Source organism: Sphaerotilus sp. (assembly GCF_034519685.1).
Lineage (GTDB): Bacteria > Pseudomonadota > Gammaproteobacteria > Burkholderiales > Burkholderiaceae_C > Sphaerotilus.
Genome location: NZ_JAXHOF010000003.1, coordinates 1,190,443 through 1,300,574 on the forward strand (window position 1 = coordinate 1,190,443; position 110,132 = coordinate 1,300,574).

General features: G+C 68.6%; 110 protein-coding genes and 2 tRNA genes (1 of these 112 running past the window's edge). 56 read left to right on the forward strand and 56 right to left on the reverse strand.

Translation table 11 applies throughout. The features are described from left to right. The 10 genes in view from phnE to U5O44_RS09235 are tightly spaced (at most 54 nt apart) and all read right to left on the reverse strand, a layout consistent with a single transcriptional unit that may run on beyond the window. Nucleotides 1-131, reverse strand: partial view of a phosphonate ABC transporter, permease protein PhnE gene (gene phnE, locus U5O44_RS09190; protein ID WP_322588131.1) — the 5' portion only. Its footprint begins 679 nt before the window's first position; the window shows 131 of its 810 coding nt (coding positions 1-131); the start codon lies at nt 129-131; the stop codon falls past the left edge of the window. After that, a complete protein-coding gene (locus U5O44_RS09195; RefSeq protein WP_322588132.1) occupies nt 128-967 on the reverse strand; it encodes a PhnE/PtxC family ABC transporter permease in 840 nt (279 codons plus the stop codon). Before U5O44_RS09195 ends, phnE begins: the two co-directional genes overlap by 4 nt. Continuing rightward, on the reverse strand, nt 964-1,806 hold the full coding sequence (locus U5O44_RS09200; protein ID WP_322588133.1) for a phosphonate ABC transporter ATP-binding protein: 843 nt from the start codon (nt 1,804-1,806) through the stop codon (nt 964-966). Before U5O44_RS09200 ends, U5O44_RS09195 begins: the two co-directional genes overlap by 4 nt. Then, nucleotides 1,803-2,678, reverse strand: a complete 876-nt coding sequence (locus U5O44_RS09205) for a putative selenate ABC transporter substrate-binding protein (protein WP_322588134.1) — start codon at nt 2,676-2,678, stop codon at nt 1,803-1,805. The genes U5O44_RS09200 and U5O44_RS09205 overlap by 4 nt, the downstream gene beginning before the upstream one ends. Nucleotides 2,679-2,725: 47 nt before the next feature. Continuing rightward, entirely contained in the window at nt 2,726-3,598 is an 873-nt protein-coding gene (phnD, locus tag U5O44_RS09210; RefSeq protein ID WP_322588135.1) for a phosphate/phosphite/phosphonate ABC transporter substrate-binding protein, read from the reverse strand. A gap of 54 nt (nt 3,599-3,652) precedes the next feature. Further along, nucleotides 3,653-4,282, reverse strand: a complete 630-nt coding sequence (gene mobA / locus U5O44_RS09215) for a molybdenum cofactor guanylyltransferase MobA (RefSeq protein WP_322588136.1) — start codon at nt 4,280-4,282, stop codon at nt 3,653-3,655. A 2-nt stretch (nt 4,283-4,284) separates the two neighbouring features. Then, a complete protein-coding gene (locus tag U5O44_RS09220) occupies nt 4,285-4,917 on the reverse strand; it encodes a TorD/DmsD family molecular chaperone (RefSeq protein ID WP_322588137.1) in 633 nt (210 codons plus the stop codon). Nucleotides 4,918-4,944: 27 nt separating this feature from the next. Beyond that, on the reverse strand, nt 4,945-7,131 hold the full coding sequence (locus tag U5O44_RS09225) for a 4Fe-4S binding protein (protein WP_322588498.1): 2,187 nt from the start codon (nt 7,129-7,131) through the stop codon (nt 4,945-4,947). Continuing rightward, on the reverse strand, nt 7,031-7,651 hold the full coding sequence (locus tag U5O44_RS09230; protein ID WP_322588138.1) for a DUF3306 domain-containing protein: 621 nt from the start codon (nt 7,649-7,651) through the stop codon (nt 7,031-7,033). The genes U5O44_RS09225 and U5O44_RS09230 overlap by 101 nt, the downstream gene beginning before the upstream one ends. A 2-nt stretch (nt 7,652-7,653) precedes the next feature. After that, the gene (locus tag U5O44_RS09235; protein WP_322588139.1) at nt 7,654-8,190 is read right to left on the reverse strand and encodes a DUF3305 domain-containing protein; all 537 of its coding nucleotides are present in this window, start codon (nt 8,188-8,190) and stop codon (nt 7,654-7,656) included. A 331-nt stretch (nt 8,191-8,521) separates the two neighbouring features. On the opposite strand from U5O44_RS09235, the gene U5O44_RS09240 reads away from it, so the two are divergent. The 7 genes from U5O44_RS09240 (at nt 8,522) to U5O44_RS09270 (ending at nt 15,041) form a co-directional block, all read left to right on the forward strand. After that, nucleotides 8,522-8,743: a formate dehydrogenase gene (locus U5O44_RS09240; protein WP_322588140.1), complete on the forward strand. Its 222-nt coding sequence runs from the start codon at nt 8,522-8,524 to the stop codon at nt 8,741-8,743. 20 nt (nt 8,744-8,763) lie between these two features. Further along, complete coding sequence (locus tag U5O44_RS09245) at nt 8,764-11,745, forward strand: formate dehydrogenase subunit alpha (RefSeq protein WP_322588141.1); 2,982 nt, start codon at nt 8,764-8,766, stop codon at nt 11,743-11,745. 13 nt (nt 11,746-11,758) lie between these two features. Then, a complete protein-coding gene (gene fdh3B / locus U5O44_RS09250; RefSeq protein WP_179634493.1) occupies nt 11,759-12,388 on the forward strand; it encodes a formate dehydrogenase FDH3 subunit beta in 630 nt (209 codons plus the stop codon). Next, nucleotides 12,385-12,603, forward strand: coding sequence for a hypothetical protein (locus tag U5O44_RS09255; protein WP_322588142.1), 219 nt, complete (start codon nt 12,385-12,387; stop codon nt 12,601-12,603). Before fdh3B ends, U5O44_RS09255 begins: the two co-directional genes overlap by 4 nt. Nucleotides 12,604-12,612: 9 nt before the next feature. Then, a complete protein-coding gene (locus U5O44_RS09260) occupies nt 12,613-13,767 on the forward strand; it encodes a formate dehydrogenase subunit gamma (RefSeq protein WP_322588143.1) in 1,155 nt (384 codons plus the stop codon). Beyond that, nucleotides 13,764-14,132 (forward strand): hypothetical protein, encoded by a 369-nt coding sequence (locus tag U5O44_RS09265; RefSeq protein ID WP_322588144.1) that lies wholly within the window; start codon nt 13,764-13,766, stop codon nt 14,130-14,132. The genes U5O44_RS09260 and U5O44_RS09265 overlap by 4 nt, the downstream gene beginning before the upstream one ends. Nucleotides 14,133-14,204: 72 nt before the next feature. Next, a complete protein-coding gene (locus tag U5O44_RS09270) occupies nt 14,205-15,041 on the forward strand; it encodes a formate dehydrogenase accessory sulfurtransferase FdhD (protein ID WP_416222146.1) in 837 nt (278 codons plus the stop codon). A gap of 11 nt (nt 15,042-15,052) precedes the next feature. Here the strand turns inward: U5O44_RS09270 and U5O44_RS09275 are convergent, their stop codons facing one another. From U5O44_RS09275 to U5O44_RS09305, 7 genes are all read right to left on the reverse strand, one after another. Beyond that, nucleotides 15,053-15,715 (reverse strand): response regulator transcription factor, encoded by a 663-nt coding sequence (locus U5O44_RS09275; RefSeq protein ID WP_322588146.1) that lies wholly within the window; start codon nt 15,713-15,715, stop codon nt 15,053-15,055. Nucleotides 15,716-15,794: 79 nt separating this feature from the next. Further along, on the reverse strand, nt 15,795-16,883 hold the full coding sequence (locus tag U5O44_RS09280; RefSeq protein WP_322588147.1) for an alpha-hydroxy acid oxidase: 1,089 nt from the start codon (nt 16,881-16,883) through the stop codon (nt 15,795-15,797). Further along, a complete protein-coding gene (locus U5O44_RS09285; RefSeq protein ID WP_322588148.1) occupies nt 16,880-17,299 on the reverse strand; it encodes an ExbD/TolR family protein in 420 nt (139 codons plus the stop codon). The genes U5O44_RS09280 and U5O44_RS09285 overlap by 4 nt, the downstream gene beginning before the upstream one ends. 23 nt (nt 17,300-17,322) lie before the next feature. Beyond that, entirely contained in the window at nt 17,323-18,057 is a 735-nt protein-coding gene (locus U5O44_RS09290; protein ID WP_322588149.1) for a MotA/TolQ/ExbB proton channel family protein, read from the reverse strand. A gap of 34 nt (nt 18,058-18,091) precedes the next feature. Then, on the reverse strand, nt 18,092-18,832 hold the full coding sequence (locus U5O44_RS09295; RefSeq protein WP_322588150.1) for an energy transducer TonB: 741 nt from the start codon (nt 18,830-18,832) through the stop codon (nt 18,092-18,094). Nucleotides 18,833-18,835: 3 nt separating this feature from the next. Then, nucleotides 18,836-19,522, reverse strand: coding sequence for a Fe2+-dependent dioxygenase (locus U5O44_RS09300; RefSeq protein ID WP_322588151.1), 687 nt, complete (start codon nt 19,520-19,522; stop codon nt 18,836-18,838). Nucleotides 19,523-19,547: 25 nt separating this feature from the next. Further along, nucleotides 19,548-21,863 (reverse strand): TonB-dependent receptor, encoded by a 2,316-nt coding sequence (locus tag U5O44_RS09305; protein ID WP_322588152.1) that lies wholly within the window; start codon nt 21,861-21,863, stop codon nt 19,548-19,550. A 277-nt stretch (nt 21,864-22,140) separates the two neighbouring features. Between U5O44_RS09305 and U5O44_RS09310 the strand changes: the two genes are divergently transcribed. After that, nucleotides 22,141-22,503, forward strand: coding sequence for a carboxymuconolactone decarboxylase family protein (locus tag U5O44_RS09310; RefSeq protein ID WP_322588153.1), 363 nt, complete (start codon nt 22,141-22,143; stop codon nt 22,501-22,503). 5 nt (nt 22,504-22,508) lie between these two features. On the opposite strand, the gene U5O44_RS09315 is transcribed toward U5O44_RS09310, so the two are convergent. The 3 genes from U5O44_RS09315 to hemP are packed head-to-tail and all read right to left on the reverse strand — an operon-like array spanning nt 22,509 to nt 24,410. After that, the gene (locus U5O44_RS09315) at nt 22,509-23,807 is read right to left on the reverse strand and encodes a DUF2325 domain-containing protein (protein WP_322588154.1); all 1,299 of its coding nucleotides are present in this window, start codon (nt 23,805-23,807) and stop codon (nt 22,509-22,511) included. Between the two features lie 44 nt (nt 23,808-23,851). Further along, nucleotides 23,852-24,205: a hypothetical protein gene (locus U5O44_RS09320; RefSeq protein WP_322588155.1), complete on the reverse strand. Its 354-nt coding sequence runs from the start codon at nt 24,203-24,205 to the stop codon at nt 23,852-23,854. 40 nt (nt 24,206-24,245) lie between these two features. Continuing rightward, the gene (hemP, locus tag U5O44_RS09325) at nt 24,246-24,410 is read right to left on the reverse strand and encodes a hemin uptake protein HemP (protein ID WP_322588156.1); all 165 of its coding nucleotides are present in this window, start codon (nt 24,408-24,410) and stop codon (nt 24,246-24,248) included. Between the two features lie 266 nt (nt 24,411-24,676). Between hemP and ahpC the strand changes: the two genes are divergently transcribed. From ahpC to U5O44_RS09350, 5 genes are all read left to right on the forward strand, one after another. Further along, nucleotides 24,677-25,240 carry an alkyl hydroperoxide reductase subunit C gene (ahpC, locus tag U5O44_RS09330; RefSeq protein WP_322588157.1) on the forward strand — a complete coding sequence of 188 codons (564 nt, stop codon included), beginning with the start codon at nt 24,677-24,679 and terminating at the stop codon, nt 25,238-25,240. A 231-nt stretch (nt 25,241-25,471) separates the two neighbouring features. Continuing rightward, the gene (ahpF, locus tag U5O44_RS09335) at nt 25,472-27,052 is read left to right on the forward strand and encodes an alkyl hydroperoxide reductase subunit F (RefSeq protein ID WP_322588158.1); all 1,581 of its coding nucleotides are present in this window, start codon (nt 25,472-25,474) and stop codon (nt 27,050-27,052) included. A 77-nt stretch (nt 27,053-27,129) separates the two neighbouring features. After that, on the forward strand, nt 27,130-27,609 hold the full coding sequence (gene bfr / locus U5O44_RS09340) for a bacterioferritin (protein WP_322588159.1): 480 nt from the start codon (nt 27,130-27,132) through the stop codon (nt 27,607-27,609). A gap of 159 nt (nt 27,610-27,768) precedes the next feature. Continuing rightward, nucleotides 27,769-27,963: a (2Fe-2S)-binding protein gene (locus U5O44_RS09345; RefSeq protein ID WP_322588160.1), complete on the forward strand. Its 195-nt coding sequence runs from the start codon at nt 27,769-27,771 to the stop codon at nt 27,961-27,963. 54 nt (nt 27,964-28,017) lie between these two features. Next, nucleotides 28,018-29,235 carry a GNAT family N-acetyltransferase gene (locus U5O44_RS09350; RefSeq protein ID WP_322588161.1) on the forward strand — a complete coding sequence of 406 codons (1,218 nt, stop codon included), beginning with the start codon at nt 28,018-28,020 and terminating at the stop codon, nt 29,233-29,235. Here U5O44_RS09350 and U5O44_RS09355 read toward each other — a convergent pair. After that, complete coding sequence (locus U5O44_RS09355; RefSeq protein ID WP_322588162.1) at nt 29,199-29,420, reverse strand: HP1242/YdcH family protein; 222 nt, start codon at nt 29,418-29,420, stop codon at nt 29,199-29,201. The two genes, U5O44_RS09350 and U5O44_RS09355, sit on opposite strands and share 37 nt — an antisense overlap. A 174-nt stretch (nt 29,421-29,594) precedes the next feature. Here U5O44_RS09355 and U5O44_RS09360 point away from each other — a divergent pair, with 174 nt between their 5' ends. Next, on the forward strand, nt 29,595-30,629 hold the full coding sequence (locus U5O44_RS09360; RefSeq protein WP_322588163.1) for an extracellular solute-binding protein: 1,035 nt from the start codon (nt 29,595-29,597) through the stop codon (nt 30,627-30,629). Between the two features lie 4 nt (nt 30,630-30,633). Here the strand turns inward: U5O44_RS09360 and U5O44_RS09365 are convergent, their stop codons facing one another. Further along, on the reverse strand, nt 30,634-32,283 hold the full coding sequence (locus U5O44_RS09365) for an ABC transporter permease (protein ID WP_322588164.1): 1,650 nt from the start codon (nt 32,281-32,283) through the stop codon (nt 30,634-30,636). A gap of 56 nt (nt 32,284-32,339) precedes the next feature. On the opposite strand from U5O44_RS09365, the gene U5O44_RS09370 reads away from it, so the two are divergent. The 5 genes from U5O44_RS09370 to U5O44_RS09390 are packed head-to-tail and all read left to right on the forward strand — an operon-like array spanning nt 32,340 to nt 37,150. Further along, the gene (locus tag U5O44_RS09370; RefSeq protein WP_322588165.1) at nt 32,340-33,443 is read left to right on the forward strand and encodes an ABC transporter ATP-binding protein; all 1,104 of its coding nucleotides are present in this window, start codon (nt 32,340-32,342) and stop codon (nt 33,441-33,443) included. A 54-nt stretch (nt 33,444-33,497) separates the two neighbouring features. Beyond that, a complete protein-coding gene (locus tag U5O44_RS09375) occupies nt 33,498-34,913 on the forward strand; it encodes an AAA family ATPase (protein ID WP_322588166.1) in 1,416 nt (471 codons plus the stop codon). After that, nucleotides 34,913-35,521 carry a hypothetical protein gene (locus U5O44_RS09380; RefSeq protein WP_322588167.1) on the forward strand — a complete coding sequence of 203 codons (609 nt, stop codon included), beginning with the start codon at nt 34,913-34,915 and terminating at the stop codon, nt 35,519-35,521. Before U5O44_RS09375 ends, U5O44_RS09380 begins: the two co-directional genes overlap by 1 nt. Nucleotides 35,522-35,534: 13 nt before the next feature. After that, the gene (gene tgt / locus U5O44_RS09385) at nt 35,535-36,674 is read left to right on the forward strand and encodes a tRNA guanosine(34) transglycosylase Tgt (protein ID WP_322588168.1); all 1,140 of its coding nucleotides are present in this window, start codon (nt 35,535-35,537) and stop codon (nt 36,672-36,674) included. 2 nt (nt 36,675-36,676) lie between these two features. Continuing rightward, complete coding sequence (locus tag U5O44_RS09390; protein ID WP_322588169.1) at nt 36,677-37,150, forward strand: SMI1/KNR4 family protein; 474 nt, start codon at nt 36,677-36,679, stop codon at nt 37,148-37,150. A 14-nt stretch (nt 37,151-37,164) separates the two neighbouring features. On the opposite strand, the gene U5O44_RS09395 is transcribed toward U5O44_RS09390, so the two are convergent. The 8 genes from U5O44_RS09395 to U5O44_RS09430 all read right to left on the reverse strand — a co-directional run bounded on the left by U5O44_RS09395 (nt 37,165) and on the right by U5O44_RS09430 (nt 45,654). Next, the gene (locus U5O44_RS09395; protein ID WP_322588170.1) at nt 37,165-37,548 is read right to left on the reverse strand and encodes a VOC family protein; all 384 of its coding nucleotides are present in this window, start codon (nt 37,546-37,548) and stop codon (nt 37,165-37,167) included. A 13-nt stretch (nt 37,549-37,561) separates the two neighbouring features. Beyond that, nucleotides 37,562-38,827: a glycolate oxidase subunit GlcF gene (gene glcF, locus U5O44_RS09400; RefSeq protein ID WP_322588171.1), complete on the reverse strand. Its 1,266-nt coding sequence runs from the start codon at nt 38,825-38,827 to the stop codon at nt 37,562-37,564. Between the two features lie 10 nt (nt 38,828-38,837). Beyond that, complete coding sequence (gene glcE / locus U5O44_RS09405; RefSeq protein ID WP_322588172.1) at nt 38,838-39,959, reverse strand: glycolate oxidase subunit GlcE; 1,122 nt, start codon at nt 39,957-39,959, stop codon at nt 38,838-38,840. A gap of 64 nt (nt 39,960-40,023) precedes the next feature. Then, the gene (locus U5O44_RS09410; RefSeq protein WP_322588173.1) at nt 40,024-41,526 is read right to left on the reverse strand and encodes an FAD-linked oxidase C-terminal domain-containing protein; all 1,503 of its coding nucleotides are present in this window, start codon (nt 41,524-41,526) and stop codon (nt 40,024-40,026) included. 83 nt (nt 41,527-41,609) lie between these two features. Next, nucleotides 41,610-42,851: an FIST signal transduction protein gene (locus U5O44_RS09415; protein WP_322588174.1), complete on the reverse strand. Its 1,242-nt coding sequence runs from the start codon at nt 42,849-42,851 to the stop codon at nt 41,610-41,612. Between the two features lie 31 nt (nt 42,852-42,882). Continuing rightward, on the reverse strand, nt 42,883-43,665 hold the full coding sequence (locus U5O44_RS09420) for a PhaM family polyhydroxyalkanoate granule multifunctional regulatory protein (RefSeq protein WP_322588175.1): 783 nt from the start codon (nt 43,663-43,665) through the stop codon (nt 42,883-42,885). A 67-nt stretch (nt 43,666-43,732) separates the two neighbouring features. Further along, nucleotides 43,733-44,803: a TraB/GumN family protein gene (locus tag U5O44_RS09425; protein WP_322588176.1), complete on the reverse strand. Its 1,071-nt coding sequence runs from the start codon at nt 44,801-44,803 to the stop codon at nt 43,733-43,735. Nucleotides 44,804-44,805: 2 nt separating this feature from the next. After that, a complete protein-coding gene (locus U5O44_RS09430) occupies nt 44,806-45,654 on the reverse strand; it encodes a fumarylacetoacetate hydrolase (protein WP_322588177.1) in 849 nt (282 codons plus the stop codon). A gap of 98 nt (nt 45,655-45,752) precedes the next feature. On the opposite strand from U5O44_RS09430, the gene U5O44_RS09435 reads away from it, so the two are divergent. The 3 genes from U5O44_RS09435 (at nt 45,753) to U5O44_RS09445 (ending at nt 49,704) form a co-directional block, all read left to right on the forward strand. Further along, the gene (locus U5O44_RS09435) at nt 45,753-46,895 is read left to right on the forward strand and encodes a DUF3108 domain-containing protein (RefSeq protein WP_322588178.1); all 1,143 of its coding nucleotides are present in this window, start codon (nt 45,753-45,755) and stop codon (nt 46,893-46,895) included. A gap of 67 nt (nt 46,896-46,962) precedes the next feature. Then, on the forward strand, nt 46,963-47,208 hold the full coding sequence (locus tag U5O44_RS09440; protein ID WP_322588179.1) for a BTH_I0359 family protein: 246 nt from the start codon (nt 46,963-46,965) through the stop codon (nt 47,206-47,208). Nucleotides 47,209-47,343: 135 nt separating this feature from the next. Further along, entirely contained in the window at nt 47,344-49,704 is a 2,361-nt protein-coding gene (locus tag U5O44_RS09445; RefSeq protein WP_322588180.1) for an ATP-binding protein, read from the forward strand. 24 nt (nt 49,705-49,728) lie between these two features. Here U5O44_RS09445 and U5O44_RS09450 read toward each other — a convergent pair whose 3' ends face one another. Next, nucleotides 49,729-50,247, reverse strand: coding sequence for a helix-hairpin-helix domain-containing protein (locus U5O44_RS09450; protein ID WP_322588499.1), 519 nt, complete (start codon nt 50,245-50,247; stop codon nt 49,729-49,731). Between the two features lie 58 nt (nt 50,248-50,305). On the opposite strand from U5O44_RS09450, the gene U5O44_RS09455 reads away from it, so the two are divergent. Next, entirely contained in the window at nt 50,306-51,385 is a 1,080-nt protein-coding gene (locus U5O44_RS09455; protein WP_322588181.1) for a homocysteine S-methyltransferase family protein, read from the forward strand. A gap of 16 nt (nt 51,386-51,401) precedes the next feature. Continuing rightward, nucleotides 51,402-54,155, forward strand: coding sequence for a methionine synthase (gene metH / locus U5O44_RS09460; protein WP_322588182.1), 2,754 nt, complete (start codon nt 51,402-51,404; stop codon nt 54,153-54,155). 96 nt (nt 54,156-54,251) lie between these two features. Here the strand turns inward: metH and U5O44_RS09465 are convergent, their stop codons facing one another. The 5 genes from U5O44_RS09465 to rplU form a co-directional block, all read right to left on the reverse strand. After that, nucleotides 54,252-54,839 carry a PEP-CTERM sorting domain-containing protein gene (locus tag U5O44_RS09465; protein WP_322588183.1) on the reverse strand — a complete coding sequence of 196 codons (588 nt, stop codon included), beginning with the start codon at nt 54,837-54,839 and terminating at the stop codon, nt 54,252-54,254. Nucleotides 54,840-55,026: 187 nt separating this feature from the next. After that, nucleotides 55,027-56,145, reverse strand: a complete 1,119-nt coding sequence (gene proB, locus U5O44_RS09470) for a glutamate 5-kinase (protein ID WP_322588184.1) — start codon at nt 56,143-56,145, stop codon at nt 55,027-55,029. Nucleotides 56,146-56,180: 35 nt separating this feature from the next. Beyond that, on the reverse strand, nt 56,181-57,284 hold the full coding sequence (gene obgE / locus U5O44_RS09475; protein ID WP_322588185.1) for a GTPase ObgE: 1,104 nt from the start codon (nt 57,282-57,284) through the stop codon (nt 56,181-56,183). Nucleotides 57,285-57,416: 132 nt separating this feature from the next. Beyond that, nucleotides 57,417-57,674, reverse strand: coding sequence for a 50S ribosomal protein L27 (gene rpmA, locus U5O44_RS09480; protein WP_179632468.1), 258 nt, complete (start codon nt 57,672-57,674; stop codon nt 57,417-57,419). Nucleotides 57,675-57,720: 46 nt separating this feature from the next. After that, entirely contained in the window at nt 57,721-58,032 is a 312-nt protein-coding gene (rplU, locus tag U5O44_RS09485; RefSeq protein ID WP_179632469.1) for a 50S ribosomal protein L21, read from the reverse strand. A gap of 283 nt (nt 58,033-58,315) precedes the next feature. On the opposite strand from rplU, the gene ispB reads away from it, so the two are divergent. From ispB to U5O44_RS09500, 3 genes are all read left to right on the forward strand, one after another. Next, entirely contained in the window at nt 58,316-59,257 is a 942-nt protein-coding gene (gene ispB, locus U5O44_RS09490) for an octaprenyl diphosphate synthase (RefSeq protein ID WP_322588500.1), read from the forward strand. 25 nt (nt 59,258-59,282) lie between these two features. After that, nucleotides 59,283-59,359 (forward strand) — tRNA-Pro (locus tag U5O44_RS09495). Between the two features lie 53 nt (nt 59,360-59,412). Continuing rightward, nucleotides 59,413-59,489 (forward strand) — tRNA-Pro (locus U5O44_RS09500). An 83-nt stretch (nt 59,490-59,572) separates the two neighbouring features. On the opposite strand, the gene U5O44_RS09505 is transcribed toward U5O44_RS09500, so the two are convergent. From U5O44_RS09505 to U5O44_RS09515, 3 genes are read right to left on the reverse strand one after another with little or no spacing between them, the layout of a single operon-like run. Next, entirely contained in the window at nt 59,573-60,748 is a 1,176-nt protein-coding gene (locus U5O44_RS09505; RefSeq protein WP_322588186.1) for an MFS transporter, read from the reverse strand. After that, nucleotides 60,745-61,824: a Gfo/Idh/MocA family protein gene (locus U5O44_RS09510; RefSeq protein ID WP_322588187.1), complete on the reverse strand. Its 1,080-nt coding sequence runs from the start codon at nt 61,822-61,824 to the stop codon at nt 60,745-60,747. Before U5O44_RS09510 ends, U5O44_RS09505 begins: the two co-directional genes overlap by 4 nt. Next, a complete protein-coding gene (locus tag U5O44_RS09515) occupies nt 61,821-62,627 on the reverse strand; it encodes a ThuA domain-containing protein (RefSeq protein WP_322588188.1) in 807 nt (268 codons plus the stop codon). The genes U5O44_RS09510 and U5O44_RS09515 overlap by 4 nt, the downstream gene beginning before the upstream one ends. Before the next feature lie 99 nt (nt 62,628-62,726). Here U5O44_RS09515 and U5O44_RS09520 point away from each other — a divergent pair, with 99 nt between their 5' ends. Both U5O44_RS09520 and U5O44_RS09525 read left to right on the forward strand, forming a co-directional pair. Next, on the forward strand, nt 62,727-63,641 hold the full coding sequence (locus tag U5O44_RS09520) for a helix-turn-helix transcriptional regulator (RefSeq protein WP_322588189.1): 915 nt from the start codon (nt 62,727-62,729) through the stop codon (nt 63,639-63,641). Next, nucleotides 63,638-64,882 (forward strand): MgtC/SapB family protein, encoded by a 1,245-nt coding sequence (locus U5O44_RS09525; RefSeq protein WP_322588190.1) that lies wholly within the window; start codon nt 63,638-63,640, stop codon nt 64,880-64,882. Before U5O44_RS09520 ends, U5O44_RS09525 begins: the two co-directional genes overlap by 4 nt. A 3-nt stretch (nt 64,883-64,885) precedes the next feature. Here the strand turns inward: U5O44_RS09525 and U5O44_RS09530 are convergent, their stop codons facing one another. Genes U5O44_RS09530 through U5O44_RS09540 form a run of 3 tightly spaced genes read right to left on the reverse strand, consistent with a single transcriptional unit; the run spans nt 64,886 to nt 67,507 of the window. Further along, the gene (locus U5O44_RS09530) at nt 64,886-66,421 is read right to left on the reverse strand and encodes a malonate--CoA ligase (protein ID WP_322588191.1); all 1,536 of its coding nucleotides are present in this window, start codon (nt 66,419-66,421) and stop codon (nt 64,886-64,888) included. A 50-nt stretch (nt 66,422-66,471) separates the two neighbouring features. Beyond that, a complete protein-coding gene (locus tag U5O44_RS09535; RefSeq protein ID WP_322588192.1) occupies nt 66,472-67,263 on the reverse strand; it encodes an enoyl-CoA hydratase/isomerase family protein in 792 nt (263 codons plus the stop codon). A 10-nt stretch (nt 67,264-67,273) separates the two neighbouring features. Further along, on the reverse strand, nt 67,274-67,507 hold the full coding sequence (locus tag U5O44_RS09540) for a type II toxin-antitoxin system prevent-host-death family antitoxin (RefSeq protein WP_322588193.1): 234 nt from the start codon (nt 67,505-67,507) through the stop codon (nt 67,274-67,276). Nucleotides 67,508-67,705: 198 nt separating this feature from the next. Here U5O44_RS09540 and hsdR point away from each other — a divergent pair, with 198 nt between their 5' ends. The 4 genes from hsdR (at nt 67,706) to U5O44_RS09560 (ending at nt 74,309) form a co-directional block, all read left to right on the forward strand. Next, on the forward strand, nt 67,706-70,114 hold the full coding sequence (gene hsdR, locus U5O44_RS09545) for an EcoAI/FtnUII family type I restriction enzme subunit R (protein WP_322588501.1): 2,409 nt from the start codon (nt 67,706-67,708) through the stop codon (nt 70,112-70,114). A 72-nt stretch (nt 70,115-70,186) separates the two neighbouring features. Beyond that, on the forward strand, nt 70,187-71,869 hold the full coding sequence (locus U5O44_RS09550) for a type I restriction-modification system subunit M (RefSeq protein WP_322588194.1): 1,683 nt from the start codon (nt 70,187-70,189) through the stop codon (nt 71,867-71,869). Beyond that, nucleotides 71,866-73,308, forward strand: coding sequence for a restriction endonuclease subunit S (locus U5O44_RS09555; RefSeq protein ID WP_322588195.1), 1,443 nt, complete (start codon nt 71,866-71,868; stop codon nt 73,306-73,308). The genes U5O44_RS09550 and U5O44_RS09555 overlap by 4 nt, the downstream gene beginning before the upstream one ends. A 38-nt stretch (nt 73,309-73,346) precedes the next feature. Beyond that, on the forward strand, nt 73,347-74,309 hold the full coding sequence (locus U5O44_RS09560) for an Abi family protein (protein ID WP_322588196.1): 963 nt from the start codon (nt 73,347-73,349) through the stop codon (nt 74,307-74,309). Nucleotides 74,310-74,460: 151 nt separating this feature from the next. Here the strand turns inward: U5O44_RS09560 and U5O44_RS09565 are convergent, their stop codons facing one another. Beyond that, complete coding sequence (locus U5O44_RS09565) at nt 74,461-75,189, reverse strand: sulfite exporter TauE/SafE family protein (protein ID WP_322588502.1); 729 nt, start codon at nt 75,187-75,189, stop codon at nt 74,461-74,463. Between the two features lie 66 nt (nt 75,190-75,255). Here U5O44_RS09565 and U5O44_RS09570 point away from each other — a divergent pair, with 66 nt between their 5' ends. Genes U5O44_RS09570 through U5O44_RS09585 form a run of 4 tightly spaced genes read left to right on the forward strand, consistent with a single transcriptional unit; the run spans nt 75,256 to nt 78,552 of the window. Further along, nucleotides 75,256-75,687: a DUF1841 family protein gene (locus tag U5O44_RS09570; RefSeq protein ID WP_322588197.1), complete on the forward strand. Its 432-nt coding sequence runs from the start codon at nt 75,256-75,258 to the stop codon at nt 75,685-75,687. Beyond that, nucleotides 75,684-76,892, forward strand: coding sequence for a multidrug effflux MFS transporter (locus U5O44_RS09575; RefSeq protein WP_322588198.1), 1,209 nt, complete (start codon nt 75,684-75,686; stop codon nt 76,890-76,892). Before U5O44_RS09570 ends, U5O44_RS09575 begins: the two co-directional genes overlap by 4 nt. Next, nucleotides 76,889-77,866, forward strand: a complete 978-nt coding sequence (gene miaA / locus U5O44_RS09580) for a tRNA (adenosine(37)-N6)-dimethylallyltransferase MiaA (RefSeq protein WP_322588199.1) — start codon at nt 76,889-76,891, stop codon at nt 77,864-77,866. The genes U5O44_RS09575 and miaA overlap by 4 nt, the downstream gene beginning before the upstream one ends. Beyond that, nucleotides 77,863-78,552, forward strand: coding sequence for an ABC transporter ATP-binding protein (locus tag U5O44_RS09585; RefSeq protein WP_322588200.1), 690 nt, complete (start codon nt 77,863-77,865; stop codon nt 78,550-78,552). Before miaA ends, U5O44_RS09585 begins: the two co-directional genes overlap by 4 nt. An 8-nt stretch (nt 78,553-78,560) precedes the next feature. Here U5O44_RS09585 and U5O44_RS09590 read toward each other — a convergent pair whose 3' ends face one another. Continuing rightward, nucleotides 78,561-79,370: a GGDEF domain-containing protein gene (locus U5O44_RS09590; RefSeq protein WP_322588201.1), complete on the reverse strand. Its 810-nt coding sequence runs from the start codon at nt 79,368-79,370 to the stop codon at nt 78,561-78,563. Nucleotides 79,371-79,516: 146 nt separating this feature from the next. Between U5O44_RS09590 and U5O44_RS09595 the strand changes: the two genes are divergently transcribed. Next, nucleotides 79,517-82,051, forward strand: coding sequence for an ABC transporter permease (locus U5O44_RS09595; protein WP_322588202.1), 2,535 nt, complete (start codon nt 79,517-79,519; stop codon nt 82,049-82,051). Then, nucleotides 82,051-83,157, forward strand: coding sequence for a lipocalin-like domain-containing protein (locus tag U5O44_RS09600; protein WP_322588203.1), 1,107 nt, complete (start codon nt 82,051-82,053; stop codon nt 83,155-83,157). Before U5O44_RS09595 ends, U5O44_RS09600 begins: the two co-directional genes overlap by 1 nt. Nucleotides 83,158-83,169: 12 nt before the next feature. Here U5O44_RS09600 and vapC read toward each other — a convergent pair whose 3' ends face one another. After that, nucleotides 83,170-83,598 (reverse strand): type II toxin-antitoxin system tRNA(fMet)-specific endonuclease VapC, encoded by a 429-nt coding sequence (vapC, locus tag U5O44_RS09605; RefSeq protein ID WP_322588204.1) that lies wholly within the window; start codon nt 83,596-83,598, stop codon nt 83,170-83,172. 3 nt (nt 83,599-83,601) lie between these two features. Next, a complete protein-coding gene (locus U5O44_RS09610; RefSeq protein ID WP_322588205.1) occupies nt 83,602-83,832 on the reverse strand; it encodes an antitoxin in 231 nt (76 codons plus the stop codon). 103 nt (nt 83,833-83,935) lie between these two features. On the opposite strand from U5O44_RS09610, the gene U5O44_RS09615 reads away from it, so the two are divergent. Next, the gene (locus tag U5O44_RS09615) at nt 83,936-86,914 is read left to right on the forward strand and encodes a tetratricopeptide repeat protein (RefSeq protein WP_322588206.1); all 2,979 of its coding nucleotides are present in this window, start codon (nt 83,936-83,938) and stop codon (nt 86,912-86,914) included. A gap of 46 nt (nt 86,915-86,960) precedes the next feature. Then, nucleotides 86,961-87,167 (forward strand): hypothetical protein, encoded by a 207-nt coding sequence (locus U5O44_RS09620; RefSeq protein ID WP_322588207.1) that lies wholly within the window; start codon nt 86,961-86,963, stop codon nt 87,165-87,167. 114 nt (nt 87,168-87,281) lie between these two features. On the opposite strand, the gene U5O44_RS09625 is transcribed toward U5O44_RS09620, so the two are convergent. Next, nucleotides 87,282-87,713, reverse strand: coding sequence for a type II toxin-antitoxin system HicB family antitoxin (locus tag U5O44_RS09625; RefSeq protein WP_322588208.1), 432 nt, complete (start codon nt 87,711-87,713; stop codon nt 87,282-87,284). A gap of 14 nt (nt 87,714-87,727) precedes the next feature. Next, the gene (locus U5O44_RS09630) at nt 87,728-87,946 is read right to left on the reverse strand and encodes a type II toxin-antitoxin system HicA family toxin (RefSeq protein WP_322588209.1); all 219 of its coding nucleotides are present in this window, start codon (nt 87,944-87,946) and stop codon (nt 87,728-87,730) included. A gap of 117 nt (nt 87,947-88,063) precedes the next feature. Between U5O44_RS09630 and U5O44_RS09635 the strand changes: the two genes are divergently transcribed. The 6 genes from U5O44_RS09635 to U5O44_RS09660 all read left to right on the forward strand — a co-directional run bounded on the left by U5O44_RS09635 (nt 88,064) and on the right by U5O44_RS09660 (nt 92,969). Next, nucleotides 88,064-88,627, forward strand: a complete 564-nt coding sequence (locus U5O44_RS09635; protein WP_322588210.1) for a Uma2 family endonuclease — start codon at nt 88,064-88,066, stop codon at nt 88,625-88,627. A gap of 19 nt (nt 88,628-88,646) precedes the next feature. Further along, nucleotides 88,647-89,153 carry an OsmC family protein gene (locus U5O44_RS09640; protein WP_322588211.1) on the forward strand — a complete coding sequence of 169 codons (507 nt, stop codon included), beginning with the start codon at nt 88,647-88,649 and terminating at the stop codon, nt 89,151-89,153. Nucleotides 89,154-89,206: 53 nt separating this feature from the next. Continuing rightward, complete coding sequence (locus U5O44_RS09645) at nt 89,207-91,138, forward strand: ABC transporter transmembrane domain-containing protein (RefSeq protein WP_322588212.1); 1,932 nt, start codon at nt 89,207-89,209, stop codon at nt 91,136-91,138. 33 nt (nt 91,139-91,171) lie between these two features. After that, complete coding sequence (locus tag U5O44_RS09650; protein ID WP_322588213.1) at nt 91,172-91,540, forward strand: PilZ domain-containing protein; 369 nt, start codon at nt 91,172-91,174, stop codon at nt 91,538-91,540. Between the two features lie 83 nt (nt 91,541-91,623). Continuing rightward, nucleotides 91,624-92,469, forward strand: coding sequence for a thymidylate synthase (locus U5O44_RS09655; RefSeq protein WP_322588214.1), 846 nt, complete (start codon nt 91,624-91,626; stop codon nt 92,467-92,469). Then, nucleotides 92,469-92,969 carry a dihydrofolate reductase gene (locus U5O44_RS09660; RefSeq protein ID WP_322588215.1) on the forward strand — a complete coding sequence of 167 codons (501 nt, stop codon included), beginning with the start codon at nt 92,469-92,471 and terminating at the stop codon, nt 92,967-92,969. The genes U5O44_RS09655 and U5O44_RS09660 overlap by 1 nt, the downstream gene beginning before the upstream one ends. A gap of 3 nt (nt 92,970-92,972) precedes the next feature. On the opposite strand, the gene U5O44_RS09665 is transcribed toward U5O44_RS09660, so the two are convergent. Continuing rightward, nucleotides 92,973-93,551, reverse strand: a complete 579-nt coding sequence (locus U5O44_RS09665; protein ID WP_322588216.1) for an NnrU family protein — start codon at nt 93,549-93,551, stop codon at nt 92,973-92,975. A gap of 82 nt (nt 93,552-93,633) precedes the next feature. On the opposite strand from U5O44_RS09665, the gene U5O44_RS09670 reads away from it, so the two are divergent. After that, the gene (locus U5O44_RS09670; RefSeq protein ID WP_322588217.1) at nt 93,634-94,431 is read left to right on the forward strand and encodes an exodeoxyribonuclease III; all 798 of its coding nucleotides are present in this window, start codon (nt 93,634-93,636) and stop codon (nt 94,429-94,431) included. A 79-nt stretch (nt 94,432-94,510) separates the two neighbouring features. On the opposite strand, the gene U5O44_RS09675 is transcribed toward U5O44_RS09670, so the two are convergent. From U5O44_RS09675 to U5O44_RS09685, 3 genes are all read right to left on the reverse strand, one after another. Continuing rightward, nucleotides 94,511-95,113: a PEP-CTERM sorting domain-containing protein gene (locus U5O44_RS09675; protein WP_322588218.1), complete on the reverse strand. Its 603-nt coding sequence runs from the start codon at nt 95,111-95,113 to the stop codon at nt 94,511-94,513. A gap of 359 nt (nt 95,114-95,472) precedes the next feature. After that, a complete protein-coding gene (locus U5O44_RS09680; RefSeq protein WP_322588219.1) occupies nt 95,473-96,084 on the reverse strand; it encodes a PEP-CTERM sorting domain-containing protein in 612 nt (203 codons plus the stop codon). Between the two features lie 394 nt (nt 96,085-96,478). After that, complete coding sequence (locus tag U5O44_RS09685; RefSeq protein ID WP_322588220.1) at nt 96,479-97,057, reverse strand: FxDxF family PEP-CTERM protein; 579 nt, start codon at nt 97,055-97,057, stop codon at nt 96,479-96,481. Between the two features lie 271 nt (nt 97,058-97,328). Between U5O44_RS09685 and U5O44_RS09690 the strand changes: the two genes are divergently transcribed. Beyond that, nucleotides 97,329-97,760, forward strand: a complete 432-nt coding sequence (locus U5O44_RS09690) for a septal ring lytic transglycosylase RlpA family protein (protein ID WP_322588221.1) — start codon at nt 97,329-97,331, stop codon at nt 97,758-97,760. A 15-nt stretch (nt 97,761-97,775) separates the two neighbouring features. On the opposite strand, the gene murB is transcribed toward U5O44_RS09690, so the two are convergent. Then, a complete protein-coding gene (gene murB / locus U5O44_RS09695) occupies nt 97,776-98,795 on the reverse strand; it encodes a UDP-N-acetylmuramate dehydrogenase (RefSeq protein ID WP_322588222.1) in 1,020 nt (339 codons plus the stop codon). Between the two features lie 45 nt (nt 98,796-98,840). On the opposite strand from murB, the gene U5O44_RS09700 reads away from it, so the two are divergent. Then, entirely contained in the window at nt 98,841-99,329 is a 489-nt protein-coding gene (locus U5O44_RS09700; protein WP_322588223.1) for a YajQ family cyclic di-GMP-binding protein, read from the forward strand. 33 nt (nt 99,330-99,362) lie between these two features. Here the strand turns inward: U5O44_RS09700 and U5O44_RS09705 are convergent, their stop codons facing one another. Further along, nucleotides 99,363-99,914 (reverse strand): hypothetical protein, encoded by a 552-nt coding sequence (locus tag U5O44_RS09705; protein WP_322588224.1) that lies wholly within the window; start codon nt 99,912-99,914, stop codon nt 99,363-99,365. A gap of 206 nt (nt 99,915-100,120) precedes the next feature. Here U5O44_RS09705 and U5O44_RS09710 point away from each other — a divergent pair, with 206 nt between their 5' ends. The 6 genes from U5O44_RS09710 to U5O44_RS09735 all read left to right on the forward strand — a co-directional run bounded on the left by U5O44_RS09710 (nt 100,121) and on the right by U5O44_RS09735 (nt 108,093). After that, on the forward strand, nt 100,121-101,323 hold the full coding sequence (locus U5O44_RS09710; protein ID WP_322588225.1) for an acyl-CoA dehydrogenase family protein: 1,203 nt from the start codon (nt 100,121-100,123) through the stop codon (nt 101,321-101,323). 38 nt (nt 101,324-101,361) lie between these two features. Further along, on the forward strand, nt 101,362-102,480 hold the full coding sequence (locus tag U5O44_RS09715; RefSeq protein ID WP_322588226.1) for an acyl-CoA dehydrogenase family protein: 1,119 nt from the start codon (nt 101,362-101,364) through the stop codon (nt 102,478-102,480). A 60-nt stretch (nt 102,481-102,540) separates the two neighbouring features. Further along, nucleotides 102,541-103,278, forward strand: coding sequence for a pseudouridine synthase (locus U5O44_RS09720; protein ID WP_322588227.1), 738 nt, complete (start codon nt 102,541-102,543; stop codon nt 103,276-103,278). A 14-nt stretch (nt 103,279-103,292) separates the two neighbouring features. Then, complete coding sequence (locus U5O44_RS09725; RefSeq protein WP_322588228.1) at nt 103,293-104,324, forward strand: bifunctional riboflavin kinase/FAD synthetase; 1,032 nt, start codon at nt 103,293-103,295, stop codon at nt 104,322-104,324. A gap of 152 nt (nt 104,325-104,476) precedes the next feature. Then, a complete protein-coding gene (ileS, locus tag U5O44_RS09730) occupies nt 104,477-107,371 on the forward strand; it encodes an isoleucine--tRNA ligase (protein ID WP_322588229.1) in 2,895 nt (964 codons plus the stop codon). A gap of 47 nt (nt 107,372-107,418) precedes the next feature. Then, complete coding sequence (locus U5O44_RS09735) at nt 107,419-108,093, forward strand: hypothetical protein (RefSeq protein ID WP_322588230.1); 675 nt, start codon at nt 107,419-107,421, stop codon at nt 108,091-108,093. Nucleotides 108,094-108,111: 18 nt separating this feature from the next. On the opposite strand, the gene U5O44_RS09740 is transcribed toward U5O44_RS09735, so the two are convergent. Beyond that, entirely contained in the window at nt 108,112-108,795 is a 684-nt protein-coding gene (locus tag U5O44_RS09740; RefSeq protein ID WP_322588231.1) for a GNAT family N-acetyltransferase, read from the reverse strand. Further along, nucleotides 108,792-110,105 carry a hypothetical protein gene (locus tag U5O44_RS09745; RefSeq protein WP_322588232.1) on the reverse strand — a complete coding sequence of 438 codons (1,314 nt, stop codon included), beginning with the start codon at nt 110,103-110,105 and terminating at the stop codon, nt 108,792-108,794. The genes U5O44_RS09740 and U5O44_RS09745 overlap by 4 nt, the downstream gene beginning before the upstream one ends. Nucleotides 110,106-110,132 lie beyond the last annotated feature (27 nt).

Consider the following 110,132-nt stretch of genomic DNA (forward strand, 5'->3'; position numbering starts at 1 on the left):
AGGAAGTCGGACCAGCGCAGCGACAGGCTCCAGAAACTCGCCCCCACCAGGGCCAGCAGCGCCAGACCCAGCACGGGCAAAGCGCGGCTGCGCGGTGGACGCGGTGGCAGCGATTGCGGCGCCGGGCTCATGCCAGCCCCCGCCGGATCCACGCGCTCACCCGGTCCGACAGCGCCACCAGCGCCATGAAGACCAGCAGGATCGCGCTCACCTCGCCGCCCGCGAACATCTTGGCGGCGTTGTCGAGCTGCTGCCCGAGCCCGCCCGCGCCGACAAAACCCAGCACCACCGAGGAGCGGATCGCACATTCCCAGCGGTAGACGGTGTAGCTCGCCAGCTCGTGTGCGGAGGCCGGCAGCGCCGCGTACAGCCAGGTCTGCAGCCGCCCGGCGCCGTGGCCCAGCAGCGCCTGTGCGGGAGCGGCGTCCGCGCTTTCCAGGATCTCGGCCCAGACCTTGGCCAGCATGCCGCCGTAGGCGATGGCGATGGCGAGCACACCCGCCGTCGGCCCCAAGCCCACGACCCGTACGAACACCAGCGCCCACACCAGCTCCGGCACCGAGCGCAGCACCACGGTGAACGCGCGCACACCCTGCCGCAGCCACGCCGGCCCACGCGCCATGCGCCCGCCGACCGCGCTGACGGACAGCCGCTCGGTCATCGCCAGCGCCAGCGGCAGCGCGATCAGGCCCGCCAGCGCCATGCCCGCCGTCGCGATCGCCACCGTGCGCCAGGTCTCGCGGGCCAGCAGCGCGAGGAACTCGGCGTCGTGGCGCGGCGGCACGAATTCGGCCAGAAAGCGCCCGGTCACGCGCAGGCTGCGGGCGTCGAACAGCGTCCACGGCTGGAACTCGGCCAGCACCAGCAGCGGCCACAGCACCACCGCCGCCGCCAGCAGCCCCAGCCAGCGCCGCTGCAGCGCCGGATCGTGCGCGGCCACCGCATTCGCCAGCGTGGCAGCGTTCATCGGCACATCGCCTGCGGCAGCACCGCAGCGACCGAGGCCGGATCCAGCGCCGGCAGGACGGGCGGCGCGAACACCGTGCCGCCATACAGCGCCTGCAGCCGCGCATCGTCCAGCCCGGACGACGGCCCGTCGTAGACCACCCGCCCCTCGCGCAGCGCCACCGTGCGCGCAAAGCAGCGCCGCGCCACCTCGACCTGGTGCAGCGAACACAGCAGCGTGCGGCCCTCGGCACGCGCCGCCTCGGTCAGCCGGCGCATCACCAGCTCAGCCCGGGCCGGGTCGAGCGCCGACAGCGGCTCGTCGACCAGCCACAGATCCGCATCCGCCACCAGCAGCCGCACCAGCCCGACGCGCTGCCGCTCGCCGCCGGAGAGCCGATCGACACGCAGCCAGAGCTTGTCGGGCAGATCGAGCGCCACCAACGCCCGTTGCACGCGCTCGGCGTCCGCCACCCGCGGCGTCCACAGCGTGCGCAGGCTGGCCCACAGCGACATCTGCGGCAACCGTGCCGCCAGCACCGCCGTCACCACCCGCTGGCGCGGCGGCAGTGGCGGCACCTGCGGTGCGAGCAGCGCACGCGCCCGCAGCGTCTGGCGTGCGGCGTTGCCCAGCGTCCACGGATCCTGGCCGAACAGGGCCAGCCGCCCGGCCGAGGGCCGCAGCATCCCGGCCAGCGCCAGCAGCAGGGTCGTCTTGCCGGCACCCGACGCGCCGATCACCGCGACCTGCTCACCCGCCGTCAGCCGCAGATCGAGGCCCTTCAGCACCGGCGCAGCCCCCGGCATCGGCGCGACCTGCAGTCCGCCCAGATCGACCACGACCGGCGCCGACAGACTCACTTCAGCAGCCCGGCCTGCTCGGCGGCACCCTTGATGCCGTTGTAGTGCTCGGCCTTGGTCGGGATGAAGCGGCTGGCGCGCTGCAGCGCCAGGATCTCCTTGCCCCCCGGCGCCGACTCCAGCGCCAGGAAGGCCGCGGCGATCTTCTCGCGCAGCGCAGCGGGCATGTCGGCGTGCACGCTCCAGTTGTAGTCGTAGTAGCCGGGCGTCGTGTAGAACACCTTGACCACCGCCGGATCGACCTTCTTGTCGGCGACGAACTTCTCCCAGACGGAGATGTTCAGCGCGCCTGCATCGACCTTGCCGCTGGCGACCGCCGCGATGGTCGCGTCGTGGGCGCCGGAGAAGCTCACGCGCTTCAGGTCGGCATCGGGGTTGATCCTGGCGGCCAGCAGGTAGCTGCGCGGCATCAGGTGGCCCGAGGTGCTGGAGGCCGAGCCGAAGCTCAGCGTCTTGCCCTTGAGATCGTCGAGCTTCGTGATGCCCGAGGCCGCGTCGGTGATGAAGACCGAGCGGAACTTCTCGTCCTCGGCCCGCTGCACCAGCGGAATCACCTTGCCACCGGAGCGCACATTCGCCTGCACGAAGGTGAAGCCGCCGAACCAGGCGAGATCCACCTTCTTGTTCACCAGCGTCTCGACCGCCGCGGCGTAGTCGGTCACCGGCGTCCACTCGACCTTCATGCCGAGCTTGGCCTCCAGGTACTTGCCCAGCGGCTCGAACTTGCGCGCCAGCTCGGTCGGGGATTCGTCGGGGATCGCGGTCACGCGCAGCACAGCCTGGGCCTGCGCGGTCAGCGCGGCACCCGCCAGTGCGGCCCCCAGTGCGAGCAGTCGGACGCTGCGGGCAGCGGTCAAAGGAATTCTTGTCATGTTCACGCCTCAGAAAGGCGTGAATTGTGCCGTGCCTGCTCAGCGCCTCATTGCAACTGACCCATCTGCTCCGCTGCGGCACGCACGGCCGCATAACCCGCATCCTTGGTTTCGGTGTAGCGGTGGGCGCGCTGGGCTTTCAGGATGTCGCGCCCGCCCTTGACCGCCTCCAGCACCAGCATCCCGCCGGCGATCGACCTGCGGCTGCCTTCGGGCATGTCGGCGAGCACCGCCCAGGTGTGGTCGGTGTAGACCGGTGTGGTGAAGAAGACCTTGACCGCCGCCGGGTCGACCTGCTTGTCGGCGACCAGGCGCTCCCAGGTGGCCAGGCCGAGCGCGCCGGCCTCGGCCTGGCCGGCGACCACCGCCGCCACCACCGCCGCCGCGTTCGCGGCGGGCACTGCGGTGAGGTCGGCGTCCGGGCGCAGCTTGGCCGCGATCAGGGCGCTGCGGGGCATCAGGTTCTCCGCGGTGCTGGCACTCGGGCCGAGGCTGAGCGTGCGGCCCTTGAGGTCGGGGAGTTTCTTGATGCTGGAGCTGGCCTTGGTGATGAAGACGGAGCGCGCCTTCTGGTCTTCCTCGCGCTGCACCAGCGGCACGACCCGGTCCTTGGCCCGCAGCGAGGCTTGCACATAGGACAGGCCGTTCAGCCACACCAGATCCGCTTCCCGGTTCAGCAGCGCGCGCACCGCAAACGCCTCGCTGGCCACCGGCACCCACTTCACGCGCAGCTTGTAGCGCGTCTCCAGGAACTGACCCAGCGAAGCGAAACGTGCCTCCTGCTCGGCCGGGGTCGTTTCGGGGGCCATCGCCACCCGCAGCACGGACTGCGCCTGCGCCACCGCCACCGTGCCGGCCAGCAGCACGGCTGCACCCAGGCCACGCGCCACAGGCGCCATCCGTCGAATCCATGTGCTCATCGTCAACCCCGCCACAAAATGGCTGGATTGTGCCGCGGACGTGACTTTTTCAGATCAGCGCGACAGGCTGCGCAACTCATCCAGGGTGTTGGCATTGAAAAAACCGGCAACGTCCCCCTCCCGGTCGAAGAGCACCCGGGCGCAGCGGTGCTGGTCGGTCCAACGCTCGATGCGGCGCTGGCCCCCGGCCATGAACACCACCAGACTCTCCATCAGCCCGGCCTTCATCAGACAGAACACAGGATGGGTCTGCAGCGTGCCATCCGCCTCGCGGGTGACAGCCAGCGCCAGGTCGGCCTCCTCGGCATGCAGCGCCGCCGCCAGACGCGCCACCAGATCGGTCGGGAACTGCGGCGAGTCGCACGGTACCGTGACCAGGTACGGCGTCTCGCAGCGCTCCAGCCCCGCCAGGAACCCCGCCAGCGGCCCCGGAAAATCGGTCGTCGCATCCGGCCACACCGGCACGCCCATCGACTCGTAGGCCGCGAGGTTGCGGTTCGCATTGACCATCAGGCTGCCGACCTGCGGTCCCAGGCGCATCACGGCGTGCAGCGCCAGTGGCATCCCCTGGAAGTTCTGCAGCCCCTTGTCCACGCCGCCCATGCGGCTGCCGCGCCCGCCAGCGAGGACGAGGCCGGTGATGTCCTGCGGGTCGATGCCAGTCGTCGGAAGGGCGGTCGCCATGCTCACGCCTCCAGCAGGTCGAAGCCCTGCGTCTCGATGTCCATGAACACGCGCGTGAGCTGCGCCACCGCGCGCCAGAGCTGCGCCCGCGGGTGCGCCTCGACGGCGTCGCACAGGTCGGCGACCCAGGTCTGCAGGTGGCCGCGGAAGAAGCGCCGCTGCTGCTCCAGGTTGCACACCGCGATGTCGTCGCCCGCGATCAGGAAACGCATCACCTCGCAGCCGTAGGCGATGTGGTCCTCGGTCTCGCCACGGCTGGCGTCGCGGGTCAGGCCGAGGGCGGCCAGGTCGGTGCGCAGCGCCGCCAGCGGCTTCTCGTTGAGGAAGCCGGCCAGGTAGAACGAGCCGTAGAGAAAGACCTCCGGCTTGCCCACCCCGCCGAACAGCGCGTCGTACTCGTCGGCCGCCGCCTCGGGCGTGGTGGTCCGCAGCGCCGACACGAGCGCCTGCCACGGCGCCTCCAGCAGACCGCCTTCCGGCGTCTCGGTGACCACGACGCGGAATTGCGCCAGCAGCGCGGCATCCGGCGGCGCCATCCACAGCCGCGCGAGCAGGCCGTACAGCTCGGCGCGGGCGAGTTCCTCGCTGTGGTCGGCGCTGGCGAAGCTCAGGGCGCGGAGATCGTCTTGGTTCATGGGATCGGCTCGGGCTCAGTCTGGGTCTCAATAACGGGGCGTGCCGCGCGGCACATCGGTGATGCGGACTTCGCTGGGGTTGCTGTGCAGATCGACCACCCGGCAATCGCCGCACATCTTCAGCCGCTCGGCCGCCGCGCCCTGGAAGGCCGGGTGCGCGGACAGCTTGGCCAGCATGTTCTCGATCACCTTCAGCGTGCCAAACGGCTTGGTGCAGCGGATGCAGCGGAAGGGCTCGACCTCATGCAGCACGCGCGACTGCCGGCGCGCCCGGCCCTCGTCGGCCAGCAGCAGGCGCGGCTCCAGCGTGATCGCCCCTTCCGGGCAAGTCGTCTCGCACAGGCCGCACTGCACGCAGTTCTTCTCGGTGAACTTCAACTGCGGGCGCTCGGGGTTGTCGGCCAGCGCGTTCTCCGGGCAGGCGCCGACGCAGCTCAGGCAGAGCGTGCATTTCGCGGTGTCCACCAGCACGGCGCCAAACGGTGCGCCGGCCTTGGGCAACGCGACGACGTCGACCGGCGTGGGCGCGTGGGCGCTCAGGTGGTCGATCATCAGGTCGAGCGTCGCGCGCTTGTCCGCCTGGGCGACGATCGCGGTGGGCTGCGCGACGCACTGGGCGGGGGCGCAGCGCAGTGCGGCATCGAGCGCGACCAAGTCGCGAGCGTCCCGGGCCTCGATCAGCTTGAAATGCTCGCCCGCATAGCCCAGCCCGGTCAGCAGCGCCTGCGCCACCGCCATCTGCTCGGCCAATGCGGTGCGGTACTCGGGCGCCTCTTCGGCGGTCAGCAGCACGAAGACCTGGCTCGCCCCTTGCGCAATCGCGGACAGCCACAGGTCGATCCCGACGCTGGCCGTATGCCATACCGCCACCGGCAGCACCCGCGCCGGCACGCCGTGCATCGCGCGATCGACCCGCGCCGCGCGGCCGAGGTCGTCGATCAGCCTGGCACCGGCCTGCTCGCTGTGCAGCAGCAGCGCCGCGTTCTGGCCGCCGGCGCGGGCGTAGGTCGAGATCAGCCGGTGCAGCCGCTTGCCCTGGTCGACCGGGCCGGGATAGGCGAAGGTGAGCGCGCCGCTCGGGCACACCGTCGTGCAGGCGCCACAGCCCGCGCACAGGTGCGGCTCGACGACGATGCCGCCCGCCAGCGCGGTCTTGGCCTTGCCCTTGCGCGAGGCGTCGCTGGAAATGGCACTCGTCGAGCAGACGTCGATGCAGGCCGTGCAGCCGATCTGCTCGTTGCGGCTGTGGGCGCACAGGCGGTGCTGGTAGTGGAAGAACTTCGGCTTGTCGAAGGTGCCGACCAGCTCGCGCAGTTGCAGCACGGCGTCGAACAGGCGTTTCGGCTCGGCGGCGCCACGCACGCCCTGCGGCACATGGAAGTAGCCCTGCGGCGGCTGGTGCTGCGAGAAGGCGGCGGTCTCGCGCAGGTCGAGCACGAGATCGAAGCGTTCGTCGGTGAGCAGCGGGGCACGGTTGAAATCGATCGCGCCGGCCGCGTCGCAGACCTGCACGCAGTCGCGGTGGCTCTTGCAGCGGCTCAGGTCGATCTGGTAGCGGAAGTCGATCGCGCCTTCCGGGCAGGCGTCGAGGCAGGCGTTGCAGCGCGTGCAGAGGTCGAGGTCGATCGGGTTCGACGACGACCACTGCACCTCGAACGCCCCCAGCCAGCCGCGCAGCCGCGTCACCCGTCCGGTGAACACCGGCAGGTCGCGGCGCTGCGCCAGTGATCCGTCCACGCCCGCCGCCTCGTCCACCAGCAGCGTCACCGCCAGCCGGTCGCGCAGCATCGCCGCCGCCGACTGCACCGCGTCCGCCGCGCCGATCACGAGGCAGCGGCCGGCCGAGTGGAACGGCACCGTGGTGACGGGCTGCACGTCCGGCAGTTGCGCCGCGGCGATCAGCGCAGCGAGCTTCGGCGTGGCCGCCTTGGCGTCGCGGGACCAGCCGCCGGTCTCGCGCAGGTTGACGAAGTGGATCGGGCGCTCGTCGGTGCCGGGCGCGCCGGCGGTCTCGGCGTTCAGATCGAGGAAGAGCCGGCTCTCCTGCGTGCAGGCCACCAGCAGCGCCTCGCCCGGCCCGGTCGCCTTGGCCGCACGCTGGAAGGCGCCCGCTTCACGCCGGCACAGCAGGGTGTGCGTCGTCTCCAGCCCGTCCGCATTCGCCCCCGGCGTGCGCATCAGCGTCCGGGCGATCGCCCCCGAATCCAGCGGCATCGTCCGGTTGCAGTCGCACAGCAGTGTTTTCATCGGCGGGGTTCTCTTCGGTGTCTCTGTCTTTGTCGGTGTCATCGTCGGCGAACAGGCCGAGCGCCTTCGACTGCGCCATCTGGCGCAGCATCGCCAGCGGGATCGGATCGGCCAGGCCGTAGTCCTCGATGTAGGTGTCGAGGCCGTCCATGACGTTGAAATGCGGATCGGTGAACAGCGTCTTCAGCGCCGCGTTCTTCACCGACGGATCGACACCACGGGCGACGAAGCGGGTGAAGTCGGAGGCGGGGGTGAGCTGCGCGGCGTCGGCGAGTGTCGGGGGTGGCAGCGCGGGGGCCTGCGCTTGTGCCGGTGCCGATGCAGGTGCTGGTGGTGCCACCACCCGGGCCGGCACGGCCGCCACGGGCTCCTCCGCGGGCAGTGACCGCAGCGGCTCCTCGGCCACTGGCGCGCCCTGCCGCACCTGCACCTTGCGCCGCGACCAGCGCGACAGGAAACCGCCCTCGGGCTCGTGGTCGGTCGCCATGGTCAGCAGGCCGGCTCGTCGGCCGCGCCGCGCTGCTCCGGCGCGACGAAGGACACCGGCCGGCGGCGCTTCTTCGGCTCGGGCCGGTAGTGCGCGTCGGTGTAGACCTGCAGCCAGTCGCGCACCTCGGCCGGCAGCGGCCGGTTGTCCACCCGCTCCTGCGCGTCGAGGAGGCGCCCGGCCTCGTTGTAGGACAGCGTGACCCGCTCAGGCCAGGCACGCGAGGGGTCGTCCTCGTCGATGCGCCACATCACGAACCAGACCGGCGCGCCCGAGGTCAGGTTGAGGAAATAGCCCTCGCCCTCGTCGCGGCGCAATTCGACCGGCAGACCCGGAAACAGGAACTGCGCCGCCGTCCCGTCATCGCGCAGCAGGCGCGGCACGTCACCGTACTGGCCGTCGTCCAGCGCCACATCGGCCAGCGTGAAACGCCAGTCCTCCCAGCGGCTGGGCTGGTGCTGCCGGTCGATCACCACGGCGACCCGGATGTCGGTCGGGGGTATCCGGGGTGTCGGGAGAGTTTCGGTGTCGGTCCGCATGAATATGTCGGCAAGGGGCGGTCAAAAGGGGCGCTGAATGCTGGCCAGTCTACAGGCCGCCCTCCGCAGCGCATCGGCGTTGCCCCTGAGCGACGAGGGAATTCCAGCGGTTCGTCTGCAGTCAAACCCCGAATGGGGCACTCGCCAAACCGCCTGCGACAAATTGTCCGGCCCGAGTCCTTCCGGGTTTTCAGTCGGTTTGGCGACACGCCCGACAAATTGGCGCAATACCCACGACAAACTGTCGCGAACCCTTACGGATTGACCCTTATTGCCGCCCTTGCATAACCGCAACCTAATCACCGCAGTTCACGCTGCCGGAGCCCGTTCGATGAGCCAGTACCCCACCCCTGAGCGTTCCACGCTGACCCGCCGGCGCGTCTTCGCCGGCGTCGGCACCGCCGGTGCGCTGGCCGCGGTCGCCGCCGTGCTGCCGGGCCAGTTGCCCGCGCCGCCGCAGGCCGCCGCCCACCCCAAGCCGGCCCCGGACACCTCCGGCGGCTACCAGTTGACCGAGCACGTCAAGCGCTACTACCAGACCGCCAAGGTCTGAGGCCTCCAGGAGACACCCCCATGCTGCTCACCCGCCGCGCCGCCCCGGCCTCCCCTGGCTCACCTTCGTCCCCGCTCGTGTCCAGCCTGGCCCGTGGCATCGGCCGGGCGATCCCGACGCTCGACCGCCGCAGCTTCCTGCGCCGCTCCGGCCTGGGCGTCGGCGCCGGGCTGGCCGCGTCACAGCTCACGCTGGTCAAGCGCGTCGAGGCGGCCGATGCGGCCTCTGCGGCAGCCGGCGGCGCGAAGAAGGTCGAGGTCAAGCGCACCGTCTGCGGCCACTGCTCGGTGGGCTGCGCGGTGGACGCCGTAGTGGAAAACGGCGTCTGGGTGCGCCAGGAGCCGGTGTTCGACTCGCCCATCAACATGGGCGCCCACTGCGCCAAGGGCGCGGCGCTGCGCGAGCATGGCCACGGCGAGTACCGGCTGAAAACCCCGATGAAGCTGGTCGACGGCAAGTACAAGCGCATCTCCTGGGACGAGGCGCTGAACGAGATCAGCGCCAAGATGCTGGAGCTGAAGAAGCAGAGCGGGCCGGACTCGCTCTTTGTCGTCGGCTCGTCGAAGCACAACAACGAGCAGGCCTACCTGCTGCGCAAGTGGATCAGTTTCTGGGGCTCGAACAACACCGACCACCAGGCGCGCATCTGCCACTCCACCACCGTCGCAGGGGTGGCGAACACGTGGGGGTATGGCGCGATGACCAACTCCTACAACGACATGCAGAACTCGCGTTCGGCGATCTACATCGGCTCGAACGCAGCGGAAGCGCACCCGGTGTCGATGCTGCACATGCTCCATGCCAAGGAGACCGGCTGCAAGATGATCGTGGTCGATCCGCGTTTCACCCGCACCGCGGCGAAGGCGGACGAGTACGTGCGCATCCGCTCGGGCTCGGACATTCCCTTCCTGTTCGGCGTAATGCACCACATCTTCAAGAACGGCTGGGAGGACAAGAAATACCTCGAAGACCGGGTCTGGGGCATGGACAAGGTGCGCGAGGAAGTGCTGGCGAAGTGGACACCGGACAAGGTGCAGGAAGCCTGTGGTGTCGACGAGGCCACCACCTACAAGGTCGCGAAGATCCTGGCCGACAACCGCCCCGGCACCATCGTCTGGTGCATGGGCCAGACGCAGCACACCATCGGCAACGCGATCGTGCGGGCCTCGTGCCTGCTGCAGCTGGCCTTGGGCAACGTCGGCAAGTCCGGCGGCGGCACCAACATCTTCCGCGGCCATGACAACGTGCAGGGCGCGACCGACGTCGGCCCGAACCCGGACTCGCTGCCCGGCTACTACGGCCTCGCGGAAGGTTCATGGAAGCACTTCGCCAAGGTCTGGGGTGTCGACTACGAGTGGATCAAGAAGCAGTACGCGCCCGGCATGATGAGCAAGTCCGGCATGACGGTCTCACGCTGGATCGACGGCGTGCTGGAGAAGAACGAGCTGATCGACCAGGAATCGAACCTGCGCGGCCTGTTCTTCTGGGGCCATGCGCCGAACTCGCAGACCCGCGGGCTGGAGATGAAGCGGGCGATGGACAAGCTCGACCTGCTGGTCGTGGTCGACCCCTTCCCGAGTGCCACCGCCGCGATGGCCGCGATGCCCGGCGCCAAGGACGACCTGAACCCGAACCGCGCCGTCTACCTGCTGCCGGCCTGCACGCAGTTCGAGACCACCGGCTCCTGCACCGCCTCGAACCGCTCGATCCAGTGGCGCGAGAAGGTCATCGAGCCGCTGTGGGAATCGCGCACCGACCACATGATCATGTACCAGCTGGCTGAAAAACTCGGCTTCGGCGCGGAACTGGTCAAGAACTTCAAGATGGTCCCAGGCAAGGGTGGCCAGATGGAGCCCGAGACCGAGTCCATCCTGCGCGAGATCAACCGCAGCGTCTGGACCATCGGCTACACCGGCCAGAGCCCGGAGCGCCTGAAGGCCCACATGCGCAACATGCAGGTCTTCGATGTGAAGACGCTCAAGGCCAAGGGCGGCATCGACAAGGAAACCGGGCTGAACCTGGACGGCGAATACTTCGGCCTGCCCTGGCCGTGTTTCGGCACGCCGGAGATGAAGCACCCCGGCTCGCCCAACCTCTACGACACCAGCAAGCACGTCATGGACGGCGGCGGCAACTTCCGCGCCAACTTCGGTGTCGAGCGGGACGGCAGCTCGCTGCTGGCCGCCGATGGCTCGCACTCGCTGGGCGCGGACCTGACCACCGGCTATCCGGAGTTCGACCACCTGCTGTTGAAGAAACTCGGCTGGTGGGACGACCTGACCGAGTCCGAGAAGACCGCGGCGGAAGGCAAGAACTGGAAGACCGACTCCTCGGGCGGCATCATCCGCGTGGCGATGAAGCTGCACGGCTGCCACCCCTTCGGCAACGCCAAGGCCCGCGCCGTGGTCTGGAACTTCCCCGACCCGATCCCGCAGCACCGCGAGCCGCTCTACTCGACCCGCCCGGACCTCGTCGCCCAGTACCCGACCCACGACGACAAGAAGGCGTTCTGGCGCCTGCCGACGCTCTACAAGTCGGTGCAGGAGAAGAACAAGGACATCGGCAAGACCTTCCCGCTCATCATGACCTCGGGTCGGCTGGTCGAGTACGAGGGCGGCGGCGAGGAGACCCGCTCCAACCCGTGGCTGGCCGAGCTGCAGCAGGAGATGTTCATCGAGATCAACCCCAAGGCTGCCAACGACCGGGGCATCCGCAATGGGGAGGACGTCTGGGTCAAGACGCCGCCGATGGCTGCCCTGCCCGACTTCAAGGGCATGCGCATGAAGGCGCTGGTGACCGAGCGGGTCGATGCTGGAACGGTGTTCATGCCGTTCCACTTCTCCGGCCGCTGGGGCGGCGCCGACATGGCGGCGTACTACCCCGAAGGCGCGATGCCGGTGGTGCGGGGCGAGGCCGTCAACACCGGCACGACCTACGGCTACGACAGCGTGACGATGATGCAAGAGACCAAGACCACGGTCTGCCAGGTCGAAAAAGCCTGAACGGAGCAACCACATGGCCCGAATGAAATTCATCTGCGACTCGGAGCGCTGCATCGAGTGCAACGGCTGCGTCACCGCCTGCAAGGCCGAGCATGATGTCCCGTGGGGCGTCAACCGCCGCCGCGTCGTCACGCTCAACGACGGTATCCCCGGCGAGAAGTCGATCTCGGTGGCCTGCATGCACTGCTCGGATGCGCCGTGCATGGCGGTCTGCCCGGTGGATTGCTTCTACCGCACCGACGAGGGCGTCGTGCTGCACGACAAGGACGTGTGCATCGGCTGTGGCTACTGCTCCTACGCCTGCCCATTCGGCGCGCCGCAGTTTCCGAGCAACGGCACCTTCGGCCTGCGCGGCAAGATGGACAAATGCACCTTCTGCGCCGGCGGCCCGGAGGAGAACACCAGCCAGGCCGAATACGAGAAGTACGGCCGCAACCGGCTGGCCGAAGGGAAGCTGCCGGCCTGCGCCGAGCAGTGCTCGACCAAGGCATTGCTCGGCGGCGACGGCGATGTGGTGGCCGACATCTTCCGCACCCGCGTGATCCAGCGCGGCAAGGGCAGCGAAGTCTGGGGCTGGGGCACCGCCTACGGCAAGCCGGCCGGTGGCGCCACCCCCGCTGCACCGGAGGCCGCCAAGTCATGAACACCGCACCGATCACCCGTGGCGTGCGGACGCTGGCCGTCGCGCTGACCGCCGTGGCCGCGCTGGCGGGCTGCAGCGAGCGCACGCAGGAGCTACAGGCCAAGAAGCCCGATCAGGCGCCCTACGCGGGCGGCGACAAGGCGGCCTGGGAGTCGCAGATCCGCGCCCGCAACCAGCACCAGAACGAATACGTCCGCGCCCCCGCGCGGCCGTGAGGAGCGGCGATGTCCAAGCTGATCCGACCCCTGGGCACCCTGCTGCTGGCGGCCGCGCTGCTGGGCGCGGGTCCGGCCGGCGCGCAGACGGCAGACGCCGCCTCGGCGCCCGCGATGACCGGCGCGCCTGCCGGCTATGTGGCACCCGCCGAGCCGCGCCCTGACGACACCGCTGCAGAACGCAGCAAGAGCCAGCCCGGCAACAACGCCCCCGTCTGGCGCGCAGTCCGTGACACGGGCGCCGTTGCGGGCTACACCTCGCTGCCTGGCGTCGAACAAGGCGTGCTGATCCAGTCGATGACCCAGTACCCCGGCTCGCGCCTGACCACCGCCGGCGAGGCGTGGCGGCAGGTGCGCAACCAGTGGATCATCCCGTACGGCGGCTCGCTGCTGCTGATCGTGGCCCTCGCGATCGGCCTGTTCTACTGGCGCAAGGGCGCGCTCGGCGGCCACGAGCCCGACACCGGCCGCATGATCGAGCGCTTCACCCCGCTGGAGCGCGCCGCGCACTGGACCAATGCGACGGCGTTTGTCGTACTGGCGGTCTCGGGCATCGTGATGGCGTTTGGCAAGTTCTTCCTGCTGCCGGTGCTTGGCCACACGCTGTTCGGCTGGCTCACCTATGTGCTGAAGAACGCCCACAACTTCGCCGGGCCGCTGTTCGCGGTGTCGCTGACGGTGGTGATCCTGATCTTCGTGAAGGACAACATCGCCAGCCGGGCCGACTTCGTCTGGCTGTCGAAAGCCGGCGGGCTGTTCGGCAAGGAAGAGATCCCCTCGCACCGCTTCAACGCCGGTGAAAAGGGCATGTTCTGGTGGGGCGTGACGATCCCGGGCGTGTTCATCGTGGCGTCCGGGCTGGTGCTGGACAAGCTGGTCCCCGGCTTCGGCGAGCTGCGCAGCGAGATGCAGATCGCGCACATGGTGCATGCCGCCGCGGCCATGGTGATGATGGCCATCCTGATGGGCCACATCTACATGGGCACTCTCGGCATGAAGGGCGCCTACTCGGCCATGCGCACCGGCTATGTCGACGAAGGCTGGGCCAAGGAGCACCACGCTCTCTGGTACGACGACGTCAAGGCCGGCAAGATCCCGGCGCAGCGTTCCACCCCGGTCGCCTCGTCGGTGGCGCCCCAACCCCACGCGAGTCGACCCGCATGAAGCGCATCCCCGCCCCCACCCTCCCGCTCGCCCTGCTGCTGGTCGCGCTGGTCGGCACGGCCGTCGCCAAGCTGCCCGCCCCGAGCGACGAAGCCAAGGCCAAGGCCGCCGAAACCGCCGCCAAGACCGCCCACGCCGGCAAGGTCGACGCCTACAAGCTGTGCCTGTCGATGGACAAGGTTGCCGCCGACTACCGCACCAAGGCCAAGGCCGCCGGCAAGGAGGTCAAGCCGGCCACCGAGACGCCGGCCTGCGCGGACCCGGGCGTGTTTGTCTACACGCCACCCGGGGCCGCCTCGGCACCAGCTCCCGCACCCGCTGCCGCGGCCGCTTCGGCCCCGCCCGCCGCCGCGTCCAAGACCTGAATCCACACCGGCAGACCGCCCATGGCCATCGCCGCGCCCATCGCCCCCGACCTGCGACCTGACGCTCCCCGGATGACCGCAGCACGCGACACGCTGCTGCGCGAGATCGAGGTGATGGACGAGTACGGCGAGCGCCGCACGATCGCCATCCCCGCCGAGCGCCCGCTGACCGTGTTCGTGGACAAGCGCGAGGTGGTGACGCTGATGACGCTGGGGGCGAGCCCGGAGCTGCTGGTGCTGGGCTGGCTGCGCAACCAGCGGCTGGTGCAGGATCTGGCCGACATCGTCTCGATCACGGTGGACTGGGATGTGGGCGCCGCAGCGGTCTACACCCGCTCGGGCATCCCCGACCTCGACACCCGCACCGGCCGGCGTGTCGTCACCACCGGCTGCGGCCAGGGCACCGTCTTCGGCGACGTGATGGAGCAGGTGGACACCCTGCGCCTGCCCGACGCCCGCACGGCGCGCATCCGCCAGGGCACGCTCAACGGCCTGCTCGACGTGATGCGCCAGCAGGACAGCATCCACCGCAAGGCCGGCTCGGTCCACGGCTGCGCGCTGTTCCTCGGCACGCAACTGCTGATGTTCATCGAGGACGTGGGCCGCCACAACGCGATCGACACCATCGCCGGCTGGATGTGGCTGCACGGCGTCGACGGCGGCGACAAGACCTTCTACACCACCGGCCGGCTCACCAGCGAGATGGTGATGAAGGCCGCGCACATGGGCGTGCCGATCGTCGTGTCGCGCAACGGTGTCACGCAGATGGGCCACGACCTGGCGACCCGGCTCGGCATGGCGCTGTTCGGCCGGGCGGCGAACCGGCATTTCCTCTGCTACACCGGCTTCGATCGGTTTGACTCGGAGCCGGAGGCGCACCGGGCGGCGGTGCGCGTGGTCGCGGGCTGACGCCCAGGCGCTCACCCGTTCGGAAACTTCAGCCCGATCCGCGCCGCCGCCACCACCGCCTCGGTGCGCGAACCCACACCGAGCTTGCGGAACAGTCCGAGCAGGTGCGTCTTGATGGTGGACTCCGCCAGATCCAGTTCCCGGCAGATCACCTTGTTCGACTGCCCGGCTGTCAGCAGCCGCAGCACGTCCACCTGCCGCGGCGACAAGCCCAGCCGGTCGATCACTTCAGCGGACCGGTCCTCGTCGGACTGCGCCACTGCGGGCAGCGGAGCCACGGCGCTGTAGACCGCCGGCGGCAGGTAGATGCCGCCACCGAGCACGATGCGCAACGCCTGCTCGACCGTGCCGCTGCGGGTCGTCTTCGGGATGAAGCCGGCCGCGCCCTCGTTGAGCGCGGCGATCATGGTGTCGGGATCGTCGCTGGCCGACAGCACCACGAGGGTCAGCTCGTCCGACACCGCCCGCAGCTGGCGCAAGGTCGGCAGCCCCTCGCTGTCGCGCAGACCGAGGTCGAGCAGCACCAGCTCGATGTCAGGCTCGGCCGCCAGGTGGGCCAGCGCTGCGGTCAGCCCGTCCGCTTCCCGCATGACCACGTCCGGAAACCGCAGCGCCAGCAGCATCATCAGGCCGGAGCGGAACAGGGCGTGGTCATCGACTAGCAGGGCCTTCATGGCGGCAGAGACAGAGATCATCGGACAGACGATCACTATACCGAGCGGCTTCTGTACCAAGCAGTACCTTTGGCTGGTGTTACCTGATCCGATCCAGCGAAGTGCATCCGGTCAACGCCATCGCGATCTCCAGTTCATCCCGCAGCAGCCGCAGCACATGCGCCACGCCGTGCGCCCCGCCCACCGCCAGCGCCTGCACCACCGGCCGCCCGATCAGCACCGCCCGCGCCCCCAGCACCAGCGCCTTCAGCACATCGGTGCCGCGCCGGATGCCGCCGTCGACCAGCAACGGCAGGGACGCGCCCACCGCGTCCGCGATGCGCGGCAGCAGCACGGCGGTCGCGGGCAGCGTGTCGAGCGTGCGGCCGCCGTGGTTGGAAACGACCAGTCCGTCGGCGCCCAGCGACTGCGCCAGCCGCGCATCCTCGGGATGGGTCATGCCCTTGAGCAGCAGCGGCAGCCGGGTCTGCGCGCGCAGCCAGGCGACGTCGTCCCAGGTGGGCGTGTCGGCGAGCAGGCCGTCGAACAGCGCGCTCTGCCCCGCCGCCAGCGTCCGCGCCGGGCGCGGGGGCAGAAGACCGTCGAGATGCACAGCCCGCACGCCCGGCGGCAGGCGAAAGCCGGCCCGGCGCTCGCGGTCGCGCGCGCCCTGCACCGGCGCATCGACCGTCAGCACCAGCGCCGTGCAGCCGGCCGCCTCGGCGCGCCGCACCAGGTCGAGCGTGAAACCGCGGTCGTGCTGCAGGTAGAGCTGGAACCACAGCGGCCCGGCGTCCGGGTCGGTGCAGACGATGCGGGCGATGTCCTCGACCGGCACGGACGACTGCGTGCTCAGCACCATGCCGGCCTGCAGCGCGGCGGCGGCCTGCGCGGTGGCGAGTTCGCCGTCCGGGTGGGCCAGCCGCTGGTAGGCGACGGGCGCCAGCAGGATCGGGTGCGCCAGCGTGCGGCCGAACAGCGTGACCCGCGTGTGCGCGCCCGCCATCGGCCGCAGCACCCGCGCCGACAGGGGAATGTCGCGCCACGCCTGCACATTGGCGGCCAGGGTCAGCTCGTCCGCTGCGCCGCCCTCGAAGTAGGCGCGGGCGTTGTCGTCCAGGCGGTGGCGGGCCAGCGCGGCGTAGTCGGCCAGACAGACCGGCGCTGCGGGCGGCTGGGCGGGGCTCATTTCGCCTCGGGCTGGCTCACGAAGCCGACCTTGGTCAGCCCGGCCTTCGAGGCGTCGGCCAGCGTCTGCGCGACGTGGCGGTAGGCGACGGCCTGGTCGGCGCGCAGGTGGATTTCCGGCTGCACCGGCTGGCCGCCTTCGGCGACGAAGCGGACGGCGGCGTCCTCGCGGCTGACGCGCTCGCCGTTCCAGTAGCGCTGGCCGGTGGCGTCGATCGCGAAGTCGATCTTCACCGGCACGGGCGGGTTCACCTGGCTGGTGGCCTGCGGCAGCTCCAGCTTGACGGAGTGCGTCAGCAGCGGTGCCGTGACGATGAAGATGACCAGCAGCACCAACATCACGTCGATGAGCGGCACCATGTTGATCTCCGACACCGGGGCGCCGGAGGACTGTCGGTCGAAACTGGCGAAGGCCATGGCGGTTCTCCGGGTCAGCTCGATCAGGCCGCGGCCGGACGCAGCGGACGCACGGCGCCGGCCTCGGCAGCACGGTCGCGGCCGTTGTCGGCCAGCGTCGAGCCGGTCGACAGGAAGGTCAGCAGCTCGAAGGCGAAGGCGTCAAGCTTGGCATTGAGCACCCGGTTGCCGCGGTTGAAGGCGTTGTAGGCGATGACCGCCGGAATCGCCACCGCCAGACCGATGCCGGTCATGATCAACGCCTCGCCGACCGGCCCGGCCACCTTGTCCAGCGTGCCCGCGCCGCTCATGCCGATGGCCAGCAGCGCGTGGTAGACGCCCCAGACGGTGCCGAACAGGCCGACGAACGGGGCGGTCGATCCGATGGTGGCGAGCGTGGTCAGGCCGTTCTCCAGCCGGGTGGTCTCCTCGTCGAGCACCTTCTTGATGGTGCGGGTGACGAACTCCTGCGCCGTGCCGGCCTCCTGGAGCTTGGCCGCGCCGTACTTGGCGTGGTGGGCCTGGGCGTGGATGGCGTGGGCGGCGAGGTGGCCGAAGGGGTCCTGCACGCCGTGGGCGCGGATCTCGGCATCCACCTCGTCGAGCGAGCGGGCGTTCCAGAAGAAGTTCAGGAACTTCTCGCTGCGCCGCTGGCGCAGCACCTGGGTCACGCCCTTGATGGCGATCAGTGCCCACGAGGCCACCGACATCAGCACGAGGATGGCCAGCAGCGTCTTGCCGACGGCGTCGGACTGGGAAAGAAAATGGCCAAAGCCCATGGGTTTCTCCTGTGGAACCTGTGAATCTGCGGAATCAATCTTCCAGTTCGAATGCCAGCGGCATCGCGATCCAGAACTCGAAGGGCACACCGTTTTCGGTGCGCGGCTTGACGCGGGCGGTCAGCGCCGCCCGCAGCGCCTGCTGGTCCAGCCGGGTGTGGCCGGACGAGCGCTGCAGCACGGCCTGTTTCGGTACGCCGCGTGTGTCGATCAGCGCCCGCACGACGACGGTGCCCTCCTCCTTGAGGCGGCGCGAGGCGAGCGGGTACTCGATCTCCGGCACACGCACCCAGTCGCTGTCGGTGAGCACGACGGTGCGCGGCGCGGCCGGTGCCGGCGCGGGCGGCACCGGGGGCGCGACAGGCGCTGGTGGCGCCGGTGGCACGGGCGGCGCAGGGGGTGCTGGTGGCACCGGAGGCGCTTCTGGCGGACGCATCGGCGGTGGCTCGGGCGGCGGCGGCGGTGCGGTGAAGGCTGGCACCGGGGTCGGCACCGGCGGCGGCTTGGCCGCCAGCACGGGGGCCGGCGGTGGCGGGGGCAGCCTGGGCTGGACCTTCGGCGGCGGCGGCGGGGCTGGCGGCGGCGCCTCGGGCGTGGGGGCGATGAGGTTGACCATCATCGGCGCCACCTCGGCGGCCATGTCCCGCACGGCGGGCACCTGCAGCAGCCCCCAGCCGGCCAGCAGGTGCGCGCCCAGCATGGCGGTCACCAGCGTGCGCTTGGCGTTGGGGCCGAGGGCATCGGGCGAAGTGTTCGGGTACGGCGTCGTGTGCATGGTTCAGGTGTCCGCCCACTGGCGCAGCAGGTTGTGGTACGTCCCGGTCAGGCCGACAACCCCCGGATCGGTCTCGCCCACCGTGCTGCGCAAGTGCATGAGAAAGCGGTCCATGTCGTGCAGCAAGCGGCGCTGCTCGTCGCTGCGCACGAGGCTCTCGATCCAGAAGAAGCTCGCGAGGCGGTGGCCGCGCGTGACCGGCTCGACCCGGTGGACGCTGGTGCCCGGGTAGAGCACCAGGTCGCCCGCCGCCAGCTTCACGCGCTGCTCGCCATAGGTGTCGTCGATCACCAGCTCGCCGCCGTCGTAGTCGGCCGGATCGGCCAGGAACAGCGTGGCGCTCAGGTCGGTGCGCACCCGCTCGCCACGGCCGGGCACGTAGCGGATGGCGTTGTCCACATGGGCGCCGTAGGTGTTGGCCGCGCCGCCGTAGCGGTTGAACATCGGCGGGAACACCCGCTTAGGCAGCGCGGCCGAGAAGAACACCGGGTGCTGCTCCAGCGCGGCGAGCACCATCGCCTGCAGCGCCTGCGCCGCCGCGCAGGTGGCGGGCAGTTGCTGGTTGCGCTTGGCGTGCAGGGCCTGGGCGCCGGCGGTGGTGGCACCGTCAGTCCACGGCGCGTCCGCCAGCAGCGCACGGGCGCGGGCCAGGGCGTCGGCGTCGAACACGCCGGGGATGCGGATCAGCATGGCAGCACGTCGGTCAGCACGTCGGTCAGAACTTCAGCGAGCCGGTGACCTGCACCAGCCGGCCAGCACCCGGCGTGTAGTGGCCGGTGTAGAGCGCCTCGGCGTACAGCTTGTTGGTCACGTTGGAGACGTTGGCCTTGAGAGTGAAGTCCTCGCTGACCGCGTACTCGGCCATCAGGTCGCCGGTCACGTACTTCGGCGCCGCCCAGCCCGGGTTGCGGTTCGGGGACATGCTGCTGCGGGCGTTGAGGCCACCGCCGACGCGCAGCTTCGGCGTGAGCTGGTAGGTGGTCCATACCGTGCCGCTGTGGCGCGGGGTCAGCGACGGACGCGCGCCCTGGGCTTCGGTCTGCACGCACTGCACCGTCGCGCTGCGGGTGCAAGGCACGGCCACGTCGATCTTGGCCACCGGCAGCCACATGTAGGAGCCGAACACCTCCCACGCAGACGTCAGCCGCCCGGCCAGGTCCAGCTCGATGCCCGCCACATGGCGCTTGCCCGACAGGGTGACGAGGTTGACGTCCGGGTCGGTGTTGCGCTCGTTGAGCTTGGTGGAGCGGAAGACGGCGAAGCGGGCGTTGAACTTGCCGTCCTCGGAGGCGAGGTTGCCGCCGAACTCCAGGTTGATCGCCTTCTCGGGCGGCGTGTCCACGTTCTGCGCGCTCAGCGAGTAGGCATCGCCCGAGGTGTTGAACGAGGTCGCCCCGGAGACGTGGAAGGACATCCGCTCGGACGGCTGGAAGATCACGCCGGTGCGGTGGCTCCATTCGGAGATTTCCATGCGGTAGCCGGTCGTGGTGACGGGACTGGCGGCGGCGGTCGGGATGGCGTGGGTGTCGTACTCGCCGACCAGACGGTCATAGCGCGTGCCGGCCAGCACCTTCCACATCGGTGCGATCTGCACCAAATCCTGCGCGTAGAACCCCAGGCCGCGCGAGACGTACTCGTTGGCCAGCCGCAGCTTGCGCAGGCTCTCGTCCACCGAGGCGCCGTCGTTTTCCGCGCCGACCGTGGTGGTCGCCTTGGTGGGCACGACACCGCCCTGCGCGGCCGTGCGCTGGGCGTAGACCTTCTTCTTCTCGATCGCCACGTCGGCCCCGGCCATCACCTCATGCCGCACGCCCAGCGCGTCGAAGCGCCCGGCGTAGTCGGTCTGGGCGTAGAGGTTGCGCACGTTCTGGATCTTGAGCTGCGTGCCACGGGTCAGGATGGTGGCGTCGCCGAAGTTCGCCAGCGAGTTCGAGGTCGCGCACAGGGGATTGTTGACCACGCCCGTGGTGGCGTTGACGGTGCGGGTACACAGGCGCACGGTGCTGGCGCGCTGGTCGCGGTCGAAGTCGCCCAGCCGCACCTTGGTCGTCAGCGAGGAGGTCGCCGAGAAGCGGTGGACATGGCTGAACCCGGCGGTCGTCGCCTCGCCGCGGTTCTTGTCGCTGGCCATGCCGTAGTAGGCACTCGGGTCCAGCGGCAGCAGCGTCGTCTCGCCCACGCCCGAGGTCGCGGTCGGGCGGATCCACGGCATGCCGTAGTTCATGCCGTTGTCGTTGTCGAGGTGGAAGAAGGACAGCGAGAACTCGTCGCGCTCGCCCATGCCCCAGCGGTAGGTGCCCGCCAGCCCGGTCTTGCTGATCGACGAGCCGGCGCCGTTGTTGTCGGCCTTCGTGTCCATCACGCCCAGGCGCAGCGCCGCGTTGTCGCCGGTGCGGAGGTTGAAGTCCCCGATGACACGCTGGTAGTGGTGGCTGCCCACCGTCACATCGACCTGGTGTTCGTTGATCGGGCGCGGCGCCTTGGTGACCTGGTTGACCGCACCACCCGTCGAGCCCCGGCCAAACAGCATCGACGCCGAGCCACGCAGCACCTCGACGCGGTCGAGGAAAAAGGTGTCGCGGTCGTAGAACGCCGGGTCGCGCATGCCGTCGATGAACACGTCGCCGGTCGACTGCAGCGGGAAGCCGCGCAGGCGGATGTCCTCCTCGCCGCCCTCGGCCGCCAGGAAACTGATGCCGGCCGTGTTCTTCAGCACGTCCTTCATCGTGTCGAGGTTGCGGTCGTCGATGAGCTTCTCGGTGATGACGGTGACCGACTGCGCCACGTCGCGCAGCTCCTGCGTGCCCTTGCCGATCGTGGTGGTCACGGCGCGCACGCTGTCCTTGCCGCGTTCCTCTTCCTTCTTGGCCTTGACGGTGATCTTGCGCAGCGTGGAGACCTCGGCCACCGGCTCGGAAACCACGGGCGCGGCGCCCTGGGCATGGGCCAGGCTGGCCAGCCCGAAGCCGGCAGCGAGGGCGCCCAGCGGCAGGGCGACAGGGAGGAACAGAGGAGAGCGGGAACGGGACATGGTAGACGGATCCAGGCAATGCGTGAGGGGACTCAAGGGGGCGCGGTTCCTAGCGTCTGCTGGGGGCGCTGTTATGCCAATGATATTCATTCTCATTAAGATTGCAAAGCACCGACTCGATCCCGTCGCTCATGCGCGACAATGCGCGACAAAATACCCCTTGATGTATGGCAAACCAGCCCGACATACACCGCGGCCTAATCGAGCCTGGTGCGGGAACTTCCTCTGCTTGCGCTCCGCGCCCTCCCCGCTGCCCCCTCCAGAAAGGACCACGACCATGGCCACCTCCAGCTACCGCGACCTGACGCAGACCGTTTCCCGCCAGCTCGGCACCCTGCGCAGCAGCACGCCCGACGTGATGAAAGCCTTCAACGACCTCGGCCGCGCCGCCACCGCCGACGGCGTGCTCGACAAGAAGACCAAGGAGCTGATCGCGCTGGCGCTTAGCGTCGCGGTGCGCTGCGACCCGTGCATTGGCTTCCACACGCAGGCGCTGGTCAAGCTCGGCGCCACCCGCCAGGAACTCGACGAGACGCTGGGCGTGGCGACCTACATGGGCGGCGGGCCGTCGCTGATGTACGCGGCGGCGGCGGTGGCGGCGTTCGACGAGTTCGCGGCAGCGGCGACCAGCGCCGGCTGACCGGCTCAGTCCGCCAGATCGGTCCGGTCCACGCTTTCGGACGCCAGACCGCGCAGCAACCCGGTCGCACTGGGGCGGTCGACAAAGACACAGCGCTTGCCCGTCCGCTTGCAGTGGGTCTTGACCCGCCAGTAGGCGTTGTGGCTGATGCAGCCCGTCTGGCAGATCACCAGATCGGCAGCGTCCAGGTGCGCCTCCAGTCGGGCGGCGCTGTCTTCTTCCCCCCCGTCATGGTGGAGGAAACGGGCACCACGCACCTCGATTTCCTGGCGGTAGATCGGCACGCTGGCAGGCCGACCGCCCACACACAGCACAGCCTTGTCCTGCAGGTCCAGTGTCGGGCCAGCCACTGCGGTCTCCGGAACCCGGGCACAGCCCTGCCCCGCATCGGCCAAGCGGCGCTGCAGCACCTGCATCTGCTGCTGACTGCCTTCCAGCGCCTCGGCCAGTGACTGCAGCCGCTGCTGTTGCCACTCCAGCCGGTAGCCCAGGTCCAGCCGCACCTGTGCCGCCGACGCACTGCCCTCTGCCACCGCAAGATCCTCCCGCAGACAGGCGATCCGGGTGTCGCGCGCGACCAGTTGCGCGCGCAGCCGGACAAGCTCCGCCTGCTGGCGCTCGATCGTGGCCACCTTGTCGGCCATCTGGCGCGTCACCCGCGCCTGGACTGCGGCCAGTTCGCGGGTCAGCACACCGTTTTCAGTCACCAGTTCCTGCAGACGCCGTGCATCGACACGCACCCCGGTACCGGTCTGGTGCTGCAGCATGTGGATGTCACGCTGCACCTGTTCTTCCAGTGCAGCATCACAGCAGGGATGCGTCAGCGTCACCCACAACGCCGCACCGACTTCACTGCCACGGATGGCCTCGCGCCAGTACGCCGCCAGGGCCTCCACACTGCGCAGCGCGCGGGCATTCCGGATCGCTGCGGCGTGACGGGTGTCCAGTTCACGCTGCAACCGCTCCGAGAGCTCTCCTCGGCTGGCACAGGCGTTGATGGCGCCGCAGTGCAATTCATAGTCATCGGCCAGCGCGCGCTGTCCAAGCACCTTGTCGGCCAGACGACGCAAGCGATCGATGGGCACACAAGTGCCCAGCACCGGGCAGAACACTACACGCGGCAGTTCCCAGAGCCGGCGGCGGCGAGACGCCTGCGGGGGGGAGGATTCCGGGGTGGCGACGAGAACTTCAGCCGGATGGGCCCGATTGGCCAATTGACTGGCCACCGCAGCCGCCAGATCTGGCGGACCACTCGGCTCCTGCACATCAGCGGACAGCAAGGAGACCAGGCGCAATCCGTTCAAGCCTTGTCTGGATCGATCAGAAGCACACATTCCGACCCCCTTTCTCAGTGCAGCCGGATGTCGGTGCATTGCTCCAGCAACAGGCGCCAGCCACAGTTGCGGCCCCCGACTTGTGACGACACCCGGGCCAGCACGTCACCACGGACATCGAACAGTTCCAGCGTCAGTTGCAGCCCGATCGCCGAAGACTCTCCGATCAACCACACGGAACCAATCGACGACAGATCGGCGCCAGCCGTCATGCCGGCAAGATGAGGCTGGATCACCAATGGCAATGCCTGCTGCTCGGCTGCAGCAAAGACATCCCCCAGCACCTCCACCTCCACCCGTTTCACCAGAAGCGTCGCCCGAACGCGCCCCGGCGCCGGATCACCGAATCCTGTTTCGATACGCATCATGACCAGATCCTTTCATTTGCAGGTGGAACATCGAAAACCTCTACTTCGTCAGGATCAGCTTGCCGAGGGCCGTCAGGCGCAGGCGGTACAGCGCCCCGTCGTGCTCGATCTCGATCTCGCGCTGGCCGTCCATCAGCGCGCGGCTGGAGATGCGCCGCTGCGCGGGAGGTGCTGTACCGACCGCTTCAGCGCCCTGGGAGGACATGGCACCGGCATCGGCGGGCACGGAACGGGCGGACGGCCGCCAAGAGTCAAGGGATGAGGACATGGCCACATGTTAATGACAACGATTCCCATTTGCAATGCAATCCCCTCAAGCCAGCAAAACGTCCGCCCGTGCCGCTTCTTCAATAGCAAATGACTATCACATGCCGAGCAACAACCAATTGGAACAATCGAGCGACGCGGTCTAAGATTCAGTCCATTCCAAAACTGAACGTTCTTTCACCCCGCGACCCAAGGAGTTCTCCCATGTCCCTGATCAACACCCAAGTCCAGCCGTTCAAGACCACCGCCTTCCACAACGGCAACTTCGTCGAAGTCTCGAACGAGAGCCTGAAGGGCCACTGGTCGGTCCTGATCTTCATGCCGGCGGCGTTCACCTTCAACTGCCCAACCGAGATCGAAGACGCCGCCGACAACTACGCCGCCTTCCAAGCCGCCGGCACCGAGGTGTACATCGTCACGACCGACACCCACTTCTCGCACAAGGTGTGGCACGAGACCTCGCCGGCCGTCGGCAAGGCCAAGTTCCCGCTGGTGGGCGACCCGACCCACACGCTGACCAACGCCTTCGGCGTCCACATCCCGGAAGAAGGCCTGGCGCTGCGCGGCACCTTCGTCATCAACCCGGACGGCGTCATCAAGACCGCCGAGATCCACTCGAACGAGATCGCCCGTGACGTGAAGGAAACGCTGCGCAAGCTGAAGGCGGCCCAGTTCACCGCCGCCAACCCCGGCCAGGTCTGCCCGGCCAAGTGGAACGAAGGCGCGGCCACGCTGACCCCGTCGATCGACCTCGTCGGCAAGATCTGATCGCACGCTGACCGTCACCGTCTTTCCCCCTCCCCCAGCGGGGGAGGGCCGGGGTGGGGGTTCTCGCGGTCGAGAGCGGCTGCGTACACAGAACCCCCCTCCCAACCTCCCCCCGCTGGGGGGAGGAGCAACACAACACAAAACCACATCACGTTTCGGACCCGAAGGACTGCATCCACTGCAGCCCTTCCGGCCTGACACGCCTCAACCTCGCCTCCAGGAGCACCGACCATGTTGGACAGCAACCTCAAGACCCAGTTGAAGGGCTACCTCGAACGCCTCGTGCAGCCGATCGAGATCGTCACCTTCGCCGACGACAGCGCCAACAGCCGCCAGATGCTCGAACTGGTGGCCGATGTGGCCTCGGTCGCCCCGGCCGGCAAGCTCAGCGTGCGCACTGGCACCACGGCCGGCGAACGCACGCCCTCGTTCCAGATCACCCGAGCGGGCGCCGACACCGGCGTGCGCTTCGCCGGCCTGCCGATGGGTCACGAGTTCACCTCGCTCGTGCTCGCCCTGCTGCAGACCAGCGGCTATCCGCCCAAGGTGGACGCTGACCTGATCGCGCAGATCCAGGCGCTGGACCCGGGACAGGATCTCGTCTTCGAGACCTACATGTCCCTGACCTGCCACAACTGCCCGGATGTGGTGCAGGCGTTCAACCTGCTGGCCGCGCTCAATCCGAAGATCCGCCACACCGCGATCGAAGGCTCGATGTTCCAGGCCGAGATCGACGAGCGCCAGGTCATGGGCGTGCCCCATGTCTACCTGAACGGCCAGGTGTTCGCGACCGGGCGGATGGAGCTGGCCGAGATCCTCGCCAAGATCGACACCGGCGCCGCCGACCGTGAAGCGAAGAAGCTCGCCGCCAAGGACGCCTTCGACGTGCTGATCGTCGGCGGTGGCCCGGCGGGCGCGGCGGCGGCGATCTACGCCGCGCGCAAGGGCATCCGCACCGGCGTCGCCGCCGAGCGCTTCGGCGGCCAGGTGCTCGACACCATGGGTATCGAGAACTTCATCTCAGTCAAGGAAACCGACGGCCCGAAGCTGGCGATGGCGCTGGAGCAGCACGTCAAGCAGTACGAGGTCGACGTGATGAACCTGCAGCGCGCCGTGTCGCTGGTGCCGGCCAGCACGCCGGGCGGGCTGATCGAGGTCAAGCTGGAGAGCGGCGCGAGCCTGCACAGCAAGGCGGTGATCGTCTCGACCGGGGCGCGCTGGCGCCAGATGAACGTGCCCGGCGAAGCCGAGTACCGCAACAAGGGCGTGGCCTACTGCCCGCACTGCGACGGGCCGCTGTTCAAGGGCAAGCGCGTGGCGGTGATCGGTGGCGGCAATTCGGGCGTGGAAGCGGCGATCGACCTGGCCGGCATCGTGCGCCATGTGACACTGATCGAGTTCGACAAGCAGTTGCGGGCCGACGCCGTGCTGCAGAAGAAGCTGTTCAGCCTGCCCAACGTGACCGTCATCGTCTCGGCGCTGTCCACCGAGGTCCACGGCGACGGCCAGAAGGTCAGCGGCCTGAGCTACAAGGACCGCACCAACGACACGATGCACCGCGTCGAGCTGGAGGGCATCTTCGTGCAGATCGGCCTGCTGCCCAACAGCGACTGGCTCAAGGGCACGGTCGAGCTGAGTCCGCGCGGCGAGGTCATCATCGACGACCGCGGCCAGACCTCGGTGCCGGGCGTGTTCGCCGCCGGGGACGTGACGACGGTGCCGTACAAGCAGATCATCATCGCGATGGGCGCGGGCTCGACTGCGGCGTTGAGCGCGTTCGACCACCTGATCCGCACCAGCGCGCCGGCCTGACCGCCAACACCCGGTACACGACAGGCAGCGGCCTTGGCGCCACAATGCCGGGATTGAAACTTCCGCAGGAAATCCCCATGCAAGGCGACGCCAAGGTCATCGCGTACCTCAACGCACAGCTCCGCAACGAACTCACCGCCATCAACCAGTATTTCCTGCATGCCCGCATGCTGAAGAACTGGGGCCTGATGAAGCTCGCCAAGCACGAGTACGAAGAGTCGATCGAGGAAATGAAGCACGCCGACAAGCTCATCGAGCGCATCCTCATGCTCGAAGGGCTGCCCAATCTGCAGGATCTGGGCAAGCTCTACATCGGCGAGAACGCGGTCGAGACGCTGCACTGCGACCTGAAGATCGAGATGGCCTCGCACCCGCTGCTGAAAGAGGCCATCGCCCACTGCGAGAGCGTGCGTGACTACGTCTCGCGTGATGTGCTGCTGGGCATCCTCGACGACACCGAGGAACACATCGACCACCTGGAGACCGAGATCGGTCTGGTGGCGCAGGTCGGCGAGCAGAACTGGCTGCAGAGCCAGATCGGTACCGGATCGTCCTGATTCAGCAAATTCGTGGCCACACCTGAGACACACCCCACATCCAAAGGGCCTTCGGCCCTTTTTTTCTTCATTATTTAAGAATCAATCTCATTTCGTTTAGCATTCACTGATTAACTTTCCGATTCAGACCACCCCCTTGGGCTCTTCAGCAGGTTTTCCATGATCGTCTGCATTTGCAACCGGGTCAGTGACCGAGACATCCGCCAAGCCGTCGTGGCAGGCGGCATTCGCAACTTCGAAGTGCTCAAGGACGTGACCCGCGCGGCGTCGTGCTGTGGCTGCTGTCAGGACTGCGCCCGCGAGGTCTTCGACGAGGCCTGTCAGCGCCTGGCCCAGCAGACCCAGACCTGCTGAATCCTGACCAGCGAGCCGAGAGGTCGCCTCGCTGATCCCACGGGTATCCGTTCGATGACTAACCCACACACGCTGTTCGCCAGGCTGCACCGAGGCGTGTCGGCATTCGATGCCCTCCAGCAGGCCTGGCAAGACGCCGTCGACCATGCCGAAGGCCCCAGCCTGTTCATCACGCCCGTCTTCATCCGGCAGTCCTGGGATCACTTCCACAAACCGGGCGACGAGCCCTGGCTGGTCAGCGTCGAAGACACCCGAGGCCGCATGGTCGGACTGCTGCCCCTGGTGCTGCGCACCGAGGTCCGACGGCTGGTCCGGATCCGTACGCTGATGCACATGGGCCTCTGGGCCGGAGATCGACCAGGGGTACTCCACACGCGAGACACCAACGCAGGACAAGTCTGGCGCGCGGCGCTGTCAGCCCTGCTGGAACGGAACGCCGTCTGGCACCACCTTGACCTGCGCGAGGTGGAAGAAGCAGTCCTGCCTGACCTGCAGGCTCTGCTCCGGCAGGAGGCGCGGCTGTCCGTCAGCATCCGGCCGGACACCTATGCAGGGCTGCAGCCCACCAACGGCACCTGGGAACACTACTTCGACAGCCGCTCCCGACACGCCCGGCAGGCCTACCGCCGCAGCCAGCGCCTGTTGACCGAGGCCTGTCCGGGGCTGCGCGTGGAAACCGTCGACCATCCGGCGGACATGCCGGCCGCGTTCGAGCGTTACCTGGCCATTGAGCAGCTCGGCTGGAAGCACAGCGCGCGGGTCGGACTATGGGCTGACGACCGGCAGGTGGCCTTTCACCGTTCGCTGCTGCCTCGGCTGGCGCAGTCTGGTCAGGCCAGCCTCTGGTTCCTGTGCGACGGCGCACACGACATCGCCGGGCTGGTCCGCCTGCGGCAGGGGATCATCACCTACGAACGTTTCAAGGCCTTCGATCCCGCGCACGCACGCAGCTCCCCCGGCACTTGGCTCTGCGCGCAAGCGCTGCGGCAGTCGTTCGAGGGCGGCTGCACATGGTCCGATGTGCTGGGCCTGCACACGCCGCTGGCCCAGCGACAGGCCGTCAACGCCTGGTACGACCTTGAGCTACGCACCGTTCGCCTGGTCGTGACACGCACACACGCCGGTCGGCACCTGTTGTACAGGGCACGGCAAGTACTCCGGGCCGTGCGCCGACTCCATCCGCAGCATTGGCGCCACGGCACACAAGCCGACCGCACCGAAGCGGCCAGCCCCGATCAGGCGGTGGCGCTGGCCTTGCGCAGGATCGCGTAGAGCTGGTCCTTCAGCACCAGCTTTTCCTTCTTGGCCGCCTCGATCTCCTCATGGGTGGCGCCGACGATGCGCGCCTCCATGTTCTTGATCTGCTGGTCCAGGTCGTTGTGCTTGTCGAACAGGTGCTGGAAATGGTGGTCGGTGGTCTTGAGCTGGCTGATCAGGTCGCGGTATTCGGGGAACATGGGACAGATCCTTGTGGTTCGTGGTGGAACGCCCACTCTAGGCCGCCCTCGCTGGCCGGGACTTTACGCAGATCAAGGAAGCTTGCCATGCGTTTGCGGATGAGAATGATTATTGATACCATGATCATCACTCCATTCCTCTCTCGTCCCTCCCCTGTCCCGGATTCCTTCACCATGCCGCACCTGACCCGCCGCCCCTTCGTCGCCACCGCCGCCGCGCTGTCCCTCTCGCTGCTCGGCCTGCCCGCGCTCGCGCAGGAGCAGGTGCTCAACATCTACTCGGCCCGCCACTACCAGACCGATGAAGCGCTCTACAGCAACTTCACCAAGACCACCGGCATCAAGATCAACCGCATCGACGGCAAGGAAGACGAGCTGGTCGAGCGCATCCGCAACGAAGGCACGGCCAGCCCGGCCGACCTGCTGATCACGGTGGACGCCACGCGGCTGGAGATCGCCGACAAGCTCGGCCTGTTCCAGCCGGTCAAGTCCTCGGTGCTGGAGTCACGCATCCCGGCTGCACTGCGCACCCCGAACTGGTATTCGTTCTCGACCCGCGCCCGCGTCATCGTCTACAACAAGGTCGCCCTCAAGCGCGAGCAGGTGCTGAACTATGAAGACCTCGCCAACCCGGCGCTGAAGGGCCAGGTCTGCGTGCGCTCGGGCGCGCACCCGTACAACCTGTCGCTCGGCGGCGCGCTGATCGCCCACGACGGCGAGGCCAAGACCGAAGCCTGGGCACGCGGCCTGGTCGCCAACTTTGCCCGCGCGCCCAAGGGCGGCGACACCGACCAGATCATGGCGGTGGCGGCCGGCGAATGTGGCGTGACGCTGTCGAACTCCTACTACGTGGCGCGCATGCTGCGCTCGACCAAGCCGGCGGACCAGGAAGCGATGCGCGCCGTCGGTGTGGTGTGGCCGAACCAGTCGAGCTGGGGCACGCACGTGAACGTGTCGGGCGCTGGCGTGCTGAAACATTCGCCGAACAGGGCCGCGGCCGTGAAGTTCCTGGAGTACCTGGCCAGCGACGCCGCGCAGCTCTATTTCGCCGACGGCAACAACGAGTGGCCGGTGGTGGCGTCGGTGAAGACCAACAACCGCGCGCTCGAATCGCTGGGCACGTTCAAGGCGGATGCGCTGCCGATCGGCGATCTGGCGAAGAACACCGTCAACGCGCAGAAGGTGTTCGACCGCGCCGGCTGGCGCTGACGGCTCAGGCCGACCGCCCCTTCGCGATGCTCCGGCACAGCAGCACCATCGGCACCAGCCCCACCACGACGATCGCCAGCGCGGCGGTCGATGCCTCGGTCAGCCGCTCGTCCGAGGCCAGCGTGTAGGTCTGCGTGGCCAGCGTGTCGAAGTTGAAGGGGCGCATCACCAGCGTGGCGGGCAGCTCCTTCATCACGTCGATGAACACCAGCAGCCCCGCCGTCAGCGCACTGCCGCGCAGCATCGGCAGGTGGACCCGCCGCAGCGTCTGCGCGGTGTTCAGGCCCAGACTGCGCGCAGCGTGGTCCATGTTCGGCGTGATGCGGCCCAGGCCCTCGTCGATCGCCTGCACCGCCGCCGTCAGGTAGCGCACCAGGCAGGCATAGACCAGCGCCGCGATGCTGCCCGTGAACAGCAGGCCCGGCGTGTGCCCGGTCAGCTCGCCGATCAGCGCCGCCAGCGCGTGGTCCAGCCGCGTCACCGGGATCAGCACCCCCACCGCGATCACCGACCCCGGCAGCGCATAGCCCAGCCCCACGACCCGGTGCGCCCAGCGCGTGACCGGCCCCCGGTGGATGCGCGCCGCATAGCCGATCAGCAGCGCCAGCGCCACCGCCAGCACCGCCGTCGTGCCCGCCACCACCATGCTGTTGCGCGCCAGCACGAAGAAGCGCTCGCCGAACTGCGCGTCGCCGTCGGTCAGCGCCATGCGCAGCAGCAGCCCCGCCGGCAGCAGGAACCCCGCCACCAGCGGCAGCCCGCAGCCGACCACGGCCGCCACCGCCTTCACCCCCCCCAGCCGCACCCGCGGATTGCCGCGCTGGCGCAGCGTGGTGTCGTGGTAGCGCCGCCCTCCCCGGCTGACCCGCTCGATGCTCAGCACCGCGACCACGAAGGCCAGCAGCACCAGTGCAAGCTGCGCCGCCGCCACCCGGTCGCCGAGCGAGAACCAGGCGCGGTAGATGCCAGTCGTGAAGGTCTGGACCGCAAAATAGGACACCGTGCCGTAGTCCGCCAGCGTCTCCATCAGCGCCAGCGCCACGCCGCCGGCGATCGCCGGCCGCGCCATCGGCAGCGACAGCCGCAGAAAGGCCCGCAGCGGCGACAGCCCGAGCGAGCGCCCGACCTCGATCATCCCGCCCGCGCGTTCGAGGAAGGCCGTGCGCGCCAGCATGTAGACATACGGGTAGAGCACCAGCGTGAACATCAGCGCCGCGCCGCCGAGCGTGCGCACGTCCGGGAACCAGTAGTCGGCCTTGCGCCAGCCGAAGGCCTCGCGCAGGGCAGTCTGCACCGGGCCGACGTACTGGAAGAAGTCGGTGTAGACATAGGCGATGACATAGGACGGCATCGCCAGCGGCAGCACCAGCGCCCACTCGAACGACGCCCGCCCCGCGAACTCATAGCGCGTCACCAGCCAGGCGGAACCCACCCCCAGCGCCGACACCCCCAGCCCGACCCACAGGCACAGCCACAGCGTGCTCGCCACATAGTCGCCCAGCACGGTGGACGCCAGGTGCGCCCAGGTGTCGCCGGTCCCGCCCGAGAAGACGTGCGTGCCGACCGACACCAGCGGCGCCGCCACCAGCAGCGCTGCCAGCACGGCAATCCACAACAGCCACGGCTGACGGCGACGGGTCGGAGCAGAGGACATCAAGACACCTTTCGAACAGTACGATTCGGTCAACGATAATGATTATCATCCCTGTCATGTCTTCATCCCCCACCCCCTGGCTCGCCCTGGACGGTCTCCGGCTCGGCTACGGCCCGAAAACCGTCGTCGAACACCTCGCCCTGCACCTGCCGCAAGGCACCATCGGCTGCCTGCTCGGGCCGTCCGGCTGCGGCAAGACGACGGTGCTGCGCGCGGTAGCGGGGTTCGAGCCAGTGCTGGGCGGCGAGATCCGGCTCGACGGGCAGGTGGTCAGCTCGACGCGCGTCCACCTGCCACCCGAACAGCGCCGCATCGGCATGGTGTTCCAGGACCACGCCCTCTTCCCGCACCTGACGGTGGCCGCCAACGTCGGCTTCGGGCTGCGCGGCCACCCGGACCCCGCGCGGCGCGTGGCCGAGATGCTCGACACCGTGGGCCTCGGCCACGCGGGCGCGCGCTACCCGCACGAACTCTCCGGCGGCCAGCAGCAGCGGGTGGCACTGGCGCGGGCGCTGGCGCCGTCGCCGCGGCTGATGCTGCTGGACGAGCCGTTCTCCAGTCTCGACATCGAGCTGCGCGAGCGGCTCGGCGCGGAGCTGCGCAGCCTGCTGAAAGCCGCCGGCACCACCGCCCTGCTCGTCACCCACGACCAGCACGAAGCCTTCGCCATCGCCGACGAGATCGGTGTCATGCACCAGGGCCGCATCCAGCAATGGGCCAGCGCCTACCAGCTCTACCACGAGCCGGCCAACCGCTTCGTCGCCGACTTCGTCGGGCAAGGCGCCTTCCTGCCGGGCGAGGTGCTGGCCGGGCACCACCACCTGCGCACCGAACTGGGCGTGGCACGCAGCGACCAGCCCATCCGCTGCACCGAGCACGGCGACCTGTGTAGCGCGGGCTGTGCGGTCGATGTGCTGCTGCGGCCAGACGACGTGGTCCACGACGACGAAGCGCCGACCCGCGCCCGCGTGGTCCACAAGGCGTTTCGAGGCGCCGATTTTCTCTACACGCTCGCGCTCGACAGCGGCGCGCAGGTGCTCTCGCTCGTGCCCTCGCACCACGACCACGCCATCGGCGAGGCGATCGGGATCCGGCTGGAGCTGGCGCATGTGGTGGCGTACCAGCGCGCGCGGGAGGGCGCGCCGGCGATGGCGGCCTGAGACAATCGCGGCCATGTCGCGATTCGAACCCTTCACCGTCCACGGAGCGTCTGCATGCTGACCCGTCTACAGATCAAGGGCTTCAAGAACCTGCGGGATGTTGACCTCCACTTCGGGCCGTTCACCTGCATCGCCGGACGCAACGGGGTGGGCAAGTCCAACCTGTTCGACGCGATCACGTTCCTGAGCGATCTGGCGTCGATGCCGCTGTTGCAGGCCGCTCTGAAGGTTCGTGGCACTGGGGACCGCATCAGCGGCATCGAGAACCTGTTCGCCCGCTCGGATGCCGTGCCCAAGCGCATGTCGCTGATCGCCGAAATGGTCGTGCCACGCGAGGTCACGGACGACTACGACCGTCCCGCCACCGCTACCGCCTCCTTCCTGCAATACACGCTGGTGCTGGGCTTCGATCCGAAACGTGACGGCGAAGAGGGCAAAGATCCGATCTTCATCGACAAGGAGGAACTGGTCGCCCGCCCCTCCAGCGAAGCCGACAAGCTGCTGCACTTCCAGCCGGGCAAGGCATGGATCAAGCGCCATGTCTTCGGACCCGGCAAACGTCGAACGCCCTTCATCGAAACGGGTGACGACCAGTCGATCAAGCTCTACGGGGATCTGGCCAAGGCAGGACGCCCCTCGGCTGTGCCGGCCAGAAAGTCGCCTCAGACGGTGCTTTCCGGCGTGAATGCCTCTTCCCACCCCACCGCGCTGGCGGCTCGGCGCGAACTGCAATCCTGGCGCCTGCTGCAACTCGAACCGAGCGCCCTGCGCACACCAGACGAGTACCGTGGCCGGTCTAGCCTGAGCGCCACCGGCGGCCACCTGCCCAACACCTTGATGCGCATCGGCAGCCAGGCCACGGTCGCGCAACAACTGGCTGAGTTGATACCCGGCATCGTCTCGGTGGACGTGGACAGCGACGATGTCCGCCAGCAGCGCACACTCGGGGTCACCATGAAAAACCGGGAGCGCTACGCCGCCAGCTCCTTGTCGGATGGCACGCTGCGCTTCCTCGCGCTGGCGGTGCTGGCCTCCGATCCACTGGCCACCGGCCTGATCTGCCTCGAAGAGCCGGAGAACGGCATCCATCCCCAGCGCATCCCCGAGATGCTGCGTCTGGTGCGCAGCCTTGCCGAGGACATCGATGGAGACGAGGCCGAAGACCCCAGGTCGGCCACGCTGCGGCAGGTCATCATCAACACCCACTCGCCGCTGGTGGTGGCAGAACTGCCGGACAGCGATCTGCTGATGGCGGAAACCCTGAGAGAACGCCGGGCGGAGTGGATCCATTTCAAGCCACTGGGCCAGACATGGCGGGCAGCGGATCTGCCCCAGACGGAACTGATCGCCAAAGGCGAGCTGCAGGCGTACCTGATGGGATCGACCCGAATCGCCTCGACCACCACACGCCGTGTGCAAGACCATCTGACACGCAATCTGTTCGATGCCCCGCCCGACAGGAGCCACTGATGTCGGCGCTGACCTGCACGCTGGTGGCCGATGGCAGCTCCGACCGGGTTCTGATCCCGTTGCTGGAGATGCTGCTCGACGAACATTGCCCCGGGCCTTACCGATCACCCCACTTCGTCGACTTGCCCGCAGGACTGCCGCTGATCGAGCGGATCAAGGCGGCACTGGATCTGTACCCGTGTGACCTGCTCTTCGTGCACCGGGATGCCGAAAAGGCGTCACTTGCCTTCCGGGTCGATGAAATCAGAAACGCCTTGACCGATGCTGGCTCCGTGCCGACCTCGATCGCGATCGTTCCCGTCCGGATGACGGAGTCCTGGCTCCTGGTCGATGCGCCGGCCATTCGAACCGCAGCGGGCAATCCCTCTGGCAAGGTCGCGCTCGATCTGCCGAGCCTCGCGAGAATCGAATCGCTGCCCGACCCGAAACAGGTGCTCTTCGACGCCTTGCGCACGGCCAGTGAACTGCCACCGGGCCGGCTGCGCAAGTTCAACCCGGAAGAAAAGCGCCACCGCGTCACCGACCTGATGAACAGCCTCGACCGATTGCGGCGCCTGCCGTCCTTCCAGCACCTGGAGCATCAGATCCAGCAGCACTTCACCGCCTGAGACAATCACCGCCATGCTGCAATTCCAACTCCTTGGCACCGAAGGCCACGCGCGCCGCGGTCGCCTGACGCTCAACCACGGCGTCGTCGAAACCCCCATCTTCATGCCGGTGGGCACCTACGGCACCGTCAAGGGCGTGATGCCGCGCTCGCTGGAAGAGATGGGCGCCCAGATCATCCTGGGCAACACCTTCCACCTGTGGATGCGCCCCGGTCTCGACGTGATGGCGCAGTTCGGCGGGCTGCACAAGTTCGAGAACTGGTCCAAGCCCATCCTCACCGACTCGGGCGGCTTCCAGGTCTGGTCGCTCGGCGAGATGCGCAAGATCAGCGAGGAAGGCGTCAAGTTCGCCTCGCCCGTCAACGGCGACAAGCTGTTCCTCACGCCCGAGATCAGCGTGCAGATCCAGACGGTGCTGAACTCGGACATCGTCATGCAGTTCGACGAATGCACGCCGTACTGGCAAGGGATCAAGGGCAGCGGCCACATCACCAGCGAGAAGGAGGCGCGGGTGTCGATGGAGCTGTCGATGCGCTGGGCCAAGCGCTCGAAGGCGGAATTCGAGCGGCTGGAGAACCCGAATGCGCTCTTCGGCATCGTGCAGGGCGGGATGTTCGAACACCTGCGCGAGGAGTCGCTGGCCGGTCTGGTCGCGCTGGACCTGCCCGGCTACGCCATCGGTGGCGTCTCGGTCGGCGAGCCCAAGGACGAGATGCTGCGAATCATGCGCCACACGCCGCACCTGCTGCCGAGCCAGAAGCCGCGCTACCTGATGGGCGTGGGCACGCCGGAGGATCTGGTGGAGGGTGTCGCCTGCGGCGTGGACATGTTCGACTGCGTGATGCCGACCCGCAACGCCCGCAACGGCCACCTCTTCACCCGCTTCGGCGACCTGAAGATCCGCAACGCGCGCCACAAGACCGACGAAGGCCCGATCGACCCCACCTGCGGCTGCCACACCTGCCAGAACTTCAGCCGCGCCTACCTGCACCACCTCGACCGCTGCGGCGAGATGCTCGGCCCGATGCTGACCAGCATCCATAACCTGCACTACTACCTGAACCTGATGCAGGAAGTGCGCAACGCGCTCGATGCCGGTGAGTTCGCCGCATTTCAGGCGCAGTTCAAGGCCGATCGCGCCCGAGGGGTCTAGCCATGGACATCCGCTGGCCAGCCCTGGCCGACCTGAACCCACCCGCCACAGATGCCGAACTTGCCACGCTGGCGCAGCAGCTCGGCGTCACGCTGCCGGCGGACTATGTGCAGGTGCTCCGCCAGCACAACGGACAGCGCGGGCTGGCGGAAGGGCTGTTCGACGGGCAGGAGTTCCTCTCGGCGCAGAACGTCTTCGCGCAGTGGCAGGTCTGGAAGCAACTGCACGACGCAGGCCGGTTCCAGGCCCTGCGCGCGTCGCCGGCCGCGGGTGTGCGCGACGACTGGTGGAACCCACGCTGGATCCCGTTCAGCCACGATGGCGGCGGCAACCACCTCTGCCTCGACCTCGACCCCGCCGAAGGGGGCGCAGTCGGTCAGGTCATCACGGTGTGGCATGACTCCGGCGAGCGCGCCGCGCCGGCAGCCAGTTTCGGCGAGTGGTTCAGCCACTGGCTGCGAGGTCAGCGCACATAGAGCGCGGGATCGGATCAGCTCGGCTGGATCAGATCCCAGCGGTTGCCCCAGGGATCCAGAAAGACGGCCACCGTGCCATAGGGTTCGTGCCGCGGCGTCTCCAGGAAGCGCACACCGTGCGCCAGCAAGCGATGGTGGTCCGCGTCGAACGAGGTGGTGTGCAGGAACAGGAACACACGGCCCCCGCCCTGCTGCCCGATCGCTGCACGCTGTGTCTCGTTTGCGGCCCGCGCCAGCAGCAGCGTGCCGCCGCCCGAAGGCGCCACCAGCACCCAGCGCTTGCCCGGCGCCAGCGGCGTGTCCTCGACCAGCGTCCAGCGCAACACCGTGGTGAAAAACGCGATCGCCTCGTCGTAGTCGGGCACGAGCAAGGCGGTGGCGGCCAAGGTCTGCGTCATGCGTGCAATGCCCTCACCCCGCAGCCAGCACCTCGTCGATCACCTCGACCCAGTGCTTGACCGGCAGTTGCGTCCCCGACTGCAGGTGCTGGATGCAGCCGATGTTGCCGGAGATGATGACGCGGGGCTGGCGCGCCTCCAGCGTCTGCACCTTGCGGTCGCGCAGCTGGTAGGCGATGTCGGGTTGCAGCACCGAATACGTGCCAGCCGAGCCGCAGCACAGGTGGCTGTCCTGCGTCGGCAGGTGGACCTCGAAGCCGATCTCGGCCATCGCCGCCTCGACACCGCCGCGCAGTTTCTGGCCATGCTGCAGCGTGCAAGGCGGGTGGTAGGCGAGCACGCCGCGGGCGCGGCGCTGGCCCATCACCGCCTTGAGCGGCCCGATCAGCGTCGGCAGCAGCTCGGAGAGATCGCGTGCCGCCGCACTGATGCGCGCGGCTTTCTCGGCATAGGCGGGATCATCGGCCAGCGCGTGGCCATAGTCCTTGACCGACAGGCCACAGCCGGACGCATTGAACACGATCGCCTCGACCGGCTCGACCCCGCCCAGCCCCTCGACCTTGGGCCACCAGGCGTCGATGTTGCGGCGCATGTCGGCCAGCGCGCCTTCGCGGTCGCCGAGGTGGTCGCGCACCGCGCCGCAGCAGCCGGCCTCGTCGGACACCAGCGTCTGCACGCCGCAGGCGTCGAGCACGCGGGCGGTGGCGCTGTTGATGTTGGGCGCCAGCGTCGGCTGGACGCAGCCCTGCAGCATCAGCACCTTGCGGCGGTGCTCGCGTGTCGGCCAGCGCTGGGCGTGGGCCATCGCGTCGGCGCTGAGCTTGCTGGGCACCTTGTTCTTGAGCATGCCGGGCAGCAATGCGCGCACGTTCTGTCCCACCTTCAGCATCGGGCCGAAGCTGGGCGAGGTCATCGTCTCGCGCAGCATCCAGCGCACGGTGCGGTCAGCGCGCGGGCGCTCGACCTTGGCGTCGACCACGCGCCGGCCGATCTCGACCAGCGCGCCGTATTCCACGCCCGACGGGCAGGTCGTCTCGCAGCTGCGGCAGGTCAGGCAGCGGTCCAGGTGGAGCTGCGTCTTGCGGGTCGGCGCATGGCCTTCCATCACCTGCTTGATCAGGTAGATGCGGCCGCGCGGGCTGTCCAGCTCGTTGCCGAGCAGCTGGTAGGTCGGGCAGGTGGCGGTGCAGAAGCCGCAGTGCACGCAGCGGCGCAGGATCTCCTCGGCGCGTTCGCCGTCGGGGGTGTCCCTGAATTCAGGTGCGAGGGTGGTTTGCATGCTGGCTGGCTCAGAGTCCCGGGTAGAGACGGCCCGGGTTGAACACGCCGTCGGGATCGAAGGCCTGCTTGAGTTCCTGGTGGATGCGGTCGAGCGGCGGCTTGAGCGGCGCGAACACCCCCAGGCCGTTGGACACCGCCGCCTTGTCGCGGGCGCGGAACAGCGTGGCGTGGCCACCCACCTGGCTGGCGATCTGGCGCACGCGGGCCGCCGGCTCGCGCGTGACCCACCAGCGCTGCGCCCCGCCCCACTCGATGAGCTGCTCGCCCGGCAGCGGCAGCGGCGGCGCCCCCGACGGCACCGACAGCCGCCACAGCGCAGCACCCTCGGCCAGCGTGCGGCGTGCGTCGACGAAGAAGTCGTCCGTCTGGTCGCGCATGCCAAGCCAGAAGCGCTGGGCCAGCGCGTTGTCGATCGGCTCGCCGCCCAGCTTCTGGTTGGCGGCCGCGACCGCGGTGGTCGCCCCGGACAGGCGCACGACCAGCGCGCCCTGCCACCACGCGGTGGCGTTGACGGGCAGCGGCTGGCCGGCCCAGCGCTGCATCAGGTCGAGCGCCTCGCCTTCGGAGCAGTCGAAGCGCAGCGTGCTGGTGTAGGACGGCGTGGGCATCACCTTCAGCGACACCTCGCAGATGATGCCCAGGATGCCGAGCGAGCCCGTCACCATGCGCGCCACGTCGTAGCCGGCGACGTTCTTCATCACCTGCCCGCCGAAGCTCAGCACTTCGGCCTTGCCGGTGAGCAGCGTCATGCCGAGCACGTAATCGCGCACGCTGCCCATGGCCGCACGGGACGGACCGGACAGCCCCGTCGCCACCATGCCGCCGATCGTGCCGCCGCGCTGGCCGGGGCGCTCGGTGTCGGGATAGCGCGGTGGTTCGAAGGCGAGGTACTGGTTGCGGCGGGCGAGTTCGGCCTCGACCTCGGCGATGGGGGTGCCACCGCGCACGGTCATCACCAGCTCGCTGGGCTCGTAGCGGGTGATGCCGCTCAGGCTGCGCACATCCAGCAGTTGCCCCTGCAGGGGCTCGCCGTAGAAGGACTTGGTGCCGGCGCCGCGGATGGCGAGGCTGCCGCGCCCCTCGCGGGCGGCGCGGACACGTTCGATCAGGCTGTCGAGGGCCTTGCTCATGGATGTGTGGTGTTCAGGGACACGGTCAGGGATCACGGAGTCGGAGTCGAAGTCGGAGTCGGGGTCAGAAACGGGGCAGTTCGCTGAACGGCAGCAGACCGCGCTTGACATGCATTCTTCCGTACTCGGCGCAGCGGTGGAGGGTCGGAATCACCTTGCCGGGGTTCAGCAGGCCGGGCGCGTCGAACGCCCGCTTCACGGCCAGCATCATCTCGCGCTCTTCGGGGGCGAACTGCACGCACATGGAATTGAGCTTTTCCACACCGACCCCGTGCTCGCCGGTGATGGTGCCGCCCATGGCCACGCTGGTCTCCAGGATCTCGGCGCCGAAGGCCTCGGCCCGCTCCAGCTCGCCGGGACGGCTGGCATCGAACAGGATCAGCGGGTGCAGGTTGCCGTCGCCGGCGTGGAAGACATTGCAGCAGCGCAGGTCATGGCGGAACTCCATCTCGGCGATGGCACGCAGCATGTCGGCCAGGCGCTTGCGCGGGATGGTGGAGTCCATGCAGAGGTAGTCCGGGCTGATGCGGCCCGACGCGGGGAAGGCGTTCTTGCGGCCGGACCAGAACTTCAGCCGCTGCGCCTCGTCCCGGCTGACTTCGAGCCGGCTCGCGCCGCAGCGGCGCAGCACCTCGGTCATGCGGCCGATCTCTTCCTCGACTTCTTCCGGCGTGCCGTCGCTCTCGCAGAGCAGGATGGCCGCGGCCTCCAGGTCGTAGCCGGCGTGCACGAAGTCCTCGACCGCCGCGGTCATCGGCTTGTCCATCATCTCCAGCCCGGCGGGGATGATGCCGGCGGCGATGATCTCGGCCACCGCATCCCCCGCCGTCTCCACGGTCGGGAAGCTGGCCATGATGCAGCGCGCGATCTGCGGCCGCGGCACGAGCTTGACGGTGACCTCGGTGATGACCGCCAGCATCCCTTCGCTGCCGATGACCACGCTCAGCAGGTCGAGCCCCGGCGCATCGAGCGCGGCGCTGCCGAACTCGACCGGCTCGCCCTCGACAGTGTAGCCGCGCACCTTCAGCACGTTGTGCAGCGTCAGGCCGTATTTCAGGCAATGCACGCCGCCCGAGTTCTCGGCCACATTGCCGCCAATGGTGCAGGCGATCTGGCTCGATGGATCGGGGGCGTAGTAGAGGCCGAACGGCGCTGCCGCTTCGCTGATCGCCAGGTTGCGCACGCCGCACTGCACCAGCGCGGTGCGTGCACGCGGATCGACCTGCAGGATGCGGCTGAAGCGGGCCAGCGAGAGCGTCAGGCCGTCGCGGTGCGGCATGGCACCACCGGACAGGCCGGTACCCGCCCCGCGCGCCACGACCGGCACGCCCAGTCGGTGGCAACTGCGCAGCGCATGGGCGACCTGCTCCTCGGTTTCAGGCAGAGCCACGACCAGTGGCGGCGTGCGGTAGGCGGTCAGTCCGTCGCATTCGTAGGGGACCGTGTCCTCGGCATGCCACAGCAGCGCGTGGGCCGGCAGCGAGGAGGACAGCGCCTGCACAAGGCGGCTCTGGCGCTCGCGCCGGGCGGCGGCGTCCAGGACGTCTTGCGGCAAGGGGGCGTTCATCGACTAGCGTCTCCAGCAAAAAGATGGGCTGCACTGTAATGGGTCAGCCTGCGGATGCACGACATGGACGGCATGCGCGGCCATCAGGACTGCAAAAAGACCGTCAGCACCGCGGCGTAGCCGTACAGGTGGTGGCGGGCGATCTCGCCATTGGCGAAGAACCCCACCAGGGGCACGTCGCCCAGCGCATGGCGCACCAGCTGCAGCTCGGCCGACGGGCCACCAAAATGCGGTCCGCCCCGCCCGGAGCAGCTCACGAACACGGCCCCCGCGATGCGCGTGCCCGGCACCACGGCCTGACCGGCCGCGGCCGCCTCGTCCGGATCGGGGCTCAGCTCCTCGCGGATCTCGGCGCAGATGCGCACCAGATCGCGCCGCGCCGCATCGACATTGCGGGTGCAGAAGGTCAGCTGCATGCCCGGCTCGACCCGCGCGGCCACCGCCACCGCATGGTGCATCGGGTCCAGGCCGATCAGGTGGCGTACCCAGGTGTCGCTGCCGAACTGGCTGCCACGGCCGAACACGTCATCCCGCGCCCCGGTCAGCCCGACCAATGTGGCGCGCAAGCGTGGCACGGCCTCGCGCGGGTGGTCGAGGTCGATGTGCAGGTCGTTGAGCAGGCAGGACAGCGCGGACTTGCCGTCCAGCACCGCGACGATGTGGTCGCGTGCCTCGTCCACCTGGCGCACCGGCCCGATGGGCTGGCACCCCTGGGAGACCCGGGACAGCAGCGCCACCTCGCGCGTGAAGGCCACGCCCGAGACGCCGCCTTCGTACACCCCGGTCAGCGCGGCAGAGCCAGGGGACACCGCCGGGGCGCAGAACTGCACGCTGCGGCTGCGCGACGCCATCAGGCCGCCGAACAGATAGCCGCTGGCCGTGCGCTGGGCCAGTTCGGCCACGAGTTCGCCCATGTCGGGGGTCTGGGCATCGCCGTGGACCAGCGCGGTGTGCACGTCGCTGCGCACCAGGGGACGTTCACCGCTGTACAGCTCGAAGCTGTCGGGCGGCAGGTCCGCCAGCATCAGCACCAGCGCTGGCTCGTCGAAGTACTCGACCCCGCTGACCGCCACGCCAATGCCCACACCGCCGACCCACGACACCCAGGGCCAGCGCGTGCGCAGCTCGCCCAGCAGCGCCTCTGCCCGGGCGGCGTAGTGGTCGGTGATGTAGACGAAGCCGAGGCGGAAGGGCTCTGCAGCACCGCCACCGCCGGAAGACGAAGGCGGCAGCACCGCCCGCTGGGCGTCGATCTGGGCGGCCACCAGCGCCAGCGCCATGTGGGCGTCGGGATGGGTGGCGTGTGCGGTGAGGAAGGTGTGCATGGCGGGGCGGGTGCGACGCAGGAGCGCCGGGTCAGCCCTTGGCCGACTTGCGGGCCGGCGCCTTGCGCGAGGCCGCGGTGGAGGCGGGACTGGGAACAGGTGACTCGCTGGCAGGCTTGGGCGCGGGCTTGGGCGTCGCCTTGCGTGCAGCCGTCTTCTTCGGCGAGGCGACCGCCACCGTCTCGGCGGCATTGCTGACAGCCTCTTTCACCGCCTCGGCCAGCGCCTCCGACGCACGGGCCTGCGCCTGGGCCGCCGCCTCCGTGGACGCCTTGAGCGCCTCGGCCGCACGGGCCTGGGCGTCGGCGGTGGCCTCGGAGGTAGCCTGCATCGCCTGGGTCGCCAGCTCCGTGAACTGCTGGGTCAGCGCACCCCACCACTGCATCGGGTCGACGGCCGGCGCGGCGGCCGGCTCGGCAGCAGCAGGCGCAGGCGCAGGAGACGGGGCGGGCGCCGCTGCCGCCGCGGCTGCGTTGGCAGCGGCCTGGAACATGTCGCTCATCGGTCGCACCTTGAGCGCCTCGCCCAGGTCACCCATCTGCACATTCATGGACTTGAGCGTGCCCAGCGTCATGCGCTGCACTTCGAGGGCCTGCACGGTCGTGCCGATCATCCTGGCGTTCTGCTCCAGCCAGAACTGCACGGTGCGCAGCTCGTTGATGCGGCGCTCCAGCTCGGCCGGGTCCAGTGTCGGCGCCACCCATTGGCCGATGCTCGGCAGCGTCTGGCCGGCGTTCTTGACCAGGCCCTGGAGGAACTCGAATCCAGGGACGAACTTGCTGAACGATTCGCTGAAGGCGTTGGGGTCTGTCATGTTGTTTTCCTCAGGGTCGGGACGGTGGTGATGCGCCGGTCCATTGTGCCCAGCGATGCACGCAGTGTCACTGACGTTCGTGGGGGAGACGGGGGGGAACCGGCACAAGGGGCACGAGGGGAACGGCCTCGACCCGGAAACCTCGGCGCGCCATCAGCTGCGGCAGCCCTTCCGGGCCGAGCATGTGCAGTGCGCCCACGGCGGCGAAGACCGTGTGGCCGCGCGCGTGCAAGGCGGCGATGCGGTCGGCCATCGCGGGGTTGCGGGCATCGACGGTGGCGCGGTGCTGGATGCGGTCGGCTTCATGCTCCTGGCAGGCACACCAGGAGGCAAAGTCCTCCAGATCGGCCAGCCGGCCCTCGGCCCAGCCCTCCACCATGCGCTGCGCGACCGCGCGGGCCGTGGCACTGTCCAGCTCCGCCAGCCCCTGCCGCACGGCGGCCAGTGTCGCGCCGGGCGTGTCGTGCACCAGCAAGGCCATCTGCAGCTCAGGCGTTTCCAGCGACACGGTCGGCACGCCCAGCGCCTGTGCGCGCTGCATCAGCACGCCATCGATGCCCCAGGCCGGGTCCAGCCCGCCGCGGCGCAGAGCCAGCGACACCAGGGTCACGACCTGCAGCTCCGGGCGCAGTCCGTCGAGGGTGCCGTGCACGCAGGCCTGGCGTGCGGCCTGGGCGATCTGCCGTGCTTCCTGGGGCGGCAGCCGCGCAGCCCCAGGCCGGCTGCGGGCCGCGCGCTGCAGCCGCTCCAGCACGGCGGGGTCCAGCAGGTCCAGCTCGAACGCCGCGCGGTCAGACGCCGCGAGGGCCGCGCGCACCCGTGGCCCCGGGAAGGCCCATTCCCGCCGGGCGAGGTGGATCGTGGCGTAGAGGTGCGAGCTGCGGCCATCCTTTTCGATGCGCCAGAGCAGCCCGCGGTCCTGCGGCGCGTGCTCGCCCGCCTGGCGCTCCGCATCGGTGAAGGGAATCGGGGCAGGCGGGCACTGCGCATCCCCATCGCCTGTCCGGGCAGACGCCAGGGGGGAATGGCAGAGGCAGACCAGCGCCAGCCAGGTGACCCAGGTGACCCGGATGGCCCGGGTAGCCCGTGTGGCCCACTGGATGCATCGCCTGCCGGCACGGGCCACGGCCGTCGCCACGGTCAACCCGCCACGGCCCGGTCGTCATCGGACCGGTGCCGCTGCAGGATCGCACCGAACACCGACTGCCCGAGCCCGTCCCGGGCGTCGATCTCGATCTGTGCCGCACCGTCCAGCGCTGTGCGCTGCGGGCCCGGCAGCGCCAGCAAGGTGCCGGCCGTCACGGCACGGTGACGCGCCAGCCCAGCCACCAGTGCACCCGCCTCCGGGACGCTGGCCGGGCTGGCCTCGGCCGGCGGCTGCGCAGTGCCGTCGACCGATGTGGACAGGGCCAGCGCCAGCCGCCCGCGGCGCCAGTCCCGCCCGAGTTCGTCGGGTGTCAACGCCACCGGCGCCCAGGCCATCGACGCATCGAGCCATGCCCGCGGCGGCCCGCACAGCACATGCTGCCAGTGGCAGGCCAGCATCAGCAGCCGCACGCCGTCGCGCGCCTGGTCCTGCGCCGCACCGCGCGGCACATCGCCAAGGGCCAGCACCAACCGCGCGGCAAAGTCCAGCGCCGTGCCCGGCTCGGCCTGCGGCAGTGCGCCGTGCGGCCCGGTCATCGCATCGCCGGCCATCTCGGACCCGATGCGCGCAACACCAGGCGCGAGGTCCGCATCGACCAGCCGACAGGCCCGCGGCAGCGGCGCCATGCACATGCGCGGCTCGAAGGGAAACGCATGCCGGGCCTTGCCGAGGGCCAGTGTGCGGGCCAGATCCTGCAGCTGCGGCGCCAGAAAGTTCCAGTCATCGAGCACCTGCTGCAGGCGGGTGGCGATGCCGCTGGCGTGGTGGGCCAGGGTGAGGTCGGCCGACACGACGACGAGTTGTCCGTCGCGGGAGCCGTCCCGGTAGGTCGCGAGTTTCATGCGGCGATGATGGCATGCGCTGCGGCACGGCGTGTCACCGGACAGGGCTGCTCGCACGTTGTGGGCGGGCCGCCAAGGATCCGTTGTAGATTGCACCCATGCCCCGCCCCACCACCCGCCCGCCCGCCACCACCGCTGTCGCTCCCCCGCGGCGGCCCGGCATGCGGGCAGCAGCGCCCCACCTGGCGCTGGCGCTGGCGGCGGTCGTGGCCGCACACCTGTGGGTGCTGGACGCCTGGAGCCGGCCGGCCGTGTCACCCGTGGGGGTGCCCGTTGCCGTGCCCTCCGCGCTGCCCAGCGTGACCGCGCTGCCTGCGCCACCAGCGCCGCAGCAGCAGACACGGGTGTCGGGCGCGCTGTCCGATGCCGTGCCCGTTGTGCCCGCCCCCTTGCCTGTCCCCTTGCCTGTGGCATCGCCACCCCGACCGCCCCCCAAGGCCACGGCAGTCGACACAGTGGCAGTGGCAGTGGCAGTGCCCGAGCCCGAACCCGAGCCCGATGCCGTCCACATGTCAGCCGAGGCGCCTGCCGAGCCCCTGCAGCTGGCGCTGGCCACCGCAGGCAACAGCCCAGGGCGCAGCCCCCCAGCCGCCACGGTCGCGGCCTCGCATGCGCTGGTGGCGCCCCCATCCGTGCTCCTGCGCTACCGCATGAAGCGCGGTCCGCTGGCCGGCACCGGCCAGATCGACTGGCAGCGCGACGCGGGCAGCTACCGCATGCGGCTGGAGGCCCGGGTGCCGGTGTTCGGCCTGATCTTCATGGAAACCAGCACCGGCCAGCTCGACGCCAGCGGTCTGGTCCCGCTGCGCCACACCGAGCGGCGCCTCAAGCGCAGCGAACGGGCCCTCAGCTTCGTGCGGGACCAGGGGCCGCCGCGCATCGCCTTTTCCGCCCGCGAAGGCACGGAGCCGCTGCGCCCGGGCGCCCAGGACCGCCTGAGCTGGATCGCCCAGCTCGCCGCCCGCATGGCCGCGCCGCCCGCAGGGGACTGGCGCCCCGGCAGCACCCTGGAGATGGACGTGGCCAGCACAGGCGGCGATGTGCAGCGCTGGATCTTCACGGTGCAGGGACGCGACGGCAGCGGCCTGTGGCAGCTGCGCCGCGAGCCCGACACGCCGACCGACACACGGGCCGAGGTCTGGATCGACCCCCAGCAGCAGCACTGGCCCGTGCGCATCCGCCTCAGCGAGCCGTCCGGTGACCCCCTGGAGCTGGTCCTCGACGGACTGCAGCCCGCCTGACCCCGCGCTTGAAACCCCAGGTCACCGCCCCACCTGCCCCCCAACCCACGCCCAGGAGAACGGCACCATGCAGATGCTCTACAACTCGGAAAACTTCGCCGTCATGCATTTCTCCGGCAGCACCGTGGCCGGCCAGGGCTTCGAGATCGTCGACAAGACCAGCCGGCGCGAGATCTACCTCGGCGGACTGCTGGCGGACCACTTCCAGGCCGGCGTCGAGTACCTCATCAGCCAGACCGACGACGAAGCCCGCATCGACGATTTCCTGTCCGGCTACACCACGCTGGCCCACCACCCGGTCGTGCTGCATTGAGCTGCAGCGTGTCCGGGACCGTGTGCAACGGCGGGTAAACGGCAAGCGCCCGAGCCGTTTTGCAACTTGCGTCCGATCGGCCATTGGCGCGAAGATGGCCGCGTGTCCGTCCTTGAACGATCCCGAGGAGCTTGCATGCGCAAGGAAGTGTCCAGACAGACTGTCCGCCGCTCCCGCAGCCGTCCCGGCGGTGCGCCCGTGCTGCTCTCGCCCGGCTTGCAGGAGTCGCCGGTGCTGGACCAGCTGTGCTCCCACTTCGTGCTGACGCTGACGCTGCGCCAGGCCAGCCGCTTCGCCGGCCGGCGTGACTGGAACAGCCTGCTCGCCCTCACCGCGCGGCATCTGGTCTGGCCGGTCACCGTGCTGGGCCGATTGCGTGAATTCCTGGGGCGCCGGGTCAAGGAACACGAGGCCTGGACCGGCCACGAGGCGCTGGACGACGTCGCCTTTCTGGAAAAACACGGCTGGTGGCGCGGCCCCTACGAGGAAGGCACCCTCTTCTTCTACCTCGACGAGTACGTCAAGGACGCGCCGAAAGACCTGATGGCCGTGCTCGGCACCACCGGCGAGTGGCTCGGCCAGCACTTGCGCGAGAGCGCCACGCTGGTCGAGAAGAACGTCGAGGTGCTCGCCGGGCTGCTGCAGCTCAACCCGGCCGAGCGCGCCCTCCTCCTCTACGGCACGCTCGCCCGCTACCAGCGCGACCTGCGCGGGCTGCTGGTCGAGTTCAAGGTGTCGAGCGCCCAGGAGGCCTATGCCACCATCGCCGAGGTGGCCGGCGTGGACCAGCGCGACGTGGCCGAAGCCCTGCGCGCCGGCTCGCGGCTGGAGCGCATCGGCATGATCGAGAACCTCATCTCCGAGCACAACATCACCGACCTGGCCGACCTGATGAAGGTCTCGGACCAGCTCCCGCCGGTGCTGATGCGCGAATACCGCGACCCGCAGGATCTGATGGCCGTCTTCACGCGGCCGGCGACCAAGAGCGAGCTGACCCCGGCCGACTTCCACTTCGTCGGCGAGGAGGTGGATGTGCTGATCGCGCTGCTGAAGAACGCGGTCGAGCGGCGCGAGGCGGGGGTGAATGTGCTGATGTACGGCCCGCCCGGCACCGGCAAGACCGAACTCGGCCGCGTCGTTGCACAGACGGCCGGGCTGGAGCTGTACGAGGTCGAATACGCCGACCGCGACGGCAACTCGCTCTCGGGCCGTGACCGCTACCGCTCGCTGCAGATCAGCCAGGTGTTCCTGAAGGCGAGCCCGAACGTGGCGCTGCTGTTCGACGAGGTGGAGGATGTGTTCCCGCCTGTCTCGTCCGACGCCGCGCAGCTCATGGCCCGCATGGACAGCAGCGACGCCCCACACGGCGGCAGCTCGTCGGTCAACGGCAAGGCCTGGGTGAACCAGATCCTGGAGACCAACCCGGTGCCCGTGCTCTGGGTAACCAACCGCATCGAGCAGATCGACCCGGCCTTCCGGCGGCGCTTCCAGTACCACCTGGAGCTGAAGTCGCCGCCACCCGGCGCGCGCGAGGCGCTGGTGCTGCGCGCGCTCGGCGACACGCCGGTGAGCGCCGAGTTCGTCGAGCGGCTGACGCAGCGCAAGGCGCTGACCCCGGCGCAGATCCGCACCGCCGTGCGCTTCGCCAAGCTGATTGGAGATGCCCACGGTGCCGCGCCGCTGCAGTCGATCGAAGCCCTGATCGAGCGCCAGATCGCCCACGCCGACCTCGCGCTCGGCACCGTCGATCGACAGCAGGACCGTGCCCATCCGGTGGTGACGACCTACGACCTGAGCCTGCTCAACGTCGAGAGCCGGTTCGAGATTCCGCGCATCGTCGAGGCGCTCAAGCGGCGCGGCCACGGCGCGCTGTGTTTCCATGGCGCCCCCGGCACCGGCAAGACGGCGCTGGCCGAGCACATCGCCCGCGAACTGGGTCGGCCGCTGATGGTCCGGCAGGCCAGCGACCTGGTGAGCAAGTTCGTCGGCGAGACCGAGCAGAACATGGCCAAGATGTTCAGCGAGGCCAAGGCCGAACAGGCGGTGCTGCTGCTCGACGAGGCCGACAGCTTCCTGCGCAGCCGCAAGCGCGCCGAGCGCACCTACGAGGTCACCGAGGTCAACGAGATGCTGCAGGGCATGGAGCGCTTCGGCGGCGTCTTCATCTGCACCACCAACCTGTTCGAGGAGCTGGACGAGGCGGCGCTGCGGCGCTTCACCTTCAAGATCCGCTTCAACCCGCTGACCAGCGAACAGCGCGTGCGCATGTTCGTGGCCGAAGCGCTGGAGGGCGATGCAGCCCGGCTGACCGAGGAGCAGCGCCAACGCCTGTCGACACTCGATCAGCTGGCCTGCGGCGACTATGCGGCGGTGCGCCGGCAGGTCGACATCCTCGGCGAGGCCTTCGACGCGGACGAGTTCCTGTCGCAGCTCGAAGGCGAGCACCGCGTGAAGCCACAGGTGCGCGAGCGGCGCAGCATCGGCTTCACGCATTGACCGCCGCCGCGGTGGCGGCGGACCTCAGACCCGCACGCCGCCCTTCAGTCGGGCGGCCAAGGCGGCGAAGCCGGCCTCGTCGCCCGCCGCCAGCAGCGCAGCCTGCTCCGGCCAGGTCTGCGGGCGCGCCAGCTTGAAGCGTGCGCCCGCCGCGGCGATCAGCGCCTCCAGCCGTTCCACCGACGTCGCCGCCAGCGCAGCAAACGTCGTGATGCCGGCCTCGCCCAGCTGGAGCGCCAGCTTCGGGCCGATGCCCTCGATGCGCGTCAGATCGTCAGCGACAGTGGCGGCGCCTTCGGACACCACCACAGGCACCACCTCGATCACCGCAGCATCGGTCGCCGACGCGGAGGTCGGTCTGTCGCCAGGCGCAGGATCCCCCGAGATCACGCCAAGCCGAATGTCCAGCACCGGCCAGGGCTGCCACCAGACGCTGGCCCAGGTCCAGGGCGTCATGGCGGCGGCGAACATCTCCGCATAGAGATCGGCCAGAGAGGGGACCGCAGCATCACGCCGCAGGGTGTCGGTCTCGGGAAAGGTCATGAAGCTCACGGCATTGCCTCCGAAGATGGATGGAGCGGATTTTCCTACAATCCCGTGCATGACCGCCCCCTCCCCTGCCTACACCCGCGCAACCCGACTGCCGGACCTGCTCCGCCAGCGCATCGTCGTCCTCGATGGTGCGATGGGCACGATGATCCAGCGCTACAAGCTCACCGAAGCCGATTTCCGCGGTGAGCGCCTGCGCGACCACGGCAAGGATCTCAAGGGCAACAACGACCTGCTGGTGCTGACCCGCCCGGACGTGATCCGCGAGATCCACAGCCAGTACCTCGCCGCCGGGGCGGACATCATCGAGTCGAACACCTTCGGCGCCACCAGCGTGGCGCAGGAGGACTATGACCTCGGCGCGCTGGCATACGAGATGAACGTGGCGGCGGCGCAGCTCGCCCGCGCCTGCTGCGACCAGTTCTCGACCGTGGACAAGCCGCGCTTCGTCGCCGGCGCCCTCGGCCCGACGCCGCGCACTGCCAGCATCAGCCCCGACGTGAACGACCCCGGCGCCCGCAACACCAGCTTCGACGCGCTGCGCGCGGCCTACTACGAGCAGGCCAAGGGGCTGCTCGACGGCGGCTGCGACCTGTTCCTGGTGGAAACCATCTTCGACACGCTCAACGCCAAGGCCGCGATCTTCGCCCTCGACGAGTTGATGGAAGACACCGGCGAGCGCCTGCCCGTCATCATCTCCGGCACCGTCACCGACGCCTCGGGCCGCATCCTGTCCGGCCAGACGGTGGGCGCGTTCTGGAACAGCGTGCGCCATGCGAAGCCGATCGCCGTCGGCCTGAACTGCGCACTCGGCGCCACGCTGATGCGGCCTTACATCGAGGAGCTGTCGCGCATCGCGGGCGACACCTTCATCTCCTGCTACCCCAACGCCGGCCTGCCCAACCCGATGAGCGACACCGGCTTCGACGAGACGCCGGAGATCACCGGCGCGCTGGTCGAGGAGTTCGCGAAGGCGGGTTTCCTGAACATCGCCGGCGGCTGCTGCGGCACGACGCCGGACCACATCCGCGCCATCGCCGAGCGGGTGGGCCAGTACCGGCCGCGCTGCCAGCACGGGCAGACCTTCTCCTCGCTGATCGCCGCCGACGCCACCGCCACCGCCACCGCCTGAACCGGACCACAACAACATGACGACGACCCTCACCCCCCCGCCGATGCGCCTCTCGGGCCTCGAACCCGTCGAGATCGGCGCCGGCACGCTGTTCGTCAACGTCGGCGAGCGCACCAACGTCACCGGCAGCCGCGTGTTCGCCAAGATGATCCTGGCCGGCGAGTACGAGCGCGCCCTGACTGTTGCGCGCCAGCAGGTCGAGAACGGCGCGCAGATCATCGACATCAACATGGACGAGGCCATGCTCGACAGCCAGGCGGCGATGGTGCGTTTCCTGAACCTGATCGCGGGTGAGCCGGAGATCGCGCGCGTACCGATCATGATCGACTCGTCGAAGTGGAGCGTGATCGAGGCCGGCCTGAAGTGCATCCAGGGCAAGGGCATCGTCAACTCGATCTCGATGAAGGAAGGCGAGGCCGAGTTCAAGCGCCAGGCCAAGCTGGTCAAGCGCTACGGCGCCGCCGCCGTGGTGATGGCCTTCGACGAAAAAGGCCAGGCCGACACCTACGCCCGCAAGATCGAGATCTGCGAACGGGCGTACCGGATCCTGGTGGATGAGGTCGGTTTCCCGCCCGAAGACATCATCTTCGACCCGAACATCTTCGCCATCGCCACCGGCATCGAGGAGCACGACAACTACGCCGTGGACTTCATCGAGGCCACGCGCTGGATCAAGGCGAACCTGCCCGGCGCCAAGGTCTCGGGCGGCGTGTCGAACGTGAGCTTCTCGTTCCGCGGCAACGAGCCGGTGCGCGAGGCGATCCACACCGTGTTCCTCTACCACGCGATCCAGGCCGGCATGGACATGGGCATCGTCAACGCCGGCATGGTCGGCGTCTATGACGATCTGGAACCCATGCTGCGCGAGCGCGTGGAGGACGTGGTGCTCAACCGACGCCCCGACGCGGGCGAGCGCCTGATCGAGATCGCCGAGACCGCCAAGGGCGCCGCCAAGGACGACTCGGCCAAGCTCGCGTGGCGCGGCACGGCCGAGCAGCCAGTGGGCGTCGAGGACCGCCTCAGCCACGCGCTGGTCCACGGCATCACCGACTTCATCAACGCCGACACCGAGGAGGCGTGGCAGGCGATCGCGGCCAAGGGTGGGCGCCCGCTGCACGTCATCGAAGGCCCGCTGATGGCCGGCATGAACATCGTCGGCGACCGCTTCGGCGCGGGCAAGATGTTCCTGCCGCAGGTGGTGAAGTCGGCCCGCGTGATGAAGCAGGCGGTCGCGCACCTGCTGCCCTACATCGAGGCCGAGAAGAAGGCCATGGTCGACGCGGGCGGCGAGGCCAAGCCGAAGGGCAAGATCGTCATCGCCACCGTCAAGGGCGACGTGCACGACATCGGCAAGAACATCGTCACCGTGGTGCTGCAGTGCAACAACTTCGAGGTGGTCAACATGGGCGTGATGGTCCCGTGTCAGGACATCCTGAAGAAGGCGCGCGAGGAAGGCGCGGACATCATCGGCCTGTCCGGTCTCATCACGCCGAGTTTGGAGGAGATGCAGCACGTTGCGGCCGAGATGCAGCGCGATGACTACTTCCGCGAACGAGGCACACCGCTGCTGATCGGCGGTGCGACCTGCTCTCGCGTCCACACCGCCGTGAAGATCGCGCCGAACTACAGCGGCCCGGTGGTCTACGTGCCGGACGCGAGCCGCTCGGTGGGCGTGTGCTCGGACCTGCTGAGCGACGAGCGGGCGGCGAAGTTCATCGACGAACTCAACGCCGACTACGACCGCGTGCGCACCCAGCACGCCAACAAGAAGGCCACGCCGATGGTGCCGCTGGCGACCGCGCGCGCCAACAAGACGCCGCTCGACTGGGCGGCCTACACGCCGCCGAAGCCGAAGTTCATCGGCCGGCGCGTGTTCCGCAACTACGACCTGGCCGAACTCGCCCAGTGCATCGACTGGGCGCCCTTCTTCCAGACCTGGGACCTGGCCGGCAAGTTTCCGGACATCCTGAAGGACGAGGTGGTCGGCGCTGAGGCGGTGCGCGTGTTCAGCGACGGCAAGCGCATGCTGCAGCGGGCGATCGAGGGCCGCTGGCTGCAAGCCAACGGCGTCATCAGCCTGCTGCCCGCCAACACGGTGGACGACGACACGGTCGAGGTCTACGCCGACGAATCGCGCGAGCAGGTCGTGCTGCGCTGGCAGCCGCTGCGCATGCAGTCGGAGCGCCCGGTGATCGACGGCGTGCGTCGGCCGAACCGCTCGCTGGCCGACTTCATCGCGCCCAAATCGGGTCCAGGCACGAAGCCGGACTACATAGGCCTGTTCGCCGTGACCGCTGGGCTGGGCATCGAGAAGAAGGAGCGCCAGTTCCTCGACGACCTCGACGACTACAGCGCCATCCTGTTCAAGGCGCTGGCCGACCGGCTGGCCGAGGCGTTTGCCGAGCGGCTGCACCAGCGCGTGCGCACCGAGCTGTGGGGCTATGCGCCGGACGAGGCGCTGAGCAACGAGGCGCTGATCGCCGAGCAGTACCGCGGCATCCGGCCCGCGCCGGGCTACCCGGCCTGCCCGGACCACCTCGTCAAGCGGGCGATGTTCGAGGTGCTCGACGCCCGCGACATCGGCATGGACCTGACCGAGAGCCTGGCGATGACGCCCGCCGCGTCGGTCAGCGGCTTCTATCTGGCGCACCCCGCGTCGGCGTATTTCAACGTCGGCAAGATCGGCGAGGACCAGCTGGCGGACTTCGCGGCCCGGCAGGCGTTGAGCGAAGCCGAGGCACGCCGGGCGCTGGCGCCGGTGCTGGGCTGAATCGCCGTCCACAGTCGCAACCGCCAACAAAAAAGCGCCTCGGTCGAGGCGCTTTTCTTTTGCAGGTGACCGCCGGAGCGGCCACTGCGATCAGGCTCAGCCTTGCGACTGCTTGCGGCGACGGGCCATGAAACCCAGCGCGCCCAGACCGGCCAGCATCATCGCGTAGGACTCGGGCTCCGGCACCGGAGCGGCCATGATGCTGACGTTGTCCACCACCATGCCATTCAGGCCCTTGCCCGAGAAGTACAGATGGTAGGACTCGCCGGCCAGACCCTGGAAGGTGTACGACGTGTTGGTCATGGTGGGGCCCCAGTCCGTGACCGCATTCAGCGAGCTGCCGCTGGTGGCCACCACCAGGGTGTCCGGGTTGATCGAACCGAAGCTGGGCACGGAGCTGGACAGGAACAGACGCGAGCGGCCTTCCCCTATGACGTCGAAGCTGATGGTGTACAGCGCAGCGCTCAGCACCGAGAAGGACTGGTAGACCGACTCGTCCATGTCCAGATCCAGCTGGCCGGCGACCAGTGTCGGCGTGCCGCTGCCGATCGACCAGGAAGCCGGGTAGCCCAAGGTCGGGGCGTCGAAGCCAGCATCGACCAGGGGAATCGTCTGTGCCTGGCTGCCGAAGGCAACGAACATCAGCGCGGCGGCGGCGGCAGTCTTGCGAATGGAGGTATGCATGAAAAAGCTCCTGTACTTGATTTGAGGACAACCCAGCACGTCCGCCCATAGCAGGAAAAGAACGTGTTCGGAATCAGCCAGTGCAGCCAAGTCTAGACAGTCCAGCGCCGATCACCACCCGCAGACAGGTGGGGTCCATGCCCCAATATGCGAAATTCACACAACACCCCCCATGACAAGGGGGAGGTCACCCGAGAACGAGGTTGTCCCGATGAATCAACTCCGCCTCGTTCGCGTAGCCCAGCAAGCCCTCGATCTGCGACGACGGCTTGCGCGCGATGCGCCGGGTTTCGCTGCAGGCGTAGTTCGCCAGCCCGCGGGCGATCTCGACGCCGGCCAGCGTGCGCACGGCGATCACGTCGCCGCGGGCAAACTCGCCCTGCACCTCCACCACGCCGATCGGCAGCAGGCTCTTGCCCTCGTCGCGCAGCTTGAGCGCCGCGCCGTCGTCCACCACCACCGCACCCTTGAGCTGCAGGTGATCGGCCATCCACTGCTTGCGTGCCGCCACCTTCGGCGTCGTCGCCACCAGCAGGGTGCCGATCGACTCGCCCGCCACCAGCCGCAGCAGCGCCTGCGGCTCGCGGCCCCAGGCGATCACGGTGGACGCCCCGCTGCCCGCCGCGCGCTTGGCCGCCAGGATCTTGGTGATCATGCCGCCCTTGCCGATGCTGGAGCCCGCGCCGCCTGCCATCTGCTCCAGCTCGGGCGTGCCGGCCACGGCCTCAAAGATGAACTTCGCCTCCGGATCCTTGCGCGGGTCGGCCGAGTACAGGCCCTTCTGGTCGGTCAGGATGATGAGCACATCCGCATCGACCAGGTTCGCCACCAGCGCGCCCAGCGTGTCGTTGTCACCCACCTTGATCTCGTCGGTGACCACCGTGTCGTTCTCGTTGATGACCGGCACCACGCCCAGGCCCAGCAGCGTCAGCAGCGTCGAGCGCGCATTCAGGTAACGCTCGCGGTCGGCCAGGTCGGCGTGGGTCAGCAGCACCTGCGCGCTGCCCAGGCCCTGCTCGCGCAAGGAGGTCTCGTAGATCTGCGCCAGCCCCATCTGCCCGACGGCGGCGGCGGCCTGCAGCTCGTGCAGCTCCTTCGGCCGCGTCGCCCAGCCCAGGCGCTTCATGCCCTCGGCGATGGCGCCCGACGACACCATCACCACCTCGCGCCCCTGGCGCACCAGCGCGGCGAGCTGCACGCACCAGGCGTGGATGGCCTCGGCGTCCAGGCCGCGGCCATCGTTGGTGACCAGGCTGGAGCCGACCTTGACAACGATACGGCGTGCGTTCAGCAGCACATCACTCATGGTGACCTCGTGAAAGACAGGAACTGGGCGGGTGTTCAGCGGAAACGCGGATCGGTCGGATCGGGCGGCGTGGCTTCGTTGTCGGCTTCGACGAAGCGCACGTCGGGCACCTCGATCGGGGGGGCATTGAGCGCCGAAACGTGCTGGTAGAGCGCACGCACCAGCGGCTCGCAGCCCTCGCGGGTCAGCGCCGAGATCTCGAACACCGGCGCCTTCCAGCGCAGGCGGCGCACGATGTCCTTCACCCGCGCCTTGCGCTCCTCGGGGTCCGGGATCATGTCGAGCTTGTTGAGCACCAGCCAGCGCGGCTTCTCGTAGAGGCCCTTGTCGTACTTCTTCAGCTCCTTGGCGATCGCGCGGATCTGCGCGACCGGATCGACGCCCTCGTCGAACGGCGCTGCGTCCACCATGTGCAGCAGCACGCGGGTGCGCTGCAGGTGGCGCAGGAAGTAGTGGCCCAGGCCCGCACCTTCGGACGCGCCCTCGATCAGGCCCGGCACGTCCGCGACCACGAAGCTCTGGCTCGGCCCGACCCGCACCACGCCCAGGTTCGGGTGCAGCGTCGTGAACGGGTAGTCGGCGATCTTGGGGCGGGCGTTGGAGATCGCGGTGATGAGCGTGGACTTGCCCGCATTCGGCATGCCCAGCAGGCCCACATCGGCCAGCACGCGCAGCTCCAGCTTCAGGTTCTTGACCTCGCCCGGCCAGCCCACGGTCTTCTGGCGCGGGGCGCGGTTGGTGCTGGTCTTGTAGTGCAGGTTGCCGAAGCCGCCGTCACCGCCCTTGGCCAGGATGATCTCCTCGCCGTGCGTGAGCAGCTCGGCGATGACCTCGTCCGTCTCGCCGTCGCGGATGATGGTGCCGACCGGCACGCGCAGCACGACGTCCGCGCCGGCCGCACCGAACTGGTCCGAACCGCGGCCGGACTCGCCGTTGCGGGCTTCATAGCGACGGATGTAGCGGAAGTCGATCAGCGTGTTCAGATTGCGGTCGCCGACGACGAAGACATGGCCGCCACGGCCGCCGTTGCCGCCGTCCGGGCCACCGAACGGAATGAATTTTTCGCGCCGGAAGCTGGCGCAGCCGGAGCCGCCGTTGCCGGCGGCCACATCGATGGTGACTTCATCGACAAATTTCATGCTTGTACTCCAGCGTCCAGGCGCATCACCGCCAGGGGTTCAACGAACAACGAATTTCAAAGCAAAAAAGCCCCGGCACGCCGGGGCTTCATGCGCACACGCCTAAGCGTGCCGCAGGTCGTCGCGGATCGCTCAGACCGGCGTGACGATCACGGTCTTGCGGTTCTCGGCGCCCTTGGTGGCAAACGAGATGGTGCCATCGACCAGCGCGAACAGCGTGTGGTCACGGCCCATGCCGACATTGCTGCCAGCGTGGAAACGGGTGCCGCGCTGGCGCACGATGATGGAGCCGGCGCTGACGACCTGGCCACCGTAGGCCTTGACGCCGAGCATCTTCGGTTGGGAGTCGCGGCCGTTCCGTGTGGAACCGCCGCCTTTTTTCTGTGCCATGGTTCAGATCCTCTGAGGATGTGCTGGATGGGAGAGGCGACGGGAATCAGCCGAGCACCGCGCTGATTTGCAGCTCGGTGTAGTTCTGGCGGTGGCCCTGGCGCTTCTGGTAGTGCTTGCGACGGCGCATCTTGAAGATGCGGACCTTGTCGTGCCGACCATGCGACAGCACCGTGGCCGTCACCGTTGCGCCATCAACCAAGGGAGCGCCAACCCGGAGTTCTGCACCGCTTCCAACGGCGAGCACCTGGTCGATCACGATCTCTTGGCCAACGTCCGCAGTGATCTGTTCTACTTTGATTTTTTCGCCGGCTGCAACCTTGTATTGCTTGCCACCGGTTTTTATGACCGCGTACATATCAGCCCTTTCTTGGGGGTAAGGTATTTCGCGTGATGCCACAGGCAACATCCCAGCGGCAAACGCGAAGCCCAAGATTATGCCACGCACAATCCCGCCTGAGCCGGCCGCTGTCGGATTCGCATCACATCTGCACGAGGCAAAGCCCGCTGCACCAAAGACTGGCGGGTCAGCACTTGTGACGGGGTTCCTATAATCGCCGGATTGTGCGCATCCCAACCAGCCCCTCCTCGTGAGCCTCGCCACCGCCACCCAGCCGTCCTCCTCCGCCGTCACGCAGCTCATGGCCGGCGACATGGCGCAGGTTGACGCCGTGATCCACCGCCGTCTGGCCTCGGAAGTTGCGCTGATCAACCAGATCTCGCACTACATCGTCAGTGCGGGCGGCAAGCGCATCCGCCCGCAACTCGTGCTGCTCTTTGCGCGCGCACTCGGCTTCGAGGGCCCCGAGCGCTTCGAGATGGCCGCGACCGTCGAGTTCATCCACACCGCCACGCTGCTGCATGACGACGTCGTCGACGAATCGGCGCTGCGCCGCGGCCGCAAGACCGCCAACGCGCTGTTCGGCAACGCCGCCAGCGTGCTGGTCGGCGACTTCCTCTACTCGCGCGCCTTCCAGATGATGGTGTCGGTGGACCGCATGCGCGTGCTCGACGTGCTGGCCGAGGCCACCAACGTCATCGCCGAGGGCGAGGTGCTGCAGCTGATGAACATGCACGACCCCGACACCAGCGTCGAGGACTACCTGCGTGTCATCCGCTACAAGACCGCCAAGCTGTTCGAGGCCAGTGCGCGCATCGGCGCGGTGCTGGCCGGCGCGGCCCCGGAGGTCGAAGCGGCCTGTGCCGCCTACGGCCAGTCGCTGGGCACCGCATTCCAGATCGTCGACGACCTGCTCGACTACGAAGGCGCCACCGCGGCACTCGGCAAGAACGTCGGCGACGACCTGCGCGAGGGCAAGCCGACGCTGCCGCTGCTGAACGCGATGGGCAATGGCACAGCCGCCGAGCGCGAACTGATCCGCCACGCCATCGAACACGGCGAAGTCGAGCGACTCGACGAGATCATCCAGATCGTGCGCCGCACCGGATCGCTGGACACCACGCGCCAGACCGCCCGGGAAGAAGCCGAACGGGCGCGGCAGCACATTTCACTGCTGCCCCCTTCCCAATTCAAGGACGCGCTGCTAACATTGTCAGTCTTGGCAGTTGACAGGAGCTTCTGAGTCATCAGAGGCATCGGTCGGCACACGGGGTGTAGCTTAGCCTGGTAGAGCGCTACGTTCGGGACGTAGAGGCCGGAGGTTCGAATCCTCTCACCCCGACCAGGAAACAATTCAAACGATCGCGCCGCACGAAATTCGTGGCGCGATTTGTTTTTCGGGGTGTAGCTTAGCCTGGTAGAGCGCTACGTTCGGGACGTAGAGGCCGGAGGTTCGAATCCTCTCACCCCGACCAGACACCGCAGTGACCACAGACACAGAGCACAAGAAATCGCGCCTTCGGGCGCGATTTCCTTTTGTCTGCGCGGTCCAGCGCAATCAGTCTTGCACCGGCACCCGCCGCGCCCCCAGCCCCAGCAACACCGTCCCGGCCACCACCACCCACATCGCCGCCGTCAGCGTCGCCGAGTGCGCGATGAAGCCGATCAGCGGCGGCCCGACCAGGAAACCCGAGTAGCCGATCGACGACACCGACGCGATCGCCGCCGCCCGGCTGACGCCCGGCACCCGGGTCGCCGCATTGAACAGGATCGGCACCACTGGCGCCAGCCCCGCCCCGACGAAGGCATAGCCGATCAGCGACACCACCGGGTGCCCGCTCAGCAGCACGACCGCCATCGCCACCGCCGACAGCGATGCACTCGCCCCGAGCAGCAGCCGCTCCGGATACCGCGCCCGCAGGGCGTCCCCGGCAAAGCGCGCCAGCGCCATCGCGCCGCAGAAGCTCGCGTAGCCGAGGGCAGCCAGGTCCTGCGGCATGCCGACCTCCTGCTTCAGGTAGAGCACGCACCAGTCGTACATCACGCCTTCCGCCCCCATGCCGGCGAAGATCAGCAGGCCGATCACCAGCAGCATGCCGCGCGGCCAGGCGAAGTGCGCCTGCTCGCTGTCGTCACCGGCGTCACGGGGATGCCCGTCCAGCAGCCCGCGGGAGGTGAACATCGCCAGCACCGACACGCCCAGCCCGAGGCCCGCGAGCTGCCACGCGGGCGCGATCTCCAGCCACAGCAGCCCCGCGCACAACGCGGCCCCGGCCATCGCGCCGAGGCTGAAGGTGCCGTGCAGGTTGCTCATCACGGTGCGGCCGGACAGGCTCTCCAGCGCCGTGCCCTCGGCGTTGATGGACACGTCGTAGCAGCTCATCAGCGCCCCGAACAGCACCATCGCCGGCAGCACCGCCCACAGCCCCGGCCAGTGCAGCACCAGCGCCAGCGCCACCCCCATGACCACTGCGCCCAGCCGCACCACGCCGCGCACGCCCAGCCGCTCGACCAGCCGCCCGGCGAAGAACAGCGACGACACCGCCCCCAGCGCCGCCGACAGCAGCACCAGCGACAGCGTGGTCTCGTTGAGCGCGTACTGCGCCTTCACCGACGGAATGTGCGCGCCCCACGCCCCGCCCAGCACGCCCAGCGCCCCGAACTGCCAGCGCACCGCCGTGCGCGCCCGCGACAGCCGCGCAGCATCAGGCCGCAGTTCGACGGCGGCCGTCACAGCTTCACCGGCGCGCCGGTGCGCGCACTCTCGTAGATGGCGTCCAGCAGCTCCATGACGATCAGCCCTTCTTCGCCCGGCGCGGGATGTGGCCGGTCGCCGAGTATGGCGTCGGCGTAGTCGTGCATCGCCGACGGCGCGGGTGTCGCCGCTTGGTGCAGGTGCAGGTCGAACGGCGCCCCGTTCAGCTCGGTGTAGAGGTGCGCATCGAAGGTGTAGCCCTCGTGCAGGTTCTTCTGCAGCAGCCCCGCCTTGGTGCCGAGCAGGCGCGTCTCCATCAGCTCGGCTTCGGCGATGTTGGCCGCCCAGGAGGCCTCCAGCGCCAGCGTCGCGCCGTTCTCGAAGCGGATGAACGCGGTGGCCAGGTCTTCCACGTCGAAGGTCTTGCCCGCCTTGTCCGCCAGTTCTCGGGCGATCGGGTCGTAGGTCGCGCCCATCACCCAGGTCGGCTTCGGGTAGCCCATCAGCCACAGCGCCAGGTCCAGCCGGTGCACACCCAAGTCGATCAGCGGCCCGCCGCCGGCCAGCGCCTTGGTGCCGAACCAGCCGCCGAAGCCCGGCATGCCGCGGCGGCGGTGCCAGACCGTGCGGCCGAAGTAGAACTCGCCGAACACGCCGCCATCGACCTGCGCCTTCAGCGCCCGCGACTGCGCCGAGAAGCGGTACGAGAAGTTGATCATCAGCCGCCGGCTCGCCCGCTCGGCGGCGGCCAGCATCTCGCGGCCCTCGTCAGCGTTCATCGCCATCGGCTTCTCGCACAGCACATGGCAGCCCGCCGCCAGCGCCGCCAGGGTCAAGTCCTTGTGGAACTTGTTGGGCGTGCAGACGCTGACCACGTCCAGCGACTCGGCCGCCAGCATCGCCTCGGCGCTGGTGTGACGCCCCGGGATGCCGAACTGGTCGCCCACCGCGGCCAGCCGGACCGGGTCGGCGTCGGCAATCGCCACCACCTCGACCTGCGGATGCTGCCGCCAGCCCTCGATGTGCATGCGGCCGATGCCCAGGCCGATCACGCCGATGCGTAAACGCCGCCCGTTCGTCCCCCCGTTCGTCCCCCCGTTCGTGCTCTCGCTCATGCAATGTCTCCCCGGCTCTGCTGGATGCCGACCTTGCCGAAGTTCAGCGCCTTCGGGCTGAGCGTCTCCAGCGGCGGGCTCATCGGGCAGACGTCGACGATGTTGACGCGCGGCGCCGCCCACTGCACGGCGTTGGTCAGCACGCGCTGCACATTGGCGTCGTGGTACGTCGGGTACGCCTCATGGCCGGGGCGGAAATAGAACACCCGCCCGTGCCCGCGCTCCCAGCAGCAGCCCGAACGGAACACCTCGCCGCCCTCGAACCACGACAGGAACACGAGGCTCTCGGGCTTTGGGATGTCGAAACGCTCGCCGTACATCTCCTCATACGGCAGCTCGAAATATTCGCCCAGCCCCGCCGCGATCGGATGCGACGGCTCGACCACCCACAGCCGCTCCTTCTCGTCCGCCTCGCGCCATTTCAGCGAGCAGTTCGTGCCCATCAGGCGGCGGAAGATCTTCGAGAAATGCCCCGAGTGCAGCACGATCAGGCCCATGCCTTCGAGCACACGGCGCTGCACACGCTCGACGATGGCATCACTCACCTGGTCGTGCGCCTTGTGGCCCCACCAGACCAGCACGTCACAACCCGCCAGCCTCTCCTCGCTCAGACCGTGTTCGGGCTGGTCGAGCGTGGCGGTCGAGACCTCCAGCGGCAGCGCGCCGGGGTTGAGCGCAGGCGTGTCGCGCAGGCCTTGTGCGATGACCGCGTGCAGGCCGTCGGGATAGATCGCCTGCACGGCGGGGTTTTGGCGTTCGTGCTGGAATTCGTTCCAGACAATGACAGAAATCTTGGTTTTCATGGAGGGCATCCGAAGCGGGGATCGGCAGGTGACAAGCCCATAGCGTAGAGATTCCGGCCCAAGGATCCAAGTTCAAGCACTAGCAGAATTCTGACAATGATGCAAAAAAACCTGGAGGCCGCATTGGCCGCTGCACTGGGCGCTGCACAGGCCGGCCAGCTCGTCGTCCACCGCCCGCAGCCCCTGGACGCACCGCAGTCGCGCGGCGACGGACACTTTCACCTGACCCCCGAACTGTTCGTGCAGGTCGAGGGCTGGACCGACTTCCGCTTCCCCCATGCCGGCTGTCGGCTGGCGGCGGGAGAGGCGCTGATCGTGCCGCCACAGCTGCGCCACGACGAACATGTGGGCGCGGCACGTGGTGCGGTGTTCCGCAACGTGGTGGTGAACACGGCGGGCAGCGCGTTGATGTGCCACCTCGCGCATGAGCACGGCCCCGGCCGCCCCGGCATCACCCACCTCGAAACCCGCCACCACGCCCAAGCCACCCGTGTCCACGACTGGCTGTTCCATGCCAGCCAGAGCCCGTCCGACCCCGCGCAGCCGTGGGCCGAGGCGCAGGCACGGGCGCTGGTGGCGGCGGCGCTGGCCGGCGTGCTGCTGGCGTTGAACACGGCCGATGGCGAAGCCCGCCGCGAACCGGCACTGATCGCCCGCCTGCGTGTGCTGATCCAGAACCAGCTCGGCGACCACACCCTCAGCGTGCGCCGGCTGGCCGAGCAGTCCGGCTGCACGGCGGACTACCTCTCGCACCTGTTCCGCGAGGTCACCGGCGAGACGCTGATCGGCTGCCTCAACCGGCTGCGCATGGAGCGCGCGGCGCGGCTGCTGCGCGAGACGACGCTCGCGGGCAAGGAAGTCGCCTGGGCCTGCGGCTTCGCGGCGCCGAGCTATTTCATCCGCACCTTCCGCACGCACCACGGCGTCACACCCAAGGCCTGGCGCGAGGCGGGCACGGCGACAGCGACGGCAGCAACGTCAACGACGGCCGGCGCCGTACCATCGGCGCCATGACGGCACTGTCGGATGTTTCCTGGCCCTTCCTCGCGGTGGCACTCGGCATCGGGCTGCTGATCGGGCTGGAGCGCGAGCGGCGCAAGGGCACCGGCGCCAGCCGTGGCCCGGCGGGCATCCGCACCTTCGCGCTGGTGTCGCTGCTGGGTGCGCTGGCCGGCGGGCTGGGGACGGCGGCGCTGGCGGCCAGCGTGGTCGGCGTGTCGCTGTTGGCGGTGGTCAGCTACCTGCGCAGCCGCTCCGACGATCCTGGACTGACCAGCGAGATCGCGCTGCTGGTGACGCTGCTGCTCGGCGCGTGGGCGATGCAGGCGCCGGCCTGGGCGGCGGCGGTCGCCGTCGTCGTCGCGGTGCTGCTGGCCGCGCGCGACCCGATCCACCAGTTCGTCCATGGCTGGCTGACCGAGCAGGAGCTGCACGACCTGCTGGTGCTGGCGGTCGCCACGCTGCTGATCCTGCCGCTGATGCCGGACCGGCCGATCGACCCCTGGGGCGCGCTGCAGCCACGGGCGCTGTGGCTGGTGGTGATCCTGGTGATGTCGATCGCGGCGGCGGGCCATGTCGCGCTGCGTGTGCTGGGCAACCGCTGGGGGCTGCCGCTGATCGGGCTGTCGGGTGGCTTCATCTCCAGCACCGCCACCATCGGCGCAATGGGCACCCGCGCCCGGAACAACCCGGCGCTGGCGCAGGCGGCCGTCGCGGGTGCCGTGCTGTCCACGGTGGGCACGGTGGTGCAGATGGCGCTGCTGCTGGCGGTGACCAGCCTGCCCACGCTGCGCGCGATGGCGCTGCCGCTGCTCGGCGCGGGCGGGGTGGCGCTGGCTTTCGGCGGGCTGGTCACGTGGCGCTCGATGCGCAGCAGCGGCGAAGTCGCCGCCGACCTCGGCAACGCCTTCAGCTTCAAGGCCGCGCTGGCGATGGCGGCCGTGCTGGCCACCGTCTCGCTGGCCTCGGCCGTGCTCAGCCGCGCGTATGGACAGGCGGGGCTGGCGGCGGGCGCTGCGCTCGCCGGACTGGCCGACACGCACGCGCCGGCGGTGTCGGTGGCCGCGCTGGTCGCCTCGGGCGCGATCGGCGCGCAGGCGGCGCCGCTGCCCATCCTGCTCGCGCTGACCACGAACACGCTGGCCAAGTGCGTGGCCGCCGTGTCGGCCGGCGGGCGGCCGTTTGCGCAGCAGGTGGTCCCCGGCCTGCTGCTGATCGCCGCCGTCGCCTGGGGCGGCTGGTGGCTGCGTGCTTGACGCTCAGCGGGCGAACAGCGCCTTGTGCGCCTCGCGCAGCAGGTTCTTCTGCACCTTGCCCATCGCGTTGCGCGGCAGGTCGGCGACGACGAAGGCGCGCTTGGGCACCTTGTAGTTGGCGATCTTCGCCTTGAGCACCGCCACCAGCGCGTCCGCGTCCAGCGCCGCCCCCGCCTTCGGCACGATCACCGCGACCACCGCCTCGCCAAAATCCGGGTGCGGCACGCCGATCACCGCCGACTCCGCCACCCCGTCCATGTCGTTCAGGTAGCCCTCGATCTCGGCCGGGTAGACGTTGTAGCCGCCGGTGATGATGAGATCCTTGCTGCGCCCGACGATGGTGAGGTAGCCGTGGCCATCGGCGCCGAACAGGCCGACATCGCCCGTCTTGAACCATCCATCCGCGGTGAACTCCTCGGCCGTCTTCTCCGGCATGCGCCAGTAGCCGCCGAACACGTTCGGGCCGCGCACCTGCACGTTGCCGATCTCGCCGGCCGGGAGCAGCACGCCCGCGTCATCGACCACGCGTACGCCGACGCCGGGCAGCGCCGGCCCCACCGTGCCGCCGATCCGGTCGCCGTCCTCGGCGCGGCAGGGGTTGGACGTCAGCATGATCGTCTCGCTCATGCCGTAGCGCTCCAGGATGGTGTGGCCGGTGCGGGTCTGCCAGTCGCGGAAGGTCTCGATCAGCAGCGGCGCCGAGCCGGAGATGAACAGGCGCATGTTCGCGCACGCCTCCTTGTCGAGGCCCGCCTCCTGCAGCAGCCGCACATACAGCGTCGGCACGCCCATGAAGACGGTGGCGCGCGGCAGCCGCTCGACCACCGCCTTCGGGTCGAACTTCGACAGCCACAGCATCGTCGAGCCGTTGAGCAGCGCGCCGTGGCTGGCCACGAACAAGCCGTGGACGTGGAAGATCGGCAGCGCGTGGATCAGCACGTCGCCCGGTCGCCAGTCCCAGTGGTCCTTGAGCACCTGCGCGTTCGACAGCAGGTTGCCGTGGCTGAGCATCGCGCCCTTGCTGCGGCCGGTGGTGCCCGAGGTGTAGAGGATGGCGGCGAGGTCGTCGGCCGCCTTCACCGCCGGGGCGTGCTGGTCGCTGAAGTGCGAGGCGCGCTCCAGCAGCGAGCCGGTGCGGTCGTCGTCGAGCGTGAAGACATGGGCCACGCCCTGCTGGAACGCCAGCTTGCTGATCCACGGGAAATTCCGGCTCGCGCAGACGAACACCGCCGGCTCGGCGTTGCCGATGAAGTAGTCGAGTTCGGCTTGCTGGTAGGCCGTGTTCAGCGGCAGGTAGACGAAGCCGGCGCGCAGCGTGGCCAGGTAGAGCACCAGCGCCTCGACCGACTTCTCAGTGTGCGCGGCCACGCGGCTGCCGGCGGGAATCTCCAGCGACTGCAGCAGGTTCGCCACCATCGCCGTCGCGCGTTCCAGGTCACGCCAGGAGTAGACGAGGCCGCTGTCGGTTTCGATGGCGGCGGCGTCGAGGTCGGCGGGAAAGGCGCTGCGCAGCGCAGCGAACAGGTTTTCGTTGGACATGGTCGTGCGGAAGGTGGGGACGGACGGAGGGCCGACGGGGCCGGCGGGGATCAGACGCCGGTGAAGTTCGGCTTGCGCTTCTCGATGAAGGCGGTGATGCCTTCGCGGTGGTCGGGGCCGCTGGCGTAGGCGGCGAGTTCGGCGCGCTGCGCTTCGGTGAAATGGAACTGCGGCGCGACCAGGCGCAGGGCGCGCTTGTTCAGCCGCGCGGCGCGGGGCGCACCAGCGGCGATGCGCTGCGCGGTGGCCTCGGCTTCGGCGGCCACCTCGTCGTCGTAGACCACGCGGTGGACCAGCCCGCGGCGCAGCGCGGTTTCCGCGTCCAGCAGCCGCGCCTCCAGCAGGATCTCGGCGGCAGTCGCCAGCCCCGCCACCCGCGCCACGCCGGCCAGTTCGTCACACGCCATCGGGAACCCGAGCCGCGCGATCGGCGCACCGAAGCGGCTCGACTGCCCGGCGATGCGCAGGTCGCATTGACACGCGATCTCCAGCCCGCCGCCGACGCAGGCCCGCTCGATCTGCGCCACCAGCGGGATGTCGCAGCGGTACATCGCGTCGAGCGCCGGGTGGACGATCTCCTCGTGGAAATGGCGCAGGCGCGCCTCGTCGAAGCGGAACGCGGGGAACTCCTCGATGTCGCCGCCGGAGACGAAGCTGCCGCCCTCCCCACGCACGACCACGCAGCGCAGCAGCGGCTCGCGCTCGGCCAGGCCGTCGAAGACCGCGCGCAGGGCGCGCCACATCGCGATGTTCACGGCGTTGAGCTTGCCCGGATTGGACAGGGTGACGACGGCCACGTCGGGGAGCGTGGCGTGGGGTTCGTAGCGGACTTCGGCGGTCATGGGAGGCTCTCTATCGTTGTTTCTCAGGTGCGGCGCAGGTGTGGGTCAGACTGGCGTCACGCTCGAAGACCAGCACATCGTCCAGACCGACCAGCGGTGACGCCTGCAGGAAGTCCACCAGCGACACCTCCGTCACCGAGCGGCCGTGCAGCAGGAGGCCCTGCGGCGCATCGGCCTCAGACCCGGCCTGCAGGACGGCCTGCGAGAGCTGCTCCTTGTCGTCCGGCCTCTGTCGTGTCTGCATGAATGCCTCCTGTGCACCAGCCGTCATTCTGTCCGATCGGGTCAGATCAGGGCACGTTTGGTCAACATCACACGCACATCCCCGGCCGGCACAGAAGCGCAAGACAGCCCCATGCGGCGAGAATCCCCCACCGCGCCCATGCACCGCCAAGGCATGGCGCAGAAGAATCAGACGGGGGAGCGGCGACACGCCATGGCCATGGACAAACACACGCTGTCCGAACAGGACATCAGCACCAAGTTCATCATCCCGGCCCTGCAGCAGGCCGGGTGGGACATCCAGCGGCAGGTCCGCGAGCAGGTCACCTTCACCAAGGGCCGGGTCATCGTGCGCGGCAACCTGCACACCCGGGGCAATGGCCGCCGCGCCGACATCGTGCTGTACCACCAGCCGCACCAGCCCATCGCGGTCATCGAGGTGAAGAAGGCCACGCTGGCGGTCGGGGCGGGCATGCAGCAGGCACTGGACTACGCCGAGTCGCTGCAGGTGCCGTTCGTGTTCTCGACCAATGGCTGCGGCTTCCTGTTCCACGACCGCAGCGGCACCGGCGCGCCAACGGACACGCTGGAAACCGCGCTGGCCCTGGACGCCTTCCCCGACCCGGACACGCTCTGGCGGCGCTGGTGCCTGTGGCGCGGACTGGACGCCGAGCAGCAGGCCCGCGCGCTGGCGCCGTACCACGACGACGGCTCCGGCCGCGCGCCGCGCTACTACCAGCTCAACGCCATCAACCGCACGCTGGAGGCCGTCGCACGCGGGCAGCACCGCCTCCTGCTGGTGATGGCCACCGGCACCGGCAAGACCTACACCGCCTTCCAGATCATCTGGCGGCTGTGGAAGAGCGGGCAGAAGCGGCGCATCCTGTTCCTCGCCGACCGCAATATCCTGGTCGACCAGACCCGCACCAACGACTTCAAGCCCTTCGGCGCGGCGATGACCAAGATCACCGGCGGCAAGATCGACAAGAGCTACGAGGTCTACCTGTCGCTGTATCAGGCGGTCGCCGGCGCGGACGAGGCGAGCGACCTCTACCGGCAGTTCTCGCCCGAGTTCTTCGATCTGGTGGTGATCGACGAATGCCACCGGGGCAGCGCCGCCGAGGATTCGGCCTGGCGCCGCATCCTCGACTACTTCGGCAGCGCCACGCACATCGGCCTGACCGCGACGCCCAAGGAGACCCACGACATCTCCAGCCTGGGCTACTTCGGCGAGCCGGTGTACAGCTACAGCCTGAAGCAGGGCATCGCCGACGGCTTCCTCGCGCCGTACAAGGTGGTGCGCTTCGACCTGGACCGCGACCTGCAAGGCTGGCGACCGCCGAAGGGGATGCGGGACCAGCGCGGCGAGGTGATCGAGGACCGCATCTACAACCTGAAGGACATGGACCGCTCGCTGGTGCTGGAGGCGCGCACCCTGCTGGTGGCGCGCAAGCTCACCGAGTTCCTGAACGCCACCGACCCGATGCAGAAGACCATCGTGTTCTGCAGCGACATCGACCACGCCGAGCGGATGCGGCAGGCGCTGGTGAACCTCAACCCCGAGCAGGTCCGGCGCAACCGCAAGTACGTCATGCGCATCACCGGCGACGATGTCGAGGGCAAGGCCGAGCTGGACAACTTCATCGACCCGGAAAGCGACTGGCCCGTCATCGCCACGACCAGCAAGCTGATGACGACCGGGGTGGACGCGCAGACCTGCAAGCTGATCGTGCTGGATCAGCACATCCAGTCGATGACCGAGTTCAAGCAGATCATCGGCCGGGGCACGCGGATCAACGAGGACCACGGCAAGTTCTGGTTCACGATCATGGACTTCAAGAAAGCGACCGAGCTGTTCGCCGATCCGGCCTTCGACGGCGAGCCGGTGCAGGTGTACACGCCCGGTGACGGCGAATCGCCGGTGCCGCCCGACGCGGTGGAAGCCGAGGCGCAGAACGGGGACGACACGGACCACCCGCCGTCCGATCAGGAGGCTCTGCCCGGCGGCGACTTCATGACCACCGATGGCGGCGACGCCCCGAACGGCGGCAAGCGGGTCAAGTACGTCGTCTCCGGCAGCGCGGTGAGCGTCAGCGTCGTGTCCGAGCGGGTGCAGTACTACGGCCCGGACGGCAAGCTCATCACCGAGTCGCTGCGCGACTACACGCGCTCGTGTGTCCACCGGCAGTTCGCCTCGCTCGACGACTTCCTGCGCCGCTGGAACGGCGCCGACCAGAAGAAGGCGGTGATCGACGAGCTGGCCGCGCAGGGCGTGATCTGGGAGGCGCTGCAGGAGGAGCTGACCGCCCGGGGTCGGCCGGCGCTCGACCCGTTCGATCTGGTCTGCCACATCGCCTTCGACCGGCCGCCGCTGACACGCCGCGAGCGCGCCGACAGCGTGCGGAAGCGCGATCTGTTCGCCAAGTACGAGGGCACGGCACGGCAGGTGCTCGAAGCCCTGCTCGACAAGTACGCCGACGCTGGCATCGAGCCGATAGAGGACCGGCGGATCCTGACGCTCGATCCGTTCTCCCGGTTCGGCGCGCCGGTCGAACTGATGCAGGCGCTGGGCGGCAAGGGTGGCTTCGAGCGGGCCGTGCGCGAACTGGAAGCCCAGCTCTACGCCTGAGCCGCCCCACCCTGCTCGGCGGCCTGCCGCTACCATCCGCCCCTACTTTTTAGCCCCAGGTTCTGTCCATCCATGTCCATCACTTCCGCCATCAAAACCATCCAGGACATCATGCGCAAGGACGTCGGCGTCGACGGCGACGCGCAGCGCATCGGCCAGTTGGTCTGGATGCTGTTCCTGAAGGTCTTCGACGACCGCGAGACCGAGTGGGAGATGCTCGACGACGACTACCGCTCGCCGCTGCCCAAGGAATACCGCTGGCGGAACTGGGCCGCCGATGCGGAGGGGCTGACCGGCGAGGCGCTGATGAGCTTCATCGACACCGAGCTGTTCCCGACGCTGCAGAACCTGGGCCGCGACGGCGGCAGCGTGGTGGTGCGGCCGGTGGCGCATGTGATTCGCGGCGTGTTCGAGGACGCCTACAACTACATGAAGTCCGGGCAGTTGCTGCGGCAGGTGCTCAACAAGATCCAGGAGAGCGTGGACTTCAACAAGGCGCAGGAGCGGCACGCCTTCGGCGACATGTACGAGCAGTTGCTGCGCGACCTGCAGAACGCGGGCAACGCGGGGGAGTTCTACACGCCACGGCCGGTCACTGAGTTCATGGTGCGCATGGTCGATCCGAAGCTGGGCGAGACGGTGATGGACCCGGCCTGCGGTACTGGCGGGTTCCTGACCTGCACCATCGAGCACAAGCGCCGCCAGTACGTGAAGACGCCCGAGGACGAGAAGGCGCTGCAGGCCAGCGTCTTCGGGGTGGAGAAGAAGCCGCTGCCGCACCTGCTGGCGACGACGAACATGATCCTGCACGGCATCGAGGTGCCAAGCCAGATCCGTCATGACAACACGCTGGTGCGGCCGTTGATCGGCTGGGGGCCGAAGGACCGGGTGGACTGCATCGTCGCCAATCCGCCGTTTGGGGGGATGGAGGAGGACGGCATCGAGAGCAATTTCCCGGCGGCCTTCCGCACCCGCGAGACGGCGGACCTGTTCATGGTGCTGATCATCCATCTGCTGAAACCGGGCGGGCGGGCGGCGGTGGTGCTGCCGGACGGCTTCCTGTTCGGCGAGGGGATCAAGAGCCGGATCAAGGAGAAGTTGCTGACCGAGTGCAACCTGCACACCGTCGTGCGGCTGCCGAATGGGGTGTTCAACCCGTACACCGGGATCAAGACCAACCTGCTGTTCTTCACCAAGGGCGCGCCGACGACCGAGGTGTGGTTCTACGAGCACCCGTATCCGGCGGGGGTGAAGAACTATTCCAAGACGCGGCCGATGCGGATCGAGGAATTTGCGGTCGAGGAGGCGTGGTGGGACGACCGGCAGGAGACGCCGCAGTCGTGGAAGGTCGATTTCGGAACCCGCATTGCCCAGGCGCGCGCCACCGCCCAGCCCTACTGGGACGAGGCTGGCAAACTCAACAGCCAAGCGGCCAAGCTGGAAAAGGATCTGAGCGAACTCAAGCGGCTGCATTCCAAGGATGAAGCGGGCCTGGACGGCAAGCACGCGCGGGCCGAGCAGATCGAGTCATTGCAGGCCCGCTGTGCCGAGCGGCGCGCCCAAGCCCGTGCCGCACAGGCACAAGGTGACCAGTTGTACTGGCCTGTTTTCAACCTTGACGGCAAGAACCCGCACGTCGGCGAGCAGGAAAACCACGACCCGGAGGTGCTGCTGGCCGAGTACCGGCGGATTCAGGCGGAGATTGCGGAGTTGCAGGGGCAGTTGAAGGCTGCGCTGGCGGAGTTTTTACCGTGAGTAATCCAGAATCAAAACAGGCATTAGAAGTGCTCGCAGCCGGCAGCGATTTCAATGCTTTGAGACGTGCATTGTTTGCTACGGTCGCTGGAAGTTTTCTGGGGAAAAATTCAAGTCACACCGCCCAAGAATCAGCCAATGAATCTTCAAAACCGGCACTAGAAGTCCTACTGGCGCAACTACCGACGCAAAAATTATGCTCAGTAGCATCCATCGCCAAAGGTCGGACAGGGATCAAATATGCAAAATCTGGAATATTCCCATTAGTGGTGACAGCGGAGAAACGGGGAAGCGCGGATCATTTTGATTTCGAAGGCCCAGGCGTGATGATTCCGATGGTTTCATCAACTGGTCACGGTGATGCCAGCCTCAAACGCGTTCATTTCCAAGACGGGCAGTACGCTGTGGGAAGCATTCTTTCTGTCGTGCAACCAAAAGATCCAGGCCAGCTTTCAGCAAGGTATCTGCATGCATATTTAAGTACATTCAAAGACGAGTTACTCGTCAGCCGCATGATAGGTACAGCCAACGTCAGTCTAACTGTCACAAAAATCAGTGAAGTGCCTGTTCCTCTGTTGCCTATTGCGGCTCAGCAAAAGGTCGATGAACTGATGGCCCTGTGCGACCGGCTGGAAGCGCGGCAGCAGGACGCCGAGGCCGCGCACGCCCGACTGGTGCAGGCGTTGCTGGAGGGGCTCACGCAGGCGCGGGATGCGGATGAGTTTCAGGCGGGGTGGGAGCGGCTGGCGGGGGAGTTTTATTCGATATTCTCCACAGAGAGCAGCATTACAGCATTACGCCAAACCATCATGTCCATCGCTATGCAGGGACACCTGACCCAAAGCGAAGAAGATGCAGCAAAAATCTTGCCCTTGGCTGACCTTACAACCAAAATCACCGACGGCACACACAAAACGCCAATTTATGTTTCGTCGGGCGTAAAATTTCTGTCCGCCAAAAATGTCCGAACCGGCATTCTTGACATGCAGGAATGCCGATATATTAGTAAGGCTGAACATATTGAGCTGACCAAACGCTGCCACCCAGAAGTAGGTGACATCCTACTTTCCAAAAGTGGCTCTATCGGAACAGCGGTCATAGTAAAAGACGATGAGCCGTTCAGTATTTTCGAGAGTCTCGCACTTTTAAAACCTGATCATACCCAAGTTCTTGCTGATTATTTGCAGCTCGCGGTGCAGGAAGCGTGTTTTCGGCTAGACGATACACACGTCAAGGGCGTGGGCGTGAAACATCTGCATTTGAATGTAATTCGTAGGCTTGAGGTTTCTACTCCCGCGCTGGATATACAACACCGCATCGTCGCCAAAGTCTCCGAACTCCTCGCCCTGTGCGACCAACTCAAGGCACGCATCGCGGCGGGCCGGGCCAAGCAGGCGCAACTGGCCGAGGCGCTGGTGAAGCAGGCGGTGGCAGGGTAATGGTCTATCGCAAGCCTTGGTGCAGCTTCGAGGCACAGTTGTCTCAGCTCGAACAGCGCGGCCTGCTCGTGACAGATCGCGACAAGGCGCTGGAGCATCTGGAGCGAATCGGCTACTACCGGCTCAGTGGCTACTGGTTCGCCATGCGCGAACGCTCCGGTGTCTGCTGTCCGCTCGATCCCACGACCGGCCGCAAACCTGCCAAGGTCAAGACCGAAACGCTGGCGCTGGACTCGTTCAAGCCGGAGGCTTCTTTTCAGAACGCCGTGGATCTGTACGTCTTCGACAAGAAGCTTCGTCTGCTCGTGCTGGACGCGCTGGAACGCATCGAGGTGGCGCTGCGGGTGGACGTGTCGCATCGACTCGGCCGGCATGATCCGTTTGCCTACCTGAAGCCCGAGTTGTTCCACAACAGCTTCGGGCGCGACCTTGATGCACAAACCGGACTGACACCGCACCACGCCTGGCTGGACAACCAAGCTCGACTCATCAACCGATCCCGCGAACAGTTCATCGAGCACAACCGCCGCCGCTACGGCCTGCCGCTGGCGATCTGGGTGGCCTGCGAGGTCTGGGACTTCGGGACACTGTCGCGGCTGTACGGAGGGATGAAGGAAACCGACCAGGACCACATCTCAGCCCTCTACGGCATCAGCAACGGCCGTGTCTTCGCGACCTGGCTGCGCAGTCTGAACTACCTGCGCAATGTCTGCGCTCACCACAGCCGATTGTGGAACCGCAACGTGATCGACCAGCCCAAGCTACCGCCGAAGGAAGAGGTACCAGCGTTGGCAGCCTTCCACGACGATGGGCAATTGCGGGCTCGCCCGTTCCTGCTGCTGTGCATCACGCACCACCTGCTCAAGGTCATCAACCCGGCATCGCAGTGGGGCCACCGCTTCAAGACGCTGCTGGCCGAGGAGTTTCCGGACCTGCAGCACCTCGGCCTGAACCTGCGCGGCATGGGCATCGATCCGGACTGGTCTTCACGCGACTGGTGAAACACACCCTCACGGCCAGTAAAAAACCCCTCAGCAGTCTAGGCGCCGAAGCGCGTTCAACCGAGAGGGGCCGTGTTGGCCAAATTGTAGCGGTTGCGACCGATCCATGCCCAGTAAATGACGGGGCTTTACCTGACAGGTGACAGCCTCCTCAACGCAACGCATCCCACAGCAACTTCCCCCCCGACAGCACCATCCCCGCCATCACCAGCCGGTAGAACAGCGTCGGCTTCACCCGCGACGCCAGCCGCACCCCCGTCCAGACACCGGCCAGCACCACCGGCCCCAGCGCCAGCGAGGTGCCGAGGTTGGTCAGGTCGATCAGGCCGAGCTGCCAGTACGGGATCCACTTCGACAGGTTCACCACCGTGAAGAACACCGCCATCGTGCCGCTGAAGCACAGCGGCTCCAGCCGGAGCGGCAGCATGTAGAAGCTGATCGGCGGAGCCCCCGCGTGCGCGATGAAGCTGGTGTAGCCCGACGCGGCGCCCAGCAGCCAGCCCAGACCACGGTGCGGCACGGGCACGTCGGCCTTGGGCGGGAAGTACAGCCGCAGCGCGACGAACAGCAGCGTCACCGCCCCGACGATGCCCGCCACCGCCTTGACCGGCATCAGCCCGAACGAGGCCCAGCCGATCAGGCTGCCCAGCAGCCCCGCCGGGATCAGCAGCCGCAGCAGCCGCCAGTCCGCCTGGCGGATCAGCGCCGCCAGCCCGGAAAAATCCGCCAGGCACAGCAGCGGCAGCATGATCGCCGCCGCCTGCGGCACCGGGATCGTCAGCGCCATCAGCGGCACCGCCAGCGCGCCGAAGCCGGCCCCGAAGCCACTCTTGGACAGCCCCATCAGGAACACCGCCGGCACGGCCGCAGCGAAGAACATCGGGTCAGTGATCACAGGGCAGCCTCGGCGCGTCGCGGGACATCGGGAACGGGCGACAATTGTGGAATGTTTGCACCCAGCCAGAACGACGTCCGGACCTTCTTTTGCGAGGCGTGGCGCAAGCACCGCGCCGGTGAGCCGCTGTCCGCGATGGACACGCTGGCCGCGCAGTGGATCGAGCGCCACCCCGAATACCACGCCGACCTCGCCGACCTGGCCGCCGCGCTGGCCGCCGTCTACACGGTCGACGAGGGCCGCACCAACCCTTTCCTGCACCTGTCGATGCACCTGAGCATCAGCGAGCAGGTCTCGATCGACCAGCCGCGCGGCATCCGGCAGGCGGTCGAGCTGCTGGCCGCCAAGCGCGGCGACCTGCACGCCGCACAGCACGAGGTGATGGACTGCCTGGGCGAGATGCTCTGGGAATCGCAGCGCAGCGGCCGGCCGCCCGACCCGCATGCCTACCTCGACCGCGTCCGCCGCCGCGCCACCACATGACGACAGCCGCGCACCGGCGGCCTTCCGCCCTGATCGCCGCCGTCGCGCTGGCCCTGCTGCTCGGCCTGCAGCCGGTGACGACCGACCTCTACCTGCCCGCGCTGCCGGCCATCAAGACCGAACTGCACGCCTCGATGCACGCCACGCAGCTGACGATGGCCGCGCTGCTGCTGTCCTTCGGGCTGGGGCAGCTCGTGGCCGGGCCGGTCGCCGACCGCTTCGGGCGCCGGCCGGTGCTGCTGTCCACATTGGCGGTCTACGTGCTGGCCAGCCTGGCGGCGGTGCTGGCGACGACGATCGAGGCACTGGTGCTGGTGCGCATCGTGCAAGGCGCGGTGATGGCCGGCGTGGTCGTCGTGGCGCGGGCGATGGTGCGCGACCTGTACGAGCCGCATGAAGGCGCGCGGATCATGTCGCTCGGGCTGTCGGGCCTGGGGGTGATCGCCATCTCCAGCCCGCTGCTGGGCGGCTGGCTGGCCGGACACCTGGGCTGGCGCACCACCTTTGTCGCCGCGGCCGTGATCGGGCTTGGCACGCTGGTCTTCGTCGCCACCCAGTTGCCCGAAACCATCCGCCAGCGCAACCCGCGGGCGATGCACCCCGGCCCGCTGCTGGCGTCGTGGGCCACCGTGCTGCGCCACCCCACATTCCGCGCATGGGCGGGGCTGTCGGCGGCGACATATGGCGGGCTGTTCGTGTTCCTGGCCGGATCGTCGTTTGTCTACATGCAGGTGCTCGGGCTGAACGCCGCGCAGTACGGACTGGCCCTCAGCACCAGTTCGATCTCCTACCTCGCCGGCACCTTCGTCTGCCGGCGCTGGCTGGTCCGCCACGGCATGGCGGGGGCCGTCCGCCGCGCCGCGGTCTTCACGCTCGCGGGCGGCCTATCGATGGCGGCCCTCGCGGCCGGCGGCGTGCAGACGGTCTGGGCCATCCTGGTGCCGCAGCTGCTCTATGCCTTCGGCCACGGCACGCACCAGGCCTGTGGACAGACCGGCGCGGTCGGCCCCTTCCCGCAGCAGGCGGGCGTGGCCGCGGCGCTGGCGGGGTTCGTGCTGGCCGTGGTGGCCTTCTTCGTCGGCCAGTGGCTCGGCCTCGCGCTGGACGGCACGACCCGCCCGCTGGCCTATGGCATCGCGGTCGGCTCGGTCGCGGTGGCGCTGATCGCCTGGACGGCGGTGCAGCGCCTGGGGGGCGCCCGGTGACGGCGCCGACCACCTTCGCTCTGGCCGGCCCGACCGCCAGCGGCAAGACTGCCGCCGCGCTGGCCATCGCCCGCGCCTGCCGCGCCCGCGGCCTGCCGCCGGTGGAGATCATCAGCGTCGACTCGGCACTGGTCTACCGCGGCATGGACATCGGCACCGCCAAGCCCTCGGCGGCGGAACGCGCCGAGGTGCCGCACCATCTGGTCGACGTGATCGAGCCGACGGACGCCTACTCGGCCGCCGAGTTCGTGCGCGACACGCGCCGGCTGATCGACGACATCCACGCCCGGGGCGCCCGCGCGCTGCTGGTGGGCGGCACGATGCTGTATTTCAAGGCGCTGTTCGACGGCATCGACGCGCTCCCGGTGGCCGACCCCGCCGTGCGCGCTGCACTGGACGAACGTGCCCGCGCCATCGGCTGGCCGGCGATGCACGCGCTGCTGGCGGCGATCGACCCGGTCACCGCCGCGCGGCTCTCGCCCAACGACGCGCAGCGCATCCAGCGGGCGCTGGAGGTGTGGCAGGTCAGCGGCCAGCCGCTCTCCAGCTTCCACACCGGCCGCTTCGAGCGCGCTGCCGCCACGCCGGACGCGGCGCCCGAGTTCCCGCTGCTGTCACTGGAGCCGACCGACCGGGCCTGGCTGCACGCCCGCGTCGCGCAGCGCTTCGAGGCGATGCTGGAACAGGGTTTGATCGCCGAGGTGCAGCGCCTGCGCGCCCGCGGCGATCTGCACCCGGCGCTGCCGTCGATGCGCTGCGTCGGCTACCGGCAGACCTGGGAAATGCTCGACGGCCTGTGGCCCGCGGTGCAACTGCCGGAGAAGGGCATCGCCGCCACGCGCCAGCTCGCCAAGCGCCAGATCACCTGGCTGCGCAGCATGGCGCAGCGCGAGGTGATCGCCTGCGACGTGGGCGATCCGGTCGGCGCGGTGCTGGCGCGGGTCATGCCGGTGCTCGAACGGGAAGCACCATGACAGCCCCGGACACCGACGCCCCGCTGCTGCGCATCACCGGCCTCGGCAAGCGCTACGGCGAGACGAGCGTCTTCCACAACGTCCAGCTGGCGATGCAGCGCGGCGAGGTGGTGGCGCTCGTGGGGGAATCCGGGGTCGGCAAGTCCACGCTGCTGAACTGCATCGCCGGGCTGGACCGCGCCGACACCGGCACGGTCGAGATCACCGGCCGCGACGTCGGCGCCCTGAGCGAGCGCGACGCAGCGCTGCTGCGGCGGGCGTCGCTGGGCTTCGTGTTCCAGGCCTTCCATGTGCTGCCGCACCTGAGCGTGGCGGACAACATCGGCCTGCCGCTGATGCTGCAGGGCTGGCGCGACCGGGGCGAGATCGCCGCCCGCGTGCAGGGCGTGCTGGCGGATGTCGGCCTGGGCACGCTGGGCCAGCGCCGGCCGCGCGAGCTGTCCGGCGGGCAGCTGCAGCGGGTGGCGATCGCGCGGGCGCTGGTGCACCGGCCGGCGCTGATCCTGGCCGACGAGCCGACCGGCAACCTCGATCCGACCACGGCGCAGCGGGTGCTCGACCTGCTGTGCGCGCAAGCACGGCGCCATGGCGCGGGCTGCCTGATCGTCACGCACTCGGAGGCCGCCGCCGCCCAGGCCGACCGCACGCTGCGGCTGCGCGCCGACGGCGTCGAGGCCAGCGGATGACGGACCGGTCAGACCGTCAGCGGCACGGGCATGGTGTGGACACGGTCCCGTCCGGCCCGCTTGGCGTCGTAGAGCGCCTGGTCCGCCGCCTGGATCAGCAGGTCGAGCGTCGGCGTGGCGCGGCTCAGGGCCACCGCCCCGAGGCTGATGGTCACCAGGCCCACCTGCGCCCGGTCCGGCAACTGCACATCCGTGGCGACGGCCGAGCGCATGCGCTCGGCCAGCCGCACGGCCTCGCGCTGGCCCGTCTCGGGCAGCAGCACGATGAACTCCTCGCCGCCGAAACGCGCCAGCAGGTCGGTCTTGCGCAGCGTCGCCTGGCAAGCACGGGCGATGTCGATCAGGGCCTTGTCGCCGACCTGGTGTCCGTGGCGGTCGTTGATGCGCTTGAAATGGTCGACATCGATCAGCACGATCGCCATCGGCCGGTTGTGACGGGTGGCGCGCTCGAACTCCAGCGCCGCGGCCTGCATGAAGCAGCGCCGGTTGCGCACATTGGTGAGCGAGTCGGTCATCGCCAGCTCTTCCAGGCGCACCATCGCCTGGTCCAGCGCCAGGATCAGCTTGAGCGTGAAGGCCGCGCACACCGAGGCGATCGGCACCGGCACGAGGGCCGCCATCACCATCCCCTGGCTCTGCAGCGACCAGCCTGCCACCAGATGCCAGACCAGCGTGAGCGCGACCGAGGCCACCACGCTCAGGCCGACCACCGCCGCCGTGGCCTTGCGCACACCCACCCGGCGCACCCAGCGCGCCACGCCATGCAGCAGCGGCCCGATCTCGGGATAGGCGGCGGCGGGGTCGGTGTGCTGGGGCATGGCGTCCGGAATTGTGCGCGTTGCCCTGTGCAGTCGAGACGACTCAGTACCACTTCCACCGATTTTCACGGGTTTCCAGTGGCAAAACCCGCAATTCTCCACAGCCTTGCCGTCCTGCGACGGCGCTGCACCGCCCCTGCGCCCCCATGCACGCCCGCGACACCCTGCACCTGATCGCCCGGGAGGCGCGCCACCACCCAGGCCGCGTCGGCGTGGCCCTGCTGGCCATCGCGCTGGGGGTAGCGCTGGCCTTCGCGGTGCACCTGATCAATGCGTCGGCGCTGGCCGAGTTCGGGCAGGCGGTGCGCTCGGTCAACGGCCAGCCGGATGTGGAGCTGCGCCCCGTCGGCCGCAGCGGGCTGGACGAGGCGCTCTACGCCCGCGCCGCAGCACAGGCGGGCGTCGCGCTGGCCAGCCCGCTGATCGAGATCGACACCTATGCGCTCGACGCCCAGGGCCGCAAGCGCGGGCTGAAGCTGGTCGGCCAGGACGCGCTGGTGGCCGCGGCGCTGGCGCCTGCCCTGCTGCCGCGGCCGGACCCGGCGCTGCGGGACGGCCCCCGACTGGCCCTGCTCGACCCGGACCGGGTGTTCCTCAACCCGGCGGCACAGCGGCTGTTCGGCGTGCAGGCCGGTGAGACGCTGCGGGTGCAGTCCGGCAACCGGCTGGTGATGCTGACGGTCGGCGGCAGTGTCGGCGCCGACACCGGGCCGCTGGCGGTGATCGACCTGGCCGGCGCGCAGGCGCATTTCAACCGGCTCGGACAACTGAGCCGCATCGACCTGCGCCTGCAGCCGGGTGCAGACCGCGACACGGTGCTGCGGGCGCTGGCACTGCCGGCCACGGTGCGCGCCGCGGCGCCGGACGAAGCGGCGCAGCGCGTGTCCAACCTCTCGCGCGCCTACCGCGTCAACCTGACCGTGCTGGCGCTGGTGGCGCTGTTCACGGGCGCGTTTCTGGTGTTTTCGGTGCAGTCGCTGGCGGTGGCCAAGCGGGTGCCGCAACTGGCGCTGCTCGGCGTGCTGGGCATGCACGCCCGCGAGCGGCTGGTGCTGGTGCTGACCGAGTCGGCGCTGCTGGGCGTCGTGGGGGCCGGACTGGGACTGGCGCTGGGCACGGGGCTGGCGATGCTCGCGCTGCAGGTGCTCGGCGGCGACCTGGGCAGCGGGATGCTGGGAGGATCGGCCCCGGCGCTGCAGTGGTCGAGCGGCGCGGCGCTGGTCTACGGCGGACTCGGTCTGGCCGCCGCGCTGGCGGGCGGCTGGCAGCCGGCGCGCATGGCGGCCGAACTGTCGCCCGCGCAAAGCCTCAAGGGCCTGGGCGGCCACGACCAGGCCTTGCGGCGCCCGTGGCTCGGACCGGCGCTGATGGTGGCCGGCGTCGCGCTGGCCTTCGTGCCGCCGCTGGGCGAGTTGCCGCTGGCCGCCTACGGCGCGGTGGCCCTGCTGCTGCTCGGCGGGATCATGGCGGTGCCGCTGCTGGTCGGTGCGCTGATGGGCCGCCTCACGCCGCCGCGGCACCCGATCGCGCTGCTCGCCATCGAGCGCGCCCGCGAACAGCGCGCCAGCGCAACGATCACGGTGGCCGGCGTCGTGGCGAGCCTGGCGCTGTCGGTGGCGCTGACGGTGATGGTGGCGAGCTTCCGCGACTCGGTGACGCAGTGGCTGGACGAGGTGCTGCCCGCCGACCTCTATGCCCGCACCGCCTCGTCCACCGCGCAGGCCGACAGCGCCTACCTCGATCCGACCTTCGTGCAGGCCGCGGCGGCGCTGCCCGGTGTCGCGCGGGTGCAGGCGCAGCGGGTGGTGGCCGTCTCGCTCGACCCGGCGCGCGCCGCGGTGGCGCTGATCGCCCGCGAGGTGGGCGATGCAGCGCGGACGCTGCCGCTGGTCGGCACGCTGCAGCCGCCGGCGCCCGGCGGACCATCCGGCTTGCCCGAGGTCTACGCCAGCGAAGCCGTGCTCGCGCTCTACGGCGTGCAGGCCGGGCAGACGCTGCGCCTGCCGCTGCCGGATGGGCGCACGGCCGAGGTGCATATCCGCGGCGTCTGGCGCGACTACGCGCGCCAGCAAGGCTCGCTGGTCATCGACCGCAGCGACTGGCAGCGCCTGACCGGCGACGACAAGGTCAACGACCTGGCGCTGTGGCTGGCGCCCGGCGCCGAGGTCGCGGCGGTGCAGACCGGCCTGCGGGCGCTCGCGGCCGACCCGGCGCTACTGGAGATCGCCACGCCGGCCGAGATCCGCGCCGTGTCGCTGGCGATCTTCGACCGCAGCTTTGCCGTGACGACGTGGCTGCAGGCGGTGGCGATCGTCATCGGGCTGTTCGGCATCGCGGCGAGCTTTTCCTCGCAGGTGCTGGCGCGGCGGCGCGAGTTCGGCGCGCTGCAGCACCTCGGCACGACGCGGGCGCAGGTGCTCGCGCTGGTCTGCGCGGAGGGCGCGCTGTGGACGGCGGTGGGCGCGCTGCTCGGGCTGGCGCTGGGGCTGGCGGTGAGCGTGGTGCTGGTGAAGGTGGTGAACCCGCAGAGCTTTCACTGGACGATGGAGCTGGCGCTGCCGTGGTGGCGGCTGGGGGCGCTGGTGGCGGCGGTGATGGTGGCCGGCGCGGTGACGGCGTGGGTGTCGGGGCGGGCGGCGGCGTCGCATGACATGGCGCTGGCGGTGAAGGAGGACTGGTGATGCGCCGACGGCAACTCCTGCACGGGGTGGCGCTGTCCGCGCTGGCCACGCTGCCGACACTGCCGATGGGGGCGGGTGCGCAGGGCGTGCGGCGCCGCCCGCTGGCCTTCCCCGCCGACTTCGGCAGCCACCCGGACACGCAGACCGAGTGGTGGTACGCCACCGGCTGGCTGGCCACACCAGAACGTCCCACCGAGCCGAGCCATGGCTTCCAGCTCACCTTCTTCCGCTCGCGCACCGAGGTCGCCGCCGACCACCCGAGCGCGTTCGCCGCGAAGCAACTGCTCTTCGCACACGTCGCGCTGACCGACCTGGCCGAGCGCCGCCAGCGGCACGACCAGCGCATCGCCCGGGCCGGCTTCGGGCGAGCGGACAGCGCGGTCGGCGACACGAACGTGAACCTCGGCGACTGGCACCTGCGCCGCCACGGCACGCCGGCCAGCAGCCGCTACGACGCCACCATCGCCAGCCCCGCCCTCGGCGGCACGCTCGCACTGGCCATGCAGACGACGCAGCCGCTGCTGCTGCAGGGCGACGCCGGCTACTCGCGCAAAGGCCCCGGCGCGGCGCAGGCCAGCCATTACTACAGCCAGCCGCAGCTCGCCGTCACCGCCACCCTCACCCCACCCGGCCAGCCCGCCCGCCCGCTGCGCGGCACCGCCTGGCTGGACCACGAGTGGAGCGACTCCGTGCTGGACCGCGACGCGGTCGGCTGGGACTGGATCGGCATCAACCTCGCCGACGGCAGCGCGCTGACCGCCTTCCGGCTGCGGCGGGCGGACGGCTCGGCGCTGTGGGCGGGCGGGTCATGGCGGGTGGCGGGCGGCGCGGTGCAGGCGTTCGGGCCGGAGGAGGTGCGCTTCACGCCGCAGCGGGTGTGGGCGAGTCCGGCCACCGGCGGGCGCTATCCGGTGCAGTGGCTGGTCGAGACGCCGGTCGGGCGCTGGACGGTGCGCGCGTTGCTCGATGCGCAGGAACTCGACAGCCGTGGCAGCACGGGGACGGTGTACTGGGAGGGCTTGAGCGAGCTGCTGGACGCGCGGGGCGGGCGGGTGGGGTTGGGGTATCTGGAGATGACGGGGTATGTGGGGCGGTTGAATCTGTGAGGGGTGGGGCGCTCACGGCGAGGGGTTGACCCAGTTCTCCACCACCAGGCCTTCGACCCGCACGAACTCCCGCTCGTTGTTCGTCACCAGCGTCCAGCCCTCGGCCAAGGCATGGGCCGCGATCCACAGGTCGTTGTTGCCGATCGGCTGCCCGCTGCGCTGCAGGGTGGCCCGGATGCGCCCGTAGTGCTCACCCACCTGTGCGGGCAGTGGCACCACTTCGATCAGCCGAGCCAGCTCAGCCAGATCGGCCAGCGAGCGGGCACGCGCTTGACTCTTCTCGGCCCCGAACCGCAGTTCACCCCAGGTGATGACCGACATCGCCAGCTCACCCGCACCATGGCGGGCGAAGCGTTCGCGCACCTCGGGGGGGCGGTATCGCGCGATGTAGATGCAGATGTTTGTGTCGAGCAGGTAGCGCCTCGTCGTCGCCGCGGCCATTGCTCACCACTCCTCGCGCGACTGCGGAGGCTCGTCATCGCGCCCGTCGGCCATGAAATCGGTCGGCATCCCGGCCAGCGCGTCGAAGATCACGGCGGCCGATCGCTGCGGCCGGCGCAGGATCACGTCGTCGCCCTGGCGCACGATCTCGACCTCCTCGACATCAAAACGGAACTCCTTGGGCAAGCGCACGGCTTGGCTGTTGCCGGATCTGAACACGCGGGCGTAGGTCATGGGGCGCTCCTTGTTGATACATAAAGTATATACATGCTGCACCATTCCCCGCATTGACAGCCCTCTACCGCGATGCGATCGTGCGTCCCGATCTGCAAACGGCATGCAAACGCGCACAGCCCGCCCGCTGCGCTGCATGACACACCAGGGGGACCACACGATGACCACCGCCACGCCGGACCTCGACCACCCGAGCCGCCGCGACCTGTTCCTGAGCTACCGCCGCCTCGACGCCGAGCGCGTCGCCCCGCTGGTGGACGCGTTGAACGCACGCGGCATCACCGTCTGGCAGGACGCCAGCGAGATCGACACCCTCACCAGCATCCAGCACGCCATCAACGACGGTCTGGCCAACGCCCGGGCGCTGCTGGTCTGGTACTCGAAGGACTACAACGCCTCGCGGGCGTGCCAGTGGGAGCTGACCACCGCCTACAGCGCGGCGCAGGCGGCCGGGGACGATCCGCGTCGGCGCGTGCTGGTCGTCAATGCCGAGGTCGGGACGCAGGCGCACATCGTCCTGCCCGAGCTGTTCGATCAGTTGCACCTGAACGCGGCGGCGCTGTCGGTGGACGAGATGGCTGAGCGGATCCAGGCGCGGCTCGATGACGCGGCCGGCGGCGTGCCCGCGACGACGCTGGGCAGCGTGCGGGCGCTGGGTCGGCCAGCGTGGTACGGCTCGGCGGGCCTCGGCTCGACGCGGTTTGTCGGGCGGCTGCGCGAGATGTGGGCGTTGCATGCGGTCCTGCAGGCCGAGCAGGCCGCCATGCTCACCGGCGTCGGCGGCGCGGGGCGGCCGGGGGTGTTGCAGGTGCGCGGCTCGGGCGGGATGGGCAAGAGCCTGCTGGCGGAGGAATACGCGCTGCGCTTCGGGGCGGCGTATCCGGGCGGGGTGTTCTGGCTGCGGGCGTTCGGGTACTCGGACAGCGATCGGGAGATGGACCCAGCCGTGCGCGAGGCGCAGCGGGACAGCCAGGTCATCGGCATCGCAACGCACCTCGGCGTGGAGACACACGGCCTGTCGAGGGCGCAGATCGGTGCGGGGCTGCACCGGCATTTCGCGCAGAAAGGGCAGCCGTTCCTGTGGATCGTCGATGACCTGCCGCCGGTCGCGGGCGATCCCGAAACCGAGCTGACGCCGTGGCTCGCGCCGCACCCGCTCGGCCGCACACTCATCACGACGCGGGCGCGGCTGGTCAACCATGTGGCGGCGGTCGAGCTGCCACAGTTGGAGGTGGACGAGGCGCTGCGGCTGCTGGCACGCGGCAAGGCGCTGTCGGCGGCGGACGAGGCGGCGGCGCGGGCGATCTGCGCGGAACTCGGGTACCACGCGCTGGCGGTTGATGTGGCGGCGGCGCTGGTGGCGCGGCGCGGGTATGCCAAGGTGCTGGAGAACCTGCGCCAGCCCGACCGCGACGCGCTGGAGTTCGCCGCGACGCAGTTCCGCGAAGCCTTGCCCAACGGCCACGAGCGCAGCATCGCCGCCACGCTGCTGGCAAGCCTGCGCGAGCTGGACGAGCCGGCGCGGGATCTGCTGCGGCTGGCGGCGGTGCTGGCGGCGGTGGCGATTCCGCGGGAGCTGCAATGGAGGGCGATCATGGCGGCCGATGCGCTGGACGAGGACGACGCGCAGGACGTGACCGACCCGGCGGCGGCGCAACTGATCGACACCAGCCTGGCCGACGACGCGGGGGATGGGGCGATCACCGTTCACACGCTGGTGGTGCGGACGGTGCGGTTTCATGATGGGAAGCCGGAGCGGGTGGAGGCGCTGCGGGGAGCAGCGGTTGGGGTGCTGCTGACCAAGATGCCGCCGGTCGTGGACATTCGGACGCATAAGGCGCTGAAGGACTGGGTGGCGCATGCGCGGCAGGTCAGTGCGGAGGCGGAGGATGTGCCGACAGCTTATCTGCTGGGATGGGTGGGAAGGCATGACAAAGAGCAAGGCGCCTATGAATCAGCCCGCCAGTCCACTCGCCGTCAGCTTGACACGATCTGGCGCATTCTCGGCCAAGACCATCCCGACACCCTCTCCGCCCTGAATAACCTCGCCACGATCCTCCTGGACCAGGGGGATCTCGTCGGCGCTCGGCACTGCGCTGAGCAGGTGCTCGACACGAGGCAGGGCGTCCTCGGCCAGGACCATCCCGACACCCTTTCCGCCCTGAATAACCTCGCCACGATCCTCCTGGACCAGGGGGATCTCGTCGGCGCTCGGCGCTACGCTGAGCAGGTGCTCGACACGCAGCGGTGCGTCCTCAGCCAGGACCATCCCGACACTCTCAAGTCCATGGGAAACCTCGCCACGATCAGCTACGCCCAGGGCGATCTCGTCGGCGCTCGGCGCTACGCTGAACAGGTGCTCGACACGATGCGGCGCGTCCTCGGCCAGGAGCATCCCCACACCCTCTCCGCTCTGAACAACCTCGCCACGATCCTCAAGGCCCAGGGCGATCTTGTCGGCGCTCGGCGCTACGCTGAGCATGTGCTCGATACGCAGCGGCGCGCCCTCGGCCAAGACCATCCCCTCACCCTCACCTCCCTGAACAACCTCGGCCAGATCCTCCAAGCCCAGGGCGATCTCGTCGGCGCTCGGCGCTACGCTGAGCAGGTGCTCGACACGAGGCTGCGCCTCCTCGGCGAGGACCATCCCCACACCCTATCCGCCCTGAATAACCTCGCCACGGTCCTCCAAGACCAGGGCGATCTCGTCGGCGCTCGGCGCTACGCTGAACAGGCGCTCGACACGCAGCAGCGCGTCCTCGGCCAGGACCATCCCCTCACCCTCACCGTCCTGAACAACCTCGGCCAGATCCTCCAGGATCAGGGCGATCTCGTCGGCGCTCGGCGCTACGCTGAGCAGGTACTTGACACGATGCGGGGAATCCTCGGCGAGCGGCATACGGACACTTCGGTCGCTGCATGGAATCTGTTCACGCTGCTGGCAACGATAGGCGAGCGCGAACCCGCCGTTCAGATGCTCCACAGCAACCTGCTTTGGCTGCTGGCCGAAGACCCCGAGCAGTTGGGCGCGGCACAGCGGCAGATTGCGGGGATGGTCGGGCGCGCGATTGGACGAACCTGATCCGACCACGCCACACTTCCACCCTCCGCACCCGCAGAAGCTACGCATGAACACCCTCGTGATCGAGCACGTCCCCATCGCCGACCTGCCCCCTGCGTGGCGAGCGCAGTTGTCCCACACGGCCATGAGCCACGCTCGGGTCACTGTCCGGATCGAGAACGAAACCCCTGCCGAGGTCGCCAACGACGCCCGTACGAGGCTGCGCGGCAGCTTGCTGCGCTACGACGATCCGCTGGAGCCGTGTCAAGGCTGAAGTGCCGGGTGTGATCGGGACCAGGCGCATGGTCACAGGTCAGCGCCCGGCCACGAACCCCCACCCAACCTCCCCCGCTGGGGGAGGAGCCATTCAGAGCGGCGGCGACGCCCTTCAGGCAACCCCCAACTGCACCCGCTTGCCCAGCACCTTCAACGCCTGCGCGATCCTCGGAATCTTCGACGGATGCCCCGGATCGAGCATCCGGCGCACCTCCTTCTCGTCCACCCCGAGCCGCCGCGCCAGATCCGACTTGCTGATCTGCGCCTCGCGCATCGCCTCGAACAGCGCCGCCTTGGCCGCCGTGTCGATCGGCAGCGCCACCTTCAGCTCCCCCGCCCGAACCCGGCTGGCACGGGGCAACGCTTCCCCGTCCTGCATCCGCGACTCGATGGCCGCCTGCAGGCACCCGGCAGCCACCTCCTCGCGGTCCTCGTGCGCTTCAGCCTGCGAGATCGCCTCGGGCACGTCGCGGCAGGTCAGCACCCAGCCGCCCTCTTCGGCGGGCGTGAATCGAACCGGGTATTCATAGGTACGCATCGTCATGGATCAACTCCGGGTCAGTCGTGAAGGTCACGATCGTCAAGACCAAGCTGCTTGAGCATCGCGTGGTAGGTGCCGGTCTTGAGTTCGTCCTTGAGGTTGCGGACGACCGTCTTGCGTCCGTTGAGCTGAAGAACACCATGACTGCCCTTGCCTTGGTCGGGCCGCCAGTCACAGTCCCAGCCCTTGCGCTTGGCCAGAGCCTTGAGCTTTTTCAGGAATTCGCTGCCCTTCATGACGCCGATTATCGGTCAGGAATGACCGAGGCACGAGGGCTTCCCGTACCGCGTGGAGCGCCAGCCGCCAATGCCCGACCGATAATCCAGACGCCCTGTCCAACCGGAGCCCTGCCCATGGGACACCCCGCCCACACGCCCACGATGTCCGCCGCCGACTACCTCGCCTGGGAAGCCCTCCAGCTCGACCGCCACGAGTTCCTCGATGGCGAGGTCTGGGCGATGGCCGGCGCCGAGGACCGGCATGTGAGCATCGCTGGCAACGTCTACGTGGCGCTGCGCCAGCACCTGCGTGGCACACCCTGCCGCACCTACATCAGCGACATGAAGTTGCACGCCGCCACCGCCAACAGCTACTTCTACCCCGATGTCTTCGTGACCTGCAGCGACGCCGACCGCGCCAGCCCGCTCCTCAAGCGCGAGCCGACGCTCGTCATCGAAGTCCTCTCGCCCGGCACCGCCGCCTACGACCGGGGCGCCAAGTTCGCCCACTACCGCCAGATGCCCACCCTGCGCGAAATCGCCCTGATCGACCCGGACACCCGCCGCGTCGATGTCTACCGCCACGGCGCCGACGGGCTGTGGGTGCTGCACCCCTTCGATCCGGGCCAGGGCATGACGCTGGCCAGCGTCGGCGGGCTGCACATCCCGGACGACGCGCTGTACGCCGACCTCGATTGAACTGAAGAAGGAATCCCCCATGAACGCCGACGACCTCCGCGCCCGCCAGGCCCCCATCAAGTCCCGCTACCGCGACGACCCGGACGCCGCGCGCATCACGCTGCGCGCCGAAGGGCGGCTCGGCGACGGCGTGACCTGCCGCATCGACACCGGCCGCGCGCTGGTCACCGCCGGCATCCACCCAGCCGCGGGCGGCGACGGCCTGGGCGCGTGCTCGGGCGACATGCTGCTGGAGGCGCTGGTGGCCTGCGCCGGGGTGACGATGAACGCGGTCGCCACCTCGATGGGCCTCGTGCTGCGCGACGCCACGGTCCGCGCCGAAGCCGACTTCGACGCCCGCGGCACGCTGGGCGTCTCCAAGGACGCGCCGGTCGGGCTGCAGAACCTGCGCCTCGACTTCGCGTTCGACACCGACGCCAGCGACGAGCAGGTCGCCACCCTGCTCAAGCTTACCGAGCGCTACTGCGTCATCTACCAGACGCTGGCCCATCCGCCGGCGATGTCGGTGTCGCGCCGGACCGCCTGACGCGCCACGGCGATCCGCAGCAAGCGCGCCGACACGCGCCTACACTCGCGGCCATGCCTGCTCCCACCTCCGAACGCCCGCGCGCCGCGAGTCCGCGCTCCCTTTCCGGTCTGCAACCATTCCTCCGGCCCTACCGCCTCCAGATCGGGCTGGCGGGCCTGTTCCTCGTGCTCGCTGCGGTGAGCACGCTGGTGTTCCCGATGGCGCTGCGCTCGCTGATCGACCAGGGCCTCGTCGCCACCGATCCCGGCGAGCGGGTGATGGCGCTGCGCGAGCACTTCCTCGCGCTGTTCGCGGTCGGCGCGGCACTCGGCGTGTTCTCGGCCTCGCGCTTCTACATGGTGAGCTGGCTCGGCGAGCGCGTCACCGCCGACCTGCGCAACGCCGTCTACGCCCATGTCGTGCGCCAGAGCCCCGAGTTCTTCGAGACGACGCAGACCGGCGAGGTGCTGTCCCGGCTCACGACCGACACGACGCTGGTGCAGAGCGTGGTGGGATCGAGCCTGTCGATGGGGCTGCGCAACACGGTGATGGGCCTGGGCGCGATGGTGATGCTGATCGTCACCAACCCGCTGGTGATGGCGCAGGTGCTGGGCATCCTGGTGCTGGTGGTGCTGCCGTCGCTGTACTTCGGCCGCCGCGTGCGCAAGCTCAGCCGCGCCAGCCAGGACCGTGTCGCCGACACCAGCGCCATCGCCGCCGAGGTGCTCAACGCGATCCCCGTCGTGCAGAGCTACACCCAGGAAACCCGCGAGGCCGCCCGCTTCGACGCCGCCACCGAAGACGCCTTCGAGACCGCCCGCAAGCGCACCCGCGTGCGCGCCTACCTCGTGGCATTCATCATCACCGCCACCTTCGGCGCACTGCTGTGGGGCCTGTACCAGGGCACCGAGGCGGTGATGGAAGGCCGCATCAGCGCCGGCCACCTCGGTCAGACCGTCGTCTACGTGATCATCCTGGTGAGCAGCGTGGCGGTGCTGTCGGAGGTGTACGGCGACTTGCTACGCGCAGCGGGCGCCACCGAGCGGCTGATGGAGCTGCTGGAAACCCGCTCGCCGGTGGTCGATCCGGTGCAGCCGCTGGCGCTGCCGATGGCGCAGGGTGGCTCGGCGGTGCGCTTCTCGGCGGTGAATTTCCACTACCCGTCGCGGCCGACGCAGCCGGCGCTGTCGGACTTCCACCTGACGCTGCGGCCGGGCGAGACGGTGGCGCTGGTCGGGCCGAGCGGCGCGGGCAAGAGCACGGTGCTGCAGTTGCTGCTGCGCTTCTATGACGCGCAGTCGGGGGCGGTCACGCTGGACGGCGTGGACGTGACGCGGCTGTCGCTGGCCGACCTGCGCGGGCGGGTGGGCATCGTGCCGCAGGACAGCACCATCTTCTCCGCCAACGCGATCGAGAACATCCGCTACGGCCGCCCCGGCGCCAGCGACGACGAGGTGATCGCCGCCGCCCGGGCCGCGCACGCGCACGACTTCCTGATGGCGTTGCCCGAGGGCTACCAGACCTTCCTCGGCGAGCGCGGCGTGCGCCTGTCCGGCGGCCAGCGCCAGCGCATCAGCATCGCGCGCGCCATGCTCAAGAACCCGCCGCTGCTGCTGCTGGATGAAGCCACCAGCGCGCTCGACGCCGAGAGCGAACGGCTGGTGCAGGCCGCCCTCGAAGCGGCGATGAAGAACCGCACCACCCTGGTGATCGCCCACCGGCTGGCGACGATCCAGCAGGCGGACCGCATCGTGGTGCTCGATCACGGCAGGATTGCCGAGGAAGGCAGCCATTCCGAACTCGTTCAACGCGGCGGTTTGTATGCCAAGCTAGTGTTGCGTCAACGATCCACTGTCGCACCCCAAGTGCCGTCATCCTCGCGAATGCGAGGATCTACGCCCGCCAAAGACGGTCATGTCCCTGCGTGGGTGCCCGCTTTCGCGGGCATGACGGTGATGTGTTCGCGCAGGCTGTCCGTCAAGTCAGCTGTGACACGACACTAGCGGCAATGCAATTCAATCTCCACTGAGGCCATGATGGTCAACACCCCCACCCGAGGCTCGATCGAAAGCCGCAAGGAGCCCCGCTTCAGCGTCACCTGGCGCGGCCGGCTGACCCTGCCGGACGGCCAGGTGCAGGAAGTGCGCGTGCGCGACATCTCGGAGAAGGGCGTGGGCCTGCTGTCCGATCTGCCGCTGCCGAGCAACACGGTCATGCTGCTGGTGCTGGGTGTGCCGGACCTGAAGGATCTGTCGCGGATCATGGCGGTGCCGGTGCACATCAACACGGCCTATGTGGTGATGCAAAGCCACGACTTCCGGGTCGGCGGCACCTGGATCGACCTGAACGACACAGTGCGCACCCTGCTCCAGGGCTGGATGCGCAAGCTGAGCTTCAAGGCCTGACCCCAAGCGCCGGCTCAGGCGACGGCACAGCAGCCGTTCCTATAATTTCCGACTCTCCGCTTTCCGCTCCCCGCCCCTTGCCCATGGATGCTTCCCCCGCCGACGCCCTGACCGCGCTGCACACCCGCCCGGTCCGCTCGCAATACGAAGACCTGATGCGCCATGTGCACCAGCACGGCGTCCTGAAAAGCGACCGCACCGGCACCGGCACCCGCAGCGTCTTCGGCCACCAGATGCGCTTCGACCTGCGCGAAGGGTTCCCGCTGGTGACGACCAAGAAGGTCCACCTGCGCTCGATCATCCTGGAGCTGCTGTGGTTCCTGCGCGGCGAGTCCAACGTGCAGTGGCTGCAGGACCGCGGCGTGACGATCTGGGACGAGTGGGCGCGCGACGACGGCGACCTCGGCCCGGTCTACGGCGTGCAGTGGCGCTCCTGGCCCACGCCCGGCGGCGGCCACATCGACCAGATCGCCGAGGTCGTGCAGCAGCTCAAGACCAACCCCGATTCGCGCCGCATCCTGGTGAGCGCCTGGAACGTCGCCGACCTGGGCCGCATGGCGCTGATGCCGTGTCATGCGCTGTTCCAGTTCTATGTCGCCGACGGCCGCCTGAGCTGCCAGCTCTACCAGCGCAGCGCGGACATCTTCCTGGGCGTGCCGTTCAACATCGCCAGCTACGCGCTGCTGACGCACATGCTGGCGCAGCAGTGCGACCTGGAGGTGGGGGACTTCATCTGGACCGGCGGCGACTGCCACCTCTACAGCAACCACACCGAGCAGGTCGAGACGCAGCTCGCCCGCACGCCCTTCCCCTACCCGACGCTGCACCTCCAGCGCCGACCGGACTCGATCTTCGACTACGCCTTCGAGGACTTCGAGGTGCGCGACTACCAGCACCACCCGGCGATCAAGGCGCCGGTGGCCGTCTGATGGCAAAGGCTCCGCTCTGCCTGATCGCAGCGGTCGCCCGCAACGGGGTGATCGGCCGCGGCAACGAACTGGTCTGGCGCGACCCGGTCGACGCGAAGCACTTCCGCGCGACGACGATGGGCTGCCCGGTCCTCATGGGCCGCAAGACCTGGGATTCGCTGCCCGCGAAGTTCCGGCCGCTGCCGGGCCGGCGCAACCTGGTGGTGACGCGCCAGCGCGACTGGGCCGGCAGTGAAGCGGCCCGGGGCGCCGAGGTGGTGTTCAGCCTGGACGAGGCGCTGGCGGCGGTGGCCGAGACCGAGGCGCCGCGGGTGTTCGTGATGGGCGGCGGCGAGCTGTACGCGCTGGCGCTGCCACGCGCCGATGTGCTGGAGCTGACCGAGATCGAGGCGGAGCTGGACGGCGATGTCCGGTTCCCGGACTGGCCGCGCGCGGACTTCGAGGAAGTCGCCCGGACGGCCCACCCGGGCTTTGCCTTCGTCACCTACCGCCGGCGCTGAGCCTCAGCCGAAGGGCCGCACGCCGATCAGCGGCCCGTGCAGCCACAGCGCGAAGATGATCCACGCGAAGATGCCGACGAAGGCGGTGATCACGTCGCGCCCGGAATGCAGCGGCAGCGCAGGGCTGCCAGCGGCACGGTCGCGCTGGCGTGCCGCGCGGAACGACAGCACCGCCCAGACCAGAAAGCTGCCGAACAGCACGACATCGGCCAGACGTCCGTTCGACAGCAGATGGGCCAGCGCCCAGACCTTGACCCCCAGCACCATCGGATGACGCACCTTGGCCTTCAGACGCGAGCCAGGCACATAGGTCGCCGTGAGCAGCACGAAGGACAGCAGCATCAGCAGGGCCGCCACATGGCGCATCGCCGCAGGCGGCATCCAGAGGTCCACCGGCTCGGCCCGGGCCAGCCCATAGCCCCAGGCCACCAGCGCCAGTCCGACCGCGGACACGAGCGTGTAGAACGCCTTCCACTTCAACGGACCGTGTACACGAACCTGTGTGGTGCGCCAGTCGTCGGCAAAGATCCTGACCGAATGGACACCCAGAAAGAGCAACAAACCCAGCAGCAGGATGGTCACAGCGTCGTTCCTTGGAGTTGGTGAGCAATGCGCGCGAGTATCGCCCAGCCCGACCCAGCCCGGGCTGCGGCATCATCACGCCATGAAACTCGCCACATGGAACGTCAACTCACTCGCCGTGCGGCTGCCGCAGGTGCTCGACTGGCTCGCACGGGAGCAACCCGACGTGCTGGTGCTGCAGGAAACCAAGCTCACCGATGACAAGTTTCCGGCCGAGGCACTGGCCGGGGCCGGTTACCAGAGCGTCTGGTTCGGCCAGAAGACCTACAACGGCGTGGCCCTGCTGGCGCGCAGCGGCCTGTCGGTCACCGAGGTCGTGCACAACATCCCCGGCTTCGACGATCCGCAGGCGCGGGTGATCTCGGCCACGGTGGACGGCCTGCGCGTGATCAGCGCCTACTTCCCCAACGGCCAGGCCCCGGACAGCGACAAGTTCACCTACAAGATGGCGTGGCTGACCGCACTGGCGCAATGGGTCGCCACGGCGCTGCCACACCATCCCGCGCTGGTGCTGATGGGCGACTACAACATCGCTCCCGAAGACCGCGACGTGCACGACCCGGCCGCCTGGTCCGGCCAGATCCACTGCACCCCCCAGGAGCGCGCTCACTTCCAGGCACTGCTGCAGCTGGGTCTGCACGACGCCTTCCGCCTGTTCGAACAGGCCCCGAAGAGCTGGAGCTGGTGGGACTACCGCAATCTGACCTTCCGCAAGAACCAGGGGCTGCGCATCGACCACATCCTGGTGAGTGCGCCGCTGGCTGCGCGCACCACGGCATGTCGCATCGACAAGGCTCCCCGCAAGAACGAACGCCCGAGTGACCACGCACCGGTGGTGATCGAGATCGAGATCGAGCGGGCACTCGCACCGGCGAGTTGAGCAGAAAAAAAGCGCCTCTCACGAGGCGCTGTCAATGCATACCGGGGGGAAAACGCTGGCACCCTGCGGTGCCAGAGGATCAGACGCGCGACTTCAGGCGGCGGCGGCTCATCAGGCCCAGCGCGCCGAGGCCGCCAAGCATCATGGCGTAGCTTTCCGGCTCGGGCACAGGCGCGAGCACCTGCGTGATCGCGACGTTGTCGACCGTCATCGAACCGGAGAAGGTGGGCGGCAGCGGCGTGGTGCCGAAGTACAGGCGGTAGTTGTCGGTGCTGGTCAGCGCGAAGGTGGTCGAGTACTGCGTGGTCGTCGCGTTCTGGATGAAGGCCTGGGCCACCGTGCTGGACGTGTCGAGGTTGAACAGCGTGAAATAGCCGTCACCCGCGGTATCGAAGGTCAGGTTGTAGTTGCCAGCCGACGAGGCAGCAAAGCTCGTCCAGATCACATCGCCACCGACGACCTGCGCCATCTGCTGACCACCCACGTCGACGATCTTCGACGCACCACCCAGCCAGCCCCACTCGACATTGCCGTAGCCCAGATTGGAGACGGTGTCGAAGGTATCGTCGGCAACGACCGACAGCTCGAAATCGGCATTGGTGATGCTGACCTGCGCCTGGGCGCCTGCAGCGCCGAAGGCCAGCAGCAGCGCCGCAGCGGTAGAAACAAGAGATTTGCGCATGGAAACTCCGTGATGTGGAATGAAATATGTGCTCTATTCACCGGAGAATTTACCGGGAAAGATACCTGCGGGATCCGATCACCTGCAACCAGTTTAGTCAGCAACTGCGGATCACATGGACAAGATTAGCTCACAATTTCGATGCCATCTGCACGTGATAAAACTGCGCACCCAACCCAGGGGTGGCGCCGGATAATACCGGTCAGTACCTGGAAAATTACCGTGAGATATTGTCCTGAATATCTCGCCAACCACCTGTTCGAACGCCCTCGAATCAGGGCTGCCCGCACATCGGCCATGAAAAAACGCCCCGAAGGGCGTTTGTCGAAGGCGGCGGCAGAGGCCGCCTTGTCCGGTGCTTAGGCACCCTTGCGCAGACGGCGACGGCTCATCAGGCCGAGCGCGCCGAGGCCCGCAACCATCATCGCGTAGCCTTCGGGCTCCGGCACCGGCGAGACGGCGGTCACGGACACGTTGTCCAGGCCCAGCGTCGGGTAGAACTGCGGCGGGGTCACCATGCCGCCAAAGTAGATCTTGTACGAGTCGCCGGCGACCAGCGAGACCGGCCCACCCGTCGCGGCGGTCCAGCCTGCCGACGGGGTCAGGTAGGTCGGGGCGACCACTTCCGGGGTCCAGTTGGTGGCGCCCGTCAGGCCCCACAGCCCGCCGCCCTGGAAATCGAAGCCGATGTTGTACTGGCCGGACATGGCCACGCTGAACGAGGTGTACAGGATGTCGCCCGACGCGATCTGTGCAAACTGGTTGCCAGCGTCGTCGACCAGTTTCGTCACGCCGGAACCACCGCTGTAGTAACCCCAGTTCAGGTCAGAAAAGGACAGCGACGTCACCGTCGAGAAAGAACCCGTCGAAATGTCGGGCGCGTCGAACGTGCCATTGGTGACGAGGTTTGCCTGTGCGCCAGTGGCGCCCAGCAACAGCGATGCCGCGATGGCCGTGAAAGTCTTGCGCATTGAATGCTCCCGGTATGTGAAGAAGGTTGTGGCTGTGCTGGATACGCCCCTCAGACAAGTGGCCTGTCTTTTCGCGTCCCGCATTTCCACCATCCCAATCTACTCTGCGTTCCCCGGATCTGGGTTGGGCAGACGCCTCAAACCCCCTGAACGCGGGTGAATTTTCCAGATTCAGACCGGCATACCCGCTGTATTCCACAGATTGCACCGCATCACCTTCACCAAAAGACCCCGGACGATCACATTTCAGGGGATTCAATCCCTGGGATCGGGGATATGGTCAGCCTTTGCAAACAAAAAGCACCGGAAACCGGTGCTTTTTTGCCTGCACCGCCCCGCCGGTCCTTGGAAGAACCGGCGGGGTCAGGCGGTCATGGCCGTGGTGCGCTGTCGATCAGTCTGCGCGGCGGCGACGGGCCATCAGGCCCAGAGCGCCCAGGCCAGCCAGCAACATCGCGTAGGACTCGGGCTCCGGAACTGCCGACACCGACACGGTGTCCACCGAGAACCCTGCGCCGAAGCCGGACAGGTAGAGGTGGTAGGAGTTGCTGCCGCTGATCGGGCCCGTGTTGAAGGTGTACTGCACTTGTTGCCACACCGCGCCATAGTTGACCGGGGTGGGGTTCGACACCGCGACCGGCGAGGTGAACAGATTGGCGGCCACGTCGTCCGAGTCGAACAGACGCGAGCGGCCTTCACCCGAGGCCCAGAAGCTCACGGTGTAGGTGCCGGCCATGTCAACCGAAAAGCTCTGGACGACGCGGTCGCCATCGCCGAGGAAAAGGTAGCGCTGGCCAGCGTTGTCCAGGGCCATGGCATTGGTGCCTTCCGACGACCAGGGACCAGCGGAGCCGATCAGTGAACCCGCGACGTAGGATTGGAACGACGGGTCATCGAGACCGGCGACGGTAGCCTGTGCCGAGCCGAAGGACAGGGCCAGTGCCACGGCCAGAGAGATCTTAGAGACTTGCATGTTTTCCCCAATGGTATGAAATGTGCGTATCCGGGCACCCCTCATTCGGGCACTCCGGTACCGAAAGGTTACCTTGCAGATGTTCATTTTTTCCACAATTGCGCCGACCAACCCCTTGAACAAGGGATCAAGTTCCTCAAGCCCCGTGCGGGCTTTTTTGCCTGATACGGCAGTCTCGCGCTGGTGGATGGCCCCTGCACTGGCCGTGCTGCTGGTCGGGTGTGCAGGCACGCCAGGCAGCCGAAACGATCGGCTCTCCCATGCCGAATTGATGAAAGTCCCCGATGCCCAGCCCCGGATCGAAGCGCTGCGCACCGGCGGGCCGAACAAGCCCTATGCGGTACTCGGGCGCAGCTACACGCCGATCACGACCGACGCCGAGATCCGCGAGTCAGGGCTCGCCTCCTGGTACGGCGGCAAGTTCCACGGGCGGCCGACCGCCAGCGGCGAACGCTATGACATGCATGCCATGACCGCGGCACACCCGACGATGCCGATTCCCAGCTATGCGCGGGTGCGCAATCCGGTCAATGGACGGGAAGTGATCGTGCGGGTCAACGACCGCGGGCCGTTCTCGCCCGGCCGCATCATCGACCTCTCGCTGGCCGCCGCCGTGCGGCTGGGCGTGTCACACGCGGTCTCGCCGGTCGAGGTGGAACGCTTGACCCATGAGGCCATCCGCAGCGGCGACTGGCGGCGTTGAACGCCGCCGCCCGCGTCAGCCCACCACGATCGGCTCAGGCTCCAGCCGAATGCCGAAGCGGCCGTAGACACTTTCCTGGATGGCGCGTGCCAGCGTGATGACCTCCGCGCCCCGCGCCTCGCCGCGGTTGACCAGCACCAGCGCCTGCTTCTCGTAGACCGCTGCGCCACCCACCGACTTGCCCTTCCAGCCACAGGCATCGATCAGCCAGCCGGCGGCGAGCTTGAAGCTGCCGTCGTCCATCGGGTAGTGCACGACATGCGGATCGCGGGCGATGATGTCGCGGCATTGCTCGGGCGTGACCACCGGGTTCTTGAAGAAGCTGCCGGCATTGCCGATCACGGCCGGGTCGGGCAGCTTGGCGCGCCGGATGGCGCAGACCCAGTCGAAGATCTGGCGCGCATCGGGATGCGTGACACCGGTTTCCTCGATCTTGCGCAGCAGGTCGAGATAGCCCAGCACCGGCTGCCATGGGCGCGGAAGTCGGAACCGGACCCGGGTGATGACCGATTTTCCCGCCAGTTCATGCTTGAAGACACTGTCCCGGTAGCCAAAGCGGCACAGGCGCCGGTCCAGCGTGAAGCCGCGCCCGGTGACCAGATCGACGCCGTCGAGCGAGTCGAAGCGGTCGGCCAGTTCCAGCCCGTAGGCGCCGATGTTCTGGACGGGCGCCGCACCCACCGTCCCGGGAATCAGCGCCAGGTTCTCCAGCCCGCCCAGCCCCTGCTCGATGGTCCAGGCCACCAGCCGGTGCCACGACTCGCCCGCTCCCGCCTCGACGATGACCGCGTCCGCACGCTCTTCGACGATGCGCAGGCCGGGAATTTCCACCTTCAGCACGCAGGCCGTCACATCGCGCGCCAGCACGATGTTGCTGCCCCCGCCCAGGATGAACTTGGGCGCGGGGCCGAATTCCGGATGGTCAACGACCCGGCGCACGTCGGCTTCCTCGTCAATGTGGACCAGGGTCTGGGCGGTGGCGGGCAGGCCGAAGGTATTCCAGGCCCGCAAATTGACGGCAGTTTCGATGTGCATGGCAGAATTTTCCCCCATCCCTGCAAATTCACAGAAAAGACCACCATGCCCAGCTTCGACACCGTCCTCGAACCCGAACTGACCGAAGTCCGCAACGCCATCGACCAATCGAACAAGGAAATCGGCACCCGCTTCGATTTCAAGGGCAGCGATGCGCGCGTCGAGCAGAAAGACAAGGAGCTGACGCTCTACGCCGACAGCGATTTCCAGCTGCAGCAGGTCACCGATGTGCTGCTGGGCAAGATGGCCAAGCGGGGCGTGGACGTGCGCTTCCTCGACCTGTCCGCCAAGCCGGAAAAGATGAGCCACGACAAGCTCAAGCAGAAGGTCATCGTCAAGGCCGGCATCGAGAGCGACCTCGCCAAGAAGATCCAGAAGACGCTCAAGGAAAGCAAGCTCAAGGTCCAGGGCAGCATCCAGGGTGACACGGTGCGCGTCACCGGCGCCAAGCGCGACGACCTGCAGGCCGCGATGGCCCTGCTGCGCAAGGAGATCACCGAGGCGCCGCTGAGCTTCAACAATTTCCGCGACTGACGCACACGCAGCGGGACATCCCCGGACGCTGCCTCACAGCACGATGTAGGGCCGGTCCGGCGTGCGCGCCGGCGCTGCAGCGGCCGGGGCCCTGGCCGGCAGCGGCGTGACCGGCGTGTAGTCGTCGCGCACGTCGATCAGTCCTTCATCGAGGTGCTTGCCCACGACATTTGCCATGAGATCCCGCTCATGGAATCCGAGCTTGTCGACCGCGAGAAAGCGCGACGAGTACTCGCCCAGTTCGCCGTCCGTGTTGCGGATCTTCCAGCCGGCATGCCGGTAGCGCTGCGCCACCAGCTTGTTGACCGCCACGGCCGTGATGGCCATCGACATGCCGCCGGACATCAGCGCCAGCGTGACCGAGGCGGCCATGGGCAGCGTCAGCGCATGGCGCCACAGCCGGGCATGGGCCAGCACGGCGCCCCCCGCCAGCCAGCCCCAGTGCACAGTCTCCCCCCACAGCGCGGCCCACGCATGAAGCGACAGCGCCACGGCACCGGCCAGCAGCAGGAGCGGATCAGGACCGACACGAACCTCGACCCGCTGGTAGCGGCTGGGATGGATGAAGGTGATGGACTTTTTCATGGTTCGGGCCTTGGCTGCACGCTGGACGGAATCCCCGATCGCGACAGAAGCGGGACTCTTGCGCCACAGTTTCGGCGCTGAACCAGCGAACTTGAGCCCCAATGCCCCGGTCACCTCGCCGACCGCAGGCCTGTCGCAGCAGGGACAAGCCGCCTGTCCGACCCCGTGCTACAAAATCAGCCAGAACACGCACGGAGACAAGCACCATGGACCTGAACTTCACCGACGACGAACTGTCGTTTCGCGCCGAGGTGCGCGACTGGGTCGCCGGGCATCTGCCCGCCGACATCTCGGCCAAGGTCCATGCTGCGCTGCGCCTGACGCGCGATGATCTGCAGCGCTGGGCGAAGATCCTCGGCGCCAAGGGCTGGCTCGGCTGGGGCTGGCCGACGCAGTTTGGCGGGCCCGGCTGGAACGCCGTGCAGCGCCACCTGTTCGAGGAAGAGTGCGCGCTGGCCGGTGCGCCGCGGGTCATCCCGTTCGGGCCGGTCATGGTCGCCCCCGTCATCATGGCCTTCGGCAACGCGGCGCAGCAGGCGCGTTTCCTGCCCGGCATCGCCAGCGGTGACGTCTGGTGGAGCCAGGGCTACTCGGAGCCCAGCTCCGGCTCCGACCTCGCCAGCGTCAAGACCCGCGCCGAGCGCGTCGGCGACCACTACGTCGTCAACGGCCAGAAGACCTGGACCACGCTCGGCCAGTACGGAGACTGGATCTTCTGCCTCGTCCGCACCAGCACCACGGGCAAGCCGCAGACCGGCATCAGCTTCCTGCTGATCGACATGAAGTCCCCCGGCGTCACCGTGCGGCCGATCATCACGCTCGACGGCGAGCACGAGGTCAACGAGGTCTGGTTCGACAACGTGCAGGTGCCGGCGGACCAGCTCATCGGCGAGGAAAACCAGGGCTGGACCTACGCCAAGTACCTGCTCGCCCACGAGCGCACCAACATCGCCGACGTGAACCGCGCCAAGCGCGAACTGGAGCGGCTCAAGCGCATCGCGAAGGCGGAAGGGCTGTGGGATGGCGACCAGCGTTTCCGTGACCAGATCGCGCTGCTGGAGGTGGACATCGTGGCGCTGGAGATGATGGTGCTGCGCGTGCTGTCGGCCGAGCGCGGGGGCAAGAAGTCGCTCGACATCGCCGGCCTGCTGAAGATCCGCGGCAGCGAGATCCAGCAGCGCTACACCGAGCTGATGATGCTGGCCGGCGGCCCCTACAGCCTGCCTTTCATCCATGAAGCGATGGACGCCGGCTGGCAGGGCGACCAAGCGCTCGGCGGGCTGTGGCCGGGCGCCGCCGCGCACTGCGCACCGCTGACCTCGACCTACCTCAACTACCGCAAGACGACGATCTACGGCGGCAGCAACGAAGTGCAGCGCAACATCGTCGCGCAGACGCTGTTCGGCTGACCCCCGGGCACGCGCCGATCCGGCACCAGGAGACAGACATGGATTTCGATTTCAGCGACGACCAGGAACAGCTGCGGGACGCCGTGCGGCGCTGGGTGGACAAGGGCCACGGCTTCGAGCAGCACCGCGCGATCGTCCAGGCCGGCGGCGACAGCCGCGAGGTGTGGCAGGCGCTGGCGGACCTGGGCCTCACCGGGCTGGCCGTGCCGGAGGCGCATGGCGGCATGGGCTGGGGCGCCACCGAGGCGATGATCGTGATGGAGGAACTCGGCCGCGGGCTGGTGCTGGCGCCCTACGCCGCCGCCGCGCTGGTGGCACCGACGCTGCTGGCCGCCGCACCCGAGGCGGTGCAGACGGCGTGGTTGCCGAGGATCGCGTCGGGCGAAGCGCGGGTCGTGCTGGCCCAGCAGGAACGCGCCTCGCGCTACCGGCTCGACCGCGTGACCACGACCGCCACGCCGGTCGGCGACGGCTGGCAGCTCAGCGGCACGAAGAGCCTGGTGCCGGTCGGCGATGTGGCCGATGCGTACATCGTCAGCGCCCGCGCGGGAGACACCCTGGGCCTGTGGCTGGTCGAGCGCGGCGCGCCGGGCGTGACCACGCGCGGCTACCTGACGCAGGACGGCGGGCGCGCCGCGGAAGTGCACTTCGACGCCGCCGCCGCGACGCTGGTCACCGACACCGACGCACTGGCCGTGCTCGAACACGCGGCCGACGTGGGCATCGCGGCGCTGTGCGCGGAAGCCGTGGGGGCGATGGACTTCCTGGTGAAGCTCACCGCCGACTACATGAACACGCGCAAGCAGTTCGGTGTGGCCATCGCCAGCTTCCAGGCGCTGCGCCACCGGCTGGCGGACTGCAAGATGCAGCTCGAACTCGGCCGCTCGATGAGCTACCTCGCCACGCTGCGGCTCGGCGACGCGCCGGACGTGCGCCGGCGCGCCGTGTCGCAGGCCAAGGTGCAGCTCGGCCAGTCGATGCGCTTCGTCGGCCAGCAGTGCGTGCAGCTGCACGGCGGCATCGGCGTGACGGACGAGTACGTCGGCAGCCACTACTTCAAGCGGCTGACCTGCATGGAGATGCAGTGGGGCGACACGCTGCACCACCTCGGAGAGGTCAGCGCCGGGATGCAGGACACGGCGGGCGTCTTCGCCTGAGCCGCGGCAGGCACGGCGGCACGGCAATCCCGGGGCCGCCCGCCCTACACTGGCGGCCTCATGTCGAAGAAATCCTCCAAGAAATCCGCCGCCGCTCGCGACATCACGCTGTCGCACGCCCTGTTCACCCAGGGCTTCGGCACCCGCCGCGACTGCGACGGGCTGGTGCTGAACGGGCTGGTGTCCATCGCCGGCCGTGTCGCCGATGATCCCGACGCACTGGTCTCGCCCGAGGGACTGGTGCTGACCGTCGAGGGGCGCGACTGGCCGTGGCGCGAGTTCGCGCTGGTGCTGCTGCACAAGCCGACCGGCTACGAGTGTTCGCAGAAACCCAAGCACTGGCCGAGCGTGATGACGCTGCTGCCCACGCCGCTGCGGTGGCGCAGCGGCGGCGATGTGCAGCCCGTCGGCCGGCTCGACCAGGACACCACCGGCGTGCTGCTGCTCACCGACGACGGCGCGCTGATCCACAAGCTGACGCATCCGAAAAAGCACGTCGACAAGGTCTACGAGATCACCTGCGCCCGCCCGGTCACGCCGGAGCAGGTGGCGCAGCTGCGTGCGGGCGTGGTGCTGAACGACGACCCGGTGCCGGTGCGCTCGGAGGAATGCGAGGCGACGGGCGAGTTCACGCTGCGCATGATGCTGACCGAGGGCAAGTACCACCAGGTCAAGCGCATGGTCGCCGCCGTCGGCAACCATGTCGAGTCGCTGCACCGGCGCTCGTTCGGGCGCATCACGATCCCTGAGGGGCTGGCGCCGGGGCAGTGGTGCTGGATCGATCCGCAAGACATCTGAGACCGAGCCACGACATGCGCGTTTTCCGTGGCATCCACCACCCCGATCTGGCGCCGGCCTGCGCCCTGACGATCGGCAATTTCGACGGCGTCCACCGCGGCCACCAGGCCATGCTCGCGCTGCTCAACAACGAAGCGCGTCACCGCGGCCTGCCGAGCTGTGTGATGACGTTCGAGCCGCATCCGCGCGACTTCTTCGCCCGCAAGGCCGGCACGCCAGAGAAGGCCCCCGCCCGCATCGCCACGCTGCGCGACAAGCTGCTGGAGCTGGAGCGCTGTGGCGTGGACCAGGTCGTGCTGATGCGCTTCGACGAGCGGCTGGCGGGCCAGTCGCCGCAGGCGTTCATCGACGACGTGCTGGTGCGCGGGCTGGGCGCGCGCTATGTGCTGGTCGGCGACGACTTCCGCTTCGGCGCGAAGCGGGCGGGCGACTACGCGATGCTTGACGCCGCGGGCAATGCCGCTGGTTTCGATGTCGCGCGGATGCTGAGCTACGAGGTCCACGGCCAGCGCGTGTCGAGTTCGGCCACCCGCGACGCGCTGGCCCAAGGCGACATGGCGCGCACGGCCGAGCTACTCGGCCGCCCCTACAGCGTCAGCGGCCACGTGACGCACGGGCGCAAGCTCGGCCGCGGACTCGGCGCCACGGCCGAGGGCGCAAGCGACGGGTTCCGCACGCTCAACCTGCGCTTCCCCTTCCATCGATCGGCCGCGGCGGGCATCTACGTCGTGCGGGTCCACGGCCTCACCGGCCCGACCGGGCGCCCGGTCGACGGCGTGGCGAGCCTGGGCGTGCGGCCGACCGTCGAGGACGCCGGGCGCATCCTGCTGGAGACACACTGCCTCGACTGGCCGGCTGAGCTGGGGCGCGAAGGGGGCTACGGTAAACTCGTGCGCGTGGAACTACTGCACAAACTGCGCGACGAGGCCCGCTACGACGGCCTTGACGCCCTCACCACCGCGATCCGTCAGGACGTGGTGAACGCACGCCAGTGGTTCGACACCCACGCCGCCGACCGTCGCCAGACCACGCGCGACCGAATTTGAACGCGGCGCCCCCACGCCGCCACCGCCCCTTTTCGTCATTCCCGCGCACGCGGGAACCCACCCCTGCAGTGCCCCTGCCCCACCGCTTTTCCCTTCGTGGATTCCCGCCTGCGCGGGAATGACGGCCGGGCGGGCGGATTGAACGAAGCGCCATGACTCAGACACCCGACACCTCGACGCCCGCCACCGACTACCGCGCGACGCTCAACCTCGCCGACACCCCCTTCCCGATGCGCGGCGATTTGCCCAAGCGCGAAGGCGGCTGGGTCAAGGACTGGAACGACACCCAGGCCCACGGCGCCACGCTCTACCGCCGCCTGCGCGAGGCCCGCAAGGGGGCGCCGCTGTTCGTGCTGCACGACGGCCCGCCGTACGCCAACGGCAAGCTGCACATCGGCCACGCGCTGAACAAGGTGCTCAAGGACATGATCGTCAAGTCGCGCCAGCTCGGCGGCTTCGACGCGCAGTACATCCCCGGCTGGGACTGCCACGGCCTGCCGATCGAGAACGCGATCGAGAAGCTGCACGGCCGCAAGCTCAGCCGCGACGACATGCAGGCCAAGTCGCGCGCCTTCGCCACCGAGCAGATCGCCCAGCAGCGCGAGGACTTCAAGCGCCTGGGCGTGCTCGGCGACTGGGAGCGGCCGTACCGGACGATGGACTTCGCGAATGAGGCGGGCGAGCTGCGCGCGTTCAAGCGCGTGATCGAGCGCGGTTTTGTCTACCGCGGCCTGAAGCCGGTGTACTGGTGCTTCGACTGCGGCTCGTCGCTGGCCGAGTTCGAGATCGAGTACGCGGACAAGAAGAGCGACACGCTGGACGTGGCCTTCGAGGCGAACGACACAGCCGCCCTGGCCGCCGCGTTCGGCCTGGCTGCGCTGCCCGAGGCGAAGCAGGCGTTCGCGGTGATCTGGACCACCACCGCGTGGACCATCCCGGCCAACCAGGCGCTGAACGCGCATCCCGAGCTGAGCTACGCACTGGTGGACACGCCGCGTGGCGTGCTGCTGCTGGCCGAGGAGCTGGTGGCGAAGTGCCTCGAACGCTACCAGCTCACCGGCACCGTGCTCGCCACCGCCAAGGGCGAGGCGCTGCGCGGCCAGACCTTCCGCCACCCGCTGTTCGACGTGGACGCCGGCTACCGGCGCCTGTCGCCGCTGTACCTGGCCGACTATGTGACGGCCGGCGACGGCACCGGCATCGTCCACTCGGCCCCGGCCTACGGCGTGGACGACTTCAACTCCTGCGTCGCCAACGGCCTGAAGTACGACGAGATCCTGAACCCGGTGCAGGGCAACGGCCAGTACGCCGAAGACCTGGCCCTGTTCGGCAGCCTGAACATCTGGAAGGCGTGCCCCGTCATCCTCGACACGCTGCGCCAGCACGGCCGCCTGATGGCCACGCAGCCGATCGTCCACAGCTACCCGCACTGCTGGCGCCACAAGACGCCGGTGATCTACCGCGCCGCGGCGCAGTGGTTCGTGCGCATGGACAAGGGCGAAGGCGTGTTCACGAAGGACAAGGCGCCCAAGACGCTGCGCCAGCTCGCGCTCGACGCCATCGACCAGACCCAGTTCTACCCCGAGAACGGCCGCACCCGGCTGCGCGACATGATCGCCAACCGGCCGGACTGGTGCATCTCGCGCCAGCGGTCGTGGGGCGTGCCGGTGCCGTTCTTCCTGCACAAGGACTCGGGCGAGCTGCACCCGCGCACGATGGAGATCGTCGACCAGGCGGCGGACATCGTGGAGCGCGGCGGCATCGAGGCGTGGAGCCGCGTGACGGTGGAGGAAATCCTCGGGGCCGAGGACGCGCCGCACTACACCAAGAGCACCGACATCCTGGAGGTCTGGTTCGACTCCGGCTCGACCTTCCAGCACGTCCTGCGCGGCAGCCACGCGCACGCCTACCCCGGTCCGTGCTTCCACGGCGATGGCCCGGAAGCCGACCTGTACCTCGAAGGCCATGACCAGCACCGCGGCTGGTTCCACTCGTCGCTGCTGCTGGGCTGCGCGCTGTACGACCGCGCACCCTACCGCGGCCTGCTGACCCACGGTTTTGCCACCGACGGCCAGGGCCGCAAGATGAGCAAGAGCCTGGGCAACACGGTCGAGCCGCAGACGATCAGCAACAAGCTCGGCGCCGAGATCGTGCGGCTGTGGGTGGCGGCGACCGACTACTCGGGCGACCTGAACATCGACGACAAGATCCTCGCCCGCGTGGTCGATGCGTACCGCCGCATCCGCAACACGGTGCGCTTCCTGCTGGCGAACACGAGCGATTTCAACCCGGCGACCGATCTGGTGGCGGATGCCGACCTGCTGGAGATCGACCGCTACGCGCTGGCGCGGGCGTCGCAGTTGCAGGCCGAGATCCTCGCGCACTACGAGGTCTACGAGTTCCACCCAGTGGTGTCGAAGCTGCAGGTCTACTGCTCGGAAGACCTGGGCGCGTTCTACCTCGACGTGCTCAAGGACCGGCTCTACACGACCGCGCCGAAGTCGCTGGCCCGCCGCTCGGCGCAGACCGCGCTGTGGCGCATCACGAACGCGATGCTGCGCTGGATGGCGCCGTTCCTGAGCTTCACGGCGGAAGAGGCGTGGGGCGTCTTCGCGGGCGAAGCGTCGAGCGGGTCGATCTTCACGGAGACGTACAGCACGTTCGCCGCGCCGGACGAGGCGCTGCTGGCCAAGTGGGCGCGGGTGCGGGCGGTGCGCGAGGCGGTGAACAAGGAGATCGAGACCGTGCGCTCCGGCGGTGCGGTCGGCTCGTCGCTGCAGGCCACCGTCCACATCGCCGCGCCCCAGGCCGACCACGACGTGCTTGCCTCGCTGGGCGATGACCTCAAGTTCGTGCTCATCACGTCAGCGGCGAGCCTGTCGGTGGGCGAGGCGCTGGCGATCACGGTGACGCCGAGTGCGGCGGTGAAGTGCGAGCGGTGCTGGCACTACTGCGACGATGTGGGGGTGAATCCAGCGCATCCGACGATCTGCGGGCGGTGTGACAGCAATCTGCATAGCGACGGCGAGGCCCGCTCGGTCGCCTGAACAGCCAAGGCGGTAGAGTGCGCTCAGGTCCACGGAACACCCGCCCCATGCACTTCACCGCCTCTGCATCCTCTGCCGCGCTGGTGGCCACCTTGCTGCTCACCGGCTGCGCCACCCACCTCCAAGGCACGGTCAGCTCCGAAACCGACCCCAACCTGCCGGTCCGGCCGGACATGGTGGTGCTGCTCAAGGCGTCCGAGGCAGATGAGTCGACCGCGCTGCGCAACCGGCGGCACCTGCCCAACATCGCCGATCGGCTGCGCGAGCGCGGGTTCACAAAGGTCTACACCCCGCTGAGCCCCCCGCCGAAGGGCACGCCAGCAGACCTCCAGGTGACAGCCGCCCTGACCGCCACGACCACCGCGAACCAGTACACCTCCGCCGACTACGGCGAGGTCGCCCCAGCCCGCACCTTCTCCGACTGCACGACCGACGCCGCAGGCAAGCGGACCTGCGTCCAGCGCACCCAGAAAGCGCGCACCGGCGTCATCGGGTACTCGACCAAGACCAGCTACGTCCACGACTACAGCGTGAAACTCACCTGGTACAGCGTCCGCACCGGCCAGCTCGCGATGGTCAGCACCGTGACGGCGCGCAACCCGCCCTGCTCCGAGGAAGAGAATTTCGGGTTGTTGGTCGAAAACGGCTTGATGCGCCTGTCCTTCGACACGACGCGGACCGAGAACTTCAGCGTGGAACTGGCGAAGGATCAGTGCCGCTGACGTGGACGCCCTGCCGCCTCACCAGTGCCGCTCGATCAGGCCGATGCGGCGCCCGATGCGGCTGACCAGCAGGTGGTACTGGAGTGCAAGGCCCGCCACTGGTGCACGCTCCGGTTGCCGCGGCGGCGGCTGGTCGTGTGAGGCCTCGAAAGACCCACGCGAGCGCTGCATCAACAATGCGGACTTGTATGGCAGGTGCACGACTTTCACACCTTGGTAGCCTGCTTGCACTAGACGCCGCATGGCCTTCTCGTTGCGAAGATCAGGTTCGCACACGATTCGACTCACCGATGCATCGCGAAAGATCCAAGTACATACCGCCTGCAAGGTATGAAAGGCCATCGCAGGGCGATGAACTTCTACCGGACCAATCATGAAATGAAACCCGCGGTCGCCAGGCTGCACCGGGTAATGTTGACCCAGCGTGTCAGCGCCGACGTCATACGACTCGAACATGAACAGCCGCTCGCCCGTGGACGCCAGGATGCCAAACACGACATCACAGGTGCCGCTGGCCTCGATCCCGGCGAACTTCTCGCGGATCTCCTCCACCGTCTTGCCCTGCAGCCCCCAGAAACGGGCGTAGTCGCGGCTGAACCAGTCGTGCAGCAACGGCGCATCCTCGTCGAGCACCATCTTGCGCAACACGACGGTGCCACTGGGGCCGAAGGGAACATCGAGCGGCGTGGACGGTGCGCTCATGCGGGGACACCCGCCGGTGCCCCGTGTTGCGTCGGGCGGGTTTCCAGCAGGACCAGCAGCGACGTCAGCGATGGCCCGCAGGCCCGACTCTGGAGATCCTCCAGCGTGACAGTCTCTGACTCGAAGCGCTGCAGTGCCCGGTGCGTGGCGTCGAGTTCCTGCTTGCAGAGCGGCAGGATCAGTTCGGTGGCCAGCCGGATCCGGCGCGCAGCCGATATGCGCGCGTCTCCACCAACCTGATCGATCAGGTAACCCCCATGACCGGAGTTCACCAGATTGGCATTCACGAGCACCGCACGCACTTGAGGAAAGTCGAACTCGTCGAGCAGCGCCAGCACGATCTGGATGAAATTCCCCATCACCGTGCGGGCGTCATGACCTGGGCCGGGATCGTGGTAGGCCTTGGCCAGACATTCCGACACCAGCGCCTGTTCCACCCCGTTCAGCAGACCATCACGCGACTGCAGCGCCCACAGCGACTGTGCGCAGAGGTACTGGGTCAGACGCACCATCAGTTCGAGCCGGGAGGTCGCGTAGACATAGGCGTAGAACTCGTCCCAATCGGCGATGCTGCGGACCGCGCGCTGGGCGTCCACCGAGTCCAGCGGCTTGTCGTACGTGCCGTTCATGGTCACGTCGACAAAGTCCAGGATCAGCTTCTTGCTGCCCGCGCAGCCCTTGCCTTCGGCAGAGATGAGCGTGCCGGAGCTGTCGGCCATCTCGTAGAGTTCGGCCGCCGACAGCGGGCCGTCATGCAGCACGGCCAGATCGCCCCGCTCCATGAAGGTCCGCACGATCATGAACGGCCCGACGCCGAGCGTGAAGAACGCGGTCTCGAGCGCTGGCAGCGAGGTGATCGGGTTGTGGCGCTTGCGTGCCAGATAGGCCGCATAGGCCGCCCCGAGCTTGGAGAACACATAGCCCTGGCGCAGCGTCAGGCGCGGCCCGACCAGACCGCGGCGGCGGATGTAGTCGTTGCGCAGCATCGTGGTGAACTGCAGCGCATCGGTCCAGACGGCCATCACATGGCGCAAGGCCGTCACATTGATCGGCAGCCCGTTGCGGGATCCCTCGAACTTGCAGATCTTGTGCTCGGTCTCGACCACCTCGCGGTAGATGGCCGGATTGGTGTTGTTTTCCCCGATCTGGCGCCCGTCATGCGAATGGAACGTGCAGATGCCGTTCCAAACGTCGTAGTCGAATTCCATGTTCGCGCGGCGGTAGGGCGGCGGATTCACCGCGGAATACAGCCGTACCGCCAACTTGTTGAAGCGCTTGGAATAGAACAGCTTTTTTGCCAGAGCAGACATCGAATGCCATCTTGTGCGTTTGGTTGA

What these genes read in the sequence shown, in the direction of transcription:
- U5O44_RS09195 (WP_322588132.1), bottom strand. Translation starts at nt 967, where the DNA reads ATGAACGCTGCCACGCTGGCGAATGCGGTGGCCGCGCACGATCCGGCG.
- U5O44_RS09205 (WP_322588134.1), bottom strand. Translation starts at nt 2,678, where the DNA reads ATGACAAGAATTCCTTTGACCGCTGCCCGCAGCGTCCGACTGCTCGCA.
- phnD (WP_322588135.1), bottom strand. Translation starts at nt 3,598, where the DNA reads ATGAGCACATGGATTCGACGGATGGCGCCTGTGGCGCGTGGCCTGGGT.
- mobA (WP_322588136.1), bottom strand. Translation starts at nt 4,282, where the DNA reads ATGGCGACCGCCCTTCCGACGACTGGCATCGACCCGCAGGACATCACC.
- U5O44_RS09220 (WP_322588137.1), bottom strand. Translation starts at nt 4,917, where the DNA reads ATGAACCAAGACGATCTCCGCGCCCTGAGCTTCGCCAGCGCCGACCAC.
- U5O44_RS09225 (WP_322588498.1), bottom strand. Translation starts at nt 7,131, where the DNA reads ATGCCGCTGGATTCGGGGGCGATCGCCCGGACGCTGATGCGCACGCCG.
- U5O44_RS09230 (WP_322588138.1), bottom strand. Translation starts at nt 7,651, where the DNA reads ATGGCGACCGACCACGAGCCCGAGGGCGGTTTCCTGTCGCGCTGGTCG.
- U5O44_RS09235 (WP_322588139.1), bottom strand. Translation starts at nt 8,190, where the DNA reads ATGCGGACCGACACCGAAACTCTCCCGACACCCCGGATACCCCCGACC.
- U5O44_RS09240 (WP_322588140.1), top strand. Translation starts at nt 8,522, where the DNA reads ATGAGCCAGTACCCCACCCCTGAGCGTTCCACGCTGACCCGCCGGCGC.
- U5O44_RS09245 (WP_322588141.1), top strand. Translation starts at nt 8,764, where the DNA reads ATGCTGCTCACCCGCCGCGCCGCCCCGGCCTCCCCTGGCTCACCTTCG.
- fdh3B (WP_179634493.1), top strand. Translation starts at nt 11,759, where the DNA reads ATGGCCCGAATGAAATTCATCTGCGACTCGGAGCGCTGCATCGAGTGC.
- U5O44_RS09255 (WP_322588142.1), top strand. Translation starts at nt 12,385, where the DNA reads ATGAACACCGCACCGATCACCCGTGGCGTGCGGACGCTGGCCGTCGCG.
- U5O44_RS09260 (WP_322588143.1), top strand. Translation starts at nt 12,613, where the DNA reads ATGTCCAAGCTGATCCGACCCCTGGGCACCCTGCTGCTGGCGGCCGCG.
- U5O44_RS09265 (WP_322588144.1), top strand. Translation starts at nt 13,764, where the DNA reads ATGAAGCGCATCCCCGCCCCCACCCTCCCGCTCGCCCTGCTGCTGGTC.
- U5O44_RS09270 (WP_416222146.1), top strand. Translation starts at nt 14,205, where the DNA reads ATGACCGCAGCACGCGACACGCTGCTGCGCGAGATCGAGGTGATGGAC.
- U5O44_RS09275 (WP_322588146.1), bottom strand. Translation starts at nt 15,715, where the DNA reads ATGAAGGCCCTGCTAGTCGATGACCACGCCCTGTTCCGCTCCGGCCTG.
- U5O44_RS09280 (WP_322588147.1), bottom strand. Translation starts at nt 16,883, where the DNA reads ATGAGCCCCGCCCAGCCGCCCGCAGCGCCGGTCTGTCTGGCCGACTAC.
- U5O44_RS09285 (WP_322588148.1), bottom strand. Translation starts at nt 17,299, where the DNA reads ATGGCCTTCGCCAGTTTCGACCGACAGTCCTCCGGCGCCCCGGTGTCG.
- U5O44_RS09290 (WP_322588149.1), bottom strand. Translation starts at nt 18,057, where the DNA reads ATGGGCTTTGGCCATTTTCTTTCCCAGTCCGACGCCGTCGGCAAGACG.
- U5O44_RS09295 (WP_322588150.1), bottom strand. Translation starts at nt 18,832, where the DNA reads ATGCACACGACGCCGTACCCGAACACTTCGCCCGATGCCCTCGGCCCC.
- U5O44_RS09300 (WP_322588151.1), bottom strand. Translation starts at nt 19,522, where the DNA reads ATGCTGATCCGCATCCCCGGCGTGTTCGACGCCGACGCCCTGGCCCGC.
- U5O44_RS09305 (WP_322588152.1), bottom strand. Translation starts at nt 21,863, where the DNA reads ATGTCCCGTTCCCGCTCTCCTCTGTTCCTCCCTGTCGCCCTGCCGCTG.
- U5O44_RS09310 (WP_322588153.1), top strand. Translation starts at nt 22,141, where the DNA reads ATGGCCACCTCCAGCTACCGCGACCTGACGCAGACCGTTTCCCGCCAG.
- U5O44_RS09320 (WP_322588155.1), bottom strand. Translation starts at nt 24,205, where the DNA reads ATGATGCGTATCGAAACAGGATTCGGTGATCCGGCGCCGGGGCGCGTT.
- hemP (WP_322588156.1), bottom strand. Translation starts at nt 24,410, where the DNA reads ATGTCCTCCCAGGGCGCTGAAGCGGTCGGTACAGCACCTCCCGCGCAG.
- ahpC (WP_322588157.1), top strand. Translation starts at nt 24,677, where the DNA reads ATGTCCCTGATCAACACCCAAGTCCAGCCGTTCAAGACCACCGCCTTC.
- ahpF (WP_322588158.1), top strand. Translation starts at nt 25,472, where the DNA reads ATGTTGGACAGCAACCTCAAGACCCAGTTGAAGGGCTACCTCGAACGC.
- bfr (WP_322588159.1), top strand. Translation starts at nt 27,130, where the DNA reads ATGCAAGGCGACGCCAAGGTCATCGCGTACCTCAACGCACAGCTCCGC.
- U5O44_RS09345 (WP_322588160.1), top strand. Translation starts at nt 27,769, where the DNA reads ATGATCGTCTGCATTTGCAACCGGGTCAGTGACCGAGACATCCGCCAA.
- U5O44_RS09350 (WP_322588161.1), top strand. Translation starts at nt 28,018, where the DNA reads ATGACTAACCCACACACGCTGTTCGCCAGGCTGCACCGAGGCGTGTCG.
- U5O44_RS09355 (WP_322588162.1), bottom strand. Translation starts at nt 29,420, where the DNA reads ATGTTCCCCGAATACCGCGACCTGATCAGCCAGCTCAAGACCACCGAC.
- U5O44_RS09360 (WP_322588163.1), top strand. Translation starts at nt 29,595, where the DNA reads ATGCCGCACCTGACCCGCCGCCCCTTCGTCGCCACCGCCGCCGCGCTG.
- U5O44_RS09365 (WP_322588164.1), bottom strand. Translation starts at nt 32,283, where the DNA reads ATGTCCTCTGCTCCGACCCGTCGCCGTCAGCCGTGGCTGTTGTGGATT.
- U5O44_RS09370 (WP_322588165.1), top strand. Translation starts at nt 32,340, where the DNA reads ATGTCTTCATCCCCCACCCCCTGGCTCGCCCTGGACGGTCTCCGGCTC.
- U5O44_RS09375 (WP_322588166.1), top strand. Translation starts at nt 33,498, where the DNA reads ATGCTGACCCGTCTACAGATCAAGGGCTTCAAGAACCTGCGGGATGTT.
- U5O44_RS09380 (WP_322588167.1), top strand. Translation starts at nt 34,913, where the DNA reads ATGTCGGCGCTGACCTGCACGCTGGTGGCCGATGGCAGCTCCGACCGG.
- tgt (WP_322588168.1), top strand. Translation starts at nt 35,535, where the DNA reads ATGCTGCAATTCCAACTCCTTGGCACCGAAGGCCACGCGCGCCGCGGT.
- U5O44_RS09390 (WP_322588169.1), top strand. Translation starts at nt 36,677, where the DNA reads ATGGACATCCGCTGGCCAGCCCTGGCCGACCTGAACCCACCCGCCACA.
- U5O44_RS09395 (WP_322588170.1), bottom strand. Translation starts at nt 37,548, where the DNA reads ATGACGCAGACCTTGGCCGCCACCGCCTTGCTCGTGCCCGACTACGAC.
- glcF (WP_322588171.1), bottom strand. Translation starts at nt 38,827, where the DNA reads ATGCAAACCACCCTCGCACCTGAATTCAGGGACACCCCCGACGGCGAA.
- glcE (WP_322588172.1), bottom strand. Translation starts at nt 39,959, where the DNA reads ATGAGCAAGGCCCTCGACAGCCTGATCGAACGTGTCCGCGCCGCCCGC.
- U5O44_RS09410 (WP_322588173.1), bottom strand. Translation starts at nt 41,526, where the DNA reads ATGAACGCCCCCTTGCCGCAAGACGTCCTGGACGCCGCCGCCCGGCGC.
- U5O44_RS09415 (WP_322588174.1), bottom strand. Translation starts at nt 42,851, where the DNA reads ATGCACACCTTCCTCACCGCACACGCCACCCATCCCGACGCCCACATG.
- U5O44_RS09420 (WP_322588175.1), bottom strand. Translation starts at nt 43,665, where the DNA reads ATGACAGACCCCAACGCCTTCAGCGAATCGTTCAGCAAGTTCGTCCCT.
- U5O44_RS09430 (WP_322588177.1), bottom strand. Translation starts at nt 45,654, where the DNA reads ATGAAACTCGCGACCTACCGGGACGGCTCCCGCGACGGACAACTCGTC.
- U5O44_RS09435 (WP_322588178.1), top strand. Translation starts at nt 45,753, where the DNA reads ATGCCCCGCCCCACCACCCGCCCGCCCGCCACCACCGCTGTCGCTCCC.
- U5O44_RS09440 (WP_322588179.1), top strand. Translation starts at nt 46,963, where the DNA reads ATGCAGATGCTCTACAACTCGGAAAACTTCGCCGTCATGCATTTCTCC.
- U5O44_RS09445 (WP_322588180.1), top strand. Translation starts at nt 47,344, where the DNA reads ATGCGCAAGGAAGTGTCCAGACAGACTGTCCGCCGCTCCCGCAGCCGT.
- U5O44_RS09450 (WP_322588499.1), bottom strand. Translation starts at nt 50,247, where the DNA reads ATGACCTTTCCCGAGACCGACACCCTGCGGCGTGATGCTGCGGTCCCC.
- U5O44_RS09455 (WP_322588181.1), top strand. Translation starts at nt 50,306, where the DNA reads ATGACCGCCCCCTCCCCTGCCTACACCCGCGCAACCCGACTGCCGGAC.
- metH (WP_322588182.1), top strand. Translation starts at nt 51,402, where the DNA reads ATGACGACGACCCTCACCCCCCCGCCGATGCGCCTCTCGGGCCTCGAA.
- U5O44_RS09465 (WP_322588183.1), bottom strand. Translation starts at nt 54,839, where the DNA reads ATGCATACCTCCATTCGCAAGACTGCCGCCGCCGCCGCGCTGATGTTC.
- proB (WP_322588184.1), bottom strand. Translation starts at nt 56,145, where the DNA reads ATGAGTGATGTGCTGCTGAACGCACGCCGTATCGTTGTCAAGGTCGGC.
- obgE (WP_322588185.1), bottom strand. Translation starts at nt 57,284, where the DNA reads ATGAAATTTGTCGATGAAGTCACCATCGATGTGGCCGCCGGCAACGGC.
- rpmA (WP_179632468.1), bottom strand. Translation starts at nt 57,674, where the DNA reads ATGGCACAGAAAAAAGGCGGCGGTTCCACACGGAACGGCCGCGACTCC.
- rplU (WP_179632469.1), bottom strand. Translation starts at nt 58,032, where the DNA reads ATGTACGCGGTCATAAAAACCGGTGGCAAGCAATACAAGGTTGCAGCC.
- ispB (WP_322588500.1), top strand. Translation starts at nt 58,316, where the DNA reads ATGGCCGGCGACATGGCGCAGGTTGACGCCGTGATCCACCGCCGTCTG.
- U5O44_RS09510 (WP_322588187.1), bottom strand. Translation starts at nt 61,824, where the DNA reads ATGAGCGAGAGCACGAACGGGGGGACGAACGGGGGGACGAACGGGCGG.
- U5O44_RS09515 (WP_322588188.1), bottom strand. Translation starts at nt 62,627, where the DNA reads ATGAAAACCAAGATTTCTGTCATTGTCTGGAACGAATTCCAGCACGAA.
- U5O44_RS09520 (WP_322588189.1), top strand. Translation starts at nt 62,727, where the DNA reads ATGCAAAAAAACCTGGAGGCCGCATTGGCCGCTGCACTGGGCGCTGCA.
- U5O44_RS09525 (WP_322588190.1), top strand. Translation starts at nt 63,638, where the DNA reads ATGACGGCACTGTCGGATGTTTCCTGGCCCTTCCTCGCGGTGGCACTC.
- U5O44_RS09530 (WP_322588191.1), bottom strand. Translation starts at nt 66,421, where the DNA reads ATGTCCAACGAAAACCTGTTCGCTGCGCTGCGCAGCGCCTTTCCCGCC.
- U5O44_RS09535 (WP_322588192.1), bottom strand. Translation starts at nt 67,263, where the DNA reads ATGACCGCCGAAGTCCGCTACGAACCCCACGCCACGCTCCCCGACGTG.
- U5O44_RS09540 (WP_322588193.1), bottom strand. Translation starts at nt 67,507, where the DNA reads ATGCAGACACGACAGAGGCCGGACGACAAGGAGCAGCTCTCGCAGGCC.
- hsdR (WP_322588501.1), top strand. Translation starts at nt 67,706, where the DNA reads ATGGACAAACACACGCTGTCCGAACAGGACATCAGCACCAAGTTCATC.
- U5O44_RS09550 (WP_322588194.1), top strand. Translation starts at nt 70,187, where the DNA reads ATGTCCATCACTTCCGCCATCAAAACCATCCAGGACATCATGCGCAAG.
- U5O44_RS09565 (WP_322588502.1), bottom strand. Translation starts at nt 75,189, where the DNA reads ATGTTCTTCGCTGCGGCCGTGCCGGCGGTGTTCCTGATGGGGCTGTCC.
- U5O44_RS09570 (WP_322588197.1), top strand. Translation starts at nt 75,256, where the DNA reads ATGTTTGCACCCAGCCAGAACGACGTCCGGACCTTCTTTTGCGAGGCG.
- U5O44_RS09575 (WP_322588198.1), top strand. Translation starts at nt 75,684, where the DNA reads ATGACGACAGCCGCGCACCGGCGGCCTTCCGCCCTGATCGCCGCCGTC.
- U5O44_RS09585 (WP_322588200.1), top strand. Translation starts at nt 77,863, where the DNA reads ATGACAGCCCCGGACACCGACGCCCCGCTGCTGCGCATCACCGGCCTC.
- U5O44_RS09590 (WP_322588201.1), bottom strand. Translation starts at nt 79,370, where the DNA reads ATGCCCCAGCACACCGACCCCGCCGCCGCCTATCCCGAGATCGGGCCG.
- U5O44_RS09595 (WP_322588202.1), top strand. Translation starts at nt 79,517, where the DNA reads ATGCACGCCCGCGACACCCTGCACCTGATCGCCCGGGAGGCGCGCCAC.
- U5O44_RS09600 (WP_322588203.1), top strand. Translation starts at nt 82,051, where the DNA reads ATGCGCCGACGGCAACTCCTGCACGGGGTGGCGCTGTCCGCGCTGGCC.
- vapC (WP_322588204.1), bottom strand. Translation starts at nt 83,598, where the DNA reads ATGGCCGCGGCGACGACGAGGCGCTACCTGCTCGACACAAACATCTGC.
- U5O44_RS09610 (WP_322588205.1), bottom strand. Translation starts at nt 83,832, where the DNA reads ATGACCTACGCCCGCGTGTTCAGATCCGGCAACAGCCAAGCCGTGCGC.
- U5O44_RS09615 (WP_322588206.1), top strand. Translation starts at nt 83,936, where the DNA reads ATGCAAACGCGCACAGCCCGCCCGCTGCGCTGCATGACACACCAGGGG.
- U5O44_RS09620 (WP_322588207.1), top strand. Translation starts at nt 86,961, where the DNA reads ATGAACACCCTCGTGATCGAGCACGTCCCCATCGCCGACCTGCCCCCT.
- U5O44_RS09625 (WP_322588208.1), bottom strand. Translation starts at nt 87,713, where the DNA reads ATGACGATGCGTACCTATGAATACCCGGTTCGATTCACGCCCGCCGAA.
- U5O44_RS09630 (WP_322588209.1), bottom strand. Translation starts at nt 87,946, where the DNA reads ATGAAGGGCAGCGAATTCCTGAAAAAGCTCAAGGCTCTGGCCAAGCGC.
- U5O44_RS09635 (WP_322588210.1), top strand. Translation starts at nt 88,064, where the DNA reads ATGGGACACCCCGCCCACACGCCCACGATGTCCGCCGCCGACTACCTC.
- U5O44_RS09640 (WP_322588211.1), top strand. Translation starts at nt 88,647, where the DNA reads ATGAACGCCGACGACCTCCGCGCCCGCCAGGCCCCCATCAAGTCCCGC.
- U5O44_RS09645 (WP_322588212.1), top strand. Translation starts at nt 89,207, where the DNA reads ATGCCTGCTCCCACCTCCGAACGCCCGCGCGCCGCGAGTCCGCGCTCC.
- U5O44_RS09650 (WP_322588213.1), top strand. Translation starts at nt 91,172, where the DNA reads ATGGTCAACACCCCCACCCGAGGCTCGATCGAAAGCCGCAAGGAGCCC.
- U5O44_RS09655 (WP_322588214.1), top strand. Translation starts at nt 91,624, where the DNA reads ATGGATGCTTCCCCCGCCGACGCCCTGACCGCGCTGCACACCCGCCCG.
- U5O44_RS09660 (WP_322588215.1), top strand. Translation starts at nt 92,469, where the DNA reads ATGGCAAAGGCTCCGCTCTGCCTGATCGCAGCGGTCGCCCGCAACGGG.
- U5O44_RS09670 (WP_322588217.1), top strand. Translation starts at nt 93,634, where the DNA reads ATGAAACTCGCCACATGGAACGTCAACTCACTCGCCGTGCGGCTGCCG.
- U5O44_RS09675 (WP_322588218.1), bottom strand. Translation starts at nt 95,113, where the DNA reads ATGCGCAAATCTCTTGTTTCTACCGCTGCGGCGCTGCTGCTGGCCTTC.
- U5O44_RS09680 (WP_322588219.1), bottom strand. Translation starts at nt 96,084, where the DNA reads ATGCGCAAGACTTTCACGGCCATCGCGGCATCGCTGTTGCTGGGCGCC.
- U5O44_RS09685 (WP_322588220.1), bottom strand. Translation starts at nt 97,057, where the DNA reads ATGCAAGTCTCTAAGATCTCTCTGGCCGTGGCACTGGCCCTGTCCTTC.
- U5O44_RS09690 (WP_322588221.1), top strand. Translation starts at nt 97,329, where the DNA reads ATGAAAGTCCCCGATGCCCAGCCCCGGATCGAAGCGCTGCGCACCGGC.
- murB (WP_322588222.1), bottom strand. Translation starts at nt 98,795, where the DNA reads ATGCACATCGAAACTGCCGTCAATTTGCGGGCCTGGAATACCTTCGGC.
- U5O44_RS09700 (WP_322588223.1), top strand. Translation starts at nt 98,841, where the DNA reads ATGCCCAGCTTCGACACCGTCCTCGAACCCGAACTGACCGAAGTCCGC.
- U5O44_RS09705 (WP_322588224.1), bottom strand. Translation starts at nt 99,914, where the DNA reads ATGAAAAAGTCCATCACCTTCATCCATCCCAGCCGCTACCAGCGGGTC.
- U5O44_RS09710 (WP_322588225.1), top strand. Translation starts at nt 100,121, where the DNA reads ATGGACCTGAACTTCACCGACGACGAACTGTCGTTTCGCGCCGAGGTG.
- U5O44_RS09715 (WP_322588226.1), top strand. Translation starts at nt 101,362, where the DNA reads ATGGATTTCGATTTCAGCGACGACCAGGAACAGCTGCGGGACGCCGTG.
- U5O44_RS09720 (WP_322588227.1), top strand. Translation starts at nt 102,541, where the DNA reads ATGTCGAAGAAATCCTCCAAGAAATCCGCCGCCGCTCGCGACATCACG.
- U5O44_RS09725 (WP_322588228.1), top strand. Translation starts at nt 103,293, where the DNA reads ATGCGCGTTTTCCGTGGCATCCACCACCCCGATCTGGCGCCGGCCTGC.
- ileS (WP_322588229.1), top strand. Translation starts at nt 104,477, where the DNA reads ATGACTCAGACACCCGACACCTCGACGCCCGCCACCGACTACCGCGCG.
- U5O44_RS09735 (WP_322588230.1), top strand. Translation starts at nt 107,419, where the DNA reads ATGCACTTCACCGCCTCTGCATCCTCTGCCGCGCTGGTGGCCACCTTG.
- U5O44_RS09740 (WP_322588231.1), bottom strand. Translation starts at nt 108,795, where the DNA reads ATGAGCGCACCGTCCACGCCGCTCGATGTTCCCTTCGGCCCCAGTGGC.
- U5O44_RS09745 (WP_322588232.1), bottom strand. Translation starts at nt 110,105, where the DNA reads ATGTCTGCTCTGGCAAAAAAGCTGTTCTATTCCAAGCGCTTCAACAAG.